The organism is Prochlorococcus marinus str. MIT 1214 (assembly GCF_027359355.1).
Classification (GTDB): Bacteria; Cyanobacteriota; Cyanobacteriia; order PCC-6307; family Cyanobiaceae; genus Prochlorococcus_B; species Prochlorococcus_B marinus_F.
In genome coordinates, this window is sequence record NZ_CP114777.1 from 844,463 (window position 1) to 959,160 (window position 114,698).

General features: G+C 35.0%; 125 protein-coding genes, 4 tRNA genes, 1 other RNA gene and 1 pseudogene (2 of these 131 running past the window's edge). 67 read left to right on the plus strand and 64 right to left on the minus strand.

The annotated features are described in order from the left end of the window. Positions 1–1,164: the 5' portion of a tRNA (guanosine(37)-N1)-methyltransferase TrmD gene (gene trmD, locus O5639_RS04965; RefSeq protein WP_269625369.1), read on the minus strand. It extends 63 nt beyond the left edge of the window; the window shows 1,164 of its 1,227 coding nt (coding positions 1–1,164); its start codon is at positions 1,162–1,164; its stop codon lies beyond the left edge, outside the window. Positions 1,165–1,169: 5 nt separating this feature from the next. After that, complete coding sequence (gene era / locus O5639_RS04970; protein WP_269625370.1) at positions 1,170–2,111, minus strand: GTPase Era; 942 nt, start codon at positions 2,109–2,111, stop codon at positions 1,170–1,172. Positions 2,112–2,161: 50 nt separating this feature from the next. On the opposite strand from era, the gene O5639_RS04975 reads away from it, so the two are divergent. Next, the gene (locus O5639_RS04975; RefSeq protein WP_269625371.1) at positions 2,162–2,674 is read left to right on the plus strand and encodes a hypothetical protein; all 513 of its coding nucleotides are present in this window, start codon (positions 2,162–2,164) and stop codon (positions 2,672–2,674) included. Positions 2,675–2,724: 50 nt separating this feature from the next. Here O5639_RS04975 and O5639_RS04980 read toward each other — a convergent pair whose 3' ends face one another. The 5 genes from O5639_RS04980 to O5639_RS05000 all read right to left on the minus strand — a co-directional run bounded on the left by O5639_RS04980 (position 2,725) and on the right by O5639_RS05000 (position 8,522). Beyond that, positions 2,725–3,462 (minus strand): Bax inhibitor-1 family protein, encoded by a 738-nt coding sequence (locus tag O5639_RS04980; protein ID WP_269613592.1) that lies wholly within the window; start codon positions 3,460–3,462, stop codon positions 2,725–2,727. 75 nt (positions 3,463–3,537) lie between these two features. Further along, positions 3,538–4,515 carry a PhoH family protein gene (locus tag O5639_RS04985; protein WP_269625372.1) on the minus strand — a complete coding sequence of 326 codons (978 nt, stop codon included), beginning with the start codon at positions 4,513–4,515 and terminating at the stop codon, positions 3,538–3,540. Positions 4,516–4,552: 37 nt separating this feature from the next. After that, entirely contained in the window at positions 4,553–4,885 is a 333-nt protein-coding gene (gene rpsP / locus O5639_RS04990; protein ID WP_269606612.1) for a 30S ribosomal protein S16, read from the minus strand. A gap of 87 nt (positions 4,886–4,972) precedes the next feature. Continuing rightward, positions 4,973–6,430 (minus strand): signal recognition particle protein, encoded by a 1,458-nt coding sequence (ffh, locus tag O5639_RS04995; RefSeq protein ID WP_269625373.1) that lies wholly within the window; start codon positions 6,428–6,430, stop codon positions 4,973–4,975. A gap of 37 nt (positions 6,431–6,467) precedes the next feature. Continuing rightward, entirely contained in the window at positions 6,468–8,522 is a 2,055-nt protein-coding gene (locus O5639_RS05000) for an IMS domain-containing protein (RefSeq protein ID WP_269625374.1), read from the minus strand. Between the two features lie 115 nt (positions 8,523–8,637). On the opposite strand from O5639_RS05000, the gene pdhA reads away from it, so the two are divergent. Next, entirely contained in the window at positions 8,638–9,714 is a 1,077-nt protein-coding gene (gene pdhA, locus O5639_RS05005) for a pyruvate dehydrogenase (acetyl-transferring) E1 component subunit alpha (protein ID WP_269625375.1), read from the plus strand. 12 nt (positions 9,715–9,726) lie between these two features. Here pdhA and O5639_RS05010 read toward each other — a convergent pair whose 3' ends face one another. Both O5639_RS05010 and O5639_RS05015 read right to left on the minus strand, forming a co-directional pair. Next, a complete protein-coding gene (locus O5639_RS05010; RefSeq protein WP_269625376.1) occupies positions 9,727–10,668 on the minus strand; it encodes an RpoD/SigA family RNA polymerase sigma factor in 942 nt (313 codons plus the stop codon). A 156-nt stretch (positions 10,669–10,824) separates the two neighbouring features. Continuing rightward, positions 10,825–12,417, minus strand: coding sequence for an NAD(P)H-hydrate dehydratase (locus O5639_RS05015; protein WP_269625377.1), 1,593 nt, complete (start codon positions 12,415–12,417; stop codon positions 10,825–10,827). On the opposite strand from O5639_RS05015, the gene mnmA reads away from it, so the two are divergent. Beyond that, on the plus strand, positions 12,417–13,631 hold the full coding sequence (mnmA, locus tag O5639_RS05020) for a tRNA 2-thiouridine(34) synthase MnmA (RefSeq protein WP_269625378.1): 1,215 nt from the start codon (positions 12,417–12,419) through the stop codon (positions 13,629–13,631). The genes O5639_RS05015 and mnmA overlap by 1 nt on opposite strands. Here the strand turns inward: mnmA and O5639_RS05025 are convergent. Continuing rightward, a complete protein-coding gene (locus tag O5639_RS05025) occupies positions 13,628–15,106 on the minus strand; it encodes an apolipoprotein N-acyltransferase (protein WP_269625379.1) in 1,479 nt (492 codons plus the stop codon). The two genes, mnmA and O5639_RS05025, sit on opposite strands and share 4 nt — an antisense overlap. 163 nt (positions 15,107–15,269) lie before the next feature. Here O5639_RS05025 and O5639_RS05030 point away from each other — a divergent pair, with 163 nt between their 5' ends. The 3 genes from O5639_RS05030 (at position 15,270) to sodX (ending at position 16,742) form a co-directional block, all read left to right on the plus strand. Then, positions 15,270–15,824 carry an FKBP-type peptidyl-prolyl cis-trans isomerase gene (locus tag O5639_RS05030; RefSeq protein ID WP_269625380.1) on the plus strand — a complete coding sequence of 185 codons (555 nt, stop codon included), beginning with the start codon at positions 15,270–15,272 and terminating at the stop codon, positions 15,822–15,824. 74 nt (positions 15,825–15,898) lie between these two features. Continuing rightward, the gene (gene sodN / locus O5639_RS05035; protein WP_420063670.1) at positions 15,899–16,390 is read left to right on the plus strand and encodes a superoxide dismutase, Ni; all 492 of its coding nucleotides are present in this window, start codon (positions 15,899–15,901) and stop codon (positions 16,388–16,390) included. After that, positions 16,365–16,742, plus strand: coding sequence for a nickel-type superoxide dismutase maturation protease (sodX, locus tag O5639_RS05040; RefSeq protein ID WP_269625381.1), 378 nt, complete (start codon positions 16,365–16,367; stop codon positions 16,740–16,742). Before sodN ends, sodX begins: the two co-directional genes overlap by 26 nt. Positions 16,743–16,775: 33 nt before the next feature. On the opposite strand, the gene trpC is transcribed toward sodX, so the two are convergent. The 3 genes from trpC to O5639_RS05055 are packed head-to-tail and all read right to left on the minus strand — an operon-like array spanning position 16,776 to position 19,980. Beyond that, complete coding sequence (gene trpC / locus O5639_RS05045; protein ID WP_269625382.1) at positions 16,776–17,663, minus strand: indole-3-glycerol phosphate synthase TrpC; 888 nt, start codon at positions 17,661–17,663, stop codon at positions 16,776–16,778. Positions 17,664–17,704: 41 nt separating this feature from the next. Beyond that, the gene (gene lpdA, locus O5639_RS05050; RefSeq protein ID WP_269625383.1) at positions 17,705–19,147 is read right to left on the minus strand and encodes a dihydrolipoyl dehydrogenase; all 1,443 of its coding nucleotides are present in this window, start codon (positions 19,145–19,147) and stop codon (positions 17,705–17,707) included. Beyond that, positions 19,144–19,980 carry a TrmH family RNA methyltransferase gene (locus O5639_RS05055; protein WP_269625384.1) on the minus strand — a complete coding sequence of 279 codons (837 nt, stop codon included), beginning with the start codon at positions 19,978–19,980 and terminating at the stop codon, positions 19,144–19,146. Before O5639_RS05055 ends, lpdA begins: the two co-directional genes overlap by 4 nt. Positions 19,981–20,223: 243 nt before the next feature. Between O5639_RS05055 and murA the strand changes: the two genes are divergently transcribed. From murA to O5639_RS05075, 4 genes are all read left to right on the plus strand, one after another. Next, a complete protein-coding gene (gene murA, locus O5639_RS05060) occupies positions 20,224–21,600 on the plus strand; it encodes a UDP-N-acetylglucosamine 1-carboxyvinyltransferase (RefSeq protein ID WP_269625385.1) in 1,377 nt (458 codons plus the stop codon). A gap of 39 nt (positions 21,601–21,639) precedes the next feature. Then, positions 21,640–21,721: transfer RNA gene (locus O5639_RS05065), tRNA-Leu, on the plus strand. An 8-nt stretch (positions 21,722–21,729) separates the two neighbouring features. Next, a complete protein-coding gene (locus tag O5639_RS05070; RefSeq protein ID WP_269625386.1) occupies positions 21,730–22,911 on the plus strand; it encodes an aspartate aminotransferase family protein in 1,182 nt (393 codons plus the stop codon). Beyond that, positions 22,890–24,125 carry a bifunctional folylpolyglutamate synthase/dihydrofolate synthase gene (locus O5639_RS05075; protein WP_269625387.1) on the plus strand — a complete coding sequence of 412 codons (1,236 nt, stop codon included), beginning with the start codon at positions 22,890–22,892 and terminating at the stop codon, positions 24,123–24,125. The genes O5639_RS05070 and O5639_RS05075 overlap by 22 nt, the downstream gene beginning before the upstream one ends. A 24-nt stretch (positions 24,126–24,149) precedes the next feature. Here the strand turns inward: O5639_RS05075 and O5639_RS05080 are convergent, their stop codons facing one another. Both O5639_RS05080 and O5639_RS05085 read right to left on the minus strand, forming a co-directional pair. After that, positions 24,150–25,502 (minus strand): FAD-binding oxidoreductase, encoded by a 1,353-nt coding sequence (locus O5639_RS05080; protein WP_269625388.1) that lies wholly within the window; start codon positions 25,500–25,502, stop codon positions 24,150–24,152. Positions 25,503–25,512: 10 nt separating this feature from the next. Further along, a complete protein-coding gene (locus tag O5639_RS05085; RefSeq protein WP_269625389.1) occupies positions 25,513–26,814 on the minus strand; it encodes an amidohydrolase family protein in 1,302 nt (433 codons plus the stop codon). 205 nt (positions 26,815–27,019) lie between these two features. Here O5639_RS05085 and O5639_RS05090 point away from each other — a divergent pair. The 6 genes from O5639_RS05090 (at position 27,020) to ftsZ (ending at position 32,192) form a co-directional block, all read left to right on the plus strand. Then, positions 27,020–27,092: transfer RNA gene (locus O5639_RS05090), tRNA-His, on the plus strand. Positions 27,093–27,154: 62 nt separating this feature from the next. Continuing rightward, positions 27,155–28,546 (plus strand): tRNA (N6-isopentenyl adenosine(37)-C2)-methylthiotransferase MiaB, encoded by a 1,392-nt coding sequence (miaB, locus tag O5639_RS05095; protein WP_269625390.1) that lies wholly within the window; start codon positions 27,155–27,157, stop codon positions 28,544–28,546. 52 nt (positions 28,547–28,598) lie between these two features. Next, complete coding sequence (locus O5639_RS05100) at positions 28,599–29,660, plus strand: D-alanine--D-alanine ligase family protein (protein ID WP_269625391.1); 1,062 nt, start codon at positions 28,599–28,601, stop codon at positions 29,658–29,660. A 36-nt stretch (positions 29,661–29,696) separates the two neighbouring features. Beyond that, positions 29,697–30,107, plus strand: a complete 411-nt coding sequence (locus tag O5639_RS05105) for a hypothetical protein (protein ID WP_269625392.1) — start codon at positions 29,697–29,699, stop codon at positions 30,105–30,107. Then, positions 30,095–30,925 carry a cell division protein FtsQ/DivIB gene (locus O5639_RS05110; protein WP_269625393.1) on the plus strand — a complete coding sequence of 277 codons (831 nt, stop codon included), beginning with the start codon at positions 30,095–30,097 and terminating at the stop codon, positions 30,923–30,925. Before O5639_RS05105 ends, O5639_RS05110 begins: the two co-directional genes overlap by 13 nt. A 169-nt stretch (positions 30,926–31,094) precedes the next feature. After that, a complete protein-coding gene (ftsZ, locus tag O5639_RS05115; protein WP_269625394.1) occupies positions 31,095–32,192 on the plus strand; it encodes a cell division protein FtsZ in 1,098 nt (365 codons plus the stop codon). A 24-nt stretch (positions 32,193–32,216) separates the two neighbouring features. Here ftsZ and ffs read toward each other — a convergent pair. Continuing rightward, positions 32,217–32,313: signal recognition particle sRNA small type (gene ffs / locus O5639_RS05120), an RNA gene on the minus strand. A 42-nt stretch (positions 32,314–32,355) separates the two neighbouring features. Here ffs and panB point away from each other — a divergent pair. Beyond that, positions 32,356–33,174, plus strand: coding sequence for a 3-methyl-2-oxobutanoate hydroxymethyltransferase (gene panB / locus O5639_RS05125; RefSeq protein ID WP_269625395.1), 819 nt, complete (start codon positions 32,356–32,358; stop codon positions 33,172–33,174). Here panB and hemW read toward each other — a convergent pair. After that, positions 33,116–34,345, minus strand: a complete 1,230-nt coding sequence (hemW, locus tag O5639_RS05130; protein ID WP_269625396.1) for a radical SAM family heme chaperone HemW — start codon at positions 34,343–34,345, stop codon at positions 33,116–33,118. The two genes, panB and hemW, sit on opposite strands and share 59 nt — an antisense overlap. A 108-nt stretch (positions 34,346–34,453) precedes the next feature. On the opposite strand from hemW, the gene O5639_RS05135 reads away from it, so the two are divergent. The 5 genes from O5639_RS05135 (at position 34,454) to cbiB (ending at position 39,075) form a co-directional block, all read left to right on the plus strand. Next, the gene (locus O5639_RS05135) at positions 34,454–35,563 is read left to right on the plus strand and encodes a PIN/TRAM domain-containing protein (RefSeq protein ID WP_269625397.1); all 1,110 of its coding nucleotides are present in this window, start codon (positions 34,454–34,456) and stop codon (positions 35,561–35,563) included. A gap of 38 nt (positions 35,564–35,601) precedes the next feature. Next, positions 35,602–36,276 (plus strand): ATP-dependent Clp protease proteolytic subunit, encoded by a 675-nt coding sequence (locus O5639_RS05140; protein ID WP_269625398.1) that lies wholly within the window; start codon positions 35,602–35,604, stop codon positions 36,274–36,276. A gap of 61 nt (positions 36,277–36,337) precedes the next feature. Continuing rightward, positions 36,338–36,940 carry an ATP-dependent Clp protease proteolytic subunit gene (locus O5639_RS05145; RefSeq protein WP_269625399.1) on the plus strand — a complete coding sequence of 201 codons (603 nt, stop codon included), beginning with the start codon at positions 36,338–36,340 and terminating at the stop codon, positions 36,938–36,940. 129 nt (positions 36,941–37,069) lie between these two features. Beyond that, entirely contained in the window at positions 37,070–38,065 is a 996-nt protein-coding gene (ilvC, locus tag O5639_RS05150) for a ketol-acid reductoisomerase (RefSeq protein ID WP_269625400.1), read from the plus strand. A 20-nt stretch (positions 38,066–38,085) separates the two neighbouring features. Continuing rightward, positions 38,086–39,075: an adenosylcobinamide-phosphate synthase CbiB gene (gene cbiB, locus O5639_RS05155; protein ID WP_269625520.1), complete on the plus strand. Its 990-nt coding sequence runs from the start codon at positions 38,086–38,088 to the stop codon at positions 39,073–39,075. A gap of 2 nt (positions 39,076–39,077) precedes the next feature. On the opposite strand, the gene O5639_RS05160 is transcribed toward cbiB, so the two are convergent. From O5639_RS05160 to O5639_RS05170, 3 genes are all read right to left on the minus strand, one after another. Then, positions 39,078–39,830, minus strand: coding sequence for a sugar transferase (locus O5639_RS05160; protein ID WP_269625401.1), 753 nt, complete (start codon positions 39,828–39,830; stop codon positions 39,078–39,080). Positions 39,831–39,882: 52 nt separating this feature from the next. Continuing rightward, on the minus strand, positions 39,883–41,115 hold the full coding sequence (locus tag O5639_RS05165) for a glycosyltransferase (RefSeq protein ID WP_269625402.1): 1,233 nt from the start codon (positions 41,113–41,115) through the stop codon (positions 39,883–39,885). 134 nt (positions 41,116–41,249) lie between these two features. Next, on the minus strand, positions 41,250–41,702 hold the full coding sequence (locus tag O5639_RS05170) for an NAD(P)H-quinone oxidoreductase NdhF (RefSeq protein WP_269625403.1): 453 nt from the start codon (positions 41,700–41,702) through the stop codon (positions 41,250–41,252). A gap of 478 nt (positions 41,703–42,180) precedes the next feature. Here O5639_RS05170 and O5639_RS05175 point away from each other — a divergent pair, with 478 nt between their 5' ends. Both O5639_RS05175 and O5639_RS05180 read left to right on the plus strand, forming a co-directional pair. Continuing rightward, on the plus strand, positions 42,181–42,474 hold the full coding sequence (locus tag O5639_RS05175) for a high light inducible protein (RefSeq protein ID WP_269625404.1): 294 nt from the start codon (positions 42,181–42,183) through the stop codon (positions 42,472–42,474). Positions 42,475–42,530: 56 nt separating this feature from the next. Beyond that, a complete protein-coding gene (locus O5639_RS05180; RefSeq protein ID WP_269625405.1) occupies positions 42,531–42,743 on the plus strand; it encodes a hypothetical protein in 213 nt (70 codons plus the stop codon). Here O5639_RS05180 and O5639_RS05185 read toward each other — a convergent pair. The 5 genes from O5639_RS05185 to O5639_RS05205 all read right to left on the minus strand — a co-directional run bounded on the left by O5639_RS05185 (position 42,740) and on the right by O5639_RS05205 (position 44,607). After that, positions 42,740–42,979 (minus strand): hypothetical protein, encoded by a 240-nt coding sequence (locus O5639_RS05185; RefSeq protein WP_269625406.1) that lies wholly within the window; start codon positions 42,977–42,979, stop codon positions 42,740–42,742. The genes O5639_RS05180 and O5639_RS05185 overlap by 4 nt on opposite strands. A 57-nt stretch (positions 42,980–43,036) precedes the next feature. Then, positions 43,037–43,225: a hypothetical protein gene (locus O5639_RS05190; RefSeq protein WP_269625407.1), complete on the minus strand. Its 189-nt coding sequence runs from the start codon at positions 43,223–43,225 to the stop codon at positions 43,037–43,039. Positions 43,226–43,398: 173 nt separating this feature from the next. Continuing rightward, on the minus strand, positions 43,399–43,671 hold the full coding sequence (locus O5639_RS05195; RefSeq protein WP_269625408.1) for a hypothetical protein: 273 nt from the start codon (positions 43,669–43,671) through the stop codon (positions 43,399–43,401). A 147-nt stretch (positions 43,672–43,818) separates the two neighbouring features. Further along, the gene (locus O5639_RS05200; protein ID WP_269625409.1) at positions 43,819–44,145 is read right to left on the minus strand and encodes a hypothetical protein; all 327 of its coding nucleotides are present in this window, start codon (positions 44,143–44,145) and stop codon (positions 43,819–43,821) included. 186 nt (positions 44,146–44,331) lie between these two features. Then, positions 44,332–44,607 (minus strand): HU family DNA-binding protein, encoded by a 276-nt coding sequence (locus O5639_RS05205; protein WP_269625410.1) that lies wholly within the window; start codon positions 44,605–44,607, stop codon positions 44,332–44,334. 768 nt (positions 44,608–45,375) lie between these two features. Here O5639_RS05205 and O5639_RS05210 point away from each other — a divergent pair. Beyond that, a complete protein-coding gene (locus O5639_RS05210; RefSeq protein ID WP_269625411.1) occupies positions 45,376–47,433 on the plus strand; it encodes a glycogen debranching protein in 2,058 nt (685 codons plus the stop codon). A gap of 12 nt (positions 47,434–47,445) precedes the next feature. On the opposite strand, the gene O5639_RS05215 is transcribed toward O5639_RS05210, so the two are convergent. After that, positions 47,446–47,516 (minus strand) — tRNA-Gly (locus O5639_RS05215). A 137-nt stretch (positions 47,517–47,653) separates the two neighbouring features. On the opposite strand from O5639_RS05215, the gene O5639_RS05220 reads away from it, so the two are divergent. The 5 genes from O5639_RS05220 to plsY are packed head-to-tail and all read left to right on the plus strand — an operon-like array spanning position 47,654 to position 51,850. After that, positions 47,654–49,009, plus strand: a complete 1,356-nt coding sequence (locus O5639_RS05220; protein ID WP_269625521.1) for an MFS transporter — start codon at positions 47,654–47,656, stop codon at positions 49,007–49,009. After that, positions 49,006–49,755, plus strand: a complete 750-nt coding sequence (locus O5639_RS05225; RefSeq protein WP_269625412.1) for an MlaE family ABC transporter permease — start codon at positions 49,006–49,008, stop codon at positions 49,753–49,755. The genes O5639_RS05220 and O5639_RS05225 overlap by 4 nt, the downstream gene beginning before the upstream one ends. A gap of 4 nt (positions 49,756–49,759) precedes the next feature. After that, the gene (locus tag O5639_RS05230; RefSeq protein WP_269625413.1) at positions 49,760–50,188 is read left to right on the plus strand and encodes a DUF3119 family protein; all 429 of its coding nucleotides are present in this window, start codon (positions 49,760–49,762) and stop codon (positions 50,186–50,188) included. A gap of 16 nt (positions 50,189–50,204) precedes the next feature. After that, entirely contained in the window at positions 50,205–51,233 is a 1,029-nt protein-coding gene (locus O5639_RS05235; protein ID WP_269625414.1) for a DUF3086 domain-containing protein, read from the plus strand. Between the two features lie 20 nt (positions 51,234–51,253). Next, entirely contained in the window at positions 51,254–51,850 is a 597-nt protein-coding gene (gene plsY / locus O5639_RS05240; RefSeq protein WP_269625415.1) for a glycerol-3-phosphate 1-O-acyltransferase PlsY, read from the plus strand. A 4-nt stretch (positions 51,851–51,854) separates the two neighbouring features. Here plsY and pyrF read toward each other — a convergent pair whose 3' ends face one another. The 3 genes from pyrF to O5639_RS05255 are packed head-to-tail and all read right to left on the minus strand — an operon-like array spanning position 51,855 to position 54,181. After that, complete coding sequence (gene pyrF / locus O5639_RS05245) at positions 51,855–52,580, minus strand: orotidine-5'-phosphate decarboxylase (RefSeq protein WP_269625416.1); 726 nt, start codon at positions 52,578–52,580, stop codon at positions 51,855–51,857. A 9-nt stretch (positions 52,581–52,589) separates the two neighbouring features. Next, positions 52,590–53,837: a tyrosine--tRNA ligase gene (gene tyrS / locus O5639_RS05250; RefSeq protein WP_269625417.1), complete on the minus strand. Its 1,248-nt coding sequence runs from the start codon at positions 53,835–53,837 to the stop codon at positions 52,590–52,592. A 26-nt stretch (positions 53,838–53,863) separates the two neighbouring features. Then, the gene (locus tag O5639_RS05255) at positions 53,864–54,181 is read right to left on the minus strand and encodes a DUF1825 family protein (protein WP_269625418.1); all 318 of its coding nucleotides are present in this window, start codon (positions 54,179–54,181) and stop codon (positions 53,864–53,866) included. Positions 54,182–54,497: 316 nt separating this feature from the next. Here O5639_RS05255 and O5639_RS05260 point away from each other — a divergent pair, with 316 nt between their 5' ends. Continuing rightward, entirely contained in the window at positions 54,498–55,097 is a 600-nt protein-coding gene (locus O5639_RS05260; RefSeq protein WP_269625419.1) for a GIY-YIG nuclease family protein, read from the plus strand. A 37-nt stretch (positions 55,098–55,134) separates the two neighbouring features. After that, positions 55,135–56,622: a leucyl aminopeptidase gene (locus O5639_RS05265; RefSeq protein WP_269625420.1), complete on the plus strand. Its 1,488-nt coding sequence runs from the start codon at positions 55,135–55,137 to the stop codon at positions 56,620–56,622. A gap of 65 nt (positions 56,623–56,687) precedes the next feature. Here the strand turns inward: O5639_RS05265 and msrA are convergent, their stop codons facing one another. From msrA to purC, 7 genes are all read right to left on the minus strand, one after another. Then, positions 56,688–57,296 (minus strand): peptide-methionine (S)-S-oxide reductase MsrA, encoded by a 609-nt coding sequence (gene msrA / locus O5639_RS05270; protein WP_269625421.1) that lies wholly within the window; start codon positions 57,294–57,296, stop codon positions 56,688–56,690. After that, positions 57,293–58,468, minus strand: a complete 1,176-nt coding sequence (lpxB, locus tag O5639_RS05275) for a lipid-A-disaccharide synthase (RefSeq protein WP_269625522.1) — start codon at positions 58,466–58,468, stop codon at positions 57,293–57,295. The genes msrA and lpxB overlap by 4 nt, the downstream gene beginning before the upstream one ends. Beyond that, positions 58,468–59,319 carry an acyl-ACP--UDP-N-acetylglucosamine O-acyltransferase gene (lpxA, locus tag O5639_RS05280; protein WP_269625422.1) on the minus strand — a complete coding sequence of 284 codons (852 nt, stop codon included), beginning with the start codon at positions 59,317–59,319 and terminating at the stop codon, positions 58,468–58,470. The genes lpxB and lpxA overlap by 1 nt, the downstream gene beginning before the upstream one ends. Positions 59,320–59,323: 4 nt before the next feature. Continuing rightward, complete coding sequence (fabZ, locus tag O5639_RS05285) at positions 59,324–59,731, minus strand: 3-hydroxyacyl-ACP dehydratase FabZ (protein WP_269606920.1); 408 nt, start codon at positions 59,729–59,731, stop codon at positions 59,324–59,326. Positions 59,732–59,794: 63 nt separating this feature from the next. Continuing rightward, positions 59,795–60,640, minus strand: a complete 846-nt coding sequence (gene lpxC, locus O5639_RS05290; protein ID WP_269625423.1) for a UDP-3-O-acyl-N-acetylglucosamine deacetylase — start codon at positions 60,638–60,640, stop codon at positions 59,795–59,797. Then, positions 60,640–62,943 carry a BamA/TamA family outer membrane protein gene (locus O5639_RS05295; protein WP_269625424.1) on the minus strand — a complete coding sequence of 768 codons (2,304 nt, stop codon included), beginning with the start codon at positions 62,941–62,943 and terminating at the stop codon, positions 60,640–60,642. Before O5639_RS05295 ends, lpxC begins: the two co-directional genes overlap by 1 nt. A gap of 54 nt (positions 62,944–62,997) precedes the next feature. Then, positions 62,998–63,741, minus strand: coding sequence for a phosphoribosylaminoimidazolesuccinocarboxamide synthase (gene purC / locus O5639_RS05300; protein ID WP_269625425.1), 744 nt, complete (start codon positions 63,739–63,741; stop codon positions 62,998–63,000). Between the two features lie 189 nt (positions 63,742–63,930). On the opposite strand from purC, the gene purD reads away from it, so the two are divergent. After that, the gene (gene purD / locus O5639_RS05305; RefSeq protein WP_269625426.1) at positions 63,931–65,238 is read left to right on the plus strand and encodes a phosphoribosylamine--glycine ligase; all 1,308 of its coding nucleotides are present in this window, start codon (positions 63,931–63,933) and stop codon (positions 65,236–65,238) included. 25 nt (positions 65,239–65,263) lie between these two features. After that, positions 65,264–67,333: an ATP-binding protein gene (locus tag O5639_RS05310; RefSeq protein ID WP_269625427.1), complete on the plus strand. Its 2,070-nt coding sequence runs from the start codon at positions 65,264–65,266 to the stop codon at positions 67,331–67,333. A 6-nt stretch (positions 67,334–67,339) separates the two neighbouring features. On the opposite strand, the gene kaiC is transcribed toward O5639_RS05310, so the two are convergent. Both kaiC and kaiB read right to left on the minus strand, forming a co-directional pair. Then, positions 67,340–68,839: a circadian clock protein KaiC gene (gene kaiC, locus O5639_RS05315; protein ID WP_269625428.1), complete on the minus strand. Its 1,500-nt coding sequence runs from the start codon at positions 68,837–68,839 to the stop codon at positions 67,340–67,342. A 128-nt stretch (positions 68,840–68,967) separates the two neighbouring features. Further along, complete coding sequence (gene kaiB / locus O5639_RS05320; protein ID WP_269625429.1) at positions 68,968–69,291, minus strand: circadian clock protein KaiB; 324 nt, start codon at positions 69,289–69,291, stop codon at positions 68,968–68,970. 173 nt (positions 69,292–69,464) lie between these two features. Here kaiB and rplU point away from each other — a divergent pair, with 173 nt between their 5' ends. Continuing rightward, positions 69,465–69,893 carry a 50S ribosomal protein L21 gene (gene rplU / locus O5639_RS05325; protein WP_269625430.1) on the plus strand — a complete coding sequence of 143 codons (429 nt, stop codon included), beginning with the start codon at positions 69,465–69,467 and terminating at the stop codon, positions 69,891–69,893. A gap of 24 nt (positions 69,894–69,917) precedes the next feature. Further along, positions 69,918–70,187: a 50S ribosomal protein L27 gene (gene rpmA / locus O5639_RS05330; RefSeq protein WP_269625431.1), complete on the plus strand. Its 270-nt coding sequence runs from the start codon at positions 69,918–69,920 to the stop codon at positions 70,185–70,187. Position 70,188: 1 nt separating this feature from the next. On the opposite strand, the gene O5639_RS05335 is transcribed toward rpmA, so the two are convergent. Next, positions 70,189–70,935 carry a class I SAM-dependent methyltransferase gene (locus O5639_RS05335; protein WP_269625432.1) on the minus strand — a complete coding sequence of 249 codons (747 nt, stop codon included), beginning with the start codon at positions 70,933–70,935 and terminating at the stop codon, positions 70,189–70,191. Positions 70,936–71,031: 96 nt separating this feature from the next. Between O5639_RS05335 and truB the strand changes: the two genes are divergently transcribed. Continuing rightward, positions 71,032–71,976, plus strand: a complete 945-nt coding sequence (gene truB / locus O5639_RS05340) for a tRNA pseudouridine(55) synthase TruB (protein ID WP_269625433.1) — start codon at positions 71,032–71,034, stop codon at positions 71,974–71,976. Between the two features lie 47 nt (positions 71,977–72,023). Here truB and O5639_RS05345 read toward each other — a convergent pair whose 3' ends face one another. Further along, positions 72,024–73,241: a SpoIID/LytB domain-containing protein gene (locus tag O5639_RS05345; protein ID WP_269625434.1), complete on the minus strand. Its 1,218-nt coding sequence runs from the start codon at positions 73,239–73,241 to the stop codon at positions 72,024–72,026. Between the two features lie 98 nt (positions 73,242–73,339). Here O5639_RS05345 and rnz point away from each other — a divergent pair, with 98 nt between their 5' ends. Together rnz and O5639_RS05355 are read left to right on the plus strand one after the other, a co-directional pair. Beyond that, a complete protein-coding gene (gene rnz, locus O5639_RS05350) occupies positions 73,340–74,296 on the plus strand; it encodes a ribonuclease Z (protein ID WP_269625435.1) in 957 nt (318 codons plus the stop codon). Between the two features lie 74 nt (positions 74,297–74,370). Beyond that, positions 74,371–74,919: a pentapeptide repeat-containing protein gene (locus O5639_RS05355; protein WP_269625436.1), complete on the plus strand. Its 549-nt coding sequence runs from the start codon at positions 74,371–74,373 to the stop codon at positions 74,917–74,919. 74 nt (positions 74,920–74,993) lie between these two features. Here the strand turns inward: O5639_RS05355 and O5639_RS05360 are convergent, their stop codons facing one another. The 5 genes from O5639_RS05360 to serA form a co-directional block, all read right to left on the minus strand. Continuing rightward, positions 74,994–75,185 (minus strand): hypothetical protein, encoded by a 192-nt coding sequence (locus O5639_RS05360; RefSeq protein ID WP_158467090.1) that lies wholly within the window; start codon positions 75,183–75,185, stop codon positions 74,994–74,996. A 125-nt stretch (positions 75,186–75,310) separates the two neighbouring features. Beyond that, positions 75,311–75,700 (minus strand): hypothetical protein, encoded by a 390-nt coding sequence (locus O5639_RS05365; RefSeq protein WP_269625437.1) that lies wholly within the window; start codon positions 75,698–75,700, stop codon positions 75,311–75,313. A 109-nt stretch (positions 75,701–75,809) separates the two neighbouring features. After that, a complete protein-coding gene (locus tag O5639_RS05370; RefSeq protein WP_269625438.1) occupies positions 75,810–76,109 on the minus strand; it encodes a 2Fe-2S iron-sulfur cluster-binding protein in 300 nt (99 codons plus the stop codon). 37 nt (positions 76,110–76,146) lie between these two features. Beyond that, complete coding sequence (prmA, locus tag O5639_RS05375; protein ID WP_269625439.1) at positions 76,147–77,028, minus strand: 50S ribosomal protein L11 methyltransferase; 882 nt, start codon at positions 77,026–77,028, stop codon at positions 76,147–76,149. Positions 77,029–77,083: 55 nt separating this feature from the next. After that, on the minus strand, positions 77,084–78,670 hold the full coding sequence (gene serA / locus O5639_RS05380) for a phosphoglycerate dehydrogenase (RefSeq protein WP_269625440.1): 1,587 nt from the start codon (positions 78,668–78,670) through the stop codon (positions 77,084–77,086). A 104-nt stretch (positions 78,671–78,774) separates the two neighbouring features. Here serA and O5639_RS05385 point away from each other — a divergent pair, with 104 nt between their 5' ends. The 3 genes from O5639_RS05385 to O5639_RS05395 all read left to right on the plus strand — a co-directional run bounded on the left by O5639_RS05385 (position 78,775) and on the right by O5639_RS05395 (position 80,413). Continuing rightward, complete coding sequence (locus tag O5639_RS05385) at positions 78,775–79,341, plus strand: hypothetical protein (protein WP_269625441.1); 567 nt, start codon at positions 78,775–78,777, stop codon at positions 79,339–79,341. Positions 79,342–79,483: 142 nt separating this feature from the next. Continuing rightward, positions 79,484–80,272, plus strand: coding sequence for a photosystem II S4 domain protein (locus tag O5639_RS05390; protein ID WP_269625442.1), 789 nt, complete (start codon positions 79,484–79,486; stop codon positions 80,270–80,272). A gap of 69 nt (positions 80,273–80,341) precedes the next feature. Further along, positions 80,342–80,413 (plus strand) — tRNA-Val (locus tag O5639_RS05395). A 66-nt stretch (positions 80,414–80,479) separates the two neighbouring features. On the opposite strand, the gene O5639_RS05400 is transcribed toward O5639_RS05395, so the two are convergent. After that, a complete protein-coding gene (locus tag O5639_RS05400) occupies positions 80,480–80,626 on the minus strand; it encodes a hypothetical protein (RefSeq protein ID WP_269625443.1) in 147 nt (48 codons plus the stop codon). Positions 80,627–80,916: 290 nt separating this feature from the next. On the opposite strand from O5639_RS05400, the gene murD reads away from it, so the two are divergent. The 4 genes from murD to O5639_RS05420 all read left to right on the plus strand — a co-directional run bounded on the left by murD (position 80,917) and on the right by O5639_RS05420 (position 83,558). Further along, entirely contained in the window at positions 80,917–82,326 is a 1,410-nt protein-coding gene (gene murD / locus O5639_RS05405; protein ID WP_269625444.1) for a UDP-N-acetylmuramoyl-L-alanine--D-glutamate ligase, read from the plus strand. 93 nt (positions 82,327–82,419) lie between these two features. After that, positions 82,420–82,728, plus strand: coding sequence for an MATH domain-containing protein (locus tag O5639_RS05410; RefSeq protein WP_269625445.1), 309 nt, complete (start codon positions 82,420–82,422; stop codon positions 82,726–82,728). Between the two features lie 114 nt (positions 82,729–82,842). After that, on the plus strand, positions 82,843–83,265 hold the full coding sequence (locus O5639_RS05415; protein ID WP_269625446.1) for a hypothetical protein: 423 nt from the start codon (positions 82,843–82,845) through the stop codon (positions 83,263–83,265). A 47-nt stretch (positions 83,266–83,312) separates the two neighbouring features. Then, complete coding sequence (locus O5639_RS05420) at positions 83,313–83,558, plus strand: hypothetical protein (RefSeq protein WP_269625447.1); 246 nt, start codon at positions 83,313–83,315, stop codon at positions 83,556–83,558. Here O5639_RS05420 and O5639_RS05425 read toward each other — a convergent pair. The 3 genes from O5639_RS05425 to O5639_RS05435 all read right to left on the minus strand — a co-directional run bounded on the left by O5639_RS05425 (position 83,555) and on the right by O5639_RS05435 (position 85,755). Then, positions 83,555–84,421 carry an EamA family transporter gene (locus O5639_RS05425; protein ID WP_269625448.1) on the minus strand — a complete coding sequence of 289 codons (867 nt, stop codon included), beginning with the start codon at positions 84,419–84,421 and terminating at the stop codon, positions 83,555–83,557. The two genes, O5639_RS05420 and O5639_RS05425, sit on opposite strands and share 4 nt — an antisense overlap. Positions 84,422–84,515: 94 nt before the next feature. After that, positions 84,516–85,277: a GAF domain-containing protein gene (locus O5639_RS05430; RefSeq protein WP_269625449.1), complete on the minus strand. Its 762-nt coding sequence runs from the start codon at positions 85,275–85,277 to the stop codon at positions 84,516–84,518. A gap of 229 nt (positions 85,278–85,506) precedes the next feature. After that, positions 85,507–85,755 carry a hypothetical protein gene (locus O5639_RS05435; protein WP_269625450.1) on the minus strand — a complete coding sequence of 83 codons (249 nt, stop codon included), beginning with the start codon at positions 85,753–85,755 and terminating at the stop codon, positions 85,507–85,509. A 449-nt stretch (positions 85,756–86,204) separates the two neighbouring features. Between O5639_RS05435 and O5639_RS05440 the strand changes: the two genes are divergently transcribed. Then, entirely contained in the window at positions 86,205–86,603 is a 399-nt protein-coding gene (locus tag O5639_RS05440) for a DoxX family protein (RefSeq protein ID WP_269625451.1), read from the plus strand. A gap of 21 nt (positions 86,604–86,624) precedes the next feature. On the opposite strand, the gene O5639_RS05445 is transcribed toward O5639_RS05440, so the two are convergent. After that, complete coding sequence (locus O5639_RS05445; protein WP_269625452.1) at positions 86,625–86,993, minus strand: OsmC family protein; 369 nt, start codon at positions 86,991–86,993, stop codon at positions 86,625–86,627. A gap of 210 nt (positions 86,994–87,203) precedes the next feature. Here O5639_RS05445 and O5639_RS05450 point away from each other — a divergent pair, with 210 nt between their 5' ends. After that, positions 87,204–87,575, plus strand: a complete 372-nt coding sequence (locus O5639_RS05450; RefSeq protein ID WP_269625453.1) for a hypothetical protein — start codon at positions 87,204–87,206, stop codon at positions 87,573–87,575. Positions 87,576–87,645: 70 nt separating this feature from the next. Continuing rightward, positions 87,646–87,840, plus strand: coding sequence for a hypothetical protein (locus O5639_RS05455; protein WP_269625454.1), 195 nt, complete (start codon positions 87,646–87,648; stop codon positions 87,838–87,840). 202 nt (positions 87,841–88,042) lie between these two features. Here the strand turns inward: O5639_RS05455 and O5639_RS05460 are convergent, their stop codons facing one another. Genes O5639_RS05460 through O5639_RS05470 form a run of 3 tightly spaced genes read right to left on the minus strand, consistent with a single transcriptional unit; the run spans position 88,043 to position 88,425 of the window. Then, a complete protein-coding gene (locus O5639_RS05460; protein ID WP_269625455.1) occupies positions 88,043–88,189 on the minus strand; it encodes a high light inducible protein in 147 nt (48 codons plus the stop codon). Beyond that, positions 88,189–88,308: a high light inducible protein gene (locus O5639_RS05465; protein ID WP_269625456.1), complete on the minus strand. Its 120-nt coding sequence runs from the start codon at positions 88,306–88,308 to the stop codon at positions 88,189–88,191. The genes O5639_RS05460 and O5639_RS05465 overlap by 1 nt, the downstream gene beginning before the upstream one ends. A 9-nt stretch (positions 88,309–88,317) precedes the next feature. After that, entirely contained in the window at positions 88,318–88,425 is a 108-nt protein-coding gene (locus O5639_RS05470) for a high light inducible protein (RefSeq protein ID WP_011125327.1), read from the minus strand. Positions 88,426–88,615: 190 nt separating this feature from the next. Between O5639_RS05470 and O5639_RS05475 the strand changes: the two genes are divergently transcribed. The 3 genes from O5639_RS05475 (at position 88,616) to O5639_RS05485 (ending at position 90,547) form a co-directional block, all read left to right on the plus strand. Continuing rightward, positions 88,616–88,876 (plus strand): hypothetical protein, encoded by a 261-nt coding sequence (locus O5639_RS05475; RefSeq protein ID WP_269625457.1) that lies wholly within the window; start codon positions 88,616–88,618, stop codon positions 88,874–88,876. A 332-nt stretch (positions 88,877–89,208) separates the two neighbouring features. After that, positions 89,209–89,883, plus strand: coding sequence for a DUF3386 domain-containing protein (locus O5639_RS05480; RefSeq protein ID WP_269625458.1), 675 nt, complete (start codon positions 89,209–89,211; stop codon positions 89,881–89,883). A gap of 118 nt (positions 89,884–90,001) precedes the next feature. Next, positions 90,002–90,547: a hemagglutinin gene (locus O5639_RS05485; RefSeq protein ID WP_269625459.1), complete on the plus strand. Its 546-nt coding sequence runs from the start codon at positions 90,002–90,004 to the stop codon at positions 90,545–90,547. Between the two features lie 205 nt (positions 90,548–90,752). On the opposite strand, the gene O5639_RS05490 is transcribed toward O5639_RS05485, so the two are convergent. Then, positions 90,753–90,887 (minus strand): hypothetical protein, encoded by a 135-nt coding sequence (locus tag O5639_RS05490; protein WP_269625460.1) that lies wholly within the window; start codon positions 90,885–90,887, stop codon positions 90,753–90,755. Between the two features lie 967 nt (positions 90,888–91,854). Here O5639_RS05490 and O5639_RS05495 point away from each other — a divergent pair. From O5639_RS05495 to O5639_RS05505, 3 genes are all read left to right on the plus strand, one after another. Further along, positions 91,855–92,049 (plus strand): hypothetical protein, encoded by a 195-nt coding sequence (locus tag O5639_RS05495; RefSeq protein ID WP_269625461.1) that lies wholly within the window; start codon positions 91,855–91,857, stop codon positions 92,047–92,049. Between the two features lie 46 nt (positions 92,050–92,095). Continuing rightward, the gene (locus O5639_RS05500) at positions 92,096–92,419 is read left to right on the plus strand and encodes a hypothetical protein (RefSeq protein WP_269625462.1); all 324 of its coding nucleotides are present in this window, start codon (positions 92,096–92,098) and stop codon (positions 92,417–92,419) included. 205 nt (positions 92,420–92,624) lie between these two features. Continuing rightward, complete coding sequence (locus O5639_RS05505) at positions 92,625–92,777, plus strand: hypothetical protein (protein WP_011295035.1); 153 nt, start codon at positions 92,625–92,627, stop codon at positions 92,775–92,777. Positions 92,778–92,825: 48 nt separating this feature from the next. Here O5639_RS05505 and O5639_RS05510 read toward each other — a convergent pair whose 3' ends face one another. The 3 genes and pseudogenes from O5639_RS05510 to O5639_RS10710 form a co-directional block, all read right to left on the minus strand. Beyond that, positions 92,826–93,032, minus strand: a complete 207-nt coding sequence (locus O5639_RS05510) for a hypothetical protein (RefSeq protein ID WP_269625463.1) — start codon at positions 93,030–93,032, stop codon at positions 92,826–92,828. A 1,113-nt stretch (positions 93,033–94,145) separates the two neighbouring features. Continuing rightward, positions 94,146–95,402 (minus strand): ABC-F family ATP-binding cassette domain-containing protein, encoded by a 1,257-nt coding sequence (locus tag O5639_RS05515; protein WP_420063671.1) that lies wholly within the window; start codon positions 95,400–95,402, stop codon positions 94,146–94,148. 123 nt (positions 95,403–95,525) lie between these two features. Further along, a pseudogene (locus O5639_RS10710) lies at positions 95,526–96,071 on the minus strand (ATP-binding cassette domain-containing protein); the annotation flags it as partial. A 489-nt stretch (positions 96,072–96,560) separates the two neighbouring features. On the opposite strand from O5639_RS10710, the gene O5639_RS05520 reads away from it, so the two are divergent. The 7 genes from O5639_RS05520 to O5639_RS05550 all read left to right on the plus strand — a co-directional run bounded on the left by O5639_RS05520 (position 96,561) and on the right by O5639_RS05550 (position 104,049). Then, positions 96,561–96,926, plus strand: a complete 366-nt coding sequence (locus tag O5639_RS05520; protein WP_269625465.1) for a DUF805 domain-containing protein — start codon at positions 96,561–96,563, stop codon at positions 96,924–96,926. A 686-nt stretch (positions 96,927–97,612) separates the two neighbouring features. Next, entirely contained in the window at positions 97,613–97,816 is a 204-nt protein-coding gene (locus O5639_RS05525) for a hypothetical protein (RefSeq protein ID WP_269625466.1), read from the plus strand. Positions 97,817–98,149: 333 nt separating this feature from the next. Then, on the plus strand, positions 98,150–99,211 hold the full coding sequence (locus tag O5639_RS05530) for an amino acid ABC transporter substrate-binding protein (protein ID WP_269625467.1): 1,062 nt from the start codon (positions 98,150–98,152) through the stop codon (positions 99,209–99,211). 18 nt (positions 99,212–99,229) lie between these two features. Then, positions 99,230–100,129 (plus strand): ABC transporter permease subunit, encoded by a 900-nt coding sequence (locus tag O5639_RS05535; protein ID WP_269625468.1) that lies wholly within the window; start codon positions 99,230–99,232, stop codon positions 100,127–100,129. Positions 100,130–100,132: 3 nt separating this feature from the next. Further along, positions 100,133–101,167, plus strand: coding sequence for an amino acid ABC transporter permease (locus tag O5639_RS05540; protein WP_269625469.1), 1,035 nt, complete (start codon positions 100,133–100,135; stop codon positions 101,165–101,167). 6 nt (positions 101,168–101,173) lie between these two features. Next, the gene (locus O5639_RS05545) at positions 101,174–101,920 is read left to right on the plus strand and encodes an amino acid ABC transporter ATP-binding protein (protein WP_269625470.1); all 747 of its coding nucleotides are present in this window, start codon (positions 101,174–101,176) and stop codon (positions 101,918–101,920) included. Between the two features lie 371 nt (positions 101,921–102,291). Then, positions 102,292–104,049 carry an FAD-dependent oxidoreductase gene (locus O5639_RS05550; protein WP_269625471.1) on the plus strand — a complete coding sequence of 586 codons (1,758 nt, stop codon included), beginning with the start codon at positions 102,292–102,294 and terminating at the stop codon, positions 104,047–104,049. Positions 104,050–104,193: 144 nt separating this feature from the next. On the opposite strand, the gene O5639_RS05555 is transcribed toward O5639_RS05550, so the two are convergent. Beyond that, entirely contained in the window at positions 104,194–106,482 is a 2,289-nt protein-coding gene (locus tag O5639_RS05555) for a tetratricopeptide repeat protein (RefSeq protein ID WP_269625472.1), read from the minus strand. A 425-nt stretch (positions 106,483–106,907) separates the two neighbouring features. Here O5639_RS05555 and O5639_RS05560 point away from each other — a divergent pair, with 425 nt between their 5' ends. Next, on the plus strand, positions 106,908–107,093 hold the full coding sequence (locus O5639_RS05560; protein WP_269625473.1) for a hypothetical protein: 186 nt from the start codon (positions 106,908–106,910) through the stop codon (positions 107,091–107,093). Between the two features lie 366 nt (positions 107,094–107,459). Further along, on the plus strand, positions 107,460–107,927 hold the full coding sequence (locus tag O5639_RS05565) for an EVE domain-containing protein (protein WP_269625474.1): 468 nt from the start codon (positions 107,460–107,462) through the stop codon (positions 107,925–107,927). On the opposite strand, the gene O5639_RS05570 is transcribed toward O5639_RS05565, so the two are convergent. The 3 genes from O5639_RS05570 to O5639_RS05580 form a co-directional block, all read right to left on the minus strand. Beyond that, positions 107,924–108,193 carry a DUF2811 domain-containing protein gene (locus tag O5639_RS05570; RefSeq protein WP_269625475.1) on the minus strand — a complete coding sequence of 90 codons (270 nt, stop codon included), beginning with the start codon at positions 108,191–108,193 and terminating at the stop codon, positions 107,924–107,926. The genes O5639_RS05565 and O5639_RS05570 overlap by 4 nt on opposite strands. Before the next feature lie 305 nt (positions 108,194–108,498). Further along, complete coding sequence (locus O5639_RS05575) at positions 108,499–108,879, minus strand: DUF1818 family protein (RefSeq protein WP_269625476.1); 381 nt, start codon at positions 108,877–108,879, stop codon at positions 108,499–108,501. Continuing rightward, complete coding sequence (locus O5639_RS05580; protein ID WP_269625477.1) at positions 108,880–109,113, minus strand: DNA-directed RNA polymerase subunit omega; 234 nt, start codon at positions 109,111–109,113, stop codon at positions 108,880–108,882. 145 nt (positions 109,114–109,258) lie between these two features. On the opposite strand from O5639_RS05580, the gene O5639_RS05585 reads away from it, so the two are divergent. Beyond that, the gene (locus O5639_RS05585; protein ID WP_269625478.1) at positions 109,259–110,887 is read left to right on the plus strand and encodes an Hsp70 family protein; all 1,629 of its coding nucleotides are present in this window, start codon (positions 109,259–109,261) and stop codon (positions 110,885–110,887) included. Positions 110,888–111,053: 166 nt separating this feature from the next. Here the strand turns inward: O5639_RS05585 and O5639_RS10695 are convergent, their stop codons facing one another. Beyond that, a complete protein-coding gene (locus O5639_RS10695) occupies positions 111,054–111,197 on the minus strand; it encodes a hypothetical protein (RefSeq protein WP_332299738.1) in 144 nt (47 codons plus the stop codon). 5 nt (positions 111,198–111,202) lie between these two features. Further along, entirely contained in the window at positions 111,203–111,379 is a 177-nt protein-coding gene (locus O5639_RS10700) for a hypothetical protein (protein ID WP_332299739.1), read from the minus strand. A 248-nt stretch (positions 111,380–111,627) separates the two neighbouring features. On the opposite strand from O5639_RS10700, the gene gpmI reads away from it, so the two are divergent. Both gpmI and secG read left to right on the plus strand, forming a co-directional pair. Beyond that, positions 111,628–113,256, plus strand: a complete 1,629-nt coding sequence (gene gpmI / locus O5639_RS05595; protein WP_269625480.1) for a 2,3-bisphosphoglycerate-independent phosphoglycerate mutase — start codon at positions 111,628–111,630, stop codon at positions 113,254–113,256. 3 nt (positions 113,257–113,259) lie between these two features. Further along, entirely contained in the window at positions 113,260–113,490 is a 231-nt protein-coding gene (secG, locus tag O5639_RS05600; RefSeq protein WP_269625481.1) for a preprotein translocase subunit SecG, read from the plus strand. Between the two features lie 170 nt (positions 113,491–113,660). Here the strand turns inward: secG and groL are convergent, their stop codons facing one another. Next, positions 113,661–114,698: the 3' portion of a chaperonin GroEL gene (gene groL / locus O5639_RS05605; protein WP_269625482.1), read on the minus strand. The gene runs 594 nt beyond the window's last position; only the last 1,038 of its 1,632 coding nucleotides appear in the window; its start codon lies off the right edge, out of view; its stop codon occupies positions 113,661–113,663.

The following is a 114,698-nucleotide window of genomic DNA, read 5'->3' on the forward strand; positions in this document are numbered from 1 at the left end:
TTCAGCACCTAATTTCTCATTTGTAGTTGCTTTAACTCCTACATCATCGATATCAACTCCTATTTTCTTAGATATTTTCTCCTTCATCAGGTCAATATAAGGTTTTAATTTTGGCCTTTCAGCTACAACAACTGAATCAATATTTTGGATTTGCCAACCTTTCTTTTCAATTAATTCCACTACATGTTCAAGAAGAATCAAGCTATCTGCATTTTTCCATTTAGGGTCATCTGGAGGGAAATACTTTCCAATATCTCCCAAAGATAATGCCCCTAAAATGGCATCCATAATTGCATGAGTAAGAACATCTGCATCACTATGTCCATCAAGACCTAAACCTTCAGGATGGTTTAACTTAATCCCTCCAAGTATCAAAGGGCGGTCAGGAACCAATCTGTGCATGTCATAACCGTTGCCTATTCGTAAGCTCACTTCAGTTTTCAATAATGAACCTCTTTTATCGAATGATAATTGGTCGAGCTTCCAAAGTTCGAACAAATCGGGTCTGCGGGACTGCGTTCTGATTTCTCTTTGCTTCTGCCTCCATTCTTTAATTAATTTATGGTTACCACTTAATAAGACATCAGGAACTTTCATACCTTTGAACTCTGAGGGTCGAGTGTATTGCGGATGTTCTAATAGGAACTCATTATGACTTTCTTCGTCTAATGATTCGGCACTACCTAATGTTCCAGGCAAAAGACGAACTACTCCATTAATCAAAGTTATTGCAGGAATTTCTCCACCTGTAAGAACAAAGTCTCCAATTGAAATTTCTTCATCAGCTAGAGTCCGAATCCTCTCATCAAACCCCTCATAGCTACCACATATCAATATGAGTTGATCTTCTTTTGACCACCTAAAAAAATCAGATTGGGATATTTTTCTCCCTTGTGGAGTCATCAACAGTACCTTTTTTTTATTGAGCTTTGGAATTTGATCAAATATCGAAAAATAAGGTTCTGGCTTCAAGACCATTCCAGCGCCCCCGCCATATGGTTCATCATCAACTTTTCGATAATTATCTATTGCATAGTCACGAGGATTGTGTATATGAATTGATGCAATCTTCTCTTCAAATGCCTTTTTTATAAGTCCATGATTAAAAAAATTTTTAAATGCCTCTGGGAAAAGGCTTACTACATCAAACCTCAATTTACTCATATGAATTAGCTCCCTTCATAACCAAACTCATTAAGCCGAGAAGATTTACTTCTCCAGTCAGGAACAACTTTAACAAACAATTCTAAATAGACATTTCCATTAATTAAAGTCTGAATTTGGAGTCTTGATTCCTGACCAATTTTCTTCAACATACTTCCACCTTTACCAATTAAAATTCCTTTCTGACTTTTTTTCTCAACACAAATAGTTGCAAGAATTCCTGTTCTTGGACTCTCTTTAGATTTTTTTTTCGAGGGTATATCTTCAATTTTATCAATAGAGACTGCAACACTATGAGGGACCTCTTCGCGTGTATTAATTAAGACTTGTTCTCTTATAAATTCAGCCATTAAAAACTTCTCAGGATGGTCACAAGTCATATGACTTGGATACAACTGAGGTCCCAAAGGTAGTTTTTCTTCTATTTCATTAATCAATTCATTACATCCCTGTCCTGTAAGAGCACTACAACAAAATACTGGCCAATTTGTTCCCTCAAAAAAATCTAAATATTCATTCTTCCTTTCTTTAAATTGACTCAACTGAACAAGATCCCATTTATTCAAGGCAACAATCACTGGTATTTGTAAATTTCTAATCAAATTCAAAATGAATGCATCACCCCTACCTGGAGAATGATTGGCTTCAAAAATAACTAAAACTGCATCCACCTCTCCAATAGATTTCTTGGCACTCTGAACAAGTCTCTCACCTAATAAATGATGAGGTTTATGAATACCAGGAGTATCTACAAAAATAATCTGAGAATTTTTTTTAGTAAGTATTACTTTTAATCGATTTCTAGTGGTTTGAGCGATGGGTGATGTAATTGCTATTTTCTCACCAATAAATTTGTTGATGAAAGTTGATTTACCAACATTGGGTCTACCTATTAATGCAATAAATCCTGACTTAAAATTCTCTTGATTTAAATCTCCCAAAGACATTTTCTTTCCTACGATTATCTATAGCCTTACTCTAAAAGAGCAATAAAACCATGAATGAACAGAAACCAAATTTTAAAGAGGCTATGCAAGCATCAATGATTTGGTGCAAAAGTTGGGAAAATGATGAAATAAGTGACGAAGTTATTTCTGATCGAATTGGCGAGCTTATTAAAACAGTAGAGGGTGCAAGAGGATTTTTTGTTGTAAGTCTCTCAATAGATTGCCCTTTAATGGATAGATTACCTGATGCATTAATTTTTCAATTTAGAAGTTCTGGAGAAATCGTTGTTGATTTAACCGTAAAGAATCTTGCCATGAGTTCAGCAATGATAATTACACACCGAAGTAATAAAGATCCGCAGGAAATCCAATCACAGAGAATAAAAATTCGGTGTATTGAATTACTTAAGCTATTAGATTCGAATAAGGTAAAAAAACGTTTAGATGTTTTACTTGATGCAATAAAAGGGAATGGAACGGATTTGGAATTTCTTAATAAATGGGATTATAACGATGAACAAATCAATGCAATATCAGAAAGTATTTATGAAGTTGCAACATAAAAAAAGAGCCTTACGGCTCTTTTCTTTAATTTAAATTTAATTAATTAGTCTTAATCTCTTCTACCACCACCTTGCAGAGCAATAATCAAACGAAGAACAAAAACAAATAAGTTGATATAAGTTAGGTACATTCCTAATGCACCTGCTAAATACTGTTCATCGTTGTACCTTCTTGGCATAGTGTAAAAATCTACAAAAGACATAGCAACAAAAAGTACAGTTCCAAAGCCAGCAATCATTAACTCAAAGCCACTGCCTCCAAACATTCCTGGAGCAAATAATCCACCAATGAACTGGAAAACCATTGCAATAATAAGACCAAGCAATCCAAGACCAACTGCGCCTTGCAAAGCTTGACCGACGTTATCACTCATTTTTCTGCCTACAGAAGATGCAATCACAAAGGTGATTCCTGTAGCAAATACAGCTGTTCCTATGGCTCCCATTCCTGCTACTTGAATTGCTAAACCAACAATCCCACTTAACGTGAAACCAGTTAAAAGGCTGAATCCAGTTAATAGTGGAAGAGCTTTAGAATTATTTGCGTTGTTGGCAGCGCTGCTTGCCATAAAGAATAGAACTATTTCTGCAATAAATGCGACTATGAATAAAGGACCAAAAAGAGGATTGCTAGTTGCTTGTAAAGAAAGTCCGCCTAAAACGCCTAATCCAGTTAATGCCATTCCGCCGCCTACATAAGGCAAGGCTTTGTTAACTACATTTGGGCCAATAAGTGCACTTGATTGTGCTTCACGAATAGCTTGTTGAAAATTGCTGTTTGCTGGCATAACGCACCAGGTAATTATTAATACCTATTTTGACACAAAAAAAATAAGACTTCATGAATGTGAATGCGGATGACCCTATCGTCTTTTTTTATCTAGCTCTGCGTAAGCCTCAACGACGCTTTGAACAAGTGGATGTCTTACTACATCTGCTGAGGTAAGCCTACAAACTGAAATCCCATCAACCTTTTCCAGTAAATCAGCTGCTTCAATCAATCCACTCATTTGTCCGAAAGGCAAGTCTACTTGAGTTACATCCCCAGTTACAACCATTCTTGATCTTTCACCTAACCTGGTAAGAACCATTCTCATTTGTGCTTGAGTCGTATTTTGAGCTTCATCAAGTATCACAAAAGATTCTTCTAAAGTTCTGCCTCGCATGTATGCCAAAGGAGCAACTTCAATTACGTTTTTTTCAATAAGTAAATTAGTTTTTTCTTGTCCTAGTAAAGAGTGTAGAGAATCATATAAAGGTCTCAGATAAGGATCTACCTTTTGCTGTAAGTCTCCTGGTAAAAAACCCAATCTCTCCCCAGCCTCAACTGCAGGTCTTGTCAGAATAATTTTCTCAATTTTTCTCTCAGTAAGCATTCGCACTGCAAAGAGAGTTGCTAAAAATGTTTTTCCTGTTCCTGCTGGGCCTAAAGCAAAAGTAAGATCACTTTTTTCCATAGCTTCCACATAGAATTTTTGTCTAATTGTTCTTGGTCTTAAAAGATTTCCTCTTTGACTTCTAGCTAAAACTTTATTTGTTGATTTGGCGTGATCATTTTTTTTACCATTATCCAATGCTTCAGCCGCGGCATGTAAATCTACGGCAGAGACAATTTGTCCCTCTTCCCAAATTGGTCTAACTAATTCAACAATTGCTGCAGCTCTCTCTAATTGATAAGAATTTCCTTTTATTTCGAGCTGCAATCCCCTTAATGCAAAAGCAGCACCAGTAAGGGTTCCCAATCTGTGAAGTGTTGACTGACCAGTCCCTGACAAAGCTGTAGCAGCATCGGAATCAGGCAGATCTATACAAAAGCGACCTTCAGTGGTTGCTTCAGACATAAATTTTCTTGAAATTATTGATATTCATCAAAACTTCTTATTCAGAAGTTTCCGATGCCGCTGCATCTTTTTTCTTTGCTGATCTTTCTTTTTCTTGTTTTTGCTTACCTAGAACTTCAGCAGGTCGAACTTTCTTTTCAAGGAGCCCTCCTTTTTCTAATAAAGTTCTTACTGCATCAGTAGGCTGCGCACCTTGTCCTAGTCGAGTTCTCAAAGCCTCTGTATCTAACCTAGTTTCTTTGGTTCTTGGATTGTAAAAGCCTAATTCTTGTAGGGGGCGACCATCTCGCCTTGAAGTGCTATTACAGGCAACTAGACGAAAGCTGGATTCACGTTTTTTACCAAACCGCTTGAGGCGGAGCTTGATCATCTTCGATTTATTTGTAAGTGGATTGAACTCATAAGTTCTTCACAGTAATAATACTCCACAGATGATTAATTTAGCTTTTTGTTATTTCTAAAGATCACCAAAACCTTTCTTTTTCTTAACTGGACGCTGTCTTCGGGGCGCAGAGCCTCCCCTTCCTTTTCTTGACTGATATGGATTAGCACCTTGTGAGGGCATGCCAGGGAGGCCTCCCATGCCAGGAAGTCCTCCGTCCATCCCAGGGAGTCCTCCTCCAGTAGACATCTGCTTCATTAAGCCCCGCATCCTCTGAAAATCCGCGAGAACCTTGTCTACGTCTGCTGGCTGATGTCCGCTGCCACTTGCAACTCTTCGGCGTCTTGATGGTTGTGCTGCCAATAATTCAGGCTTATTCCTTTCCTCTAACGACATTGAACCAATCATTGCCTCAATTTTTTTAAGTTGATCTTCGCCACTTTTAATCATTCCATCATCAATTTTATTCATCCCTGGAATCATTTTTAGCAGTCCCCCTAGAGAGCCCATTCTCTTTATCATCCTCATCTGTTTTACAAAATCCGAAAAATCAAAAGTTGCTTCTTGAAGCTTCTTTTGCATGATTTCAGCATCAGCAATTTCAACTTCTTTCTGTGCTTTTTCAACAAGAGTTAGAACATCGCCCATTCCTAAGATTCTGCTAGCCATCCTCTCGGGATAAAAAGGTTGCAATGCCTCAACCTTTTCACCCGTCCCTATAAATTTGATTGGTTTGCCACTGATTTTTCTAATAGAAAGCGCAGCTCCGCCCCTTGAATCTCCATCAAGCTTTGTGAGAACAGCACCTGTTATTCCTACTTTCTCATGAAAACTTCTGGTGATGTCTGCGGCCTCTTGGCCAATCATTGAATCAACTACTAACAAAACCTCATCGGGTTGAACAGCCTCTTTAATTCGAACCATCTCTCCCATCATCTCGGTATCAATTTGAAGCCGCCCAGCAGTATCTACAAGAACAGTGTCAAATCCTTCTTCCCTGGCTTTTTCCAAGCCTTTTCTTGCAATCTCCTCAGGCTTTGAATTTGAACTTAAATTAAAAACCTCTACACCAATTTGATTTCCCAGCGTTACCAATTGATCAATAGCTGCTGGTCTATATGTATCAGCAGCGACGAGTAGTGGCTTTTGATTTTTTTCTTTAAGAAGCAATCCAAGTTTTGCTGTGGCTGTAGTCTTCCCAGCGCCCTGAAGTCCAGCCATTAAAATTACAGTTGGCTTTTCCTCTGAATCTGCTAAAGGGTCATTCTCACCCCCCATTACATTTACTAGTTGCTCATGAACTACTTGAATAAATTTCTGACCAGGATTTATACCTCTGACAACCTCTGTACCAATGGCCTTGACTCTAACTTCTTCGATAAACTCTTTTACTACAGACAAACTAACGTCAGCTTCTAAGAGAGCTCGTCTAACCTGTTTAAGTGCTTCATCTACATTTTCATCTGAAATCTTAGCTTCACCTTTAAAGGCCTTAACAGCATCTTCAAATTGATTAGTTAGTTCCTCAAACATTTGCTTAGAGTTACAGAAAAAATTTAAAAATTATTTTTTAATTTCCACTAATATAGTCAACTAGCATCCAGTTTTTTTTATTCTTACCTATTATATACTTAACTTTCAAGGCTGGAATAACTGTTTCCGATAAAACCTCACCATTAGAACTAATCCTTTTATCTTGATAGTTTAATTCAACATCTGCTGCAATTCTTTTGTCTGATCTTTGAACAATGTTGATTGAATTTATATTTGCATCAATGATCTGTCTTTGTCCTAATAATTTATCTTTTTTTCTCTGTTCAATAACTCTATTAAATAGAGAGACTCTAGCGACCGAAGAAAGCAACTGACTTTCTGAACCATTCAAAATATCTGCCTTACCTGCTAACCATGATTCTATAAGTAATTGAATTTCTTGAGTTGAGGGATCTACTGAAGTAAGAGGAATTGATTTATTTAAATCTAATATTGATTTGCTATTAACTATTTCACTTGATACTTTATCTTTAATTTTAACATCTTTTGGTTTAGATAATTCAGATTTAGAGATTTTATCAAGAGCATTATTTTCCGATGATTTTCTCTGTGTAAGAATCCCTAAGCTTGTTCCAAAAATAAATAAACTAATAAATGCTAAAGCACTTGTATAAGCCGGACGTTTTAATATAAAAGATTTGAAACCTGACTTTTTGATCAATTCAAATGTTGAATAATATTTTAAGATTATCTTTTTAAGTAACTCAGATATTAAAAAAGCATATCCACTTTGCAATCGTGATTTAAAAGACTTTTCTTTCAGAATTTCATCCAAAGCCCCACCTGGCATTGGCAAATCAGCTTGTTTCTCAGAGTTTTTTGATGCATTTTTCTCAATTTGTTGCTCAGGGGCCAATGACGATAAGAATGAAAATCCCGCTTTTGCCATGCCTAATGCCCCTTTTGATTCCAACTGCTCTACATAAATTTGAACTTCTTTACTAGCGAACCAATCATCAAGATTTACAGTTTGTATTTCAACATCCTTAAAACCCACCAATACATCTTTTTTCAACCAATTTCTGCAGTAATCACAAAGAGCTCCCAATGTCTCACCTGGATAATTGTCTAACCAGTCTTTTAATTTCTCATCTGAACTGCTTCTAAAACGAGCCTCTGCTTGCTGTACATCCCCTAACAAAAGATCTAGGCATCCAATTAATGGCATAGGGTCAAAACCACTAATATTGATATTTCGGAGGTATTTACGAGCTTCTTGCAAGAGTTCTGGTTTCCGATAAGAAAATCCAGAAGCAATCAAGGCAAAAGCAGCAAGAAAGCCAGCATCTTCGGACCCCCTTCGATACCAATTTACGTAGATTTTTGACTGCTCTTTTGCAGTCAAAAATTTCCTGATTTGTAGGAAAAAGAGCTCAAAATCATTTTGATTTAATCCTGCTATTTTTTCTGAATTTCTTTTCCCTTCTAGTCCGCCCCTTTTATTTACAAAGTCTTCCAACAATAGCAAGCCTTCATGATGAGATTTCTCATCTTCTTTATCTCTACTTAATAAATCAAGTATTCTGTAGGGAAGTAAAATCTCTAAATCAGACTCAAGGGTTTTTCTTTCTTCAACAAGCTTTCCCATCCTCTGCAATAATTGTATCCCTTCTTGAAGTAAATCAGCTCCTGAGGCGTATCTTCTGCAAGCCTGCTCATCAATAGAGGCATCTCTACAAGATAAGGCTGCTATTAAAGTCAAATCTGACTCTCTACCACTTCCCAAGGCTGGGGCTTGAGGAGGTTGCAATGCTTTTTTTGCAAGCTTAAAAGCTTGGAAAGAAGCATTTGATTCCCATAGGAGAAGTAATCCAGCAACTTCTCTATTTGAAGATAAATCAAGTCCAGAAGAACCCTCAATAAGAGCAAGTTCGTAGGATTGTCGTTCAGCAGGATTAGATAACAGATCAGCAGAAAGCCTTAGCAGCTCAGATCTCTGAGCTAAAACTTCATAAGTAAAGCCTTGCTTTGGAGGACGATCTAGCCTTAGCTGAAAAGCCCTAAGGACTTCCTCAGCATTTGCAGAAGGGCTAACCCCCAATAAGCGAAAATGATCAATAGGTAATTCCAATCGCTACTAGGTAATCAGAAAAAAAAGCTCTAGGCATCGTAAGGGGTTTTAACCATTTTGCATCCATTGACGCTTAAAGTCTAAAAAGGATTGATAAGTGAATATGAACAAAACCATGTCTCACAACCAAGACAAAACCGGCCAAAACCCTATTCAGCAAAGGGAACACGCCGACAGACTAAGCAATCTTGGCAACACTAAGCCAGCTCAGATCAATAGAGAAATTGGTTTAAATCTTTTCAAAGATATGACTTTAGGAAGACGTTTTGAAGATAAATGCGCTGAAATGTATTACAGAGGGAAGATGTTTGGGTTTGTTCATCTTTACAACGGGCAAGAAGCGATAAGTACAGGTGTTATTGGGGCAATGAAACGCAAACATGACTGGTTTTGCAGTACCTATAGAGATCATGTTCATGCTTTGAGTGCTGGAGTACCTGCAAAAGAGGTGATGAGCGAACTATTCGGCAAAGAGACAGGCTGCAGTAAGGGGAGAGGTGGATCTATGCATCTATTTTCAAAAGAACATCATCTACTTGGAGGTTATGCATTTATTGGTGAAGGTATTCCAGTTGCCCTTGGCGCAGCTTTCAGCAGCAAATATAGAAGAGAGGCACTTAAGGAAAATAGTGATTCTGTAACTGCAGCATTTTTTGGAGATGGTACTTGCAATATTGGTCAGTTTTATGAATGTTTAAATATGGCCCAGTTATGGAAATTACCGATCATATTTGTAGTCGAAAATAATAAATGGGCTATTGGGATGGCCCATGACAGAGCGACTAGTGAGACTGAAATATGGAGAAAAGCTTCGGCATTTGGAATGCCAGGAGAAGAGATTGACGGTATGGACGTATTAGCAGTAAGAGGGGCTACTCAGAGAGCCCTAGAGCGAGCAAGAGCAGGAGGAGGACCAACTCTTATAGAATGCTTAACTTACAGATTCAGAGGCCATTCGTTGGCTGATCCAGATGAACTTAGGTCAGAGAAAGAGAAGGAGTTCTGGGCTAAAAGAGATCCAATTAAAAAGCTAAAAAACGATTTAACTAGTTCCGGATTGATCTCTGATGAAGAATTAAAAAATATTGAGAAAGAAATTGATCTAGAAGTTAATGATGCCGTTGAATTTGCATTAAGCGCACCAGAGCCTGACCCTAGTGAACTAACTAAATATATTTGGGCAGAAAACTAAATTAGATAAAATTCAAATTCCACTTGGAAGCTTTCTAGTTAGATTTCTCAATTTCCTTAGAGCTTTTAGCTCAACTTGTCTAACTCTCTCGCGGGAAACCTGTAAGAGTCTTCCTATCTCCGCGAGAGTATGTCTTTCATTACCCTCTAAGCCAAATCTAAGTCTGATAACGTGCTGCTCTTGTTCGCTTAGATGACTGAGCCACCTTCCTAGTTGTTCTTGATGAATTTTTTGTTCAACTTTATCCAGAGGCTCTTCTCCTGAACCGTCAGCTATTAGATCACCTAAAAAGCTTCTGCCTTCATCGCCATTAACGGGAGCATCAAGACTGCTAGTAGTAAGAGCTTGCCTCAAAATCGAATCAAGTTCTTCTAACTCAATCTCCATTGCCTCAGCTATTTCAATACGGCTAGGCATTGCACCGAGCTTGTGAGCCAAATCTAAACTGACTTTTCTAATAGTTGCCAATCTCTCGCTTAAATGAACAGGTAGTCGAATTGTTCTTGACTGACAAGCAATAGCCCTAGTCATGCTTTGCCTTATCCACCAAAAAGCATAGGTAGAAAACTTATAACCACGGGTTGGGTCGAATTTTTCTACCGCTCTTTCTAACCCAAGAGAACCTTCCTGGACTAAATCCAAGAGTTCAAGACCTTTCCCTTGATATTTTTTTGCGACACTTACAACGAGTCGAAGATTGGCTTTCATCATTCTTTCTTTTGCCCTTCGTCCAATTCGAATCAATCTTCTTTGATGTGAATTAAATTCTTTGCACTCTTCCTTAATCTGACCATCCTCGGTAAGGGTCATCATTGTTTGAACCTGATTACCAAGTTCAATTTCTTCGGCTGGCGTTAAAAGAGGAACTCTTCCAATGGAGGAAAGGTACCAACTTATTGGATCACTGCTGCGTCGCTTTTGGGATTCAGCAGGCTTGGGTGCAGATGAAACCATTGTTTCTAGACCCGTTTTCAAAGTGATAAGACTTTCCTACAAAAATCGTAAAAGATGCCTGGGTTTCATGAAGGCTTCAGATTCTGTTGACGATTAGTTAACAAATGACACAAAAACAACCATTTAACGCCCTTTAAATGGTTGTTTCAAAACATTTCAAGTGCTTTCCTTTTTTATTAATTCACTAAGAAAAGTGCCAATAGTGCTCGCTGTGCTCCCTTTTCTGCAAAAAGCACCTGCATATGCATGCATCAAAGCTGAGGCAGCAAGCAAACTAGTATCCAATTTTTTATCACTTGCAAGCCCAGAAGCACCCATCCCTGAAACAAACCCAGCTAAAACATCTCCAAGGCCAGTTCTTGCAACACTTGGATTCACTTGCCCTATTTGCCAGGTTTTCCCTTCTGGATCAGAAATAACACTATGAGCACATTTTAATAAAACCGAAGAACTACAAATTTTTGCAGCTTCAATTCCAGCCTTCAATGGATTCGAGCAATCAATGAAAGGAAATAGCCTTTTAAATTCTTCAAGATGAGGGGTAAGCCAGGTGGGACCTTTTCTTTCGTTTAGCCATTGCCAACCTTTCGAAGTTATCGACAGCCTATTGATTCCATCAGCATCAAGAACAAGTAGGCCTTTGAAATTCTGTAAGTCAGAGCCAAAACAATCTTTTTCTTCTGCAATCCCTAATCCAGGTCCAAGCAAAATCGAGTCAAACCTATTCAAATCAACTTCATTTAAAACTTTGGAAAAATCTGAAGAACCGTCCTGAAAAGTATTTAGATCTCCAAGCAATAAGACTTCAGGGTGAGCACTCCAAAGGGCAGATGAAACTGAATTAGGCAAAAAAGCGCTAACACTGCCTGTTCCACTTGCTAAAGCCCCATTCAAAGCAAGGGATGCTGCTCCTCTGTATTTCTCACTTCCTGCAATCACCAGAACTCTTCCTCTCTGATATTTACTTTTACTTTTACTTGGCTTAGGCCAAACGAAAGTAGATAAATCTGAAAACGAAATCCTCAGAGGCTGGTTTTCAGGAAGATCAGCCAAAATCTTATCTGGGATCCCGATATCTACTCTCTTTATATCTCCCACAAAATCAATAGCTGAATCTTGAATCAGCCCAGTCTTAAAAAGGCCTAAAGATAGTGTGTAATTAGCTTTGCATGATGTATTTGATACTGTAAATCCATTGTCTGAGTCTAATCCAGCGGGAACATCAATACTAATTAATTTATCAGGACTAGATTTCTTCTTCGTATTCAATAAATGAACTATTTCATCAGAAATAATTCTTGATTGACCTAATCCAAATAATGCCTCAATCCATAATGAATCAGAATTCGAATCAGGTTTTTGCTCCAAGTTTTCAATTCCTATTCGAATTGCATAATCGAAATGTTTTTGTGTTAATTCTTTTTTCAATGGGAATGGACACCAAATAGAGATATCAACGCCTGCCATATAAAGTTCTCTTGCAACAACAAGCCCATCTCCTCCGTTGTGCCCTGGCCCTACCAAAACGATTGCACCATTTTCAACCAATCCTTGTCTGTCTAATATCCATGTAGAGATACCAATCCCTACTTTTTCCATCAGAGCTTCAACAGGCATACCCATAGAAAACATTTCTTTTTCTATGTTTTGCATCTGCTCAGAAGAAACCATTAAATGTTCCGAATCAAATTGAGGCCAATTCAAAATCAAAAAGCATCCAAACCAACTATGAATAGAAGCTACTATCAATGCCCATGAATGTGGAAACAAGAGAAACAAAAAAAGTTTTAAATCATTTGACTTCAGAAGAAACAGTCGCAAAAACATTAAAAAGACTGCAAGCATTTTCTGGGAATCATTCAGTTGTAGTGGGACTTTCCGGGGGCGTAGATAGCTCCCTAACGGCTGCTCTTCTCTGTGAGGCTGGGTGGGATGTAGTGGGATTAACTTTGTGGCTAATGAAAGGTAAAGGGTCTTGCTGCTCAGATGGATTAATTGATGCCGCAGGGATATGTGATCAACTAGGAATCGAGCATCACATAGTCGATTCAAAAGAAATTTTCCAAAAAGAAATAATCAATAATGTCGTAAAAGGATATGAAGAAGGAATTACTCCTTTACCCTGCTCTCGCTGCAATAAATCAGTGAAATTCTCAGAAATGCTGAAATGGGTTAAAGAAAATAAAAATATCGAAAAGATCGCTACAGGGCATTACGCAAGGATTAGATATTCAAATGAATCTTTCGACAGAAATGATCTTCCGAGTGATGGAATTAAAAGACATAAGCTTTTAAGAGGTAAAGATCTCAATAAAGATCAAAGCTATTTTTTATATGATCTCCCACAAGAAATCTTAGGGAAAACAATCTTTCCTCTTGGAGAATTAACCAAAGAGATAACACGAATCGAAGCTTTTAAACATTCACTAAAAACTGCTGAAAAGCCAGAAAGTCAAGACCTTTGTCTTGCTGAACATTACGGATCAATGAATGCTTTTATTGATAAGTATCTACCCAAAAAGGAAGGAGAAATTGTCCTTAAAAATGGGAAGATTATAGGTTCCCATAATGGAATTCAGCATTTCACGATAGGACAACGAAAGGGATTAGGTATTGCATGGGAAGTTCCTCTACATGTTGTTGAAATTGATGCCTCTTTCAACAGGGTTATTGTTGCCCCAAGAGAAGATTCTGGCAAGTCAGAGTGTATTGTCAAAGATATAAATTGGGTATCAATTGAAGCGCCTAAAAAATCAATAGAAGTTGAGGTCCAAATCAGATACAGAAGCAGAGCAGTGAAAGCAAAGTTAATACCAATTATTGAAAGTACTAAAGGAAATTATTGTTATAAATGTCATATTCATTTTGAGGAAGATCAATTTTCAATTACTCCTGGACAAGCAGCAGTATTTTATAAGGGTGATTATGTATTAGGAGGAGGAATTATTTCGAAAGAGTCTTAATATAAATTATACTTATGTAATCGCAAAATGCATATTAAACTTACAAAAATAACTGTGATTAAAGGCAGGTCAGAGGTTAATGTATACAATGTTTTCTTTCTATTTAATTCAAGGTCAACGAGTTGAACAAGTTCTTTATTTGATTTAAGGAGGGTATCAATTCTTCCATTACTTTTAATCAAAGATGTTGGCCCAGTATTGGAGACAGATATTAAATTTTTTGATGTTTCAATACTCCTTAATTGAGCAATAGATAAAAATTGTCTTTGCAAAGAAATAGGATAGGGATCTAAATTTGCAATCACTAAAATCCATTTAGCTCCTTGATTTACTGCTTTAGCTATAGCTTTTCCATTACTCAATTCATAACAAATAGCACCTGCAAAAGATGGGCCCTCCCAATCAAGAAATCTTGATGGATTCCCACTTTCAATTCCACCTACTGCAGAAAGGCCATTTTTCATAAAATTAGGCAATGCAGGAATCCATTCGCCCAGAGGAACTAATCTAGATTTGTCCAACACACCTGAAAAAGACTCATCACCAGGATTAAAAACCAATATTGAACTTCGTAGAGAACCATTTATTTTCCTGAAACCTCCAGAGAGAAATTTAATAGGAAAATCTCGAATCTTTGTTCTATCCAAAGGCAACGTTCCCTCTGGAGCAATTAAAAAAGATGCCTTCATTTCAACCGCATCAGTTAAAGCTCTATTTACTTTTGAAGGCAAAGCATTTATTTCTTCCTGACTAAATTTTTGTCTTATTGGCATATTTGTTTGCCACATCGCAACCTGTTCTGCCGAATCAATTGGAGAATCCAACAACAAGATAAATCCAATTAAATGAGCTACCGAAAAATATGCAACACCAAGAATAATCAATTTCTTGAGTTTTTTTCTAGCTTGAAAAGCAATTGAAAGTTGCCAAATCCACCATCCAGCTAAAAGATGGATAGAGGCCAAGCCGCCCGAACCTATCCATCTTGCTAATCCAGCCAAATATCTATCTTGTGGTAATAAACTTGGCCCTACACCCATCCAAAACAAAGGGCCTCTAGATAGGATTTCTTCAGTCAGACCCCATATTGTTGATAATAAGACGGCATAAATAAACTTATTTTCTAATTTAGAAAACTGCAGTCTTCCAGGAGCCAAAACCCCCCTTAAAACTGACCAACTCAAAACCAGAGTCCCTCCAAAGGCTCCACAAAAAAGCCATATAAAAATTGTAATAGGCAAGCTTAAATTTGAGTTTATCCCTACCCAACTGAGTGGATGCAAAGATAACAACCACTTATGACTCCATAAAATAGCCATCGCGCCCCAACAAAAGCCCCCCCATGGATTCTTACTAGCCGGCCAAAGTAAAGATATTCCCAAAAGCATGAAGAAATAATTGCCTTCAGCAAGGGATATTCCTGCTAGAGCTCCACCAGCAAAAGCTTTAATAAAAAGAGAATAGATATTATTCATAAATCTAATTTAATAAAATATACACCAGCAAAATTCATACTCCCTGGTTAGTTATCTTTTAAATAGATGTCATTTGGGTATTAATCTGTAAGAATATTTCCGACTGCTTAATATTGCTGTGAGAGAAATCTTAATTAGCTTTTCTGTTTGCCTTAGCTGCTTGATGATTGCAGTGATCAGCCAAATCATCTCGCCGACTCCAACGAATGCCTTACAAATAGTCCAACCAATCCAAGCGGATGTAAGGCAATCCACAAAAACCAGCGAATCTGTAACTAATCCATTTGAATTAGACCCAGAAGACCCAAATCCATCACTTTTTACTATGGCTTCAGATAAAACCAATGCAAGTAGCGCTCCTCTAGGAGGAGCTGAGATAGGAGCATCTCAAGTAACTTCAAGTGGTCTGAAAATTACTGAATTAGTTTTAGGTGATGGTCAAGAAGCCACCCCAGGAACAAGTGTCTCAGTAAATTACAAGGGTACTCTTGATGATGGGAAAGAATTTGACAGCAGTTATGGAAGAGGTCCTTTTGAATTTTCTTTAGGTGCAGGGATGGTGATAAAGGGTTGGGATGAAGGAGTCGCAGGAATGAAAGTTGGAGGTAAAAGGAAATTAGTCATCCCACCAGAATTGGGGTATGGCAGTAGAGGAATAGGTCCAATCCCCCCTAATTCAGTTTTAACTTTTGAAGTTGAATTATTGGGTGTTAAGTGAATTTCTTAAATTATTCAGAAAGCTCTAGAAAAAGTTATGGCGTTTGTTGACAAACGCCATTAATGTAAAAAAAAATGTTCACAAATTATTTTCAGATGTTGCGCAAAACAATTAAATCAATCTTTAACAAGCTTCCAGCAAAATCTGTTCACGCTCACTGTGACGGACCTTGCGGTGTATATGACCCTGCTTCTGCAAGAGTTGCTGCTGAGGCAGTTTTATCTATGACGAAAAAACTTATTGCTCTAGCTCCAGCTGGTAACGATCAAGCTTCCATTTCAGCTTATAACAACACTTTTTCTCGCTTCGTTGCGATTAAGGAAGAAGAATCACAAAAGGCCAAAAAAGAACTTCTAATCCTCTGGACTGATTATTTTAAGCCTGAACACCTAGCTACATATCCAGATCTTCATGACACTTTTTGGAAAGCAGCAAAGCTTTGTAGTGCATGCAAGGTAAATATTGATCAAACAAAAGCAGAAGAATTATTAGCAGCTGTGCAAAAGATTCACTCTATGTTTTGGTCTTCAAAAGGAAGAAATGATAGCTGGGTTACCGCAAGCTGATAAAAGTCCTCTTCACAAGCCAGACTTATTTACTTTATTTACTTTAATAATCGGTTACCGACAATATTTACGTGTTGTCGGTAGTTCTATGGAAAGAACTCTCAAAGAGGGAGATTTAGTAACATATAAAAAGTTAAACCAAAAAAATATTAAGTTGGAGATTGGCGATATCGTTGTTGCCTCTCATCCAAAAATAAAAAACAAGTTAATAATTAAAAGAATTTATAGCATTTATCAAAACAAATTTGATTTAAGGGGAGATAACTCCTTAGCAAGCACTGACAGTCGAGAATTGGGTTTAATTGAATTAGATTTAATCATTGGGAAAGTAGACAAAATTTTCTCTAAATAGATTTAAGAGATTGGTATAGATATTTGACTTAATTTATAACTTACCAATTAATTTTTTAACTCCACCTAATATATCTTGCTGTGACATAAGAGATTCACCAACTAAAACAGCGTCCGCCCCATAACTCTTTACTAAATCTAAATCCTCACGAGTAAATAAACCTGACTCGCTTACCAAAGTAATAGAATTTTCCTTGATTTGGTTAGCATAATTCTTAGCCAACTTCTTTGTGACTTCAAGATCAGTTTTAAAACTCTTTAAATTTCTATTATTAATACCTATTAACTTAAATACATTAATATTTAGAACTCTTTCAAGTTCTTCTGAGTCATGAACCTCTACTAATATTGCTAGTCCCAAATGTTCCGCAACCTTAGATAAGTACTTTAAATCAGAATCAGTCAGGATTGCGGCTATCAAAAGTGCCGCATCAGCGCCAGCAGCTCTTGCTTGGTAAAGCTGATAGGGATAAAGAATAAAATCCTTGCAGAGGATTGGGATTGTGATTTCCTTTCTAACCTCAACTAAGACATCAAAACCTCCTTGAAAAAATTTTTTATCTGTTAAGACTGATATACAATTAGCACCTCCATCTTGATACATTTTACCTATCATTATCGCGTCAAAGTCCTCTCTAATTATCCCTCTACTTGGACTAGCTTTTTTTATTTCTGAGATTAGTGCTGGTTTCGAATTACTATTTCTTAATGCATCTATAAAATTTTTTGTTTTGGGTAAATCCTTAATCTTTTTCTTTAAATCTTCAAGCGAAACTTTTTTTCTTGCAATCTCCACTTCTAGATGTTTTTCCCAAACAATTTCCTCCAAAATATTTTTAGGTTTTGAATCGGGGTGAGGGATTGCATACTCTAAATTAGCTACTTTTATGCTTGGATTAGGAGGTCTTCTTCTAATTTCCATAATTTAAATAAGTAATGATCTATAAAATAAAATTTGATTTACTACTTCTTTATTTGTAAAGATGCCTGTTTATAGGCAACCTCTACAACTTCGCTTAATGTTGGATGCGTATGAACTTCTTTTGCTAAGTCATTGACTCGCTGTCTTCTCGAAATTGCATTAGAAACTTCTTGTATCAGATCAGCCGCATGTAATCCATAAATATGTGCCCCAAGGACCTCTCCTGTATCTTTATTAAAAATCAACTTCATAATTCCATCACTTTCTAATTCAGCCAAGGCCTTAGAGTTAGCTTTAAAATAACTTCTAACAATTCCAAGTTCAAAGCCTTCATTTTTCGCTAGATCTTTTGCTTCTTCTTCCGAAAGTCCAACGGAACTTATCTCAGGGTGAGTAAAAGTCGCTGCAGGAATACTTCTGTAGTCAATTTCTATTACTTTTCCTAAAATATTCTCTACAGCAATACTCCCCTGCGCTGCAGCGGTATGGGCCAACATCAACTTACCTGTAACATCTCCAACTGCCCATAGATTAGGAATTGGTTTTTCATTTACCAATACTCTCATCTGATCATCAATTGGAATAAAACCTCTCGTTGTTTCAACTCCAACGGATTGTAGATTTAGATTTTTAGTCGACGGTACTCGACCTGTTGCGACCAAAACAGCGTCAACCTGTAACTCCTCAATTACTTCTCGATTCTTTGCATCTGTAAGCTCGACCTCGACGGGACAACCTGGCTTAACTTTAGTAGCGAATACTCCAGCTCGAGTTTCAATGTCTCTTTTATCAATTAAATTTCGTGAAGCAATTTTCGTGATATCGGGATCAAAAGTTGGCATTACTTTATCAAGAGCTTCAATCATGGTTACCTCACAACCTAAAGCTGTATAAATATCAGCGAATTCCAAACCTATATAGCCACTACCAATTATTGCAATCCATCTTGGCAACCACTCTAAATTAATAGCCTCATCACTTGTAAAAACAGTTCGTCCATCAATTTCAATTCCAGGCGGTACGAAAGGGTCTGAGCCTGTAGCCAAGATGATATCTCTGGCGGAAAAGATTCTATCAACTCCATTTGTTTCTCTTAAACCGACCTTTTGATTGCCTTCTAAACGTCCTTCTCCTCTAAGTATCTCAACACCCGATCTTTCTAATGTTTTAGTTAGATTTTTTCGAATTGTCTCAACTAAGTTTTTTGCATGTTCAGCAATTTTTTTACGTTCAAATCTAACTGGAGCGGAATGTATCCCAAATTCAGCAAGATGAGGAACATTTGCAAGTTCACGAACTTTACCACTGGCAGCTAGCAATGCTTTAGACGGGACACAGCCTCTGTTGACGCAGGTTCCACCCATATCTCTTGATTCGACAATCGCCACTTTCAAACCAGCCTCTGCTGCATGTTTAGCAGCATCAAAACCTCCATATCCAGCTCCGACAACAATTAAGTCAAAGTCAAAAGAAATTTCACTCACGGTTTTTTTTGAATACCCTTAACCATTTTTACTCTTTGTCGCTCCAACAAGAGAGGAACTGCCGCAGATGCCACATTTAGTGAATCAACTAATGAGCTATGAGGCAACGTAACAAAGTCTGAACAACAGGCTTCAATTGAAGAATGAACACCTGAGCCTTCATTACCAAGAACCAATACTGTAGGGAGATCCCAGTCTAATTCCCAATAAGGTTTCACTTTCTTATCAGTAATTTTATTCGGTGAAATTGTTCCTACTACTTGGTATTTATCATCGATTGCAATATTGAGTTTTGAAACAAGCATTTCAATACTTGAAGAAGTTGAATCTCCAATCCGTTCAAAAGGCACATGAAGAACTGAGCCGGCTGAAGATCTTAAAACCTTTTGATTTAGGGGATCTGCTCCAGAAGCCAACCATATAACTTCATATTCACCAGCAAGGGCTGATCGGAATAAATTTCCCATATTGCCAGGATCTTGAATCCTATCTAAAGCCAAAATGTGTTTTGGGGCTTTCCCCGGTTTTGGCAACCCTGGTATTGGGAATATCGCTGCGACACCATCAGGTGTCACTGTAGACAAAGATGCTTCTAAAACTTTAGTACTTACTAGGGTTAATAAAGATCTTGAAGCTATTTTTTTAAAAATCTCCTCATGCTCCTCACACCATTGAGGAGTTGCAAAAACTTCTGTTGGCAAGAAATTTGTTTTCAAAGCCTCTTCTAACAAATGAGAACCCTCAAGCAAAAGAGAAGAATGCTCTTCACGGCCAGTTTTTTTCAAAAGACCCCTTAGTTTTCTAACCAAAGGGTTTCTTTTACTTGTAATCAATGGCGAATATGAATTATTAATTTTCTAACCTCAAATTATTTAATTTTTGAAAAGCAGAAAAGTTTCTTTCATTGAAATAGCCACTGAATTTTCTTATTAAATTCAATAAAAACTATATTAAAAATTCTATTCAAACTTTCAACATTATCAATATTTAATTTGAACCCATCAATTTTCAATAAGGTTGACTGGACTATTTTAAATCCACTTGGCATTATGGCTGGGTAAGCAGTTCGCTCCAATATGAGTAGTGTGGCGACAATGAAGAGGAATATTATTCCGCCACATCTAGAGGTGAAAGGAGGGCGTCCGCTTAGTGGGGTTTTAAAAGTTAGTGGTGCGAAAAATTCTTCGCTAGCTTTAATGGCTGCGTCTCTTCTTACTAAAGAACAACTCCTGATTAAAAATATCCCGCAACTTACGGACATTGAAGTCATGTCAGAGATTCTTCGTAATTTGGGTGCAAAGTTAACTAAAACAAATAATTCTATCGAGATTAATTCAGAGTCCATTCATAACGTTGAATTACCCTATCAACTAGTTCATAGCTTAAGAGCAAGTTTTTTCTGTGTTGGCCCCCTACTTACAAGACTTGGAGAAGCAAAAATTCCTTTGCCTGGTGGTTGCAATATTGGAGCAAGACCTGTTGATGAACATATCAATGGTCTAAAAGCTTTAGGAGCAGAAGTTGAAGTTATAAATGATGTTGTAAAAGCTAAAGTTTCAACCAAAAACAAAAGATTACATGGATCAAATATTACTCTTAAATATCCCAGCGTTGGAGCTACGGAAACCATCTTGATGGCTTCTTGCTTAGCTTTAGGCAAAACAACTATATCCAATCCAGCGAGAGAACCAGAGATCCAGGATCTTGCAAAAATGCTTAATTCAATGGGAGCAAAGGTTTTTGGGGCTGGAACAAAAAGAATCACAATCATTGGGGTGGAATCTTTAAGAGGAACTTCTCATTGTGTTATCCCAGACAGGATAGAAGCAGGAACTTTTCTTATTGCTGCAGCAATAACACGATCGCCTCTCATTATTGGTCCAGTAATCCCTCATCATTTGAGCGCTGTTATTTCAAAATTACAAGAATGTGGCTGTTCAATATCTCATCATGGCAATCATCATTTAAAAATCATTCCAAGAGAGATCTCAGGAGTTGATATAACGACAAGTCCATTCCCTGGCTTTCCAACTGATCTTCAGGCTCCATTTATGTCATTAATGGCCACAGCTAAAGGTTCAAGCAAAATCAAAGAAAGAGTTTTTGAGAAGAGAATGCAACATGTTTTTGAGCTAAATAAAATGGGTGCCTGTATCTATCTAGAAAACAATACTGCTCATATCAAAGGAGTAAAAGAACTTATAGGTTCAAATGTAGAGGGAGGAGATTTACGTTCTTCTGCTGCCATTATCCTTGCATGCCTCGCTGCCAAAGGAAATAGTATTTTCACGGGCCTCGAACACTTAGATAGAGGCTATGAAAAATTAGAAGACAAATTAACTAATGCAGGTTCTATTATTTCTAGAAAATTTAATCAAACAACATCTCATAGTTCTTTCTCTAACAAAATAATTAGTGAAGACAATATTGATACACAAAAAAATGCAGCTTAGTTTCATATTTTTGCTATTTTTGACATAAAATAAACATATGGGAGCGTGGTGGAATTGGTAGACGCACCGCACTCAAAATGCGGCACCTTCGGGTTTGTCGGTTCAAGTCCGACCGCTCCCACTTCATTGATGAAAACTTATAATCGTTTTCCCTTAGAACTCATCAGGGGTAAAGGCTCATGGGTGTGGGACAAAAAAGGCAGAAAATATCTTGATGCTGTCGCTGGCATTGCAACTTGTTCACTAGGTCACAGTGATAAAGCATTAATCAAATCCTTATCAAAGCAATTAAGAAGACTTCAACATGTGTCTAACCTTTACGGGATACCAGAGCAAGAAGAACTAGCTCAATGGTTAACTTCACAAAGTTTTGCCAAGGGTGTATTTTTTTGCAATAGCGGTGCTGAAGCAAACGAAGCTGCAATTAAATTGGCAAGAAAATATGGGCATATTGAACGTAACATCGACAATCCAGTCATCCTTTGCTCAAAGGAAAGCTTTCACGGTAGAACTCTCGCAGCTGTAAGTGCTACGGGACAACCGAAATACCATAAAGGTTTCGAGCCAATGGTTCAGGGATTTAAATTTTTTTCTTATAACGACATTGAATCTTTTGAAAATCTATTTGATGATTTAGAAAAAACAGGTCCACAAATTGCAGCTGTATTTATTGAACCTATTCAAGGTGAGGGAGGCATAAATATTGGGGAAAAATCATTTTTTAAGCTCTTAAGAGAAAAATGTACCCACAGCAATGTTTTATTGATATTTGACGAAGTCCAAACTGGAATGGGAAGGACAGGTACTCTTTGGGGATATGAACAACTGGGTATTGAACCTGATGCTTTCACACTCGCCAAAGGGCTTGGTGGAGGTCATGCAATTGGAGCTCTATTGGTTAATCAATTGGCTGATGTCTTTCAGCCAGGTGATCATGCCAGCACTTTTGGGGGGAATCCTTTCGCTTGTAGAGCTGCTCTAACCGTTGGGAAAGAAATACAAAAAAGAGACCTCCTAAATAAAGTCACCGAGAGAGGTGCTCAACTAAAAGACGGATTAATGAAACTTTCAAATAAATATTCAGACATATTTATTTCCACTAGAGGCGTTGGGCTTATTCAAGGTCTCGTTATAAAAGACAATATAAAAATAACATCTCTTGATATTGTCAAATCCGCCATAGAAGAGAAACTACTTCTAGTATCAGCTGGTGTAAAAGTATTAAGGATAGTCCCTCCTTTAACTATTACAAAAAAAGAAATCAACGAGCTTTTATCGAGACTAGACAAATGTCTGATGAAACTTTCATAGCACAATCGAATTTTTTTGAAAGCAAAAACAAAGAATATAAAGATATGAATCTGGGCATAGATCGTATGTCATTGGCTATTAATAGCATGGGAGATCCATGTAAAAAAATGCCTGCTATTCACATAGCAGGAACAAATGGGAAAGGCTCTATTGCAGCTTTTATTAACAGTGTTCTTAGCTTAGCAAATATCAAAACTGGAGTTACCACTTCCCCGCATTTAGTTGATTGGGTCGAGAGGATATGTATCAACAAGACTCCAATATCAAAAGAAGAATTTCAATCATTAAGCCTGTCTCTTTCTCCAATTGCAAAGAAATATAGCTTGACTCCTTTTGAATATGTTATTGCAATAGCATTTAAATATTTTACTCTAAAGGAAGTTGAACTGCTTATCCTTGAAGTAGGTCTTGGAGGTAGACTTGATGCAACAACAGCACATAAATATAGACCTATTATTGCATTTGGAGCTATTGGGCTTGATCATTGTGAATATTTAGGCAATAGTCTAGAAAAAGTAGCTATTGAGAAAGCAGCTATAATAACTACAAACAGTACTGTCGTTACAGCCACTCAACACAATATTGTAAGAAAAGTTTTAGTAGAGACTGCCAAGAGGAAACGAGCAGTCATTCATTGGGTAGACCCACTTCCATCAGACTGGGAACTAGGCCTATCAGGAGTAATACAGAAAGAAAATGCAGCTGTAGCTAAAGGAGTTGTTGAATCCTTAAAAAATATTGGATGGAATATTTCTGAAAGACAACTTCGAGAAGGCTTATGTCTTACTAAATGGCCTGGAAGACTTCAAACAACAAAATGGGAAGGGATGCCTATAGTTGTTGATGGTGCACATAATCCTCATGCGGCAAAGCAATTATCAATTGAAAGAGACGCATGGACTGATCAAGAAAGTGGAATTATTTGGATACTAGGGATTCAAATAAGAAAAGACATAATAGGCATTTTGCGTAAGCTAATTAGAGAAAAAGATTTAGCTTGGATAGTGCCTGTCCCAGGCCAACAAAGCTGGTCAAAAGATCAAATTTTGAGTTTTTGCCCTAAATATAAAGACCAAATCAAAGAAGCACTTAGTGTAGAAGAAGTATTATCAACACTTAAAAAACAATATAGATGGCCATCTCCACCACCTGTCATTTCAGGATCGCTATATTTAATAGGTGACCTTTTTCAAAGGAAAGTATTGAAAAGTTAAATTGTTTAAAATAGAGCAATTAAATCAATTAACTTTTAGATTCCAGCCTTTGAGTTTACCTGGATTGAGAATTCCTTTTGGATCAAAGTTACTCTTCGCTTGCACTTGATCAGAGTCAATTACACCTAAGCCTCCATCTTCAACAGTGATTGTATGCGGATTAAAAATCACTGCACCAAGACCTTTGCATTGACTGATTAATTGATTCATAGCTTCTTCACCTTGCCATTTAACAAGTGGGAGTGAGGCTAATCTTTGAACTCCATTTTGACGAACACATTCCAAATGCCATAAAAGATTCGATCCCCAATCAGCTTTCAATTTTCTAATAATTTCAGATTCAGGTTGAGGAAGAAGCATTTGCAAATATGTCCAATCAGAATCAATGCCACGCATATGTAAAGTTGTATGGTTCCAAGAAAGCTCTCGAAGACCTGTCCCCGCCCTCAGATTTTCCGGGCCTAAGTCGTAAAAGTCAGCACCAACTGATTTTGCAAGGCGCTCAGTTGTACTAACACCGTCAGGCGAGACCAGCAGTAAAATCCTATGTTTACCTGAGGGTTTACCAGACCAATGGGGAAGACAATTAACAATTTCTTTTTCTAATAAGGTTCCCAAATACAGCTCCAGTGCAGCGCAATTAAATTTGTTTAATAAGTCGACAGCCTGTTTCCAATCAAAACAGTCAACAACTATTTGTTGCCATTTAATATATGGAGCAGTTGTTAATTTTAATGCAGTCATAATCCCATTAGTTCCATAAGCATGATTCAAAGCCTCTGAGTTATTTGCGTCCAATTCAAGTTTTCTTGGTGAATCCTCAGTCGTTATTATTTCTAAGGATTGCAAATGACCAGGATCTCGCAAGAATCCCCAACGAACAGATCCTATTCCACCCGAGCCACCAGCGATAAAGCCACCAATCGAGGCGCTTCTCCATGTACTTGGAAGCAACCGCAACTGACGACCATGCTTAATCAACTCATCATTAATATCTCTAAGCAAACAACCAGATTCAACTGTAATTTCACCTGTTTTTGAATCAAAATTTCTAATTTTCTTAAGACCAGACATAACCATAACAACTCCACCGTTAAGAGGAACACACTGCCCATAGTTCCCTGTTCCAGAGCCTCTAAGGGTCAAAGGAGTTGAATACTTATTACAAATTTGAGCCACAACAATAATTGCATCGACCGAAAGTGGTCTAATGACTATGTCAGCCACACAATCTTTTAATTCATTGATCAATATTGGCGAATAATCAAAGAAATCTTTAGAGAACCTTTTTAAATCACTAGTTTTTTGATAGATCTCTAGATCAGGAATTGATTTTAATTCACTTAAAATCAATTCTATTTTCTCTTTATTAGTCATGACTCATCATTTATGAATGTTGATTTTTTGTTTTAGGCAATTCATTCAAGAATTCACCATTAACGACTACTCTTCGTTTAGGTCTATCAGACAAAGCTTTGACCCAACTATTTGAATCTAACAAAATAAAATCGGCAGGACTTCCCTTTTGAAAAAGGCCATCCCATTGAAGGCTAAGCACTTGTGCTGCAGACGAGGTAAACGGTGAAAGGCCTAATCTGTCCCAGGGAGATAAATGAGCAATTGGCATGGAAAAAGCCATTAAATTTATTGGATCAAAATTAGACAAAGGGAACCATGCATCATTGATATTGTCCCCTCCAACAGATACAACAACTCCAGCCTTTTGAAGTTGAAATATTGGAGCCAGCGGTCTTTTAATTAAAGTGGAGCGATCTTTTCTTCCAAGAAGCCAAGAATTAGTTAGAGGCAAAGCAACGACCTTTAACTTATTTTTAGCCATTTTTTTTGCCAAATGTGAAATCGCCTTTTCTTTCAGTAATCCCATGCTGCTTAAATGACTACAAGTTATTGACATCTCATTTTCAACTTTACCTAATACTTCTAGAAGTAATTTCAATCCTCCAGCCGAACAAGACTGAGACTCATCAATATGTAGATCAATATCACAATTAAGTCTATTTGCGAGTTGCACTAGATGCAATAGGGACTTAAAAGTCCTCCTCCTGTTAAAAGGAGGAGCTATTACTCCACCTAAAAGATCTCCATTGGAAGCAACTCTTTGAGCTAAAAGAGCTCCTTCATCAGTTTGCCAAAAGTCCAATGGAACCAAAGCTACAAACTGTAAGAAAATTTTTTCTTGCCATTTTTTTCTAACATCCTCCAAAAGATCCCAATCTCTCATTGCAGTTTTTCCAAAACTATCAATATGGGATCTAATTGCCCTGATCCCATTAACAAGAGCTAGATTGAGAGACTTTTCAACGCTGAAAATCAATTCATCTTTGGACCTCAATTCATATTCACTTAGATTCGCAACTAAGGCTTCTTTGTACGTACCTTTCAAATTGGATGAACGGTACCATGAGAATGCTTTATCTATGTGTGCATGAGGTTCCGCAAATCTTGGCAGAAGAATTTCCTCAGGAACTTTAGATGTTTCTTTTAAACCCTTAATTGAGGTAATCGTTCCATCCCGCCATTCAATTTGAATAGAGGACAAGCCTTCTTGATCAATTGATGTTCCTAATACATCCTTTCCATTTCCAATCAAACATCTTGGGACAAGAACATCTACACGCCCAGATTTTGGAGGACTTGCAATCAATTCAACATTTTTTGCGAAATTCACTTTTGAATAGATTTCAATCCCGAGCTTTTATTAATTCGGGTTCTAATTACACAGTAACTTCAATACCTGTCAATTGCGTTGTGATCAAAATATAAAAAGTCAAAAATTTATTCCTTACTATCTACAATGTTTACAAGCTAAATTTTTTACCAAAATCATTTTGGAATCTCAAAATGACAAATCATTGGTAGATTAAAAGCACAAGGCGGGCGTCGCCAAGTGGTTAAGGCAGCGGCTTGTGGCGCCGCTATTCGGGGGTTCGAATCCCCTCGCTCGCCCTTGAACATTTTTTGTAATCAATTTCAAAAATCTTTTTTCTAAGGAAAAAAATAAACCTGCGATGACAGCATCCATAGTTCCTAATAAACAAAGCACATCCTTAAGGACCAACAGAGGAAGCTATTGGATTACCACTTTTGGATGTCAAATGAATAAAGCTGATTCAGAAAGAATGTCAGGCATCTTGCAAACAATGGGATATCAGCTTGCAGAGGAGGAACTTAAAGCAGATTTAATTCTCTATAACACTTGTACTATTCGTGATAATGCTGAGCAAAAAGTTTATAGCTATTTAGGAAGGCAAGCTTTAAGAAAAAAATCAGATCCTCATTTAAAAATTATTATTGCAGGATGCCTAGCTCAACAAGAAGGTGAAGCTCTATTAAGAAGAGTTCCTGAAATAGATCTTGTAATGGGGCCTCAGCATGCAAATCGGCTGGAGACTCTTCTTAATCAAGTTGACAACGGACACCAAGTTCTAGCGACTGATGAACAGCACATATACGAAGACATAGCAACAGCAAGAAGAGAGAGCGCTGTCTGCGGTTGGGTCAACATTATCTATGGATGCAATGAGCGATGCACTTATTGCGTAGTCCCCTCGGTTAGAGGCAAAGAGCAATCAAGAACACCACAAGCTATTAAACATGAAATAGAAGAGTTAGCGAGAATTGGATACAAAGAAATAACTCTTTTAGGGCAAAATATAGATGCTTATGGCAGAGATTTTAAAGCTTATGAGTTTAATAAATCTGGACAATTAACACTTTCATATTTATTAGAATATATTCATGATATTGAAGGAATTGAGCGTATTAGATTTGCCACAAGTCATCCCAGGTATTTCACAAAAGAGTTAATAGATGTATGTGCAAGACTTCCTAAAGTTTGTGAACACTTTCATATCCCGTTCCAAAGTGGAAGTAATAAAGTACTCAAAAATATGGGTCGTGGCTATACCGTTCAAACCTATAAAGAAATTATAGATTATATAAAACAAAAAATTCCTGAGTCATCGATTACTTCTGATGCAATTGTAGCTTTTCCAGAAGAGACGAGAGATGAATTCGAAGAAACACTATCACTTATAGAGGATGTTAAATTTGATCTTGTTAATACTGCAGCCTACTCTCCAAGGCCAAATACTCCTGCTGCTTTGTGGCCTAATCAATTACCTGAAACAATAAAAATTGATAGACTAAGAGAAATTAATCACTTAGTGAAAAAGACCGCAAAAGAAAGAAATTTAAGATATAAAGACTCATTACAGGAAATACTTATAGAGAATATAAATTCTAAAGATACTTCCCAATTAATGGGAAGAACTAGAACAAATAGACTAACATTTATACCAAGATCATCAAGCAATATCAAATCACATAAACCAGGAGAAATAGTGACAATAAAAATTAATGAAATACGTCCATTCTCGTTAACTGGAATCTTTTCATAATGTTGATAAATTTAATAAATCACCTTTTGAAATACTCAGAACCATAATAGAAATGTTGAATAAAAAACTCACTATAGGTCTAGTTTTTGGTGGAAATTCAAGTGAACATGAAGTTTCTATCAAATCAGCTAAAACTATTTACAATGCCTTATGTCATTCTTCTAATCGTGAGCGCTTTTTTGTAAACCCCATTTATATAGATAAGTATGGTTTTTGGGAAGATTCAGAATACTCAAAGTCAATTTTGATTAAAAGCAAAGAGTCAACTAAAACAATAAAAAACCATGAAGAATCTATAAATAATCTTACTAACTTTGCAAAAGAAAGTAACAAAGTTGATATATGGTTTCCTGCATTACATGGTCCAAATGGGGAGGATGGAGTTATTCAGGGATTATTTAAATTAACAGGAAAGCCTTTTGTTGGATCAGGAACTCTTGGCTCATCTTTAGGTATGGATAAAATAGCAATGAAATCAATTTTCAAATCATTTAATCTACCTCAAGCTCCATATATTTATATACATAAAGAGAATTTATATCATAAATTAGTCATGGAATCTGTTTTTAATAAAATTGAAAATATAATAAACTATCCATGTTTTGTAAAGCCAGCCAACCTGGGTTCCTCTATTGGCATATCCAAAGCATACTCAAAAAAAGAACTAATTACTGGAATAGAAATTGCAGGAAAATATGATAAAAGAATCATAATAGAAAAAAATATTGAAGGGAGAGAACTTGAATGTGGAGTATTAGGAAAGTCCACAATGAAATCATCAGTTGTAGGCGAAGTTAAGTTTCAAACTGATTGGTATACATATGAGTCCAAATACGATGAGAATCTGAGCAATACAATCATCCCAGCTGATTTAAATTTAAATATAGTTAATAAAATACAAAAGCTATCTATCGAGGCATGTAAAGCTATTAATGCTTATGGTTTGGCAAGAGTTGATTTCTTTTACGTAGAAAGCACGCAAAAGATTTATATAAATGAAGTTAATACCTTGCCAGGCTTTACTAAAACAAGCATGTATCCAACATTGTGGGAAGCTTCTGGATTAAAACTAGAAAAACTTGTTGCTAGTCTCATAGAAACAGCAAAAGAATAACGTAACCATGACTTTTTTAGATTTCTTTTTTAAAAAATGATTCACGGTCTCCTTTGGTTGCCATTATTGATGGCTTTTATTCTCATAGCTTCCCTTGGCTGGATAGAGAGAAGGCGACAGAATCTCTATTTGATTTGGGCTAAAGGTTCAGAACTCGCCAAGCTTGATGGGACAGGAGCTGCTCGATTAAAAGCTGGTATTTTATGCTGGAGTAGCTTTGAGGCTGGCAGTTTCAAGGAGGAAGCAAGTTTCGAAGTTAAGAAATTAGAAATGGTTGAACTGATGGCTCTGAGTTCAGGAGAAGCACCTTTAACACAAGAATCTGAAGGACGTTGCCGACTCAGACTTATTGGTTCAGGGAGAGAAATAGATGTGCCTTTTTCAGATGCTGAGCGAGCTCGTCAATGGATGGACAAGCTTATGTCCAGAGCAAGATGCGACCTTTGAAATCAAATAAAAGAAAAAACAGAAAATTAAATAACAACAATCGAATATCAAATGAAAAAGTCTCGTATATTTTTCAAAATAAAAATTTTCTAATTGAACTTTGGCAATTACTTTTTTTTTCAAGCACTTCAATTTTGCTGATTCTTACATTTTCAAACCAAGCATTTAAGCCAATAAGTTTTGATCAAACTAAAATTACTGGTCTATCTGGAATATCAAATAACGATATCAAACAAACAACTAGTATTTTTTATCCAAGAAATTTGTTAGAATTGAATCCAAAAGAAATTGAATCCTATTTAATAAAAAAGCTTCCTATTAAAGGGGTTTCAGTAAGTAGAAAGTTTTTCCCTCCCGAAATTCATCTAAATATTTTAGAAAGAGAGCCAATAGCTTTTGCGAGTCGTGTTGTTTCAAACAATATTGAAAAAGGAATGATTGATATTGAAGGATCATGGATACCTCTTCAATTCGTAAATAAATCAAAAAAAAATAAAATAAAATTATCTATAGAGAATTGGAATCCAAATAAAAAAAAAGAAATTATTTTAATAATTAAAAATAGATTTATTTTTCAAAGCCCTCTTCAAAAAATCAAAATAAATCCTCTTCAAGAAATCAGCCTAAAAACCGAGCACTTCGATTTAATCCTTTTAGGCTCAGGAACTGATCGCTTAATCGAGCAAATTAATAAACTCAACCAGCTACAAAAATCATTACCAAATCTTTTAATCAACACAAAAGTAAAGATTGTGGATCTTAAAGATCCGAGCAAACCAGAATTAAAAATAGAAAAAATACTGACCAATGAAGACTAAATACCTTGCTATGACTAAAGTTTTCAGAATTTTCTAATAAATTAATAGAAATTCATGGTCAATCAGGGAAATTAATTTGTTCATCAATTTGAACTTATAAGCCAACAGAATTCATGGATGATGTTCATAATGCCAAAAATGAGTTCTAATCCTGAATATGGTGATGGGAATGGGAAACAAATCTAGTTTCAATATGGATGAAGGAATCCTGCCCAGTCAATCTGCACGTATTGAGGTTATTGGCGTTGGTGGCGGCGGAAGTAATGCCGTCAACCGAATGATTAATAGTGATCTCGATGGAGTCACATATCGAGTACTCAATACAGACGCTCAAGCTCTTATACAATCATCCGCTACCCATAGAGTTCAGCTTGGTCAAAGCTTAACTAGAGGCCTTGGGGCAGGCGGCAATCCAAGCATTGGTCAAAAGGCAGCAGAAGAATCGAGAGCCGATCTTCAGCAAGCTTTAGAAGGGGTTGACCTGGTATTTATTGCCGCTGGAATGGGAGGTGGTACTGGAACTGGAGCAGCCCCTGTCGTTGCTCAAGTCGCCAAAGAAAGTGGTGCTTTGACAGTAGGAATAGTTACCAAACCTTTCAGTTTTGAAGGAAAACGTCGTTTAAGACAAGCCGATGAAGGTATCGCAAGGCTTGCCGAGAATGTTGATACGTTAATTGTCATCCCAAACGACAGACTAAAAGATGTAATTTCAGGAGCACCTTTGCAAGAAGCCTTTAGAAGCGCTGATGATGTTCTCATGAAAGGAGTTCAAGGTATAAGCGACATAATCACTTGTCCTGGATTAGTGAATGTAGATTTTGCTGATGTGCGTTCTGTTATGACCGAAGCTGGTACTGCGCTTTTAGGAATTGGTTTAGGCTCTGGAAGATCAAGAGCTCTTGAAGCAGCTCAAGCCGCAATCAATAGTCCTCTGTTAGAGGCAGCTAGAATAGACGGGGCAAAAGGATGTGTGATTAACATAACTGGTGGGAAAGACATGACTCTTGAAGATATGACATCTGCTTCTGAAGTCATATCCGATGTAGTAGATCCGGAAGCGAATATCATCGTAGGAACAGTTGTTGATGAAAAACTTGAGGGTGAGATACAAGTAACAGTTATTGCTACTGGATTCGACAGTAATCAAATCTATTCAAACGAAAGAAATAGAGCAAGACTCTCGCCACAATCACTTTATGAGCAATCAGAAGCTAGGGAAGCAGGGGCTTCGATACCTGAGTTTTTACGTTTAAGACAAAATCGTTAAGCTTAATCACTTTACCTAGATTAAGGTGACCCGGAGTCCACGCCTGCTTTGAGCATCCCGTATGGCTGCTACCTTCCGGTCCTGACCAGGTTTGAGCGTCACAGCCGCATGGGGCCGAGTCATTAACATTCTAGCAATAGCTAAACACGTTATTAAGAATTAAATGCAAACCACAGAATTGGTTAGTTTTAAAAAGTTGGGCAAACAGATAACAGTGTTAACTGCGTGGGATGCTATCTCATCTTCAATAGTCGAGACCGCAGGAGCTGATGTCGTTCTTGTGGGAGATTCACTTGGAATGGTTGTCTTGGGACATGCAACGACACTTCCGGTAACACTTGATCAAATGCTGCACCACACACAGGCTGTTTGTAGAGGTTTTTGTAAACCTCTTTCCGAACAACCATTAGTAGTTTGTGATCTACCTTTCTTAAGTTATCAATGCGGAGAAGACAAGGCAGTTGAAGCTGCTGGTACTCTCCTGAAAAACTCCTCTGCCTCAGCAGTGAAACTTGAAGGAGCGGAACCTGAGACTTTATTGGTAATCAAACGACTTATTAGAATGGGAATTCCAGTAATGGGTCATCTTGGTCTAACTCCGCAATCAGTTCATCAACTTGGATATAAATCACAAGCCAGGGATAGAGATAGTCAAGAAAAAATTTTCAACGATTCAAAAATGCTTCAAGAGGCAGGATGTTTTGCAATAGTTCTAGAACATATTCCAGGAGAAATTGCCAGCCGTCTAAAGAAACATTTAGAAATTCCTGTGATTGGAATTGGTGCAGGAAGTGATTGCGATGGGCAGGTAAGAGTCACAGCTGATATTCTTGGCCTTTCAATTGCACAGCCTCCTTTTGCAAAGCCTTTACTTGCTGGTCGAGACCTTTGCATTGATGCCCTAAAAAAATGGATTAAATCTACTAATCTTGACCAAGTGAATCCCACCATAAAAACATCTGAATCAAAATCTGATTGCTAATTTGCATCCCCTTAGGATCACTTAAAAAATACCTTCCGTTTTTTCTTAATAGATATCCTTCGTTTAAAAAATTTAGCCAATATTTCTCCAATTTTTTTAAATTCTCATCACATTCTTTTTGTGTCCATCCAACATTTTTAGCAAGTTCCTCCAAATGAACACCTTCACGTCTCCTGAGACCAATCATAAGTTGTTCATCCAGTGGCATCGGTTTTGACTTTTCTTGAGACAAAGTTTTTTCTAATAATTGACTCTCTTGTTGCTCAAGCCATTTTTTATAACCAGCAATTGTTCTGGGTCTAGAGAATCTCTCCCCCCAAGGAGCACTTGTTGCACCCATCCCAAAACCCCACCAACCAGAACCACTCCAATACATACGATTATGTCTAGATGCATGACCAGGCAATGAATAACTTGAAATCTCGTATCGAGAGAAACCAGTACTTTTAAGAAATCTGTGAGTTTCAAAATCTATTTTTTGAGCTTCTGATTCAAGAGGGATATTCAACTTTCCTTTTTTGTGTATTCTTCCAAAAACAGTATCTGGTTCGATAGTTAAATCATAAATTGACAAATGAGGGGCTTCTGTATGAACTGCTAGTTCCAACTCTTTAATCCACTTAGATAAATTCAATCCTGGAAGATTTTGAATCAAATCAAGACTCCAGCTTCTAAGCATGCCTTTTTTAAATAAGTTATTTACCCAATTACAAGCCTCTATTAATTGTGATCGATTATGTTTTCTACCAATTGAAGCCAACGTAATATCATCAAATGCCTGACCTCCCAAGCTAAATCTATTAATTCCAATTTCTATATATCCATTCAAATCATTTTCAAAAAATGTTGCTGGATCAACCTCCATTGTTATCTCCGCACCATCTTGAAATCCAAATTTTTTTTGAAGATTTTTCAACAAATCACCCACCTCCTCTTTCTTTAGTAAAGAAGGAGTTCCGCCTCCCAAATAGATTGTTGACAATGCAGGACCTCTAGGGGCAATTGAAATCTCTCTATGAAGTAAATCCAAATATGCGTTAATAGAGTTTATCCCTGGACTACCTAGAGCTTGAGCGCTATCACCTAAAGGGATAATGGAAAAATCACAGTAAAAACATCTTTTATGGCAAAAGGGTATATGCAAATATGCACTTCTTGGTGGAGCTACCATTTGAGCTCTAGATATACAAACCCAAATAAATGGTCACTTTTACAATCCAAATCTTTGAAAATAAATAAAGCTTTAGTAAAAAACGAGAAGCCAGCATAACCTGAATATATGGCAGACTTAGTTATTCTGGTTTTATTTCTAATATCAGGTGCAATCACCGGATGGATTGGTGTGAATTGGTTACCTGAAGAGACTTTAGATCATATTACTAATTTAAAAAATTTAAAAATTGCTCTATCAGGATTAACAGCTCTTGTAGGTTTGTTAATAGCCTTCCTTTTTCAGCAATTTAGAAATAAATTAACCAAAAGAATAAGAACTATGCCAACAGATCTACTGATTAGTAGATCTGTTGGCATAGTTCTTGGACTTGTCATCGCAACCCTTTTATTAATACCTTTACTCCTTTTACCTTTACCCGCTGAATTGTTTTTTGTAAAGCCTATTTTTGCTGTACTTAGCAATATTTTTTTTGGAGTACTTGGATATAACCTTGCCGATGTTCATGGACGAACAGTTTTACGTCTTTTCAATCCAAGTAGCACTGAATCTTTGTTAATGGCAGATGGAATTCTAACTCCAGCCAGTGCAAAAGTTTTAGATACCAGCGTTATAATTGATGGTCGCATTCAATCTCTCCTTAGGTTTGGACTCATAGAAGGGCAAATAATTGTAGCCCAATCAGTTATGGATGAACTACAAAAACTAGCTGACTCAAGTAACAACGAAAAGAGAGGGAAAGGAAGGAGAGGACTAAAATTACTTAACCAATTAAGAGAAAGTTATGGAAGAAGATTAGTTATCAATAGTACAAAATATGAAGGAGAAGGAACTGATGAAATTCTTCTAAAATTAACCTCAGACATTTCAGGAATATTAATCACTGTTGATTACAACTTATCTCAAGTAGCTCTAGTCCAAGAAATAAAAGTTCTGAACTTAAGTGATCTAGTACTTGCAGTTAGGCCTGAAGTTCAACCTGGTGAGAAGTTAAATTTAAAAGTAGTTAGAGAAGGGAAGGAAAACTCACAAGGTATTGCCTATCTTGAAGATGGCACAATGGTAGTTATTGAGGAGGGTCTCCAATGGATTGGTAAAAGAATAGAAGTAGTTGTGACTGGAGCATTACAAACACCGACGGGCCGAATGGTTTTTAGTAAAGCTTCAAATGATCAGCCCCCGAACAAATATGAAACAACAAAAGCATCTCAAGGCTAGATCTAGCTAGGCTCGAATCCAAGAAGACTTAACTTCATATGACTGCATCTTCCCCGTATTATGGCGATTCTGCCGTAATGAGAACTCCTCCACCTGATTTACCATCACTTCTTCTGAAAGAAAGGATAGTTTACTTAGGCTTGCCATTATTTTCCGATGATGATGCCAAAAGGCAACTAGGAATGGATGTAACTGAACTGATTATTGCCCAACTTCTGTTTTTGGAATTCGATAATTCTGAGAAACCTATTTATTTTTACATTAACTCAACTGGAACGAGTTGGTACACGGGAGATGCAATCGGATTTGAAACGGAAGCCTTTGCAATCTGCGACACTCTCAGATACGTGAAGCCTCCCGTCCATACTATCTGTATAGGTCAAGCGATGGGAACCGCAGCAGTAATCCTCTCAGCTGGAACGAAAGGGCAACGAGCAGCACTTCCTCATGCATCAATTGTTCTTCATCAGCCTAGAAGTGGTGCTCAAGGCCAAGCAACTGATATCCAAATCAGAGCTAAGGAAGTCATTCACAATAAGAAAGCAATGCTAGAAATCCTTAGCCATAACACTGGAAGGTCAGTAGATCAATTATCTAAAGACTCAGATCGAATGAGCTATCTTAACCCTCATGAAGCAGTTGATTATGGAATTATAGATCGCGTTCTTACCAGTAGAAAAGATTTGCCAGGAGAGAAGGTGTTACCCACATAACCAAATAATTGTTCCAATTTATTTTCAATCATTAACCTCAACTACTAAACATTAATTAGCCATGCCTATAGGTACTCCAAGCGTTCCATACCGCCTTCCAGGAAGTCAATTCGAAAGATGGGTTGATATATATACAAGACTTGGAGCGGAGAGAATTCTATTTCTTGGTCAAGAAGTAAACGACGGGATTGCAAATAGCCTTGTAGCCCAGATGCTTTATCTTGATTCTGAAGACAGCAGTAAACCAATCTATTTGTATATAAATAGTCCTGGAGGCTCCGTCACCGCCGGTTTAGCTATCTATGACACGATGAAATATGTAAAAAGTGACCTGGTAACCATTTGTGTTGGATTAGCAGCCTCAATGGGTGCTTTTTTACTCTCTGCAGGAACAAAAGGCAAAAGGCTTGCTCTACCCCACAGCAGAATCATGATTCACCAGCCGCTTGGAGGTACTGCCCAAAGACAAGCAAGTGACATTGAGATAGAAGCACGTGAGATTCTTAGAATAAAAGAAATGCTCAATAAATCCATGGCAGAAATGACTGGACAAACATATGAAAAGATAGAAAAAGATACTGATCGTGATTACTTTTTGAGCGCGGAAGAAGCAAAAAATTATGGCCTTATTGACCGAGTGATAACCCATCCAAATGAAAGTTAAGATAAAAAATGTGGTGTTATCAATAATTAAATTGTCTTGATAGTTAAAAAAATATATCAATGAAATTGGTATCAATAGCACTCTATTTCGTAAGCTCAGCCTTAATACAGTTCTGAAATACCCACTCACATGGCAAAACTTTTTTACGACTCCGATGCTGACCTAGGTCTTCTTCAAGATAAAACCGTTGCAATTATTGGCTATGGATCTCAAGGCCACGCGCATGCATTGAATTTGAAAGATAGTGGCATCAAAGTTGTTGTTGGGCTTTATGAAGGAAGTCGCTCAGCCAGTAAAGCATTATCTGATGGTTTGGAAGTTTTAAGCGTCGCCGAGGCGTCCGAGAGGGCAGATTGGATAATGATTCTTTTGCCTGACGAGTTTCAAAAAGATGTTTACTCCAAAGAGATAGCACCTCATTTAAAACCTGGGAAAATACTAAGTTTTGCTCATGGTTTCAATATTCGCTTTGAATTAATAAAACCACCTGAATTTGTAGATGTAGTAATGATTGCCCCAAAAGGGCCAGGTCACACTGTCAGATGGGAGTATCAAAATGGTCAAGGAGTTCCTGCTTTATTTGCCATAGAGCAAGATGCCTCAGGCAATGCGCGAGCACTTGCAATGGCATATGCAAAAGGTATTGGCGGAACACGCGCTGGGATTTTAGAAACTAATTTCAAAGAAGAAACCGAAACTGATCTTTTTGGCGAACAAGCAGTTTTATGTGGAGGCCTATCAGAGTTAGTCAAAGCTGGTTTTGAAACTCTTGTAGAAGCAGGTTATCAACCTGAATTGGCATACTTTGAATGCTTGCATGAAGTCAAATTAATAGTTGACCTAATGGTTAAAGGAGGTCTAACTGCAATGAGGGACTCAATTTCAAATACAGCTGAATATGGAGATTACGTAAGCGGACCAAGGTTAATAACCCAAGAGACAAAAGAAGAAATGAAAAATATTCTTGCAGATATTCAAGATGGTACTTTTGCTAAAAACTTTGTAAAAGAATGCGAAGCAGGAAAACCTGAAATGAAGAGAATTCGGCAAAAAGACTCAGAACTTCCAATAGAGAAAGTAGGAAAAACACTTCGCTCGATGTTTAGTTGGCTTAAATCAGAATAAATATCATTCACTTAATCTTAATTGCCTTTATTCTTGACCTTTTAATAGGGGATCCCAAAAACTTACCACACCCAGTACAATTTATGGGCGTGGTTATTAGTTTTTCGAAAGGGTTAGCTGAGAGAATTGCGAAAGAAAATAAATCAAAGTTATATATTGGAGGCATAATAATTACATTTATAGTAGTATCATTAAGTGGTATATCTGGATGGATTATAGAAAGATTATTTCTATTTTTTGAAACAAAAAATCCTATTTTAAGTACATTAATTTTTGCTTTTATTTTAAGTAGTTCGCTTGCCTCAAGAAGTCTAAATAAAAGTATTTTAGAAATTCTAAATTTAATAAGGGAAGAAAATACTAGGGATAATCTAAGTAATATAAGAGAAAAATTAAGTCTTATTGTTGGTAGAGATGTTCAGCATTTGGATACCAATGAAATTCTTAGAGCTTCAGCTGAAACAGCAAGTGAAAATTCTGTGGACGGTATTTTTGCTCCATTATTTTGGATTTTTATAGGGACTTTTTTCTGGCAATTCAACCAATCCATACCAGGCCCATTAGCAATGGCATGGATCTTTAAAGCATCTAGCACTATTGATTCAATGCTTGGATACAAAGAAGGGAAATTGAAGTGGCTTGGCTTTACTGGAGCGAAGTTAGATGATTTGATGACATGGATTCCTTCAAGGATTGTATTGATCACGCTTCCTTTTTGTTGTAATACCAGACAATCAATTTTCAAAACAATCAAAGCCTCTTGGAACGATGGTATCGTTGATGCTTCCCCAAACTCGGGAATCTCTGAAGCCATATTTGCTTATTGCGCCGAAGTAAGAATGGGGGGTGTTAACTATTACAAAGGTAAAAAAAAGATAAAACCAATAATTGCAAAGTCCTATCCCATAGCAAGCATAAATTCCGTAAAAAGGATACTTAATCTAAGCCTGAGGCTTCAACTGGCTTGGATTTTAGGTTTTTTCTTGATAATCAAATTTATAAATTTATAAATTCAAAAAGCACCTCTATCCATAGGGAAGAGTAGCACACCTAATGTAAGAATAATGATTTCTAAATCCAGTATAAAATTTCTATTTCTTGCGTATACCAAATCTAATTCAACCCTTTTCTTATAACTAAGATTATTTCTGCCACTAACCTGCCATAAACCTGTTAATCCAGGTCTAACAGAGATAACTTCTTCCATAAAAAGACTATATTTATTTATCTCATTACTCACTATTGGTCTTGGTCCAACAACACTCATCTCCCCTTTTAAAACATTAAAAAATTGAGGCAATTCATCTAGACTGGATCGGCGAAGAAATCTACCTAATTTTGTTATCCTAGGGTCTTGCCGTAATTTAAAATCTTTTTCAAATTCCTTTCTCATAAGAGGGGATTTCTCTAATAAATTTGGAAGTAATTCATCAGCATCCTTATGCATAGTACGAAACTTAATACATCCAAATTCTTTATAGTTTCTTCCTACTCTTTTCTGAATATAAAAAACAGCTCCTGGAGAACTTAACTTTACTAGTATTCCTATTAAGATAAATATTGGCAATCCTAGAGTTAAAACTAGCAAAGAGAACAGAACATCTCCCACCCTTTTTAGGGTCCTTCCATATCGACTTTGATTTCTTATTATTTCTACAGCAGGCAAAGAAGAAGGTTCTTTTGAGATAACTTCAAAAGGAATTGTTGGGGAGCCTTTGCGGAACTCAGACCATCGCAATAAAGATTTTCTAGGATTTGTTTGCACAAATTATTGAGTTAGTAAGCTCAAGACTTCAACAAATTCACACCATACTTAATTAATTTTTTCTTGATGAAGAACTAAGGTCACTAGTAGCAATGTCACAAGAATTCATATGCTCCCTCCAAGCTCTAATTATGCTTTTCTCAAACCTAATTTTAAATGAATCTTGAGAGAAAGAATTACTCCAACCTCTAATTAACTCAGGATTCAAATCTTTCCAAAGTTGTTTTTCCTTAAAAAACTCAATTGCCTCAACTAAAGACTTCACAGTCTGATTAGGGAACAAAAGTCCAGTAGCTCCTTTAGCTGAATTAGCGTTAAAGCATTTAACAGTATCTAAAACCCCACCCTTACCAAAAGCAATCACAGGAGCGCCTGAGGCCATTGCTTCTACAGGAGCTATGCCGAAATCCTCAACACCTGAATAAACGAATGCTCTACAACTGCTCATTAGATTTTCAATCTTCTCTTTGCTTTGAAAACCGAGAATTTGAACTGTTGGCCCAGCAAGCTTTTCTAAATAGGCCTTTTCAAGTCCATCGCCAACAACTATTAAAGGTAATTTGAGCCTATTAAAAGCCCTAACAAGTAAATCAACCCTTTTATTAGGGACCAATCTACAGACACTTAAATAAAAATCTTCTCTAGGTTTATTCCATTCAAAACGACTTACATTTACGGGTGGATGTACAACCTCTGAGCGCCTTCTCCAATACTTCCAAATCCTCTTTGCCGTAAAATTAGAATTTGCCAGTAAGTAATCTACTCGTGAGCTACTTAATTGATCCCATTGTCTCAAAGTATGCAATTGCCATCTAATCAATGGTCCTAAGCCAATCCTTTTTAAAAAAGATCGTTTCAAATATATATTCATTTGATCCCAAGCGTATCTAACAGGTGTATGCACATAACTAATATGAAGTTGGTCAGGAGAAGTCAAAATACCCTTAGCGACAAGATGACTACTACTTATGACTAATGGATATCCCTCTAGATTTAGCTGCTCAATTGCGAAAGGCAAAAGGGGTAGATATTGTTGAACATGTGAGACCCCGAACGGTAACTTTTGAATAAAGCTAGTTTTTACTTTTCTTTTAAATAGCCAGCTATTTTTTTGTAAGCTCTCTTCATCAACCAAAGAAAAAAGTTCTGGCTGTGATGCAATTTCAGTTAACAAATCATCAATTACCTGAACGACATTCTCCGCACCTCCTGTCGATCTTGGAGTAAACCATTCGTGTACTAATGCAATATTGCTGGGAAGATCTAAAGATGAATTTACGCTCAAAGTAAAAACCTTAAATCCAAAAATTATTTATAGCTTATTACAACTTAGATACTATGACAAGATAGAATTAAATCATCAATTATGCAAGCCAAATTTGTTTTTAATTAAGTTACTTAGCCTTTCCAATAATTTATCTAAAAAGAAAAACCAATTTTATCTAAAGATGATAATAATGGATCATAAAGGTTGTGAAATAAACTACCACTAAAAGAGAATAGATAAACACATCCACTTAATAATCCTAGAACAATAAAGTATCTAACATAGCCATTTCTTCTTTTTAATTTGGCAACTGAAAAAAGCATAATCAATAAGAAAATAAAACCTATTGATTCAGCTACTAGTAATGCTGGTCTATCAACATATAAACTAAACTTACCCCAGAAGAGAATTTCATTCCCTTCTATATTTTCTTTAAATAAAATATAGTTGATTAGTTCTGAAAAAATAAGACTGGCAATAACAAAATATGATACTGGCTTTGTAAGCCTATTCATTGTTTTACTAAAACTCAATAAGAGCACCGCGATAAAAGTAGATGCAATTATTGGGAGCCCAGGAATTAGCCAAGTAAGATTTAATAACATAGTTATCGAACAACCTTTATTTTATATGCATCTGTGAGTTTTTTTATTGGTTCTGGAAGAAAACACATAGGAAATCGAGTTAAATATAAATCAATAATAATCGGAATAGCTCTATTCATCACGCAAGAACATTTAATGTTTTCTAGCAAGGAACTGAGGTAAAAACAAGCTATGAATTAATAGTCAAACAAAACTTAATAAGGGAATAAGAAAATAATTTTAACTTTGATATAGCTCTTTTCTTTTTTGATACATATATCTAATCTAAATCGCTAAATATATTGGTTATATGTAATTTAATTTTAATTATTAAATATAAAATTTTATACTGATTATTTTTTTATTTCAGGTTGCAGGCTACATAAAAACAAAAAGCACTCTCTTCAAATAGTCTTAACAAATGGCTAAATCTCGAAAAGAGAAAACTTTAAACAAGAATGTCTTATAATTTAATTATATAATTATATTTTAAATTCAAATGTCTAAGAATCATTCAGAGGTCAATAATGAAAGTATCAATTCAGATCTAGATGATACAGAAAAAATTGAACCTAAAAATGATCCAAAACTAATTGATCAAAGTCAAAACCTCAATTCATACCCTAAATGGATAAATAATAAAGGCGAAGAGGTAAAACAAGTTTTTGGTTTTAATGAAAATGCTGAACTTGTTAATGCCAGAGTGGCTATGATCGGATTTTTAATGCTCATACTGACTGAATTAGCTTTTGGTGGCGAACCAGCAACACTGAAAATTTTTGGAATCAGCTAAAAATCAAATCATTATCTTATATTGATTCCATTAACTTACTTAATTTTCTAAAAGCAATGAATAAAAAAACATTAGTTGGTGTTTCATACGTATCTGCTTGGGTGATTATTTGGGGAACAATTGGTTCACTTATAGATTTTTATTTTCTGCAAAATACATATCTTCCAGGATCAATAGGGCAATTTTCAACATTTATAATTACAGCTTTTCTCTCTTTAGTTATTGCTATATATATTTTCCCAACAATAAATAATAAATTTATAAGTTAATAACGATAACGTTCAACGACTTGAGAAGGCTTATCACTCATTCCTTTCTGATAAAGGATCCATTGATTTGTTTCAAGGTCATGGTCACAACCCAAGCCTTCTAGTTCAAGAGATTTCAATCGTAATTCATAATGGCATTGCTGATCAGCTTCAAAAGCAGATTGATAGCCAGTAAAGAAATATAAATATCCAAGAATTATTGCTATTAAAGATATAAACACAATACTTATTTTCATAAAAGCTAATAAATCATTAAGAATATATTAGCTTTTCTCGTAGACAAAAAAAGAAATTTATAATTTTTTTTCTTTTCCTGTATCTAAAGGTATCTCACATTCAGTTAAATCTTGATCATTTAAACGATCCAATATACGAACCATATCAAGTGCTGAAAGCTCCCCATTGGTTCCCCATTTTAGAGTTGTCTTTCGCTGTTGAGGAATCTGTTTAGACTTATTCTCCTGGCTTCTATTTGGGACCATTACTACAAAATACCTCTAGTAAAACAGTAGAATATAGAGTTTCTGTCTCGCAAATCAATAAAAAAATCTTAGTCAAACTTTACTTTTATTTCTTAATAGTAATATTTTCCTATTTTTATAAACCCCACTAAATCTTTCCTAATCATTTAAATATTAGTTTTAGCGAGCTACACTCATCGGCCAAAATTATAAACAAACTCCTGAAATTCAGGATTGTAAAAATAAACAAGTACACTAATAACTAATAAGACATTCAAACCAATTACTATTGAACCAATAATAACTCTCTGGCGCTTACCTGGGACTTTATATTTCATGCCAGCTGGCAGGTTAACTAATACATCTGGATCATTAGAAGTTGATTTCTTAAACTTATTGTCTTTTACCTTATTGGTCTTAGTTACCTTATCATTAGTATTTTTGGAATTAAAAGATTTGGAGCCCATTTTCTTAGTTAGCAGAATTTCTTTATCTTTATAGTTCTAATCTTACTTAGACAAATCAGATAAAAACGTATTTTGTTCTAGTTTTTCACATTAGTTTGTTAACTAAGTCAGAAATCAATAATCAAGTGATCAATTTATTGATTATGTTTAGCAATATTTCTTGATAGAATCAACAATAATTTTAGCTTGTTTTCTTTTGAAATTAAAATTCGTAGCCATTATTAAATTTGCCTCTAAACCTAACAATCTAGTTTGACAAGAAAACTTTTTATTTTTTTCAGCATTTTTTTGATAGTCATTTATTTTAAATAATGCTTCCTTGCAAGAGTTTATATCTTTATAACATCTCAAAACCATCATATCAATTTCCAAATAATCCTTGGATTCATTTGCTATCATTGGATTTAAAGGAATAAATATATATATAAAAAGAACAGATGCAAATTTAATTTTTTCAAATGGATAACTAATCAAAACATAATCTCCAATAATAATGTGTTGATAATTATTTAAATATGGCCAACAATGCCTCCCTAAAAAAAGATAACTTATTTTTCTTAATCATATAAATTTTAGATTTTCACAAAAAAAGGGGACTCATTTTCAAAGAGTCCCTAACAAAAACGAAAATCTAAGTAAGCAAAACAGCTTTTAAAAGCCTCATCCCTGAACCCGGTCCTTAAACAACTTCCCAGCAGTAAAAGCTGGAACTCGCTTAGCAGGTATTGCTATCTTCTCCCCAGTTTTAGGGTTTAATCCCTGACGAGCCGAACGATCACGAGGTTCAAAAGAGCCAAACCCCAGAATGGAGACTTTCTTACCCTCCACTACATAATCAATAATTGTATCTATGGCGGCATCAACTACCAGAGAGACATCTGTTTTAGTTAGCTCTGTACGAGCTGCAACTAGGTTGACTAAATCTGCTTTGTTCATTGGAAAGGATTGTATGTAGCAGGGAGTAAGAGGAGGGAAACCAATAGATAATTAGTTTCCAAAAAACTCAATCTTGCTAATCGTATGGACCAAATCACTTGCCTGCAACCCAAAGAGCTTGTGACAGTAAGCTTTCTAAAAAATATATGTACATTTTTTATTGATTTAACAATGTCTCACAGGTTTACACTAAATAGCTTAAAGAAAGATGGATCTTTTCCACCTTCCCCAAGAAGCGTGTCAGGGCAAGGCTTCTGATAAAATGAATTTTCACATTTATCATTAAGAACAGCGCTGAAGTTTGGAATTAATTATTTTTTATGACAAAAATCACACATTTAATTAAATTCTCGTGAATTAACAAAGGTCTGCAGAACAGCACATTTATTGGTATTACAAAATAATACGCACAAAAAAAAGAGAGCAATAAATGAGAAATCAGATTTTTGCAAGCTCTAGGGCAACCTTTTTAAAACCGAATTTGCAAAAAAGCTCTAAAGTTTTTCATGACTATGTTGCCAAAGCCTTCAAAAGATTTGATTTTCAGTTGGAACAGAATGTGGTTGAACTCTGTTCAGAACCAAAATCGCAAAAAAAAATGAATTTCTCCCCCTCAAAAACGATTTAGTATTCATTTTGAAAAGCACCAGATGCCTAATACAAATTTCTTTTAAAATTGACTTTCGTTTTTCATAACTTGTTAAAACAAACTAAACAACTAACTTGTAGGGAAAGTTACTTGATTATTTTTATAAAGGACAAACACAATTGGGAAAAGTAAAAGTTGGTTCAGCATGGCCTTTAGGTAGCTCAGTTACTCTTGATGGGGTTAATTTCTCTATCGCAGCACCACATGCAACAAATGTAGAATTACTTATCTTCCAGAATGAAGATGACAAGCATGCAAAAGAAACAATATCTTTAGGTCAGGGGAATAGGTCTGGGGATTATTGGCACGTTGAAATAGAGGGACTTACTGAAGGAACGTTATATGGATATAAACTGTCAATTGACGGGCACAAGGCTGCCGAGGAACATATTGTTTTAGATCCATGTGCCAGAGCAATAACAGGGTGGAGCAATTACATAAGGAATCAAAAAGATAAAGTGAATAAAAGTTTTGGTAATTGCCTTAAGGGAGTAGTAACTAAAAGAGATTATTTTGATTTCAAATCTCACCCAAGGCCTAAACATCCATGGAATCAAACAATTATTTATGAATTACATGTTGGTGGCTTTACTAAAAGTACTGATTCAAGTATTAGCGAAAGTAAGAGAGGGACCTTTATAGGATTAATTGAAAAGATACCTTATCTTAAAAGTCTTGGAATTACAGCTATTGAACTGCTTCCTGTATTTGCTTTTGATTCTAATGATGCCCCTGAAGGACTAGTTAACTACTGGGGTTATAGTCCTATAAACTGGTTCACACCACATCAAGGTTTTGTAGATAGTTCCAATCCATTAGAAGCAAGGAAACAATTCAAACAGTTTGTAGAAGTTTGCCATGATAATAAGCTAGAAGTAATAATAGATGTTGTTTATAATCACACAACAGAAGGGAATCAAAATGGTCCAAGTATAAGTTGGAAAAACTTTGGTCCTAAAACTTACTACCATCAAGATGAAAAGGAAAATTATCAAGATGTAAGTGGATGTGGAAATAGTATTGCCGCTAATCGTCCTTTAGTTAGAAAATTAATTTTAGAATCATTGCTTTGTTGGGCAATTGAGTTAGGTGTTGATGGATTTCGTTTTGACTTAGGTATTGCTTTAAGCAGAGGAGAAAATTTAATTCCTTTAGATCATCCTCCATTATTTGAAGAAATAGAAGCAGATCCTAAACTAAGTGGTTTGAAATTAATCAGTGAGCCCTGGGATTGTGGCGGTCTTTACAAACTAGGTGATTTTCCAGCGAAAGAATTCAGGACCTGGAATGGTCATTTTAGAGATGATGTTAGACGATTTTGGAAAGGGGAAAAAGGCACAATATGGCCGCTTAAAGATAGATTAACAGGGAATAAGTCACTGTATAATCATAATTTAGCAAATATATTTAGTATTAATTTCATAACCTCTCATGATGGGTTCACATTAAAAGATCTAGTAAGTTTCAATAAAAAACATAACCTTGCTAATGGTGAAAATAATAGAGATGGGGAGAACAATAATAACAGTTATAATTACGGAGTTGAAGGACCAACTACTAATAAAAAAATAAACAATTTAAGGCAAAAGCAACAAAGAAATCTTCTTTCAACACTCCTTTTAACTCCTGGAGTACCAATGATTTTAATGGGAGACGAAGTAGGTAGAAGCCAAGGAGGTAATAACAACACATGGTGTCAAGACAACCCACTTGGTTGGATGAATTGGAATCATGAGAATTGGGATCATGAGTTAAAAGAATTTGTCTTAAAGCTGATATCTCTAAGGAAACAACTACCTGAGTTTTTCAGCCCTGATAGTATTTTCGATTGTCAAAAAGATAATACCAAGGTCAAAACATCCCATTTTTGGATTCAGTGGCATGGAATTAAAGTTAATAAACCTGACTGGGGTGACTGGTCACATACTCTTGGATTTAGCATTAACAAAAACGATGAAGGATCTGCAATCTGGCTTGGATTTAATGCTTACAAAGAATCAATGCTTTTTGACTTGCCAACTCCAATTTCTACTTGGAAAAAATACATTGATACCTCTATTTTGAAAACTAAAAATATTTCTAAAAAACCTTTAGCGAATCAATCAAATGTGCGGGTTGAAAGTAACAGTCTTGTGCTTATGGTCTCCAGCGAGTATTCAAAAAAAATTAATCTATGAAAATCAAAATCAAGCGGGCGGCGGGAATCGAACCCGCATCATCAGCTTGGAAGGCTGAGGTTTTACCACTAAACTACGCCCGCGCTAGAACTAAAGATCTACTCACTGTAGGAGTAAAAGTTAATTCAGCTTCCTCCATTATTACCTTGCGAGTCCCATTATCCAAAAAAGAGTGAATAATTCCACATCGCTTTACGAAGGAAATAATCGCACAAGACTAATGATCTCTTATGCGATGGGAGATGCTGGAACGGGATTAGCCGCAATACAGTTAGGTACTTATCTCTTTCTATTTTTCACTTGCGCTGCGGGAATTCCTGCATTTATTGCAGGCTCGCTTCTCATGGTTTCAAAACTTTGGGATGCGATAAATGATCCTCTAATTGGATGGATGAGTGATCACACTAGATCACGATGGGGGCCCAGACTTCCGTGGATGATTGGAGGTGCTGTTCCCCTAGGTTTATTCCTTGCAGCAATGTGGTGGGTCCCTCCAGGAGGAATAGATACGAAAACGACTTATTACGTATTCGCGGCAATTTTCTTAATGACAGCATATACAGCCGTAAATTTACCTTTTGCCGCATTATCTACAGAGCTAACTGAAAATATAGCCATTAGGACAAGACTCAATGCTGCAAGATTTACTGGTTCCATTATAGCTGGGACCACTGGGTTAATAGTGGCTGCGGGCTTCTTATCTCAAGGAGTAGAAGGTTATACCTCAATGGGAAGAGTAACAGGAATTATTGCTACTTTTACCACTTTAATTGCTTGCTGGGGACTCGCACCATTTGCTAAGAAAGCTAGGAAACCCACTTCTCAAGCAGAACCTTTTAATCAACAACTAAAAAGAGTTTTAAATAATAAACTTTTCACACGAATAATCGCTCTTTACTTGCTTCTTTGGTGCGGACTTCAATTAATGCAAACCGTTTCATTAATTTATCTTGAGCAAGTAATACTTGTTCCAATAGAAATCTCCAAATGGATCCCAATACCATTTCAGATTAGTACTCTATTAGGTCTACAGTTTTGGAGTTTCTACTCTAATAAATATGGAAGGTTATCAGCACTATTTAAAGGGGGTAAAATATGGATACTAGCTTGCATTCTAGTTATGCTTATGCCCCCAATTTCAAAAGGAGTGAGTATCAATAATTTATTATTTTTCGGCAATATTGAAGGGATAAAGATGCTAATTCTTATATTAATAATTGTTTTAGTAGGATTTGGTGCTTCAACAGCCTATCTTATTCCCTGGTCTTTACTGCCTGATGCTATTGATCAAGATCCAGAAAAACCATCAGGAATATATACGGCATGGATGGTTTTCATTCAGAAAATAGGTATTGGTTTAAGCGTTCAATTATTAGGAGTTCTTTTATCATTATCAGGATATAAATCATCAACTAATTGCTTATCAAGTTTTGAACACTTAGATCAACCTTTAACAGCAATTATTACCATAAGATTATGCATGGGATTAATACCTTCTTTTCTCGTAATCGCTGGATTAATAACTATGAAACCATGGCGAAGTCTAGATTTTAAAACCACAAGAGTAAATCAATGAGCTATTCACCTCGTTGGCTTAGAAGATTTTTTAGCAGTATGTTAATTGGAGGACAGGCAGTTTCTTCAATAGCTAAATTTAAAATCAATAAATCAGATTTAATAGACCAATTAATGGAAGCAGGTCCAGGTAGCTTCCTTATCGTTTTAATAACAGGCATTGCAGCAGGAACCGTGTTCAATATCCAAGTCGCTGCAGAATTAAGTAAACAAGGCTTAGGTTCCGCAGTTGGCGGACTTTTAGCAATTGGGATGGCAAGAGAGATAGCTCCTTTGCTTACAGCAACCCTTCTCACTGGAAAAGTTGCAACTGCTTATGCTGCACAAATAGGGACAATGAAAGTTACTGAGCAAATTGACGCTATTACTATGCTTCAAACCGATCCAGTTGAATATCTTGTTGTTCCAAGAATATGCGCGATGGTAGTAATGGCGCCAATTCAATGCTTATTATTTTTTTCTATCGCTTTATTTAGCGGTCAATTTAGCAGCACCATTCTCTATCAAATTCCACCAAGCATATTTTGGAATTCGGTAAGAGAATGGCTAATAACATCTGATCTTCCATTTATGCTTGTGAAAGCATTGGTGTTTGGTCTCTTAATCGCAATTATTGCTTGCGGATGGGGATTAACTACAAGAGGCGGGCCAAAAGAAGTAGGTTCTAGCACTACTGGAGCAGTAGTCATGACTCTAATAACCGTTTCTTTAGTAGATGTTTTACTCACCCAAATTCTTTTTGGCTAAAACTATGACTTCTGAAAATCTTCTTGATAAGGATAGTGTAATTTTACAACCTTCTTATCGTTTACCCATATTCATAATATTTGTGGGCTTCTTATTTTTAATTACACCGTTTCATCCCTGGCCAACAATTGTAATTAGCAGTTTTGGTTTTTTCCTATTACTGCAATCTTTTACCTTAAAACTAAAATTTACGGAGGAAGATTTAATCGTTATGCAACTTGGAAATGAATTAAGAAGGTTTCCTTTTGAAAATTGGATAGCATGGAGAATTATCTTACCTAAATTGCCAGGTTTTCTTTATTTTAGGGAAGAAGCAAGCCCTCATCTATTACCCATACTTTTTGAGGTCGACTCATTAAAAGAACAGCTAAGGTTAAGGGTCAAGAATCTAGAAATACAAAAAGAAGTAGACTCATCAAAATCTAAAACTTAATTGAAGTTTTTGAAATATGGAATCTGAAGAAAATCTATCTAAAAAGCAAAAAGATTCAGAAGAGAATATTTCTGTGAAGAATTCTTCTTCATTAAAAAATACACCCCAGGAACCTCTGAATCAGCAAACTAAATCAAAAAGTGTCATAAGTCCTGAAGATAATCAAAAAATCTCTAACCCAGAGTCAAAGTCTTTCATTGAGATTGCTCTTAAAGATCTTCAGATATCACGAGATGAATTAGAAAAAGAATTAAAAGAACTTTCTAAAAAGAAAGTACAAATTGAGAGAGAACTTAAAAGCTCATTTTCAGGACAGTCTGATGCAATAGCAAGAAGAGTTAAAGGTTTCCAGGAATATCTAACAGGAGCCTTACAAGACCTAGCTCAATCAGCCGAGCAGCTAGAGCTTGTTGTTCCACCAGTAATAGTTAAGCCATCTCCACTTGATGAAAATAAAAAAATCGAGACTTCCAAAGAGCAAGAAGTTATCCCAGCGGTTTCTGATACTTTTAAGCCTGATGAGGTTTTAATTAGGAAATGTTTTAGTCAATTCCTAGAACAACCCGATTTCTATGCAGAGCCCTGGAGACTACGAAGGAGTCTTGAATCCAATGACGTTGAAATGCTTGAAGATTGGTTCTTTAGCATGGGTGGAAGAGGTGCTCAACCAAGCAGAGGAAGTAGATCAAAGAATGCTTTAGTTGCAGCAGGGATTATTGCTATTCTAGGTGAGTTATACGGCGAACAATTTCAGACTTTGGTTTTAGCTGGTCAACCAGAGCGCCTTGGGGAGTGGAGAAGATGTCTCCAAGACGCATTAGGCCTTAACCGTGAAGATTTTGGACCAAATAGCGGGATAGTACTTTTCGAGCGGTCGGATGGACTAATCGAAAGAGCAGATCGACTTGAAGAAAGAGGTGAGTTACCTTTGATAATTATTGATGCGGCTGAGATAAATGTAGAAATTCCAATCCTTCAGTTCCCTATCTGGCTAGCTTTCGCTGGAGGTCCAAATGAATTGTATGAAGAGGATGAATTAATATAGAAGTTGTTATCAAAATTATTTTGAATCTATTAATTCTATTTTTAGGATATTTATTTGGATCTTTTCCTAGTGGTTATTTAGCTGGAAGAATTACAAAAGGTATTGATATTCGTTCATTAGGTTCTGGTTCTACTGGAGCAACAAATGTATTAAGACATATTGGCAAGCGAGCTGCAATTACAGTTTTTCTAGTAGATGTTTTGAAAGGGGTTGTATCTATTTTATTAGCGAAATATTTTCTTCTAAATGATTCATGGCAAGTAGCGATAGGTCTATCAACTTTAATTGGTCACATATGGCCAGTCTGGCTGAATTGGAAAGGGGGTAAAGCTGTGGCAACAGGTTTAGGAGTATTTCTTGGTCTTTCATGGCAAGTTGGACTTGCTACTTTGGGAATATTTATATTAATAATTACATTATTTAGAATAGTCTCACTTGCAAGTGTTTGTGCAGCATTAGCTCTACCTTTAATTATGTTTATAAGTTTTAATAACTCAATTATTTCTCTCCCATTTTTATTAATTTCAATATTAGCTATGACTTTAGTGATTTGGAGACATAGAGAGAACATAGCCAGATTATTTAAAGGCAAAGAGCCGAAAATTGGGCAGCACTAAGAACTCAAATACTAACTTTATCGCAAAAACTTTTGAACATATAAGAAGGATCATTTGATTGGGTAATTGCTCTCCCGATAACTAACTTTGATGCCCCCAACTTAAGAGCTTCGGATGCATCAGTGACCCTCGATTGATCGTTAATGTCTGAACCCAATAACCGGATTCCAGGAGTTATCAACTCAAACGTCTCAGGGTGCATCTCACGAAGAGATTGAACCTCCCTAGGGCTACAGACACATCCTCCTAAACCAGAATTAGAAGCAATCTCTGCCAGGTGCAAAACACGTTGCTCTATTGATTGATTAATCAATAGATCGCTAGCAAAACTTTCGTAAGTCCAACTAGTCAAGATAGTAATTCCTAAAAGTTTTGGCGGCATTAAATTCACTTTAGAGGCTCCTTCCTGCGCAGCTTCATTAGCCATCTTTAGAGCCTTCACTCCAGCACAAGTATGTAAAGAAATAAATTCAGCACCAGTTTGGGAAGCTGCGTAACAAGCTCTAGCAACTGTTGAAGGTATATCATGAAATTTAAGATCTAAAAATATTTTTTTTCCCTGATCTCTTAAGATTGACAATATATCTGGCCCTTCCCTAACAAATAATTCAAGTCCAACTTTGACCCAGGTAATTTCAGGTATTTTTTCCAGAAGATTGAAAACATTATTCCTATCCATGCCATCTAAGGCAATAATTATTTTTTCACTTGGATTATTATATTTTTTCATAATGATTTATCAGATTGAAACACGCAGAAATTTTTTCTTGCCTACCTGCAATATTTTTCCTATGACATCATCTGGAGTATCAAACTCTAAATTAGGATCTATAATTTTTTTTCCATCTATCCTTACTCCTCCACCAAGAATTTGCCTTCTTGCTTCACTGCTACTTGAACACATTTCCAGCTTACTAAATAAATAAAAGGCTTTAGCTGGAAAATTTACATTAGATATGGAGGCTTCTGGTATTTGATCAAGAGAATCTTGAGTTCCTAAAACTAATTTTTCAGCATTACATTGAGCTTTTTTTGCGGCTTCAATTCCGTGAAAATTAGATGTTATTTTTAAAGCCATGAATTTTTGCATCTCTCTTGGATTTGAACTTAAATTTTTTAAGTTTTCATTAGTTAATAAATTTAAATAACTAAACACCAAATTATCCGGAACCTTTTCTAATTTTGAATACATTGATAATGAATCTTCATTTATTCCTACAATGTTGTCTAAACTTTTACTCATTTTTTGTGTCCCATCTAAGCCAACTAAAATAGGTAATAACATTCCAAATTGAGGTTTCTGTCCATAAGCTCTTTGCAAATCTCTTCCCATCGCTATGTTAAATTTTTGATCTGTTCCACCTAGTTCTAAGTCAGATTTGATTGCAACCGAATCATAGCCTTGAAGAAGTGGATAAAGAAATTCATGAAGTGATATAGAAGTACCAGCTTTATATCGATTACTAAAATCTTCCTTTGCCAGCATTTGACCCACAGTTGAGTTTGACAAAAGTTCTATAACTTTAGAGAAATTAAGATTTTCAAGCCATTCACTATTTCTTCTTATTTCTAAACGACCAGGAGTTGAGAAATCTAACAATGAATCTTTGGGTTCTTTCCCTAGACCTAATTGTTCAAGATAATTCAAAGCATTCGACTCAACCACATCTTTTGAAAGCTGAATTCTAGTTTTACTCTTTCCAGTTGGGTCTCCAATTCTTGCTGTAAAATCTCCAATTATAAGTACTGCAGTATGCCCAGCATCTTGGAATGCTCTTAATTTTCTAAAAAGAATACTATGACCTATATGAATATTAGTTCCTGTTGGATCAATTCCAAGTTTTACACGTAAAGGATTTTTTTCTATTGATGCAAGTTCTAATCTTTTTATAAAACTTTGATCTGAATCTTCAGATTTTTTATAAGGAAAAAGATCATCTAAACCTCTAGAGATCCAATCAGGTAATTCATTGAATATATCTAGCATAATTCAAACTTGAAAAAGGTTAATAATCATTTATCCAATTCTGATTTCATTCTAACCAACGTTTTATTCATCTGATCAAACATTTGATCGGGAGTGATCCCAAATTGCCCCAACTGAGTCTTTAGCTGTTCTACTGTCATTTTTGCCTGAAAATCTTCTGAAAGCTCAAATCGTTTCATAAAAACTTTATATCTTTCCATTAAATTTTCCATGCTATCAATAAACATCACCTTCCCTTCTCGATCAAATTTGCCATAATCAGAACCTAATTGCATAAGATTCTGATAATCACTGAAAAGTTTTTTCGCTTCTTCCTGAACAATTTCAGATTCAAAAAAACTCATATTCTTAATCCCATTTGATAGACCAATTGCTTGATTTTGAATTCAATGAATAAAATGATTGTATCATTTAAATCTCTAGATCAGTTTAGACCATTTTCCCCAAAAGCATTTGCTTGCTGAGTGTAAATAGCCACACCGCAAAAAAATATACTTCTTACTGTAGTTACGCAAAAACTTACTAATCAAGAAAAAACACTTTTAATTTGAACTTGAAAAGCTAAAATAAAAATGACCTTAATAGAAAAAATAAAGATATTGATCATATAATTATGAGATATTAATAACTAATTATCTTTTTTGATATAGCCTTTCTCAAATGAAAAAGTTCGAACTTCAATATGATTTATTTAAAGAAAATGATATCAATTATTCAGAAAAAAATCTTATTAAAGATATATTTATTAATAAAGAAATAATCAAGGAATGGCAAAAAAAAATTATCCATCATCAGTCTCCTATTTTTAAGTCTGGCTATAAAGATATAAATCAATCTTCATTATTTGAACCTAGTTCAGAAAATTTAATAGAGATTTTCAACCCTATGGAGCTTACTCCTTTACCTTTAAGTTTTTGGAGGTGGCCAAAAACAATGCATAAGGGGCCCGCGGTTTATTTTGTAACGGATAAAATTATTGATTCTGAAGAAAATATTATCTTATATATTGGTGAAACAATTTCTGCAGAAAAAAGGTGGAAAGGTAACCATGACTGTAAAAAATACATTTCAAATTATTCCGACACCCTACAAAAAGCGAATATAAAAACCAATTTAAACATTCGTTTTTGGCTTGATGTTCCGATTAAAACGAAGGAAAGAAGAAAATTAGAACAACAACTTATCCAAGCTTGGCTTCCACCATTTAATAAAGAGACAAGGGAAATATGGGCAACGCCATTTACTTCTCAAATCAATTAGTAAAAATTGTTATCATAAATACAAGTATAAAAATTAAATGCACATTTCAGCAGTCTCTAAAGAAATTAACCAATGGTCAGGATCAGTTCTTATTACTGGGGTTTTAGAAGGAGAGATCGAAAGTCAAATAAATTTATTTAAGACCATAATAAAAGATACTTTTTTAAGCAAAAGGTTTAATGATTCAAAGTTCGAAGGCAAAAAAAGTCAGACATTATCAATTGAACTCATAGAAGGCAAAATACAAAAAATAATCTTTGTAGGCTTAGGCAAGGCAGAAACTCTTCGAATTGATGATCTACGGAAGGCAGCTTCAATTGGCGCTCGCAAAGTTTCACCTCATGAAAAAAAATTAGGAATATTTTTCCCTTGGAATGCATTTAACCCTTCCTCCGCTGCATGCGCAGTTGGCGAAGCAGTTAAATTGTCATCTATTAAAGATCTTAGATTTAAATCAGAATCAAAGGAACCTTTTCCAATAGATGAAGTTGAATTAATAGGCTTAGAGACCAAAACCACCAAATCAGCTATTGCTGAAATTAATCCAATTTGCGAAGGAGTTAAATTGGCAAGAGAACTTGTCTCAGCTCCACCCAATTTTCTTACCCCATATCAAATGGCAAAAGAGGCCAAAAAATTAGCCACTGATTATGATTTAGATTTAAAAATTCTTGACAAAGAAGAGTGTGAAGATCAAAGAATGGGAGCTTACCTAGCGGTTGCTAAAGGATCAGATCTACAGCCAAATTTTATACACCTAAAATATTCTCCAAAAGCCGCAAAAAGTAAAGTCGTGTTAATAGGGAAAGGCTTAACTTTTGACTCTGGTGGATACAACTTAAAAGTAGGCGCCTCTCAGATTGAAAAAATGAAGTACGACATGGGCGGAAGTGCTTCTGTGCTTGGAACAGCAAGAGTCATCGCAGAATTAAAACCCAGCAACATCGAAGTTCATTTTATTGTTGCTGCTTGCGAAAACATGATTAATGGTTCTGCATTGCATCCTGGAGATATCATCACAGCCTCTAACGGAAAAACAATTGAAGTAAACAATACCGATGCAGAGGGAAGGTTAACCTTGGCTGATGCTTTGGTTTATGCATGCAAACTTAAGCCTGATGCCATAGTAGATCTAGCTACTCTTACTGGAGCTTGTGTGATTGCATTAGGAGATGAAATAGCAGGATTATGGACTGACAATGATCAGCTCTCTGAACAATTAACAAAAGCTGCAGGTAAAGCTGGAGAGGGTATTTGGAGGATGCCTATGCAAGATTCATACAAATCTGGGATTAAATCATCTATCGCAGATTTGCAAAACACAGGTCCTAGACCTGGGGGATCAATTACTGCTGCATTGTTTCTAAAAGAATTTGTGAACTCAAATATCCCATGGGCTCACATTGACATAGCAGGGACATGTTGGACTGAAAAAGATAGAGATATAAATCCCAAGGGTGCAACTGGTTATGGAGTAAGAACGTTGGTTAATTGGATAAAAGAATTGAGTCTAAACATGCATTAACTATTCACATATAATCCAAAGGTATAAAATAGATATTTAAGACCATTTAATTAAGTAATTTATTATTATTTATATTCGCCCCAGACTTTTTTTAGTCTATTATCTCTACCACAACTGGTTCTATAAAAATTATATTTAAGGGGGTTTTTAACTGCATAGTCTTGATGATACTTCTCAGCTATCCAAAAAGTTTTTGAGTCAATAATATCAACCTTTAATTGCTCCAAGGGTATATTTAATCCAATAGAGATAGTTTCTTTAATCTCCTTTGCATCACTCTTTTGTTTTTGATTAGAAGTGAAAATAACGGGCTTATATGAATTTCCTCTATCACAAAATTGTCCCTTATTATCAAAAGGATCTATGTTAAACCAATACTGTTGAAGTAAATCCTTATAACTTATAACATTGGCATCAAAACTAACTTTCACAACTTCTTGATGCCCACTATGATTTTCATATGTGGGGTTAATTAAATCTCCACCGGAGTATCCACTTTCCACCGAAATTACTCCATCAAGTTTCTCTAGATCATGTTCTAGGCACCAAAAACATCCACCTGCAAAAATAGCTTCCTCTGATTCTGCAAATACTTTATAAGGGCAAACTATCAATATTTGCAGGAGCATAGAAAATACTATTAGTTTCTTGAAGGTTTTTTTCATAGGAATCATTGAACTAATAAGTCTAGAATATACTTTGATGCTCTATCTGTAACTCCAGGTTTTCCTAATTTATCTTTCAATCTTTTATAACCAAGAATTATGTCTTTTCTTGTAGAATCATCTTCAAGAATTTTTAATGCTGCATTAAAAATTTTCTCAGCTTTAAAATCCTCTTGTATAAACTCTGGTATTAACATTTCATTTAAAAGAAGATTCACTGGTGAAATATATTTAACATTAAATCTCAATAAATATCTTGCGAAAAAAGCAGTAACTCTGCTTACTTTATATCCAACTATTTGTGGAACTGAATTTAGAGCCAATTCCATATTTATCGTCCCAGACTTTGCCAAAGCAAGATGAGCAGCTGAAAATAGAAATGGTTTTAAATCATCAACTTCATTAGACAAAATAATCCTTCCAGACAAATCATATTCTTTCAATGAATTATTTAATAGTTCATCAAATTCATTTAATCCAGATGGTATTAGAACAGTAATAGAAGGATCTTTCTCCTGAAGAAGCTTAGCCGCTTTTAGCAATGTCGGTAAAATATATTTTAATTCTTGTTTTCGAGAAGCCGGAATAATAAGAAGAAGTTTTTGACCAGTATTTAATCCTATTCTTTTAAAAGATTCTTCTCTAGTAGGAATATTTCTATAGAAATCCAACATTGGATGACCAACGAATTTTACATTTCCTCCCTTGTTTGAATAAAATTGAGCTTCCTCTTCAAAGATAGCTAATATTTTATCTGTAAAATTAATCAAATCGGTTGTACCCGAATCACCTAATCTCCATGCCCATTCCTGAGGAGCAATATAATAGATTATTGGAATATAAGGGAACTTTTTTTTTACTTTTAATCCTAGTCGAATGTTAGGCCCCATATAATCTATTAAAACGACTACATCAGGTGGAGAAGAACTTAAGTAATTATCAATTTTTGATTGTGCATTTAAAGTTGGTAGAACGTAAGGAAGAGCTTCTAAAAAACCTATTGCACCTATCGAAGAAGTATCAGATATTAATTGAGCCCCTGCTTCTTTCATCCTTTCACCGCCTAAAGCAATTATCTCTAATTCAATTTTCCTTTTTTCTGCATTAGTCTTTAAAGCATTTATTAATAAACTGCCCTGCAAATCTCCAGAGACTTCACCAGTACTGATTAACAACTTCATCATTTATTTGCCATCAAAGAAGGCATTGGACCTCTTCTACCCTTACCAATAGAGAGTTCTATAAATCCACATAACCTTGCGGAAGATTGCAATAAATTCTCTTGCCTTGCAATTTTCAAACCATCAGAGATTACGTATTCAGATTTAAATAATAAGTTCCAGATTCTTTTCAATTGTAGATATTCTTCTTTATTCTCTTTATCTATGGTTTGCCTTTTAATTCCAACTCTATTTAGTCCCCGCATTCTTCCAGGATGACCTTCGGCCAAACAATATGGAGGAACATCTCTATCAACTCTCGTCATGCCTCCAATCATGGCTAAATAACCAATATGAACAAATTGATGTATCCCCAAGCACCCTCCAATAACAGCTCGATCTTCAACAACAACGTGACCTGCAATCTGCACACTATTTGCTATAACTACACTGTTTCCAATTTGACAATTATGTCCTAAATGTGAATATGCCATTAATAAATTCTTATTCCCAACTATAGTTTTCTCTCCTTCAAAGGTGGCCCTATTAATAGTTACACATTCTCTAAAAGTATTATTATCTCCAATTAAAACATTTGTAGAATCTCCTCTATACTTTAAATCTTGGGGTTCTAATCCAATACATGCTCCTGGGAAAATCTTATTATTTGATCCTATTTTTACTTTTCCCTCGATAATTACATTTGGTCCTATCCAAGTATTTGGACCAACAATCACATCTGGACCAATAACAGCTCCTGATCCTACATATACACCTTTGCCAAGTTCAGCTTTTGGAGAGACTTCTGCAAATTTATGAATATTGACTTGGTTATCTGCAATTAAGCTTTCAGAAAATTGAAGTTCACTCATCACTTCAATCCACAAGAGAGAACATCAAATCGCCAGAACAAACCAACTGATCATCCACTTTTGCTTCTCCCCTAACTTTGCCAAATCTTTTTCTTTTGATGCTTATCAACTCACAAGATATCAATAATTGATCTCCAGGGACTACTGGACGCCTAAACCGAACTGAATCAATCCCGGCGAACACAAAAAGCCCTTTTGGAAGATCAGGCATTTGAGAAACAATCAACCCTCCTACCTGAGCCATTGCTTCCACTATTAAAACTCCTGGCATTAGCGGTCTATCGGGGAAATGGCCTTGAAATTGAGGCTCATTAAGAGTGACATTTTTTATTGCCACAGCTTTCTTGCCTTGATCATGTTCTATCACTCTGTCAACAAGCGCAAAAGGATATCTATGTGGCAAAAGCCCCATTATTTGCTCGCTATTTAAAACAAGAGGTTGGGAAGAAGAAATGTCAGTCAAAATTAGATTTAATTAGGTTAATACCTTTTGAAGAGAAGCTGCAAATTCAGCATGAAGAGCGTGAGACCCTTTATAAACAAAAATTTGCGCTTTCGGTAATCCAACAAAAGCTAAATCTCCAATCAAGTCAAGCAATTTATGACGCACTGGTTCGTTTGCAAATCTCAAGGGTGGATTCACCCAATAATCACCATTACAAACCAACGCATTTTCAAGAGCTCCTCCTTTAATTAGACCAGCTTTCTTTAATTCTTCTAACTGATCAAGAAAGCCAAAAGTTCGTGCAGGTGCAATTTCTTTAACAAAATTATTTGGGGACAGCTCAATAGAAAATATTTGCTGTCCAATTGCCTTATATGGGAAATCAATCAAACCTACTAATTTCAATTCTTTTGATGGTATTGCAAAAATCACACTTTCTCCTTTGCTAACAAAAATTGGAGATTTGAGTTCTGGCCTTGGTCTAGGAGATGTAATGGAATTAACCATTCCTACCTTTTGAATTTCCTCGATCCAACCAATAGCAGAACCATCAAGTAAAGGAATCTCACTGCCAGTTATTTCTATATGTACATGAGTTAAGCCTGCTCCAATTAATGCAGCCAACAAGTGTTCGACGGTAGATACTTTTTTCCCATTCAGATCAAGAGTTGTACATAAAGGAGTATTCCTTACTTGCAAAATATCTATGGGAATAACTTTATTAGGTTCATCTGAAAAAGAAATATGAAATCCAGTTAATACTGTTGGCTTAATTATGACTGTACATTGAAGGCCTGTATGCAAGCCAATACCATCTTTTTTAATTTCATTTTGAAGCGTCCAGCCTTCTTCATAGTCATCGGGGAAGGAGAACACTAAAATTTCCAGCCAATTCCGATGTTATAACGCCAATTTCCACTGAAATCTTGTGTCGCTGCCTCTATCCGAATTGGGCCAACAGGCGTATTAATGACAGCTCCAGGTCCAACAGAAAAACCTGATCCAGGTTTTTCTAGAATTTTTCCAGGCTTCCCTGGGACATTTGATTGAGAGCCAAAATCAGATCCTGCATCAACAAATAGGACTCCTGAAACTAATCGCCAAATAGGAAATCTGTATTCTCCTGTTGCCTCTCCAAAATTTCTTGCGACGCCTAGATCACAAGAGTTCCAACCTCGAACAGAGCTGGATCCTCCCAAACAAAATGCTTCATAAGGAGGTAGATCTCCGATGATTGTTCCAATCTTTGCTTGAACGCCTATCGATTGAGAGCAATCTGATTTTTCACCAGGCTTGGGGCGGCAACCCTTATGAAACTTCAGCCAATTAACAGGGTAAAAACGAGAATAACTCACACGAGTTCTATTAAAAGTCGGTGAATTCTCACCTAAACTAATAAATTGTTCAGAACCAATATTTAAATAATCTCCAGAAGTTGGATTTCGTGAATTATCTAAATTATTGTAAGTAACAGCACTTTTTAAACTAACTAATGTATTTTCTTTAGCGCAATTATATGCCACACAAATAACTTCATTCTCAGGGACTTTACCGTCTATAAAATTTGTTGATGCTACGCCATAAGGTCTTTTATCTCCGGCATAGTCTATTGGCTTAACTTTCTGGAAATTTGCACCAATAAGTACACTCCAGGGTACCTTTTTTAGAGGCTGAGCACCATTTAAAGGTCTTGCGAAAGAAAAGCCTCCTCCTGTTCTCTCTAAGACAATAGAATCACCCTCATAATCAAACCAACTAAACTTTGGTGCAGCTAACTGAGCAGAGGAAAGATTAGAGAATGGGCCAGTTTCAATTAAAGTATTATTATCATTTAAATCTAAGTTTTGAGATTGATTGGAGTCGTAACTTGTTAATGCATTAGGAGCTTCATATCTATCTGTAACTCCTCGAATACTTCCCCCCTCTTGACTTCTAAATTCTTGAGGAACTTCTCTACTCAAATACAATGATGTTCTAAAAGAGGTTCTATATTTATCATTTTTAATCCAGGGATCGTATAAGGAAAGATTTAAAAGTGCTCCATATTCTCCATAAGTCAAATTCATATTTGATGACCATGCTCTTCCGATCAGATTGGACTCTTGTAATCCGATCTGTCCAAACACACCTTGTCCTCCGCTATAGCCAAGACCTCCAGTTAAAGAACCAGTTCTTTGCTCTGTTATTCCTAGAGAAATGATAATCTTTCCAGGCTCCGAACTTAAAGGCTTAAGAGTTACTTTTACATCATTAAAGAGTGACGTTGCGTATAACCTTTTGATATCTGATTCTAAGTTATTTCTATTAAAAATACCTCCAACTTTTGTTATTAATTCTCTTTTAATTACCCATCTCTTTGTTTTTCCTTTTATCAAACGTCCTTTATCATCTTCTGTATTTCCATCTTCATCTATAAAATTTATCTCAATACCAGCAATATATCCTTCTTGAATATTAAGTTCAACTCTTCCTTCTTTAGATACACTACTTGGGCCAGATATCCTTGCTAATGAGTATCCTTTACCACTATACCAATCCTTAATTTCTTTAATCCTAATTTGTAAAGTATTTAGATTAAGTGTTTTTCCAAAATCATTATTAAAAATCTCATTTAATTTTGTATTTGATAGTTTTCTTTCAAGCGGAAGTATGCTTATCTTATCTAATATAGGATTTGGTTCAATTTGAATCAAAAGTTGAACTCCTCTAGCACTCTTCAAAGACTCGATTTTCGCACCAGAGAACCAGCCTGTTGAATAAATTCGATCTAAATCCTTCTTAACTTCTTCACTCGTAACTTTACTACCTGGTCTAATTAACATTGCATCATAAGCAATAACTTCCAAGCGCTCTTTATCAGGATGATCTTCAAGTCCCTCAATAACAATCTCTGAAATTAATACTCTTTTTTCTTCAATAGAATTATCTTCATTTTTTTGATTTACTCCCTCAGCAATCCAAAAGTCATCAAGCTTTAAATTAGATTTATTAAGATTTGATTGATTAGTAAATTGAAAACTTTCACTCTGCTTATTCTCAATAATAAATTGATTTTCACCTGAGATTATTTTAGAAGCTTTACTTTCTCCAAAAAGACTAATAAAAGGAACTACCAAAGCAATGGCATAAGCACTTTTGCTAATTATTTTTTTATTAGAAGTGGCGGTTTTTTGGTACATAGCTTTCAAAGCAATTCAATTAAATGTAGGAATCCGTAGCCAAGAATAATTTGGTTAAAAAGCATTAGAAGAGTCTTTTTCTATACGTTTCAAAATCTCCTCATATGCATCTATCACTCCTCCAAGATCTTGCCGAAAGCGGTCTTTGTCAAGGATACGTGCCTTTGGATCAGAATTCTTCTTATCCCAAAATCTACAATTATCTGGACTTATCTCATCAGCAATAACAATTTTCTCTAATGAGTTAAAACCGAACTCTAATTTAAAGTCAACCAATAATAAATCTAGTGAGTCAAAGTATTCTTTTAAAATTTTATTTACACTTCTAGTAATTGCCTCTACTTCTTCAAGCTGAGAAGGGCTAATCAAATCAAGTAACTTTAATCTTCTTTCTGTAAGTATAGGGTCTCCTAATTCATCATCTTTATAATAAAAATCTAGGAGTGGAGGGTTTAATATTGTTCCTTGATTGATCGGTGTCTCTCTACATAATGAACCTGTAGCAATATTGCGAATAACAACCTCTAAAGGGATTACCTTAATTTTATCCGCAATCATAAATGTTTCCGATTGAAGTTCTAGAAAGTGTGTTGGAATTCCATTCAATTCAAGCAATTTAAAAAGAGCCGCAGAAATTTTGCAATTCAATCGCCCTTTACCTTCTATCTCTGATCGTTTTTTTGCGTTAAAAGCGGTAGCATCATTTTTGAACTCTATTAAAACCCTATTTGGATTTTCACACGCAAAAACTCGTTTTGCTTTGCCTTCATGAATTAGTGATCCTTGGATATGATTCATTAATACCTCTGATATCTAATTAGTATAAATAGACAATGCTAAAAAAATCACCTCAACCAAGACAAATTTATTTAAAACCTAAAATCCAAACAACTAAATCACTTTTCCTTAAACAATTTATTAACTAATAATCAATAAGTAATTAAAAATCTACTAAAACTATTTTTTCATTTAAGCAAGAGAAAAACTATGGCCAAGAATCAAAAGACTAAAGAATTAAAAAGGATACTTATAGTTGGCAATGGAGGAAGAGAAAACTCTATTGCTTGGGCTCTATCAAAGAATCAATCTATTGATCAAATATATGTTTGTCCTGGCAATGGTGGGAGCGCCAACTTTGCAAAATGTATTCGCCTAAAACCTAAATCTGAAGATCAAAAAACAATAATCAATGATTGCAAGCGACTTAACATTAATTTAGTCATCATTGGTCCTGAAGTCCCTTTGGCTGAGGGTTTGGCAGATAAAATGAGAGAAGCAGGATTAACAGTTTTTGGTCCAGGCAAAGATGGTGCTCAACTAGAAGCAAGTAAAGAGTGGTCTAAAGCTCTGATGATTGAAAACAATATCCCTACAGCCAGGTATTGGGCAGCAGAATCTAAAGAAGAAGCTCTAGAAATTCTTAAAAGATTTAACCAGCCTCTTGTGATCAAAGCAGATGGTCTTGCAGCAGGTAAAGGTGTCACTGTTTGCGACACAATTGAGGAATCTAAAGAGGCAATTAAAGATATATTTTCTGGAAAGTTTGGATCTGCAGGAAATAAAGTTATCCTCGAAGAAAAAATTGAAGGTCCAGAAGTTTCTATTTTTGCTCTTTGTGATGGAGAAAAATTAATTGTTCTTCCTCCAGCGCAAGATCACAAAAGATTACTGGAAGGGGACCATGGTCCAAACACTGGCGGAATGGGCGCCTATGCACCTGCGCTTTTAATTAATGAAAAAGATCTTGAAGATTTAACTAAGCTTGTTCTTATACCAACTGTGCAAGGTCTGAAAAAGAAGAGAATCAAATACATCGGAATCATTTATGCAGGCTTAATGCTTACATCCTCTGGACCAAAAGTGATTGAATTTAATTGCCGCTTTGGTGATCCAGAATGTCAAGCTTTAATGCCATTAATGGGAGATGAATTTGCCTCAGTGCTCTTTGCGTGCGCTAGAGGAGAACTAGAAAGTTCGCCAAAACTAACATTCAGATCAGAATGCAGTGTTTGTGTTGTGGCAGCCTCAAAGGGATACCCCGAAAGTCCACAAAAAGGTGAAAAGGTAAATATCAGCGTTGAATCAAATCCTTCACTCCAGGTTTTTCACGCTGGGACCACAATCGACGAATTTGACAATATAGTTACCTCGGGTGGCAGAGTTCTTTCGATAGTTGCTCAGGGTGAAAGTTTCGACAAAGCTTTCGATTTAGTCTATTCTAATTTGAAAAAGATTAACTTTGATGGTATGCATTTTCGCAGAGATATAGGTTATCAAGTGAGAGATAAATATTAAAAATATTTATTTAAATTTTTTCTAAATGAATAATTCAGATTTAAATCAGAATAATAATTTTCCACCATCAGGAGGAGAATTATTAACTGATAATTTAAGTATTTTAGAAAAAATAAATTTATGGTGGTCAAGATTCAATTTGAGATCAAAATTACTCGCATTTGGAACACTAGTAGTTAGTTTTATAATGACACTTATTACATTCTTTGCTCTGAGCAGCATACAAAAAGATGCTGGTATGAATGATACAAGATATGCCAGAGATTTAGGATTATTATTGTCCGGAAATGTTACGGAATTAGTAGCGAAGAATCAAACAAGAGAACTTTTCAACGTGGCAGAGAAATTTTGGCGTTCAAGTAGGAATTTAAGATACATTTTCTTTACCGATCCAGATGGCTTAGTAAAACTGGGTATTCCTGTGAGTGCAACAACTTCAACATCTGAGGTTGAAGGTGCCTTACAACTAACCAGAAGACTAAAACTACCAAGTGAATTAAAAAAACAACCTCAATTTCCATTAGTTCGACAACATTCAACTCCACAAGGTCAAGTAACTGATGTTTTTGTTCCCATGCTTTGGAAGGGGGAATATGTAGGCACATTAGCCCTGGGTGTAACACCCAATAAAAAAGCTCTTGCCACAGCAGCATTAACTAGAGAGATTACTGTTGCGGTATTTATTTCTATTTGGGTTTTAGTGATAATTGGTGCAGTATTTAATGCTCTAACAATAACTCGACCCATTAAAGAACTTGTGATTGGAGTCAGAGAGATTGCCAAAGGTAATTTCAAATCAAGAGTTGATCTTCCCATGAGTGGAGAACTTGGAGAACTCTTAAATGGATTTAATGCTATGGCCTCTAGATTAGAGCAATATGATGCGGCAAATATTGAAGAATTAAAAGCCGCCCAAGTCAAGCAACAATCTTTAATAGCCACAATGGCAGATGGAGCTCTTCTTCTTGACGAACAAGGAAACATTGTTTTAGTCAATCCAACTGCTAGAAGGCTTTTTCGCTGGGAAGGTAGAAATCTTGAAGGTCAGAGTTTATTGAATCAAATTCCTGATTCTCTTGTAAAAGAACTTGAAGCTCCAATAACTTCTCTTTTAAACAACTTCGGAGACAGCGATGATTTGCGATGCAATCTTGAAGAACCACCAAGAACGCTCCGTATAGTTTTAAAGTCCGTCAGAGATACTACTGGAGAGAATATTAAGGGTATAGCTGTTACAATTCAAGACCTTACTAGAGAAGTTCAATTAAACGCAGCTCAGAAAAGATTCATCAGCAATGTTTCGCACGAATTAAGAACTCCATTATTTAATATAAAAAGCTATGTAGAGACTTTATACGACTTAGGTGAACAGCTTACGAAAGATGAACAAAAAGAATTTCTGGGTGTTGCAAATTCTGAGACAGATAGACTTACTCGCTTAGTCAACGACGTTCTAGACTTATCCAAGTTGGAGTCTGGAAGAACGATCCAATTAGAGCCACTAAGTATAAAAGAAGCTATGGAACAAACCCTAAGAAACTATAAACTTAATGCTGAAGATAAAAACGTGAAATTAATATTAAATGTTGAAAGTAATCTAACATTTGTCTTAGGGAACTGGGATATGATTCTCCAGGTTTTAGACAACCTTGTTGGCAATGCACTTAAATTTAGTCAAAAAGGAGGAACAATAAATCTAAAAGCTTACACATGGCCGGATATATGCGTTGCTTCTCCAGTCGACATAGATAACAATGCTCCACATTGTGAGATATTGTCCCCAATGCCAAAAATTAGAGTTGAGATATCAGATACAGGGTGTGGTATTTCTGAAATAGACCAACAAAGAATATTTGAACGTTTTTACAGAGTTGAAGATTCAGTTCACACTGAGGTTGGAACTGGATTAGGACTTTCAATTGTTAAAGGTATTGTTGATAAACATGGAAGTGAGATAAGAATGGCTAGTGAACCTAATATTGGAACGACTTTTTGGTTTGAACTTCCTCTTGAAGACTCAGATGCTGATCAGCTATTACTAAAATCAGCAAGAAAAAACTGGGAACTTGAAAATGATAAGTCTTTAATTACATAGAAATTACTATTCATTTGTTTCAATGCTTTTAAAGACCCCAGGCAACTGTTCTTCAGGATTAACACGATGAGGGGCTCCACTAAATATCTGTTCAAAGTTTGAAAATGAATCTTTAATTTCAGGGCCTTGATTAGTAATAATATATTCACGTATCCTTTTATCATGCCATGAACCTCGCATCTTAAAAACATTTATCGCCCTTGCCATTTCACCTCTTATTTCTACGTACTGCAAAAGCAAAATGGTATCAGTTATTGTTGATATATGGGAATCAGTAATTGAGTGGCTTCCCATGAATTCTTCTGCAGTATTTGTAAAGAATCCAGCTATTTCTTCTTGTTTTGCATAACCAGTTACACCAATAACAAACTGCCTAAATGCATTCAAGCTTACACCTCTAGCTAATGCAGACAAAGAATCAATTGCCATTCTAGAAGGTTTATATTCGCTAATCTCAGATTTAATAATTTGCAGATGATCTTCCAAACCAGTTGATTCAGGGTATGCACAAATAATCTTCAATAATCCATCTGCTTCCATTTGTTCAAAATCAATCCCCCAGCTGGTGGCATTACGAAGAAGCTGTGCTCTTGATTCCTCATAAGCAAAAAGTATTGTCCTTTCTTTATTTATGTATGCATCTTCAACAAACTTAGAGACTAACATTGTTTTTCCTGTACCTGTTGCACCAGTTGCCAGAATAATTGAATCTTGAAAATACCCTCCACCACACATTTCATCTAGATCGGGAACTCCAGAACTAATGCGAATATTTGATGATCTTTGAGTCAACCTCATTGCACCTAAAGGAAATGCAACTATTCCATGGGGTCCCATTGTAAAAGGGAATTCACCCTTCATATGTGTAGTACCTCTTAATTTCAAAATTTCTACAGTTCTCCTCCTCTTCTCTGCCTCTAAAACATTTCTCAGGATAACAACATTATCAGAAACGAACTCTTCAACTCCATATCTTGCAATTGGTCCATATTCATCTATCCTTTCAGTAGTCATGACAGTAGTCACACCTATTTCTTTAAGTCTTGCTATTAGTCGAAAAATCTCTCTTCTAACAACATAAATAGCATCATATTGTTGGAAAACAGCAGTCATTGAATCTATAGCAACTCTCTTAGCCTTGAACTTTCTAATCGCATAACTAATCCTTTCAATTAACCCTGATAAATCAAAACTTCCTGCCACATCTTGTCCATCTGGGTCTGGTGATGCATCTAAAATAAAAAGTTTATTTTGATCAATTAACTCTTGCAAATCCCAACCAAAACTTGCAGCATTTCGAATAATATCTAAAGGCGATTCTTCAAAAGTAACAAAAATCCCTGGCTCATCGAAATTACATATTCCGTGATGAAGATATTGCAGAGAAAAAACTGTTTTACCAGTTCCTGATGTTCCACTGACTAGAGTGCTCCTCGCATTAGGCAGCCCACCATGACAAATATCATCAAAGCCCTCAATCCCAGTAGGGAGTTTTTGAACATGCATTTTTGATCAAACTTTTTTTTGAAGAACGCTAAAAGTTCTTACTACAAAACATAATAAACAAACAGTAAAAATCGCTTGGTTATCGGTTGGTCTTAAGAATTCATTTACTTCGTGTTTAAATAATTCCATTATTTATCCGAAGAATAAAACATTTCTTGATCTGAAAGTTCATCATATAAAAGGTCCAATCCAATTAAAACCTTTTCTCTATCGGACAGGTCACCGATTATTCTTCTGACAGGTGGAGGTAAAATCTTAGATAAAGTTGGGGTGGCTAGTATTTTATCTTCTTCGGCTAGTTGAGGACTTTTTAGAACATCTATAACTTTAAGGGCATAAACACCTTTGAATTCACTTTCTAAGATTTCTCTTAATGTATTCAAAGCCCGCATAGAGTTTGGCGTATTCCCAGCCACGTAAAGCTTAAGAATATATGTTTTCCTTGCTTTCATTTAAAACCTCCAAAAAAGCCACAGAACATATGTCCTTCTTAAATCTTGACTAAATAACCAACAAAAAGCGAAAATGTTAGTTTGTTTTTCGATTACGATTAGGGCTTAATCGATTTAAAGAAAGGAAATTCCTTTTTATTTTATTTCGAGCCTTAACGTGTCATCCCATAATCATGGCTAATAAAGAATCATCTCCTAAAAAGGAAACACCTCAAGATAAAACTTATGCGATAGTTGAAGCCTCAGGAAAACAATTTTGGCTTCAACCCAACCGTTATTACGATTTAGACAGATGCCATGCAGAAGTTAATGATATTTTAACTATTGAAAAGGTTCTTCTTTTTAACGATGGTAAAGATTTGAAGCTTGGAAAACCTTATGTTAAAGATGCAAAAGTAGAAATTAAAGTATTGGAGCATAGAAGAGGTCCAAAAATAATAGTCTATAAAATGAGACCAAAGAAAAAGACAAGGAGAAAAAATGGACATCGTCAAGAACTAACAAGAGTTTTAGTTCAATCCATATCAGTAGGATCAAAAACTAAAAAATCAAAAGAAACAAAAGATGCCAAAACCACTGCCAGTAAAGTAGAATCTGAATAAATTAAACTAAAGAATACCTAAATCATGGCTCATAAAAAAGGTACCGGATCAACTAGGAATGGAAGAGATTCAAATGCCAAAAGACTTGGAGTAAAAGCTTATGGTGGCGAAAAAGTAACGGCTGGGTCAATTCTTATACGCCAAAGAGGCACTTCTATCCTTCCTGGAATCAATGTAGGCAGGGGAAAAGACGATACTCTTTTCGCTCTAACTGACGGTTCAGTTCATTTTGAAAGTATTCGTAGAGGCTTAAGAAATAGAAAAAGAATTAACATCTCTGCAAAGGCAATCTAGTTTATATTTTTAATGGTTTGTAAGCTCGAGTAGTAATTAAAAAAGGATGGAAAACCTCTAGATAGTTTAATTGTAATGTAGTAAAGAAATTCTCAATCAGATCAGGGTCATCGAAATGAAAGGGAAATTCACCATTGTTTCCTTTATAGAAATACCAATTCATTAGAGCTATTCCTTTAGGAGAAAGTTTTTCCAAAAATATCTTTAATTGTTTTGCTGGATCTGGAAGATGTTCAAGGACATCCAAGCAAACAAGAGAATCAAAAATCACATCAGATGTGCTTTCTAAGTCTCTAAAAACTGAAATCTTATTTTCGATACCCAATTCCTTAGACCGATGTTCTACAAAACCACGATTTTGAGGATTAAGGTCCACAAACCAAACATGTTCAACATTTGGCAAAAATGAGGCTGCCAGAGCATGAGTGCCTATACCTCCACCAAAATCTAAAACTTTTCCAGAAGCAAATCTTTGTTGTAAACGAAGCGTATCAGCTATGTAATTAGAGCTATTTAAATGCCAAGATGCTAGATCTATTAAATGAGCATCTCCAACTTTTTCTTCGTAAAAATCGCCTGCATTCTTCTCTACAAAGGCACCTGGATGTAGAGCGGCCAATTCATCAACACCATTAAGTAACCTTTGATCTAATTCATCATTATTAATTTGAAGAAAATCAATAAGGTGTTTTTTTAAATTAAAGCCATCTTTAATGAAGCTGGAAATACTTAGATCTAAATTGGTCATATTATTTGGCGCACTGAACACACTGAGTTATAACTTTAAATGTTCAAGGTTACTTGAACAATCTTTCCATGTGAGCCTCAACTCACAATATTAATTTTGGAAAAACCTTTTGGATTTGTTGTCATTGATAAGCCTGCTGGGCTAACTTCTCATGATTGCGTCAATAGACTTCGAAAAGTATTTGGTATCAAAAAAATTGGACATACTGGAACTCTAGATCCCGCAGTTACAGGGGTACTTCCAATAGCGATAGGTAATGCGACAAGATTAATCTCTTATTTAGAAGGTTCTAAATCTTATACAGGAATCATTCAATTAGGTAAAACTACAAATACTGATGATTTTCAAGGAGAAATAATAAAATCAAGCATTTGGCCATTAATTAGCGAAAATGATATAAATTCTCTCCTAGAAAATTTCAGAGGTGAGATATTACAAAAACCTCCCAATTTTTCTAGTGTTCACATTAATGGAGAAAGAGCTTACAAGAAGGCAAGAAAAGGAGAAAAATTTGATTTAGTTCCTAAAAAAGTTACGATAAATAAATTAAATTTAATAAGCTGGACTCAAAACAAAGGTGAATTATTAATCGAAGTCGACTGTTCAACAGGAACATACATTAGATCTTTAGCTAGAGACATTGGAGAAAAAATTGGATGCGGTGGGTATTTAAAAAAATTACGACGTACAAAAGCTTATAATTTCAAGGAAAATCATTCAGTATTGCTTCCAGAGAAATCAGAATTTTACCTAGAAAAAAATAAGCCTAAAATACTTAATCCTAATATGTTTTTTAAACATCTTTCTTCTTTTGAATTAATTTCTGAAGAAGAGATTATTAGTTGGCGTTCAGGAAGAAAGATAAGTTTTCAGAATAATATTAAACGTTTAAAGATAGCTAAAAACAATGAAAATGAAGATAGTATTATTAATACTAAAAATATATTAGTGCTGGATGAACATAACAAAATCCTAGGTATAGCAGATTCAGATAAAAGTTTTGAAATTAAACCTAAGGTTGTTTTCAATGCAATTGGTTAAAATAATAAATCTAAATCTTATCATTATTTAAATCTATTAAATAATGATTAATAGGTTTTTATTTGTACTCCTCTATAATAATGTCTTAGAATTTGACGAAAACTTTCTCCTCTTTCAGCCATAGACTTAGCGCCCCATTGACTCATACCCACCCCATGCCCCGCACCGTAACCTTTAACTAATAGAAAATAATCTTTTGGAATTAGTGGGAGCGGTTCAAGTTCGAGATCTTCAACTACTTTATTATCATAATTCAATTTATTATCTAGATTAATTCGATTAAATTTGAAATCAAAATCAAATTTATTACTTAGTAATTTTAAATTTTTCCTAAGAGTTTTACCGGAGATAACTTTAGTTCCCTTAGTCCCATAAAGTCTAACCTTTAAGACTCTATCAGTATCACTTTTTTTTATAATTTGAATACTATTAATTCCACCTATATCGGAAAATATTTGATCTAATTCTGAGGAACTAATTTTTTTTGACCATCTATATTTTATACTGTTTTGATCATAATCAATAACACTCCTTAAGTAAGGCAATTGATACTTCCAGACTTGACCACTATTCTCAGTTCTACCTCCAGAACTACTATGAAAAACTGCCTCTATAAGTTTATTTTCATAAAACAACGCAAGTGAACTTGTACTTCTAACCGCCCTATTTATTTTTGCTGTTTCAGCTTCAAGTCCTAAATAAACTTGACTAGCTTGAGTTGAATGAATATCAAAAAATTTATTCTTCCCTAAAAGTTTTAAAGCATAAGTTCTAGCCGCTATTGCTTGAGCTTGAAGTGCTGCAAGTGGAAATTCTTTGGGCATTTCGCTACCTACAACACTTTTTAAATATTTTTCTAATTTTAGATAATTTATTATTTGCAACTTCTGATCATTTAATAAAACTCTTAATTCTCCAGCAAATCTTCGATTTTGATACCAAATGCCACGATCATCATTACCTTTAATTATTAAATTAAAATTCTTAGGTAATTCAAACCATGAATTTAGGTTGTTGTTTATAGAATAGTTAGCGCTACCATTAGCATAAATTATATTTATGGATTTAATAGGTCTTTGTTTAGAAGAAATCCCTTTCACAAAAATGGATTTGGAGCCATCTGCTCTAAATCTTGCCTCATTCACCTGACCAATTAAGACACGTATTATTGGCTCTTTGGCAGCAACTGTCTTTAATGGAGAGATGAAAAATATAGCTACAAAAATTATGGCCCATCCCGAATTACTTTTAGGTGATGTGCTCACAATAAAAATTGAATTTAGATACTAATTCTGCCTATAAGAAGGAAGATCTACCAGTGGTCAAAGCTATGAATGGCACCATGTATTAAAAAGGGGAAAACTTGCAAGTCACTTTTCTTGGAACAAGCTCGGGAGTTCCAACTCTAACGAGAAACGTATCAGCGATGGTACTAAAGCCTCCACAAAGATCAGATTTGTGGCTGTTCGATTGTGGCGAAGGTACTCAACATCAGTTCATCAGAAGCAATCTAAAGTTATCTCAAATAAAAAAAATATTCATCACCCACATGCATGGCGATCATGTGTATGGGCTGCCAGGACTTCTAGCGAGTATTGGGTTAGCTGGAAGCAGCTCTGGTATTGAGCTTTATGGACCAGCGCCTCTAAAAAGTTTTATTGATGCTTGCTTATACAACAGTTCAAGTAGATTGGCTTACTCTCTAAAATTCCATAAAGTTGAAAATGCTGCTATTAAAAAAGAAATTTTATTTGAAGATTCCAATTTAGAAGTAAAAGCTGCTCCACTAAAGCATCGAATCCCATCTTTTGCCTACAGAGTGAGTCAGAAATCCAGACCAGGCAGATTCGACATAGACAAAGCAAAATCACAAGATATACCTCCTGGCCCTGTATATGCCGCACTCCAAAGAGGAGAGGAAGTGCGTTTAGATGATGGACGAACTTTCTCTGGGAAAGAATTCTGCGGACCTACTAGGCCTGGGGTAAGCATGGTTTATTGCACAGATACTGTTTATACAGAATCCGCAATTGAAATTTCTAGAGAAGCCGATCTATTAATTCATGAAGCTACATATGCATATAAAGAGACCGAGATGGCTTATCAGCGAGGTCATTCAACTGCCACAATGGCGGCTGAAATTGCTGCAAAAGCAAACGTAAATCAATTAATTTTGACTCATTTGAGCCCCAGATATACCCCTGGGAATGAAACAACTCCTAATGATTTGCTTAATGAAGCAAAAGCAATTTTTCCAAATACCCAGTTAGCAAAAGACTTTTTGCAAATTGATATAAAGAAACGCTGCAACAGTTCTTGATCCCTTGCCTATGAAATGCCGCTACATGAAACAATGGTCGAGTTTGGTGCTTCCGTCAATCGCTGGCGTTATTAATGGATTCTTTTATTTCTTCTCTTAAACGGTCCCTTACAAGACTATTTGTTCTGATACCTGTGCTTGTAAGTCTCTTTATTAGTCCTCTTTCTGTAAGTGCCCTGTATCCCAGCGATCCTTCATCAGTGGAGAGCTTAGATACAAGCTTGGCTGGTAAGGACTTACAAAATACAGAGTATGTAAAATACGACTTATCAGGAAAAGATCTTGGTGGGGCGAATTTCACTGGGGCTTATTTCAGTGTCTCAACTTTGAAGGACTCTGATCTAACGGGCGCAAACATGACCAATGTCATTGCCTATGCCACAAGGTTTGATAATGCGAACCTAACAAATGTAAAACTCACTGGTGCAGAGTTACTTAAAAGTGTTTTTGATGGTGTAACCATTGATGGCGCTGACTTTACTGATGCTGTATTAGATAGAAGTCAACAAAAGAATCTATGTAAAGTAGCTACTGGAAGCACAGCCGAAAGTCTTGGTTGTAGCACTACAGCTGCTGGATATGTGCCTGCGACCAAAGGTCAAGGTTTCAACCCAGGTACTTAAATTTATCCAAAATTTAACAACCAATAAAAAAGGGGCTATTAGCCCCTTTTTTATTGGTTAAAAAGTAACTTTTTTCACTTTGTGATAAGAAAGAAAGCCGCTGCCGCTCCACCAACAGCAAACATAGGCAACCCAACTAACAAATGTGAGGTACCAAAGCCAAAGCCTTTTTGGCGCAATATAAAATAACCAACTCCTGCGGCTCCAGCAGCCAGAGGAATAGCAGCAGTAGCAGCAGAAGCAACAGCGTGATAGTCGAAGTTCATCCCTGTGTTGAAATTTAATTACTTACAATTATCCTTCAAATTTGAAAAATGGTATGAATTTATGCCTGAAATGCTTCATATCTTCATCACTTTAAATCCAAAAAGAATTTTTAATTTTTCTAAATTCATGCAGAATGAGGCTCAATATTTGAGCTATCTCTAGAACGAGGGTGTTTGCTATACCACCATTCCTGAAAATTCTTATCTAAACGAGAAGAAAATAAAGTCAAAATAGTTTTGGTTGGTTTCACTCCTGGTTGGATAATCTCAACAGAATATGATGGACATTTTTGTGCAGAAATATCAGCAACCAATCTTTTCCCAATTCTTCTCCAGCTAGGCTCCTTACTTCGCCATGAGAGCCTACAACATGGCCAAGGTAATTCCTCACGGTCATAGAGTCGACAGCATGGGCCTAAAACCCTAAAACTAAATTGCCCCCCAATACTTGAATGAACAGAACCATGATCTAAAAGACCTTGAACTTTATTCGTTGGCAAAACTTCTGAAATCAATTAATCCCTAAATAAGTTTATTTGCGCCCATGAGCACATAAAACAGAGGTTGGCGAAGAAGTAGATCTTTGGCAAGCAAAACGATGAAAATCTGGCTAAAAAATTAATATCAATATATCTCGTCTTCTGCATGGGTTCTAATTGTGCAATCTGACGTCGGATATGCAACACAAATCAAAACATAACCTTTTTTAATCTGATCATCGTCCAAAAAACTTTGATCCTGTTGGTCAACCTCTCCTTTTTCTAATTTAGCAACACAAGTTGAACAAGCTCCCGATCGACAGGAGAAAGGAAGCTCAATATTTTGTTCACATGCAGAATCAAGAATATATTTGTCATCTGGGATATCAATAATTTCTTTAAGACCACTTAACTTATTAATAAAAGTGATCTTAAAAGATGTCATGAAGATTTTTAATCTGAAAAATTTAGAATTTATTGAATCAAGATAAATGCAGAGTCAATACCATTAAGGCCCATTGATCTTTTATTTTGATTTCAAGAACTTGCCAACCAAGTGATAAAAAAAATTCTTGAAGTTCTTCAATTTGCTCAACTAATAAACCAGACAAAATTATTTTACCTTCATGTCCAATAATTTTTTCGAAACTTGGTCCTATTAATTTTATGGCAGGTGCAAGAATATTGCAGAGCGCCAAATCAATTTTTTTGCTCGGCAGATTCGCCTCAACTTCTTCAATAGAACCAAGAAAAACATTTAAGAGATTTTCAGGAAAATCATTTAATGCAGAATTAATTTTGGTAGCTGATATTGCTAAAGAATCAATATCAACTGAGATAGTACTCTTTGCTCCTAATTTCAATGCAGTTAACGATAGTATTCCGCTTCCACAACCTATATCTGCAATTGTTTTACCTACTGGAGGATCATTGTCCAAGGCTTCAATGCATAGCCTCGTAGAAGGATGGCTACCAGTCCCAAAAGCGCTTCCAGGATCTAAACGAATAATTTTTCGATCTAAAAATTTTTCAGGAACGTCTAACCACGCCGGTAAAATTAAAATTGATTTTCCTACAGGATCAGGTTTCCAACTTTTTTTCCAACTCAAGCTCCAATCTTCATCTTCTACTTTAATCCATTTGCAAGGAGGCAAAGTCAAGTCAAAAGTTTTTGCCAACGAGATTAATTTTTCTACTAGTGTCTCTTGATCTATAATTGACCACTCATTCAATGGGAGCCATATAAATAGTGCTTGAGTTGTTTTTTCATTTGGATCATGCTCAAAAGAAAATCTATGAATTTCTAAATTGCTTAAAAGCGAATAAAAAGAATCTTCTAGCTCAACTGGAAATTCCTGTTCCAATCTCAACCAAGTAATCTGAGAGTTTTGAAAATCTATAGTTTTTTCAACCAACGATTTATAAAGTCACGGAATGAGCTTCGTTTATTCCTTGCATTGAAAGAATTGAGCCCAACAACTCAGAGGGGATAGGATCATCGATACTTAAAACCATAACGGCCTCACCTCTTACAATCCTTCTTCCAACTTGCATTGAAGCGATATTCACATTGTGTTTCCCAAGAAGTGAACCTATCTGACCAATAATTCCTGGCATGTCCCTATGCCTTGTAAAAAGCATATGCCTACTTGGCACAAAATTTATCGGGTACTCATCAATACTTGTAATGCCAAGATCACCATCATTAAAAACAGTCCCAGAGACACTATGACCACCTTTATCGCTAAAGCTATCCAACTGCAAAGATCCTCGTGCAAACTCTGGGCTCAACTCATCCTTAATTTCGAGGACATCAATACCACGTCCTTTAGCTTCCAATGAAGCGTTTACATAATTAATTTTATCTCCCAATGCACTGGTGAGTAATCCCTTCAAAGTTGCAATAACAAGAGGTTGAGATGGATGTTGAGCGAATTCTCCTTGCAAACGGACTTCTAATTTTTGAATCTGTCCCCCTGAAATTTGACTGACTAATAATCCTAATGTCTCCGCAAGTTTTAAATGCGGTTTAAGACTATCCATTATCTCTGCGCTAAGTCCTGGAATATTTACTGCGCTGCGTGCAGGCAAGCCTAAAAGAACATCTCTAATTTGTTCTGCAACATCAATAGCCACATTTTGTTGAGCCTCAACAGTTGAAGCTCCCAGATGCGGGGTAAGTACCAATCCTTTTTTTACATCACGTAGAGGAGAGTTTTCCGCTAAAGGTTCTTTTGCATAGACATCGATTGCAGCACCTTGAATTACATTTTCCTCTAATGCATGAGCTAAATCATTTTCATTAATAATCCCGCCCCTTGCACAATTAACCAGTCTCGCAGTTGGTTTCATTTTTCTTAGAAGTTCAATATCAACTAAATTCTCTGTTTCAGGGGTCCTTGGGAGATGAAGGGTTACATAATCAGATTCTTTAAATAAATCATCAAGATCACTTAATCTAACCTGCATTTGCTGAGCTCTTTCACTAGAAACAAAAGGATCAAATCCAATGACCTCCATACCCATCGCATTAGCAACTTTTGCGACATGAGATCCAATCTTGCCAAGTCCAACTACTCCTAAAGTTTTCTTATATAGCTCATTTCCTACATATTTCTTCCGATCCCAGCCGCCAGAAAACATACTTGCATGAGCATGAGGAATATTTCTAGATAATGCAAGAATCATTGCCAGAGCATGCTCAGCTGCAGCAATAGTATTTCCACCTGGTGAATTAACAACTAAGACCCCCTTCCTAGTCGCACTTGGTACATCAACATTATCTACCCCAACTCCTGCTCTACCAATAATTCTCAATTTCTTTGCCTCAACAATCACATCCGAGGTCACTTGAGTTCCTGAACGGATCATTAATCCGTCATAATCATAAATTATATTCTTTAACTCATCTATCGAAAGACCTACTTTTTGGTCAACCTGAGCAACCTGAGTAAGAATATCTATACCTGCTTGATCAATGGGATCAGAAACAAGAACTTTCGTCATTAAAGGCGGTAAACGTGCCGCTCTGAACTTTAGTGACCTATTTGCCGCTGACCAGAATTATGTTGAGCAGGATTGAATATCCAAACATTTCAAGGAGCTAATTAGTGTCCACATACGTCATCATCTTGAAAGAAAAGAAAACAGCAAAAGAGTTGCTACTCAAATTCAGAGAGGCTCAAACACCTATCCTTAATTGCGATCTTGTAGAACCATTAGATAATAAATCGCAAAATGAGAGTTCAAATTCAGATACATCTGAAGAAGTATTTGCCAATCAATCAAGTTTTAATAATATCAAACTTTTTAATCCGGCTCTTTCTAGAAAGGATCGCCAAAAAACTTTAGCGACATGGTTAATACCCTTTGGTTTTATTGCAGGCCTAAGTTTTTCTCAAATGACTGATCTGAAGACATTTACAGATATGGGATTCCCACATCAATTAGAGAAGCTTTTAGGTGGTCTAGTTGGAATGATCTCAGGAGCGCTAGGAAGTTTTTTTTCTGCTGGAGGCATTAGCCAAGAAAAAATTGATGATTTGAGAGCTATTCGAAAAAAAAGTGAAGAAGGTCTTTGGCTGTTAATTATAGAATTACCTATAGAAATAGAACCACCTTGGGCAATTCTAAAAGAAACAAACAGCCCAGAAATAATAACCATAGGGAAAGAATAGTACTAAAGCAAATAATATTTTTTAAAAGTGACTATAAATATTAATAGTTTTTATCCAAAATTGCATATTATATTTCTCCAAATATAGAAGGGAAAATCGTTTAGACTATATTATATAAAATGAAAAAATCTTATCTCTTTTCATGTATCTTCCAAAAGAAAAGATTCTATTTAAAAGTTCTTTCCCTAAAGATTTAGAGAGATTGCTTCACTTCGCGGAAAAGGCTCTAAATGATAGAACAGCAGTATGGTCCCCTTTTTTATCAGCACAATTAATAGAGGAAGTTAAAAGCAAGTTTAATAATTTAAGCGATATAAGTCTTCTTTTTGAGGGAGGATTTCCTCGCGCAGAACGTAAAAGAATATGTTTCCTAAGATCAGAAGAAGAGATAAACTATCCCTCTATAAATATTCCTATAAAAGGTGTTTATATTAAAGGTAATTTCCTGTTTGATAGAGCCACACAAAATGATTTTAGAGATACCTTACATGAACTTCAGGCTCAAGGAGATGAAATTGGAGACATTTGGTTAATAAGAGATCGAGGAGCTCAAGTTATTTGCTCGAAAAAATGTGCTGATTCATTAAATCAAAAGAATGGAAAGTTAAGAGAAGTTGAAATATCAATCCAGGCATTAGATTTAAGCGAGATGGAGCTCCCTTTTAATAGGCCAGAGAAAGTAATCAATACGGTTGAGGCATCTACAAGGCTTGATGCAATAGCCTCTGCAGGTTTCGGATTATCAAGGTCAAAAATAACCACGCAAATCAAGAAAGGATTTTTGCGACTTAACTGGAATTTGAATGATCAGCCAAGCAAATCTATAAATATTGGAGACCTTATTCATTTAGAGAAAAAAGGTTCACTTAAAATTTTAAATATCGACAAAACGAAAAAAGATCGTTGGAGAATCAAATTACTAAGGCAATGAATATTATGTCCTATTGCCTGCTAGCTTCATTGAGGTAAAGAAAACTTCAGTTTTAAAATTGATTCACAAGGGCGATTAGCTCAGAGGTAGAGCACTACCTTGACACGGTAGGAGTCACTGGTTCGATTCCAGTATCGCCCATTCACCATTTATTCGTGGCGTAGATATTGACCTAATTAATAGAAATAGAGAAAGTTTTCGAACTCTTTACTTATCAAACATTTGATGAAGTTTAATCCATGTAATTTCACTCTCGCTGCAATCAACAGAAGCATTTAGAGAATACTCAACATTCGTTGTCTCTTGAATTTTTTTTTGTTTTAAAATTTCAATACCTTCAATTTTTGCAGCCATTAAAAAGAAGCAAGTACATTTGCATCAAAACAACCTTTAAAGAATAAAGCCAGAGTTATTTACTTTTTTTTAATCTTATTTAAATCAATTTATAACATTTCATGTTCTTATCCTAAAAGAGAAGATCTTTAAACAGTTTTGAGTAAAATATCTTTATTTAAAAATCAAAAGAATACAGATATAAAAATATTTGATATTAGAGTATAGTCAAAATCTCATGCAATAAAATTTATCCTCAGGCAACAGCTACCTCCCAACAAAAAGCTATTTACATTGAAATCAAAATTAAATTGTCAAAACAAAAACAATCAAATCAAATACATGTTGTACTTGGACTAGGTAGCTCAGGAATAAGTGCAGCAAAACTACTTAAATCAGAGGGGAAGAACGTTTTAGTATTAGAGAATAATTCAAATGAAAAACTAATAAATATATCTAATAGATTAAAATCAGAAGGAATCAACGTTATTTTGCTTGGCGAACCACTGCAAATTAATAATTTTACGCCATGGATAGAAAGTATTTGTTCTATTACTGTTAGTCCAGGAATAGATTGGGAGCATATAGCACTACAAGAATTAAGACGTAAAAATATCAATATTCAAGGAGAAGTAGAATTAGCATGGGAAAGATTAAAGCACATCCCAACTATTGGAATAACTGGGACTAATGGTAAAACCACCGTCACAAATATGCTTAATCATGTTCTTAAGTTAAATAATTTAATTACTGACATGGGAGGAAATATTGGGAAAGCATTATCCAAAATTGCTTTAGAAAGTATGAAAAATAATTACCAAGAGTTAAACTGGCTAATACTAGAATTAAGTAGCTATCAAATTGAGAGTTCGCCAAAAGTAGAACCGAGCATAGGTATATGGACAACATTTACACCTGATCATTTAGAAAGACATAATGATATAGAAACTTATTTCAAAATAAAGCGCAGTTTACTAGAGAAATCATCTATTCGAATTTATAATTCTGATGATCAATATTTATCTAGAAAAAGAAAAGAATTACCTAAAGGTATATGGGTTGGAACAAATCAACAGTCCTCCTACGCCCAATATCCAAAATTCTGGATCGATCAAAAAGGTTATATATTTGAAGACCAAAAACGACTATTTCACAGTTCTATACTGAAGATACCCGGTCAACATAATTTGCAGAATCTCTTGCTCGTAACAGCAGCAGCGAGAGAAATAGGTGTTGATCATTCATCCATAGCTAGATCTATAAGTTCATTTCAATCAATCCCCCATAGATTGGAGTATTTAGGCAAGGTAAGAAATTTAAGTTTTTATAACGACAGCAAAGCCACTAATTTCGACTCTTCACTAACTGGCCTAAAATCTATTCCTAATCCAATAATTTTAGTTGCTGGTGGTATACAAAAGAAAGGGGATTATCTGCCATGGATGAAGCAAATAAAGCAATCTACTAATGGGATAGTTTTATTTGGACTTAGTGCAAATAAATTAAAGGAAGCATTATTAATGTCTTCTTATCCAGGGGAAATAATTGTAAAACAAAATCTAGAAGAAGCTACAATTGCATCTATTGATATCGCAAGAAAAACAAATTCAAAAAGCATCCTATTATCTCCAGCCTGTGCAAGTTTTGATCAATACCAAAACTACGAAGAAAGAGGAAACCATTTCAAAAGACTAGTTAAACAGTATGGAGAGATCAAATGATCTAGCTTAAAAAACGGATTTTATTTGGTCGGAGATCCACCCTTGGGGTAAATATAACGCGTGATAGTTTATAAATAGATCTTAAAATGTAAGTTGAATAACAACCATTCCCCACAAAATGCTATTAGTCATAAAGAACTAAATGACTTTTTCATCAAAGCCAAGAAAGACATATCTTCTAGCAATACCTCTGAAAACAACCAAATCAAAGTAAATCAAGAATTCAGTGATTTAATTAAAACCTGGACAGAAACAAGTCAAAAAATTTTACTAATGATGAATAAGGAACAGAAAATTATAACCGAAAATAGAAATCCCAAATCTCTTATTGGCTTTGGGGCTATGGGAGCCCATATAAATATGGCTTTACAGGCACTCAAAGCAGCAGGATCTGATCAATAAAGATTTATTAGAAAATTTATTACATAAGAAATTTAAAAAAAGCTAAATATACTTTTTAAAAAATATAATTAGGTATTAAACCCTTTACAAAAAGGGTAATACAACTATTTTATTTTGTCCGAACAAAACCAAAATCCACTTGTTCTCGTTCCAGAGTCAACAGCTAAATTGATGAAATCGATATCAGGTAACATTAAAGGATCAGTTGATGATTTGATTTATTGTCACCTTTATGGAGTTGTAGGTGATTGGTACCTTTCGGAGATATCAGAAAACAGGGAAAAAGCCTTTGGATTTCAAATAATAAATTCTGAACCTGTTTGGGAAATGGATAATTGGTTAACTAATTCCAGCAAATGGGGTGAAATCCCTATAAAAATACTGCAAGAACTTGTCAATGAGAAATTTTTAAAGGAGAAAGATATTCGTTTTTTGATTACAAGAGATTTATTTTGGAAACCTATCAAGTTTTCAGCAATTAATATTGATCAAAACACTCTTTTCTATCCTGGAACAACTGATAGAAGTTTATCTTGAATATATGAAAGACTGAATCTCACCTATCTAAAAAATTTCTAATTAAAATGAAAGAAATAGACCCCAACAACAATCCACTTTATTTATTAACAAAAGCTGTTGAGAAGGGTGATCCTCAAGTTGCTAAAAAAGTCAAGGATCGTCTTAATAATACAGATGACCCTTCAGAAATGAGATATTTAGAAGGATTGCTCATATTATTAGGTGAAAAGCCTGGAGAGCTAGAAGATCCCCCTGACGTCGAAGATGATCCAGATGAATATTGGCAAGAGAATGATTACTTTGAGGTCTAGATCAAAACAATAGCAACTCCAATAAAAGATAAAAAAGAATAAAAAATTGTTAATTTATTTATTTCATCTCCCTCTCTCTTTGAAATAAAAAGTGCAAAGACTGGAGAAAGACTTAACAAAGTCCAACCAATTCCAATTGGTAGAAATTTAAACACTATCTGTTGGAATAATATTCCACAATTAGTCCCAAGCAAGGTTGATAAAATTAAACTTAAATGATTTTGTTTAGTTATTGATCTATTTTTAATAAGATACAAAAAATCTTTTTTAAAAATTAAAAATAAAAATATTGATGCTGATAAAAGTCTAATTTCAGTAGTTTGCAAAGGGGTTAATGTAGAGCTGATTAAAATTACTCTTGACATTAAAGCTGCCAAAACAGCACAAAAGACCGACCCCAATGCGTAAAGGATACCCAAAAGATTTGTTTCTCTAGAGTCATCTTTTTGAAATGTCTTTTGACATACAATCATCAATAAAGAAAAAGAGACAACAAAAGATCCTATCCATACTTTTGGAGGATATATCTCATTGATACTCAATGCCCCTAAAGTAGTTGCAATTATTGGAGTTAACGCCTCAAACGAAAGAGTTTTTCTAGTCCCTATTATTTTTAAAGAATTTATATATAAAGTATCCCCAATAGAAATACCGACAATTCCACTTATCATCAAAACAAATATAGAAAATACATCAGAAAACGAACTTATTGTTAGGAGAACTGGTAAAAAGAAGATTGAAGCAAGAACATTTTTATAAATATTTATTTGCCTTGGCAGAAAGTTTTCAGATTCTCTACGCCAAATAGAACACGCAAAAGTCCAAGAAATTACTGCCGATATTGCTGCAAAAAAACCAATCATATTTCAAACTCTTTGAGAACTAAATTTTCAAAGAATTCAATATTTATCAAAAGCCTAGGAAGCAACTAACTCACATAAATTATTTTCTAGTCAACTAAATACTTCTTTTGCATTCTGGCTTGTTTCTATTACTATCTAAATTAAGATTGTCATCACTCCAAACTTCTAATACATCAGGGAAGTGCTTCTCCATACATAAATCGCAAATACCATGACTAAAACGAATATCTGCAATCTTAGAAAGGTATTTTTCTAAATGCTGCCACTCACCATCCGAATCCCTAACCTCTTTGCAATATGAACATGTTGTTAAAATACCCTCAGTTTTATGCATATGAGTAAGAGCATCAAGGAGACGAATAGATCTTTTACGAAGTTCCAATAAGGTTACAACCTGTCTAGATAATGCCTCCATAATTTGATGCTGTTTATCAGACAAATGTCCAGGCTTTCTATCAATCACGCAGAGAGTTCCTATTCGCTGATCATTTGGGGTTTGCAATGGAAACCCAGCATATAAACGAATTTTTGGTTCCTCAACCACCAAAGGATTTGATTTAAATCGCTCATCTAACAGAGCATCCTCAATAATCAAGGGTTCTGAACTAGCAATTGCATGAGCGCAAAAAGAAACATCCCTTGATGTTTCTTTCGTCTTAAACCCACACATTGATTTAAACCATTGTTTATTTGTATCAACCAAACTCATTAAAGAAATAGGCGTTCCACAAGTTAAAGAAGCTATTTTCGTAATGTCGTCATAACATTGCTCAGGTTGAGTCCCTAAAATCCTGTACTCAGCAAGAGCTCTTAGACGCTCTTCTTCATTGCTTATTTTCGGGGCACCAAAACCCAAAATACTTCCTTATTTATATGATTTTAAGAATAGATAATTCTAAGCAATAAAAACGAATCTCTTCTCAATAATAAACAATTAAGTTTTTATAAGAAAAATATCAACGACATTAAGCTTAAGCACAATTTCAAATAACAGTCTGTGCTAGATAAGCTATCAAAACTAGCTTCTCATCCATTCTTTGCTTTTCTTTTTAAATAAATTGAGTACATACTTTTAGTTTTTTTTTTTAAAAAGTTTTCGTAGTCCTAATTTTAAAACTACTTCTAGTTATCAAATTATCATCACTAATATCAAGACCTTTGACACTAGAAATCTGCCCTTTCAGGCCCTCTAATTGAAGTTGATCAATCATCTGCTGAATAACCTGACTTTCTACTAATTTCTGATCAATCATATCAGGAGTCATTTTCTCAAATAATTTACCTGCTTTAGAGGCAACCACATCTGAGGCATTAGTGATTTTGAGAAGAATCATGATTAAATTAAAACTTAGATAAATTAAAATAAATTCAATCTATTTACAATTGAATATTATATAAATTTACTACTCATCTAATATTAAAGAATTATGGAAATGTAATTCAACTAAGAATCAATATGAAAATTTGAATTAAGGTCAAGAATATAAATATCCAAAGCAATATCATGCCTAATTTATTATGGAACGAACCCTTCTTATAAAAGGATGGACCTGAATCCCAATCCCTTGTCATCATTAAAAATAAAATAATCTAGAAGTAACATAGCAATATATTTGTATTTTGATTGCTACACCGAAAAAGAAATACAATTTATAATCAAAATTAAAAAAATCGAGAAATCCCCACAAAAACAAAAATATATTACATAATAGTAAAATAAAAAGCATTCTCAAGTATTAGAAATTTCCATAGAAATTAATTTTTCACCTCTGATAATAAGTAAATGAATTTTGAAAAAACGAGAGATTTAATTGGAAGAATACTAATTTCAGCCATATTTATTTATGCAATTCCTAGTAAAATAATAAATTTTGATCAGACTGTTGAGGTTATCTCAAATAAAAATATATCTTCTACCTTAGCTCCATTTCTATTACTTTTAGCCATCTTTTGCCTAATTTTTGGCTCAATCCTTTTTATCTCAGGATTCAAGCAAAAATTAGGCGTATATCTTCTAATAATGTTTATAGTCCCAACAACTTTTATATTTCATTTTTCTCCTTTCCAAGCAAAGGCCATTCTAATGAATGCGGGCCTAGTTGGAGGATTGATTCTCGGTCTTAATAATGCAAAAGGTAATTCACTCAAAGAAATTTTCAACAATCAGGTAATCAAAAAGTAACTTCCGTTTTTAAATATTTATTTAGTGCCAATTCAACTTAATATCCACAGATCTCTCAAGATTAAGTTTAACAGGACAATCTTCAGCTGTTCTTTGAAGTATTTTATACTTTTCAGTATCTAATTCAGGTGGCATGAAAATTTCTAGCGCAAGAGTCTTTATTTGTCTAGGCCCTTCTGATGTCATTGTTTTATAAACATCAATTGTAATCTTACCAAGTTCCCATCCTCTACGCTTGGCCTCAATACCCATAATTGTTATTACACAAGTCCCCAAAGAAGAAGCTAATAAATCAGTTGGAGCAAAATTTTTGCCTTCACCATCATGATCTTTAGGTGCATCAGTATGTATAACGCTCCCTGAAATAGAATGTTTTACTTCAGTGTGCAAATCTCCAAGATATGTGCAACTGATTTTAGTAGAATTGAAATTAATGTCTTGTAAGTTTTTAATTTGAAGAACCTATTTAATAGATCACTTTAGCAAACTTTTAGTCTCATCAATTATCGAATAAGTTTATTTTATTAAAGAAAAATGAAATATAATCACAAATAGAAAAACATTATTTTTGCAGAAAAATTTCTCTCATAACCAAAACAAATGATTTTTATTTCATTTTTTCTTAGTTTACTTATTACTCTTAACCCTTCTTCAAGTTTCAATTGTGATGGGGATAGATTAACTGCGGTCATCAGGAATAACTTAAATGGGGATTTCTCAATAACTAATGATCTTGAAAATATTGATAAAGGAGCATTTATAGTTCTTAATTGGCGCGAGATCAATCTCATGCTCCCAGTATCTTTTAATGTCGGTGACATTTCTTTCACCGACAAGAAATGGTTGTGGAGTTATCAAGATAAAAAAAATGGATTAAGAATGGATGATCCCAGGTTTGCTCAACTTTTACCTAATGGAGAAATTCAAGAATTTTCTTGTCAAGCTATATACACGGAAGACAGAGTTTCATAAAGAAAGTCTTAAGCAGGAAATATCCTAGAAATGATATAGCTACGAATTAGGTAGTCGAAAAAAAAATCACATGACTGTCTCAAGATCAAAGAGATTCATATTTATAGATACGAAGCAACATGTAAACAAAAAACAAGTTTTTCTTTTTGGATCAATAATTGCAAGTTTTTGCTTGAGTGGTGCATTTTTAATCGCTTTGTATATTGAATATCTTCATAATCCGGTTTTTCACAGCTTTGTTCAATCAAGAGGAATATTCCTTTGAATTTTGAGTTCATTGATTAGACATTCCTTGTAAAACAAAAAAAGCTCTCTAAAAGTGAGAGCTTTTTATTGATTTTTTTAAAATCTAAACATCCCTTGGAACTAACCAACCAGAGTATTTAAAAAGAATTACTGCTGTAAATAAATCGTTTTTGCTAAACGCCTATTAAACTATTTAGCGATTTTTAAGTAATCTTGATTGGTTAAACAAACCCAGGAATAATTTGACCTGTTGTTGCATATGCACCTATTAAAGCAATACAACCAAATAGTGCTGCATAACCATTGAGCCTTTCTGCGGTTACTTTCTCAGGATCAATGTTTCTTGTATTTTTATTTTGAGTAGACATTACACAACTCCAGGGACAAGTTGGCCAGTTGTTAGGTAGATACCTGTTAGAAGTACGAAGGCCATCATTGCTGGTCTACCGATGCTTCTTTCTAGAATTGTCTTGTTAGATGGTTGCATGATTAAAATTTAGAAAATGCCAGGGATTATTTGTCCTGTTGTTGCATATGCGCCAAAGGCTGCAACGAAGCCAAGCATTGCCGCCCAACCGTTAAACTTTTCTGCTTCAGGTGTCATTTTAAAAAAAAGTTGTTTGTGTAAAGGAATGTAACGGACGCAAGCCTGCTGTTGCTGTGGGCAACCGAACATACTAGAAAAAATGATCAAATACATTAGAAAAATTTATTAAAAACGAAACTTGAATCCATACCTTTTCTTTGATCCACTTGTTAAATTCCTATAATAAAAAATCAATCGAAGAAAGAACTTGTACGACCCCTCGATTGGACAAGAATCTCTCACTACAGTTGATGTCGTAGGCGTACTTGTAGGACATCTCCTTTTTGGCGTTGCCGCCACACTTTTAATTGATTGGAGTTGGATCCCCTTAAGTCCTCAACAAAAAGAGAGTGGCCAATCATTAAAAGAAATAAAAAAAAGCTGGGGTTGGGATGAAAAAACTGATAACAAGAATGTGTCTCTAAACCCCGAAAACAAAAAATCCTCAGCTGAAGAAAACAACGAGTAATCTTTTAATTGCTAATAAAGTCAAATGATTTGCAGTGATATGTATCATATAATCTGACGTTTTTCGGAAGATATAGTAAAAATATATGGCAAGTGTTTTTCAACTAAAGTGATGCTCTTGCCTAATAGCCATTTCTTGCATGGTCTTGGCTATTAAAAATAATAACCCTAATAAAATGCAATTAAACAATATTTCTTGGAAAGTAATTTATCTGTGTTTGTTGCTAATAACAATCGCTATAGATACCTACAAATAATTGTGTATCGTAAATATATTTTTAATTAGTTTATTAAAATATTTAATTGACTAAAATAAGTCATAAACATAGTTTTATGCTAACCAAGGAAATGGCAGGAGCAGATTGTACGCATTTATTTAAGTCTGCCTATGAAAATCGCTACACATGGGAATCAGATTTTTCAGGTTATCAAGGTAGATGTTCTTGGACAGATGGCAAAAGAGAAGTAGAAGGAACCTTTTGCTTAGGCCAAGATTTAAAAGCCACTGTTAACGAAATAGATAACGAAGAAATACACAAAGCCATTTCTTCACAACTTTGGGAAGTTGCTATTCATAGAGTCAGAAGATCATTTGAACAAACTCATGGTAAAAACACCTTTACTTTTGGAGATACAAATGAAATTGGCACAGAAGTTATAGTTGGAGGGAAAAACGAAGGTGACAAATATAGGGTTAAAAACGATATTGTTACGATGGTTTATAGGCATATTCATGGAAATCTAATAATCATCCTCACTAAGGATGTTACTCATACTGGTAATGGCTATTTAAGTAAGAGTTATTCCAGTCAATATCTTGATCCAATTTCAAAAAAAGATTTAAAGGGACAAAGCTTTTACAAAGATGCTTTTATACCTTTATTCAAAGGTGGGCCTTGGGTTTTATCCTCTAGATCCATACATCAAGAATCCTCAGAAGGTTCAATAATAAATAAACAAGTATTTTCTTTTTCGGAGTTAAAAAGTCTTGGTTCTAAGCAAGGATAGCTTATGGAAACATAGCCAGAGTCATAATTTATATAAGAATATCTGCCTAGGTGAAAACCGAGATTTATAAATTAACTATTTTCGATTATGAATGAATCGTAAGAAAGGGGGGTAACAAATGTTTCTTCAATTTGTCCCTATTCGTGTTTTTCGTGAAACACCGCAAGTATCATTTTTTGATGCAGGCGTTAATGGATCAAATGGTGCCGATGTTGTCATCCATCACAAAAATGCCATTTCTCCACCTGATGATGGCAACTTTGAGCAATATTACATTCACCATCATCAAATTGATCACAATTTAGTGATTGAAGGTAGTCGAAAATTCACTCTTATCAACCCTAAATGGGATGAGCCGCACCATGTGATTTTTTTAAATAGAGCAATGGGTGCACTGCAAATACCAATTGGAACTTATCACCGATCAGAATCAGGAAAAGAAGGTAGTATTGTTTTGAATCAAGCAATTAGAGATAATTCATTTGATCAAACAAAAGAATTCTCACCTGTTAGCCTAAGATCAAACAAACATTTAAGAAAAGCTAGGAAAGCTCATCCCGTTTACTGGATTTGGGAAGAAGAAAGAATAAAAAGAGTAAAACTTGATTGTAAAGGGCCCTTTAAGAACATTACGTTAGAACCTTTAATACCTGCGCAAAAATAAAAAAATGCTTCAGCTTACATGAAAAACAAAACAATTAGAGCAATATGCTCGATTAAAATTAGACATACCCATACAATTCCACAAATATTTTAGACGTATAAATATGAAATGATTAATAAATTTATTATACATGCCTTATAAACAGATTAAAAATCAGCAGTGCATTAGACAAAAAAATTTAATTGACAGTTGCTGATCGTCCCAATCATTGCCCAACGTCCATTGTTTTTTCAGCTTCCTTTGGATAGCTTGTATAATTTTTTACTAATTGAGGCGGAGTTTCACGAGCAAATATGTTTGTCTTGCCATATTCAGAAATCACCTGAGAAGAAGATTTCATGTCCCTATTAGCGTGTGAGCGAAGGGTAAATCCTTGATTAAGGAATACAAAGATACTGTAGGACTAGACTTGTACCTTTCGAAGTGATGAAAGGGATCAAGCTGTGTCCAAACAGTAATGCCAGACTTGTAATCAATAAGTAAGAGAAAAAACGAACTGGCAATGATCGCAATCTTCCATAAGATACGTAGCTTAATGTGACGCCCATATCACATTTGAGTAGTTCTCTCAGCCAGTGGTTAGCTGTTATGAACCTTCTAAACTTGAGAATTGATATTTATCCCGAGTTGAAAAAGTCATTCCATCCCCATTATTATTATCAAAGCTAGAAATTAAAATTCGAACCCCAAGCAAAGCAAGAAATCCTGAGACAAAAACCACTATTAATTGAATATGTATTATTTGTTCAAAACTCAACTTTAAAAGTAATTTTAACCATAAAAAGATAGCAATTCACGCAAAGATATATTCAGAGAAAGTGATCAATGCTTCTCAAGAGCAAACAAGGGTTTATTGTTTAGCTGCTTTTTTGAGTGTTTTTGAAGTCCTATTATTTTTTTTAGCCAGATCAGCCTTGCTTGGATTAGGAATACTGAACTGAGTTAGTAATTTCATGAAAATTATGAGAAATTAAAAAATGTTCAAAATTTATAAACAACTAATCATTATCTACTTGAAACTCTTTCAACGAGTCTCCGTAATAACTCATAGCCAATTGAAGCAAAACCCAGTTCACAGCTCTAGACATTGTGACCTCGAAATGAATTCAACTTAAAGATGGCTTATGTTTCAAAGCTTTGCCATGAGTAATTATTATTTTTAAAGGATTAAAAAAAATCCGTTACTAATTAAAACTCAAATTAGTCATCAATCCTAGTTCTAAGAACAAGTAACGATAAGTAATTATTCATAGCATTTGTGCATTTAAAATATAAACTTTGCTCATAAAGCAATGGGAAGGTATTTCATGTTTTTTCTATCGAATCCTCAGGTATGGCATTTACCTGGCACTTGGTCTGAACAACCTATTGATGGTCCTTACTTAGGGATGACCTCAAGTCAATTAAGTTGGGTAGCCGCATCGATTTTGGGAACTCTATTGATAGCTTTTAGTGTTTACATTCTTGAGACGAGCAACTCAAAGAGTAAAAGAAGTTCCTAGAATAGTTTGAATAATTAAAATCGACTTACTGGGTAAGTGATATTTCATGACCTTTTTTAGTTTATATTTTTTTGGCATAGCTTCAATTTGGTGGGTTTATCGTGTTGGATGGACTGAAGCTCTAAAAACCATTCTAAGTGTTTTAATTCCTTCTATATTAATTATTCTTTTTAATGTCAAAGCAGGACGACTCATTTTCAAAAATCCTGCAGTTGGAATAATTAGTGTCCTTCCTACCGCCATTTTTATTTATCGAGGATCAAAGCCTCTCGTATTTGGAATTAATAGTTGGATAGATAGGAAAAGAAACGAATTTGTTGATTCAAAAGAAGTGGTTGATGCCGAAGTGGTTTCTAAAGAGGAAGCATAAATTTTGAATTTAACAACGTAGTCATAATAGGAGATTTGAAGAGAAGAAAACTCTCAACCCTTTTATATAGATCTCTTTCTAATTGAAGAAAAGTGGATTATATTTTGAATTTAAAAAAAATTAGGAGTTTCTTTATTCTTTTATTAGTTATATTTGTTGAACGCTTTGGATAAATGGCAATAATAAAGTGATTAATAATTCAACCATGACAGATAACGAGCCAAAGTGGGATTACACCACCAAAGAAGGAAATTTTGCGGCAGGAGCGGCCGTTGTTGGAGGGAATTTACTAGTTCTTATTATTTACATTCTCTATAGAACGGTTCCCTCTGTTCACCATTTCATTATTGGAAGATAACTCAAGAGTTACCAGGAGAACGACTTAAGTTATTAGAGAACAGAATTCTCAGTATCTTCGGTTAGTTGTTGATTGCGTCCAGATAAAAGCCAATAAAAAAGCCATTCCAATTAAAGGGAGAAGGGTTTTAATCAAGCCAACCAGAACCAAAACCCCTATCCCGGCAGAGCTATAAATTGCCCATTTCGGAACATATTTACCTGCTCTGCTCCCTTTATTACTTGAAGGGGGTATTACTTCTGGATCAATAGCCATTTTTAACTGAAAGATAATCTATCTTTTATCAGAATAAATTCATTCAAAAGGAAAACAAGCACCTAATGGATACTGTAATCATGAGAATTTATTGCTAGCTAAATCCCTATATCTAAGTTTAATGAAGCATCTATGTATGTTTAGTTTCTTCGAATAATCCAAAAAAAGTCCATGCTATTAATGAAATAAGTCCTATTAGCAAAGAAATGATGGCAAAAGTAAATTTCCCTAAAAACAGAACTGCAATAGCTGTTGTTATGAAAATTAAAGAAAAAATTAGATAATTATTGGGAGGGATTTTTTTTAGAAAATCCATAACTCACCTATTAAAAACATCTTTATTAAAAAGGAAACTCGGATTTTATCCATAAGGTAGAAATAACTTTCATAAGTAACCACATAACTAAAGCACCCTCTAGGAAGCCAAACCAATACAGGGCGTAGTTAGATATCCCCATTTCTTTTTGAGCACGTTCAACAAATGATTTATGCCATTTAATCAACTTCACAAATCATCTGTGTATATAAAATTATTATAGCTAAAAGTCTCAAATAACAAATTTTTTAAGGACAATAGCATCTCTTATTTTTGTGAGAGATTTCCTATGTCACAGTTCTAAGCTAACGAACTAAAGACAAACATAAGATTTTTGTCTTGTAGTAATAACAACAAAAATGAGTCATTTAAAATTTATAAAAACATAACTCCACTGATTCAACTAATTCAGAAATTTTAATAGACATAAAAATAATATAATCTTATTCTAAAAAATATTGATTTTCTGAAATGCATTAAATTTTTAAAGGCATGGATTTATCTTGAATAATTCAATCCCCTATAAGTAAGCTTTGTCTGAGGCTTTGAAGCTGAATGACAATATACGAATGACCTTCCATTAAAATACATATTGACCATGATGATACAGACTCTTCAAAGACGCTCAAGTCCCCGTCCTCTGGCTTGAGTCGAACTGCGGTCTACATAGGCAGATCGGACGATTGGGTAGCAAAAGCTACACCTCCTTTATAGTATTTATACTCAAAAATGTCAATAATATAGATTTGGGCTCTATCTGTTTTTTTTCTACACCACAAAATAATTACGTTGTTAGTTTAGTTGGCTGACTCAGATAACTCACTGAGCTCAATCCATCTATCCTCATGTTCTTGAATAGCTTCAAGAAGATCTGCTAATTGATGACTAGTTTCACTAATGTCTACATCACAACTAGTTATTTTTTTTTCTAAATATATTTTCTGTTTTTCTAGCATAGGCAGTCTGAGGTCTAGCTCTTTCAATTCTCTAGCTTCTTTAAAACTCAATTTTCTCGTTTTATTTTCAGGGTTAGATTTACTTTCTGATCCTCTCTTATTTTGCGAATTATTGACTATTTTATCTCGTTCTTTTGTTTCATCATTTCGCTCCTCTAAAATTTTTTGTTCCAGAAATCGAGAGTAATTGCCTTCATATCTTTGTAAGTGACCATTTTCAAAATTAAAAATTTTATCAATAGTTCGGTCAAGAAAATATCTATCGTGCGATACGACTACGACACAACCTTTGAAGTCCTCAAGAAAATCTTCTAGCACACTTAGTGTTTGTATATCTAAATCATTTGTAGGTTCATCAAGCAACAATACGTTGGGCGCTTGTATGAGCATTTTGCAGAGAGCAAGTCTTCTTTTTTCTCCTCCTGAAAGTTTAAGTAGAGGGCTATATTGCTGACTAGGTGGAAACAAGAATTTTTCTAAGAGTTGTGATGCGGTAATTTGTTTTCCTCCATGATCAATTAGTAATGCAGCTTCCTCCACGAATTCGATAACTTTGCGGTTTAGGCCATTCCCTTGAGTTAAATCATTTGTATGTTGATCGAGATAGCCAATATGGACGGTTTCTCCAAGTTTGATTTCCCCACTAGTAGGCAATCTTTTACCAGCAATTAGATCTAAAAGAGTCGATTTACCACTTCCATTAGGACCAATAATGCCTACTCGATCCTCTGGACTAAAGCTATAAGTGAAATCACGTAAAAGATCCAAATTATTCTCTTTATCATTTAAAGATATACCTACTCCTTCAGCTTCAATTGCGATTTTTCCAATTCTTCTACTTAATGAATTCATTTCTAATTTAGCTTTAACATGATTTTTAGGTTTAGCTTGCATTTCAGCAATCCTTTGAAGACGTGCCTTTTGTTTTGTACTTCTTGCTTTGGGACCTTGTCTTAACCAAGCTAATTCCTTTCTTAAAACACCCTGAAATTTTTTCTTTGTAGATGCCTCTGATTGTTCTTGTTCAACTTTTTGTTGAAGAAATTGACGGTAATTTCCCGAATACTTGCGAGCTTCTCCATTATTGATTTCGACCATCCTAGTAGTAATGCGATCAAGAACATATCTATCGTGAGTTATCAAGACAAGTGCACCGTCATAATGCTCTAACCAATTTTGAAGCCATTCCACTGCAGATGCATCTAGGTGGTTGGTAGGTTCATCAAGAAGTAAAACGTCAGGCTTAGAAACAAGTGCAGCGGCAAGTCCCACCCTTTTGCGGTAACCACCAGAAAGATCTTTTACTGGCTTCTCTAAATCTTTTATACCTAGTCTTCTTAAAACATCTTGACATTGTTGTTCTAAATTCCATGCCCCAGCGGCATCCATAAGTTCACTCGCCTGACCAAGTTTTTTCAAAAGGCCTTCATCTTCTGGACTTTGTGCGATTTTTCTACTTAGCTGACTGAAATTAAGTAATAATTTTCTTTTTTCTCCACACCCTTCAAGAACTTCTTCCAAAATACTTTTTTCACTGTTGTAACTTGTTTCTTGCCCAACCAAAGATATCCGCAAAGATGATAAACATCTCCTTTCTCCTTCCATCAAAGGTTCTATTCCTGCAATAACTCTCAAAAGTGTTGACTTGCCAGATCCATTTGGACCAATCAAACCAAGTCTCTCTTTTTTATTTATATGAAGATCTAAATTTTTAAAAAGATTTTTTATTCCAAAGTCTGTTGAAGCATTAACAAGACTAATCAACACAGCTTACGTCCTCACGTCCATCAATAAAGCTAACTCATAAATATTAACTCCCTTAGTCCTCATGATCTTTTTCAAAGCGTGAACATGAAATTTATAAATAAATTCTGACATCGCTCTACAGCTAATACAGTCTATTTTAATAGTTACATCAACCACGAAATATGCAATCGTCTGCAAGAGTAGAAAGCATCATCAAGAAACTTAACGAAGAAATTGCAATACTGCTCAACACTTGAGCGGACCCTACCAGAATCTTTTAAACCTAAATAACCTTGCCGCACCACCACCATTAACTTCGGCTGCATAGTATCGTCCACAAATATTTTTGGTTCATAAATTTGATCATCAGATTTAACTGCCATCGGAGACATAAGAAAAAAAGATAGCACCATAAGAAAGATACGGTTCATTATTTTATTTATGAGATAAAAAACTTTAGAGGCTCTTGAGAGTAAGATCTTAGATAATTATTTATACATATTTAGAATAATGATGAATTTTTTAGAGAAAGTTCTCTCAAATTACTTTCTGGCTTGGACTCAGATTTTTAATTATAAAGATAAAACAAGTAGAATACCTTTTTGGCACTTTTTTATCCTGGATGGATTGATAGGAGCTTTGGTTTCAATACTATCTAATAACAACCTTGCTAATGATCCAAATGATTTTTATACCATCACTGAGGGATATGACTGGGGGTACTTGTATAGCATTCCATCTTTTTTAGTTTTTATAGCTTTATCAATCAGAAGGCTGAGAGATATAGGTAAGGAAAACTTGTTACTATGGGTATTTTGTTCATTTATTCCTTTCTATAATCTTTATATATTTGCCCAGCCTTCTTCTGAAAAATAAATGAAGTATTTTAAAGTTGTGAGCATTACTTAATTTTTTAAATACTCATTTTCTACCCTTAAAAGTCCGAGGGTAAGGGATATTAAGAGCATTAAACCTTTTTAATTTTTTACTGCGCCTATAACGCTTATAAAATAATTCGAAAAGTGCCGACACTCCTAACCAAGAAAGGATACAACTTATAAATACCCTTGCGCCTGCTGTGGAAGCAAGCCAATAGATAATAGGATCTATTATCAAATTAATACTAATTATAAAACCAATAAACAAAGAGAAAGTAAGACAAGCTAATATTAATAAAGCTCTGATTATTTTTTTTGTGTTGAAATCTTTCATACCCAAATTTTGAAATCGTATTAGGAATCGATATTTTCCATTCTCAAGCAAGATATATAGTAAAGGAATTTTAATGTAATAAAAGTTGATTCACCTTTAATATTAAATATATACAATTGACAAATCAAATAATAACCTAGGGCAGACATTAAAATTTGCTTTCAATTAAGATGAAATTAATTTCATCTACTTTTCATAGATATATCTATTAAAGAGCGATTAGATGCTTACATGGCAATCAGCCAAGGGACCTATGTTCATTCATATAAATATGAAAATTCTTTATAGCCAAATGTTGGAAGTTTACAAACTGATCTAAGAAGGTAATTTAGCTTAACTACTTTTAGCCAATGGCATTTCATCAATCTGTCGAGGAAACGATGTCATATCTTATATGTCATATGATTAAAAGAACCGACCATGTCAATGCTGGTGATCAGTTAGCTATTAGTCAAGAATACAGAGAATGGATTAAATGCATAAAGAATAAAGACCTTATCCCACAAAACATACTTTTTATAAATACATCTACTTTTGGAAAAAATATTCAATAAGAAGAATTCCTTTCTTTATATTTAGCAAAGTTCCTAAACTTCTTTAGACGCCATATACACACAAATCATTTGATAGTAAAGAAATCAACAATGAGATAATGAAGAGTGAAGCTAACACAGATTCATTAACAGGAAATGATCTCTTTGATTTCAGCTTATTCATTTATATATAAAGAAAAATGTTCTATCTTTAGAAATAGATTTAAACTCATAAAAATACGCTTAGAAATTTCGGTGGGCTTTATTTTTGTGATCACAACTTTCAATGAAGAAAAAGTAAAAGATTTTCTATAATTGCCTAGGAAATAGAAAAATCTGGCGAAAATAAATTTAATGAATAAAAAAGTTATGCGCCGATTGGTATCAGGAATAGTTGGTCTGGCAGCTCTATTGGCTGGCTGTGCGACAACAAGTCAAGACAATAGCTCTAGACTTAACCTAATAAAAAATCGCAATGAGTTGATTTGTGGAGTAAGTGGAAAGATTCCTGGTTTTAGTTATATGAAAAGTGATGGTAGTTATCAAGGACTAGATGTCGATATATGTAAAGCGTTTGCCGCTGCAATTATAGGAGATTCAGAAAAAATCCAATATAGACCTCTAACTGCAGCAGAGAGATTCACAGCTATTAAAACCGGGGAAATTGACCTGTTATCAAGAAATACCACTTTCACTCTCAGTAGAGATTCCTCAGGAGGAAATGGATTAACTTTTGCACCAGTTGTTTTCCATGATGGCCAGGGATTGATGGTAAAGCAGGAAAGTAAAATTAGTAGTCTTAAAGATCTTGCAAACAAATCTATATGTGTAGGCTCAGGAACAACTACTGAGCAAAATATAAATGATGCGTTTGAGAGTGCCTCACTTCCTTATACACCAATCAAATATCAAGATCTTAATCAAGTAGTTGCTGGTTATTTACAGGGTCGTTGTTCAGCCATGACTTCTGATCGTTCGCAATTAGCAGCAGCCAGATCTGGTTTTAAAAATCCAAAAGAACATATTATTCTTGATGATGTATTGAGCAAGGAGCCACTTGCTCCAGCCTCCGATGGCAAAGATCAGAAACTAGCTGATGCCATGAGATGGATTGTCTTTTCCCTTATATCGGCAGAAGAGCAAGGGATAACGAAGTCAAATATTGATGAAAAAGTACAAATTGCAAAGAAAAATCCTCAATTAAAACCTTTAAGAAGATTTCTAGGTATTGAAGGAGGACTTGGAGAAAAAATTGGTCTTAGCAATGACTTCGTAGTTAAAGTAATTAGCTCAACTGGCAATTATGGAGAGATTTACGAAAGACATTTAGGGCAAAATAGCGAGGTACCTATTCCAAGAGGACAAAATGAGTTGTATAACAAAGGAGGTGTACATATTTCACCACCATTTAACTAAAAATAATTTATTGCGAGAATGAAAATAAATCAAAAAATATTTTTGCAATTTGGAATATGTATTATCTTTTTTGGTTTGATTGGAATACTAATTAATAATTTAACAATAAATCTAATAAGGACAGGTCTTGGTTTTAATTTTAGCTGGCTTTTCAAACCAGCAAGTTTTGCTTTAGCGGAACACCCCTTACCTTATACCCCCTCAGATAGCTATGCTTGGGCATTATTTATAGGTTGGCTCAACAGTCTTAAAGTTATTTTCTTATCATTAATATTAGCTACTTTCTTGGGAACACTAATAGGTTTTGCAAGAACAGGCAAAAACTCATTACTAGCTCTCATTTCGGCTGGTTACATAACAATAATCAGACAAACTCCTCTTTTACTTCAACTTATGTTTTGGTATTTTGTTGGGTTCTTAGGTTTAAAAGACAATATGTTTCTCCCAATAAAAAAAATACTTAACATTTCAAATCAAGGAATTGAGTTTTCAGGATTAATTTTTTCCTCGGAGTTTCTAGCATTATTACTTGGTCTAAGTATATTTACAAGTGCTTACATAGCAGAGGTAATCCGCGGAGGCATCCTCTCGGTTCCCCGAGGGCAATGGGAAGCATTTAGGAGCTTAGGGCTTTCAGAAAGAAAAGGACTTATCCGAATCATACTTCCACAGGCATTACCAGCAATCATCCCAGGATTAACAAGTCAATATCTTAACCTTGCTAAAAATAGTACCTTAGCAATCGCAGTTGGCTACTCAGATATTTACGCAATTAACGATACTATTATAAATCAAACAGGGAGAGCTATCGAGTGTTTTATTATATTACTTGTTAGTTTCTTGCTATTAAATCTATTGATAACTAATGCCATGGAAGTCATAAATAGATTAATTTTAAAATCACGCATATATGGTTAATTTATGTTCAACATCAATATAAATTCAATGATAGTTTTCTTTAAGAATCTAAAGAAAACTTTATTCCCAAATTTATTCAATACTATTATTACTTTGCTCATTATATTATGTATTAGTGTAGTTTGTTTTAATACTTTTGCATGGCTCATATATAAGGCTAGCTGGAAAGTTGTAATATCAAATCTCCCTTTATACGCATTTGGTAGTTTCCCACCTAATGAACAATGGAGACCGGCTACTTGGATTATTGGTCTTCTTTTACTCAGTATCTTTACTCTTTACGGCCCCGAGTGGAAATGGCTACGAAGAAATCTACTAATAGTTTGGACAGGAACAATACCCTTGGGTCTATATTTACTTTATGGTGGGTTTGGCTTATCACCTATAATGAGTAGACATTGGGGTGGATTAACTCTAACTATACTGTTAACTGTTTGCAGCTCATTATTATCATTACCTTTTGGAATAATTTTGGCACTATGTAGACAGAGTTCATTACCATTAATTCAGAAGCTAAGTTCAATCTATATAGATGTTATGAGAGCAATTCCTCTTATTGCAGTACTTTTTTTTGGACAACTACTAATACCTTTATTTCTTCCAGTTGGAATAGAAATTGATCGTGTTTGGAGAGCAATCTTTGCGTTTACTCTATTTGTATCTGCCTACATAGCGGAAGATATTCGTGGAGGGCTACAGTCAATACCCAACACTCAAATAGAGGCAGCAAATAGTCTTGGTCTTAATCAATTTCAAATCATTCAATTTATATTAATTCCTCAAGCTTTGCGTATTGCATTACCCGCTCTCACTAATCAATCTATTGGACTTTTTCAAAATACATCTTTAATGGCCATTTTAGGACTAGTAGAGTTATTAGGTGTAGGCAGAAGTATCCTGGCTAATCCAGAATTTATTGGTCAATATATTGAAGTTTATGTTTGGCTAGCATGTGTCTATTGGATGGTTTGTACAATTATGGCTATTCTGGCTAGACATCTTGAACAAAGAATGACCATTAATCAATCCAATTTCTAATAATTCATGGAACCGATTGTTATTGCGAGGAATCTCACTAAATCGTATACAAAAGGTCTACGGGCTCTTGATAATGTTTCTCTTACAGTTAATCAAGGGAAGGTTTTAGTTGTAATGGGTCCCTCAGGTTCAGGGAAAAGTACTCTGATTCGGACTTTTAATGGTCTTGAGACTTTTGATAAAGGAGAACTAAATATTTTAGGAATCAAAGTTAATTCTACTCATGACGAAAGAAAAATACAAAAAATACGAAGAAGAGTAGGTATGGTTTTTCAACAATTCAATTTATTCCCTCATCTATCAATTCTTGAAAATATCACTCTCGCGCCCATAAAGGTGCAAAAACGTCGTCAAATTGAGGCAGAAGAATATGGCATGTATCTCTTGAGTCAAATGGGAATAGATTCTCATGCCAAAAAATATCCAAGTCAACTTAGCGGAGGAGAACAGCAACGAGTAGCCATAGCTAGAGCTTTAGCATTAAAGCCTGAGTTGCTTTTATTCGATGAGCCCACTAGTGCATTAGATCCAGAGCGAATCAAAGAAGTCCTCGATGCAATTAGAAGACTTGCTGAACAGGGAATGACAATGGTTGTAGTGACACATGAAATTGGCTTTGCTAAAGACGTAAGTGATCAAGTTTTATTTATGGATTCAGGTAAAGTTATAGAAACATCTCCTCCAAATATTTTCTTTTCTAATGCTCGGCATGAGAGAAGTAGAAAATTTCTAAATCAACTTGATAAGCATTAACTAGGCTTAATTCAACAGAAGAATTACTTAAAAATAAAATGAGTACTAAAAAAATTAGTCCTATATAAGTGAAGCACTAAATATATTTCTTTCTATAAATAAATTTACGAATTTTTGATAAAACAACAAGGAGTAGTTCAGTTGTGATCTGTTAGTTATTAATACTAGAGACTTGATTGCAATAAAATAAAAAATGAGGGTGAGTATGATAAGACATCCACACATCGCAATATCTCTGAGATCTCATGGAAACAAAGGAAATTAACTATTGGCTAATGACAAGTGAGCCCTAATGAGAAGATAAGGCTAAAAACATTCAATAATTCCTATCCCCACTCAAGTAAAACTTTAAATTATTTTCAGGAAATTCAATGGCAAATTATAACCACACTACTCAAATTTCAAATGTATTGGTAATTGGCTGCGGAGGTGCAGGGTTAAGAGCTGCTATTGAAGTCAAACTCGCTGGACTTCAAGTATCAGTATTAGGGAAGCGAGCAAAGACAGATTCTCATACTGTTTTGGCGGCAGGAGGAATTAATGCCGCATTTGGAAATGTCGATCAAGAAGATTCTTGGGAACGACATTTTGCAGATACTTATATCGAGGGGTATGAACTGGGAGACGCATCCCAAATTGAGATAATGGCTAAAGAGTCTCCATCACTTGTTCAAGAAATAGATCAATGGGGAGCAAATTTTGCAAAATTAAAGAATGGGCTTCTTGATCAAAGATTCTTTGGAGCTCACTCGTATAGAAGGACTTGTTACTCAGGAGATTTCACAGGTTTATCAATTTTAAAAACACTTCTTAAAAAAGCAGAGTCATTAAATATTCCAATTCATGACAACCAATACGTCACTGAGATTCTTATAAGAGATGAGATTTGCTTTGGAGCTATGTCATTCGATACAAGTACAGCGGAAAGGACAGTGCATTTAGCTGATGCTGTTATTCTTTGCACAGGAGGTCATACAAAAATATGGAAACGAAGTTCTTCTAGAAAAAAAGAGAATACAGGAGACGGGTTGTACTTAAGTATCAAAGCAGGTTGCGAATTAAGAGATATGGAAATGGTTCAATTTCACCCCTCAGGCATGCTTTCCCCAGAAGAGATTGCAGGAACATTAGTCACAGAAGCAGTTCGAGGAGAAGGAGGAAAACTTATAAATAACCAAGGAGAACGATTCATGGTTAATTACGATAAAGAGAGAATGGAGCTTTCAACTAGAGATAGAGTCGCTATAGCGAATTACACAGAAATAGCCGAAGGGCGAGGCACTCCTAACGGAGGGGTGTATCTAGATATAAGTCATATGAGTAAAGATTTCATAATGCAAAAAATACCAAGTATTTACAGGCAGTTTTTAGATGCACAAATGCTAGACATCTCAAAAGAGCCAATGGAAGTAGCTCCAACAGCACACTATTCAATGGGAGGTATTGTGATAAGTCCTGAAGAGCATTGCACATCAGTCAGGGGGTTATATGCCGCAGGAGAAGTAGCTGGTGGATTACATGGTGCAAATCGTCTTGGAGGTAATTCTCTCGCAGAAATTTTAGTTTTTGGGAAGAGGGCTGGAATAGCTACTATTAATTATTCAAACCAATTAAAATCACAAGTAAGATCTAATAGTTCAATAAAAAATGCCCATGACCACATAAATAAATTCATAAATAAAGGTTCAGAATTAGCAAAGCCTTTACAAAATGAATTAAGTAGCATCATGTGGAATCATTGTGGTGTGATTAAAGATAAAAAATTATTAAAGTCAGGACTAAAGAAAATTATAGACATCAAAAATATTATTAAAGACGTTGATGTTAGAATTAACTATCAAAATTGTGATGATCTTGTTCAAGTTTTTGATTTAGAAGCATCATTAGTTTCTGCCGAAGCCACAATCCTATCTGCATTAACCAGGCAAGAAAGTAGAGGTTCGCACCAAAGAAGTGACTATAAGGAATTAAATACTGGTGAAAAATGCAATTATCATGTCAAGTTGAATAAACAGACTTTAGATTTGGAAATTTCAAAACGATCTATTTCTCCATTAAGAACGGATCTTCAAAATATTGTTAACAAAACTAGCAAAGTTATTAATATCAAAAATAAATTACTTGAATAGACGTATTTAATTGATTCTAGCTACTAGTTAAATCCTTTTTGAAATAAAAAAGAGAATGAGGATGTAAGTCCATCCATACATCGCAATATCACTGAGATCCCATAGCATTAAAAGAGATCATGTTCTAAATCAGAGTTAAACTAGCTAAGCATTACTTCTCTTTCCAAATAATATTGTTATGTTAATTCTACGATTCTCATATCCTTCCTTGAACTCGTAGTTATCACTTTCGTGCAATAAACTCGAGTTGAAGAAAACAGCTCGGTTTTCTTTATATGGAATAATTGTTTTTTTATCTTTAAGTTTTTTCATCTCCTCTCTCATTTTTATTGAGTCAGAATTATAAGAAACAAAATCCCATTCTTTAGTTACCGCTCTATTATGAATGATTAAACCACCTGAATCTTTGTTTAAGTTTGCGATGTTAGGAGTAATCCAAAAATTTATAGTAACCTGAGCGAAATCTGCGTGAATATTTATTCCGCTGACTGAAGAATTTTCATTTTTTGAACGGCTATCATATTTATAAGCCCATATTTGTTCTATTGGAAGTTGTTTGATTATTTTAGGGAATTTATCTTTTAGTTCTTTGGCTATTTGAATAATTAATGGATTAGCTAAACCTTCCGTTAAATATGCTCCAAGATATCCATTATGTCGTATATCAAACCAAATTGTACTTCCTAGTAGAAATGCACGTAGAGATTTAAGTGCTTCAGGACTTAATAAATTATCAACATAAGTTAATCCAAGCTCATGGTTAAAATAATCATTAGTAATTTTCTCAACATCTAAGGAATTATTCACTACTTCTTCTTTTAATTTAGGTGCTTCTGAAATATTTATTAAACGATTATAACTATCTTTTAGAAGATTCTGATATTCATTCCTTAAAGTAATTAGGCTAGTATCAGATGGCCATTTAATTTCGGTGGCAATCTTTTTATATAAAATTGCAAGGTCAATAAAATTATTAGTCTCTAAATCTTTTGATGCTAAATATTCAAATTGTTCAATATCATGTTCTATCTTTGCCTTGCTAATTAATCTAAAACTCTTTTGGTTAGATTCTTGAATTCTTTTTCCTCTGAGTAACTCAGCACTTTCTGAAAAATATTTGAGAGATAGTTTATATTCACCTTTGTGAAGGAATATGAAGCCCAGATTAGAATGAGCTTCTGCCAAATCAGGATTAATTTCAATTGCTTTCCGAGTAGATAATTCTGCTTCTTTTAATCTTCCAAGATCTTTCAATGTGATCCCCAAATTAGAATGTGCCATTACATTATTAGGGTTAAGTTCAATTGCTTTGCAAATAGATAATTCTGCTTCTTTTAATCTTCCAAGATTTCTTAACATAGTTCCCAAATTATTATACGCCTCAGCAAAATCTGGTTTAATTTCAATTGCTTTACGCGTAGATAATTCTGCTTCTTTTAATTTACCAAGATCTCTTAATATGTTTCCCAGATTTTGATGCGCTTCTGCATAAAGAGGTTTAATTTCAATTGCTTTACGCGTAGATAATTCTGCTTCTTGTAATTTGCCAAGATCTTTTAATATGTTTCCCAGATTTAGATGCGCTTCTGCATAAAGAGGTTTAATTTCAATTGCTTTACGCGTAGATAATTCTGCTTCTTGTAATTTGCCAAGATCTTTTAATATGTTTCCTAAATTATAATGCGAACCTGCGACATTAGGATTCAGTACAATTGCTTTTTCTGTTGCTTTTTCTGCTTCTTTTAATCTTCCAAGATCTCTTAATATGTTTCCCAGATTTTGATGCGCTTCTGCATAAAGAGGTTTAATTTCAATTGCTTTACGCGTAGATAATTCTGCATCTTGTAATTTGCCAAGATCTTTTAATATGTTTCCCAGATTTAGATGCGCTTCTGCATAAAGAGGTTTGATTGAAATTGCTTTACGGGTAGATAATTCTGCTTCTTGTAAGTTATTAAGATCTCTCAATATGTTTCCTAAATTGTAATGTGAGACTGCGACATTAGGATTAAGTTCAATTGCCTTATCTATAGCTATTTTTGCTTCTTTAAATTTGCCAAGATCTCTCAATATGTTTCCCAGATTGGAATGCGCCGTTGCGAAATCAGATTTAATTTCAATTGCTTTGCGAGTTGATAATTCTGCTTCTTTTAATTTGCCTAGATTTTTTAATATGATTCCATAATTAGAAAAAACTCTGTAATCCTTGAAACCCTGATTGATAAAATATTGATAAAGTTTTTCTGCTTCTAGAGTGTTTCCTTCTGAATGAAGCTTAAATGCTTTGTTAATTATTTCTTCTTTAGAAGGTTTTGAAGGTCTAGAAGTACTAAGAGAAATATTCTCCTTAATTTCTTCTAAAGTAAATGGGACTGAGAATGTTTTTACTTCAGTGATCTTCTTTCTTTGTTCTTGTTTATCTGATCTTTCCATATATTTTATTACTCTTAAAGAAACAATAGAAAAATACCTAGATATATATCCTTTCTAGCTTATCCAGGTCTATTAAAAATTTCCTCTTAATAGTTTGGGACGACAACGTCTCGAAAACTGCTTTTTATAAATTGATTCTAAACTCGCCATTATTATAGTGAAAGAAGCATTTAAACTATATCTTACTCGATTGGCATCGAGATCAAAGAAATGGGTCACTGCGAATTTCGAAAGAAGTAGCTCGTGATTTGGTTGGTTGAAGCCTTGGAACTTCTGATTGGGTTCTCAATCACGATGCATGGGGACGAGAAGAAAGGCTAATTTCATTTGTCACCACAGTCAGAGCCAAGACTTCAAGAGTGAGAGAGATCCCTTGCAATCTTGGTTATGTCTTTAGGCGATGGAAATACTTTTTAGAAAATGAGATGAATCACACAGTCAGAGGGGATGATTATGTCTTTGCTCAAATCCACAATGAAATGAAGCAGCCCAATCAAAGAAAGATCCAACAACATTGGAGATGGACTGTCGATAAGTTGATGGATGAAGGAAAGCTCAAAGGTCATAAGTTCTCAGATCGTCCTTATACCCTAATCTCTGAGCTGATATAACGACATATACCGGACATAGATCACCCCATGCACCCCTACAGAAAGTAGCCGTATGGAAAGATTGAATACTCTTTAAAGAAAAGCGAACCACCTTGTGATCAGTAGGTGTTCTCTCAAAGTTGGAATGGATTCATAAAAAAGTTGGAATAACGTCTCGTCACTTATGCAAAGATCACTTACAAAGACAGTTCTTCTCAATTAATGATTATTGTTGAGAGTCAAAATAATTTTTCAGTTGCGATCTGTATGTTCACGCAGTTCCTATTCTCTACAAAAACTGATTAGATAGAGTAAAGAAAGAGCTGGAGGAATGAAGTTTCATTCCAACTCCATTCCAACCATCAAGAATCACCAAGATTACAGACTATGACTGAGATCAACTATTGGCTAATGAAAAGTGAACCTAATGCTTACAGTATTAAAGATTTAAGAGATGAAGAAGAAACACTCTGGGATGGAATTCGAAATTATCAGGCCAGAAATTTTATGAGGTCAATGAAAATTGGTGATCAAGCTTTTTTTTATCATTCGAATACTAAGCCCCCTGGAATAGTAGGACTGATGGAAATTATAGAAACAAATTTAATCGACCCATTTCAGTTTGATGAAAGTTCAAAGTACTTTGACAAAAAGTCAAAGAGAGAAAAACCTCGTTGGGATTGCGTGAAGACTAAATACATCTGTGAGTTTAAAGACATGATTACTTTAAAAGAGTTATCTCAAACTTATACCTCGGAAGAACTAACCTTAGTTCGCAAAGGCAATAGGCTGTCAATTATGCCAATTAAAACAGATATTGCTTTAGAGCTTCTCAAAAAACTCAAGAAGGATTAATTCAAAAAAGAGTGAGACTCAAACATATTCCCAATATAAAGACGAGTTATCAATCTGGAGCTAATACCATTTTGGATTAAAAAACCTGCAAGAGCAGCCTGCAAAAGCCTGTATTGATCCCAATTCGGATGTTCCTCAATATATCTCTTCATTGCTTGTTGAATATGCTTTGGTATCTCTGTTTGAAAACTGATTGTATCCTCTGACTCCAAAACCTCTGAGGCTTGGTCCACGCTTTTTTCTTCATCAAAATCAATATTTTTCATTTAAGAGACTTTCGTAAAAATTTGATCCACATGCAAACTACTCTCAAAATTAATACTGAAAAAAACTTTTCTCGCGCCGTCTCATTCTCAGACCAAGCGCTCAACTAGCTTACGAATGAAATCATAAGTATTACTTATCTTTGTATTTAGCTATCATTTGATAGCTAAATACAAAGCATAGAGAACAAGCCTTTTCCACAGGAGGTCGCAAGTCCTTTGCTAATCAGATTAATCCTGTGGAAAAAATGTGGGTTATATAGGGTTTTACTTGGGGAAAAATTTGAAAAACTTTTAGTTAAGTTCTCTCACAAATAGTCTGAATCCCACATTGTTCTCATTGCATTAGTCACATGATTAGTCACATTTCTAGGCCAAGAGACCTCCGCTCCTCGATTCAGTAAATCACTCGCACCCAAGATCAATTTAAGGTTCCATCCATATTGATCACCTTTCAAAATTGCTAACCAAGGTCTACGTTCTAATTCTAGAGTTATGTCCTCATCGCCCATTAATTGGTCTTTAATTACTCTGTATTGATCAGACAAATCTATTACCACTCTCACAAGGTTTTGCCATTCAGATTGGCTTAACTCTATTGCCCAGTCTTCACCACCTATTAGAGCAGGAAAGTTTTCTCTTGATGTATCTCTAATTATTCTCCAACCGGGACCTTCTTTTTTGATCACCTACCCAGGTAAAAGATCAGGCTGATCTTGTTCGTCACTAAGTTCAATTATGGCTCTTTGCACTGGCTTGACTGTCGATTCCTCTAAAAGTCCGTCAAAATCGTCAAATCTTCTCTGCTTTGCTCTAAAAGCTATACGCACAGTAGTAAGGTAGCGATTAGTGGAATGTCTGATAAGACTCTCGCCTCTTTTTGCTAAATCCTTGGAATTAAGTCCTGAACCTGACTTGATCACACTTAAAACTATATTCTCCCTTTATTCTATTAGAAAATCGTTCATTTTCACATTTTATCCAAATAACAACGGTATTATTAGATTTTCTAAACTCACTGGATATTGATTAATTCTTAATTCATCCAATAAATAATAACTAAGAGATATGGAAAATAATGAAATAGATCAATTCGAAAATATCAAGAAATCCGAGATCAGTAAAAAGGATTTTGGGACATTAGCCATTGATTTAGGAAGTTCAACGACAGTAGTTGTGTTTCAAAAAGAAAATGGGGAACCTCCTGAACTTTTAGATCTATCCCCAATTAGTCGAGCTCCTGGGGAGATTCCAAGCTTAATTTATGAATCACCTGAAAAAAAAGAAAGCTATTTAATCGGACAGCAAATTATCAATTTAAACCTTCTTAATGAGGAGAAAGAAAAAACCTTAAGCCAAGATTTCAAAAGATGGATAGGATCTCCCGAAATTGATCCTATATATGATTCGAAAATTACCCCAGAAAAAGCTGGAGAGATTTTAATTCATACTATTTGGGAAAAAGTCTCAGAGAAGGTCAACGTCAGAAGACTTGTATTAACTGCTCCAGTAGATACATATCGAGAATATAGAGCTTGGATAGTCAATGTATGTAATTCCTTACAAGTCAAAGAGATTGCATTAGTTGATGAACCTACTGCTGCTGCGATGGGTGCCGGACTAGAGCCAGGCTCAACATTGCTTGTTTTAGATTTTGGGGGAAGCACAATTGATATGTCAATTGTTGCTTTAGAAGGAGGCGAAGGAGAAGCTTCCCCTATTGCTCAACTTGTCAGATTTGATGGACAGAATCTAGAGGGAAAGAGCACACAAGTTCTTCGCACAGCAAAAGTTCTAGGTAAAGCAGGTATTCGCTTGGGTGGTAAAGATATAGATAGGTGGATAGCTAATCATTTGCTATCTGATGAAAAACCAACAAATTTAATCTTAAGCAAAGCCGAAGAACTTAAATGTGAATTAAGCAATATAAATTTAAAAGAGACATTGATTATCACTAAAAAAATAAACAATCATCAGAATAAAGAGATGTATTTAAAGCTATCTAAAAAAGGGTTTGAAGAATTACTTATAGAAAAAGGACTTCTAAAAAGTATTGAAAAGATTTTCCGTCAAACAATTAAGAGTGCAAAGCTAAATTCATTTGAATTAAAAGATCTTGACAGTGTTGTCTTAGTTGGAGGCGGATCACAAATACCCTTGATTAAAAATTATCTAAGTACTCTTTGCAATTCAATACCTTTTTTGACTCCTCCCCCTATTGAAGCAATTGCATTAGGAGCATTAAATCTTACTCCTGGAGTTCAAATAAAAGATGTTCTAAATAAGGGGGTAAGTTTAAAATGCTGGAATAAAAAAAATAAAAAACATATATGGCATCCTCTTTTTTTAGCAGGTCAACCATGGCCAACAAGTAAACCTCTAGAAATAATTTTAGCCACAAGCATAAATAATCAATTAAGCATAGATTTAATAATTGGAGAACCTGTGGAAGAAGGCTCACATGAGATTATCTATATTAATGGATTACCTACTTTATCAAAAATAGAATCCAAGGATAAAATCAAGAAGATAAATAATAGTGTTATTTCAATTCCTATTGATCCTCCTGGTGAAATTGGTCAGGATTGTATTAAATTAAAGTTTAATATTAATGAAAATTGTCAACTAGAAGTGGAAGGTATAGATTTACGAAATAATAAGCAAATAACTAATAAGAATCTCGGTGAAATCAGATAACTATTTTAAAATTTCTAAGATTATTCTTTTATGATTCTTTTACATAAGAATATACCCTCTTCTCAATCAAATTCTATTAATCTAAGGTTAATAGTCTCATCTTTACTAGTTGGAACTATGCGTCCACAAAAATCTGGTTGAATTGGGACCTCTCTATGGCATCTACCTACCATCGCAAGTAGACTAACTCTTTTGCACTACTCCATGAATTTAGAGCTTCTAATGTTGCTTTAATGGTTCTTCCATTAAAGATAACCTCATCAATTAAAATAACTTCTCTATCGTCAACGGTAGAAGGTAAATCTGTCACTTGAGCTAATCAAGTCCCAACTCTCGAAAGATCATCTCTATGAAGGTAGGGTCTAAACAACCATTATCAACTGGTAGAGCAGATAAATCCTCTATGTAAATTGATAATAATTTAGACAAATGAACTCCTCTAGTGGGTATTCCAATAAGCAATATCGACCTTGTATTTGGAACCTTTTCCAAAATTCAAGAAGCCAATCTTTTAATGGTTCTATCAGGCTCTGTTTTTGAAAGAATTTCTATCTTTTTTTGAAGTGCTTTATCTGACATCTTTTAAAGTCTTTAAAATTTTATTTTTTCTTAGGAATAGCTGAGATTTTTTTTTAATCTAATAGGGAAAAGCTAACCAAACATCAAAGTATTAGCCTCTTTACCAATTAGGAAGTAATTTAATACGAAAGGAAACCATCTAAAGAAACAAATTTCTTTGAATGTCAAGCAGTAAGCCAACTGTTTCAATGAATAAAATGCAAGTAGCGCCAGTAGTCCTGGCGATACTTGATGGTTGGGGCCATAGAGAAGAAAGTGAACATAATGCGGTAAAACAGGCATCAACTCCTGTAATTGATGCCTTATGGCATGCTTATCCTCATACTCTTATAGAGGCTAGCGGTGCAGATGTAGGGCTTCCAGATGAACAAATGGGTAACTCTGAAGTCGGCCATCTCACAATTGGAGCAGGAAGAATAATTCAGCAAGAACTAGTTCGAATATCCAATACCGTTAAAGAAAATAAATTAATTACAAATCATGCTCTGAATGAACTTTCCAAATCCTTAGATACAGATGGAAAGACACTACACATAATGGGACTTTGCTCAGATGGAGGGGTTCATAGTCACATCAATCATTTATGTGGATTAATTGAATGGGCTGCCAAGAAGGGGCTAAAAAATGTTTCATTGCACTTATTTACTGACGGTAGAGATACCTCGGCAAAGAGTGCATCTAAATATATAAACACTATAGAAACAAAAATCAACTCAACAGGAGTAGGAGAAATTGCATCAATTTGCGGTAGATATTGGGCTATGGATCGAGATAATCGATGGGAAAGGACGTCAAAAGCCTATGAATTACTTACTAACCCTCACTTTGCAATAAGCAAGCTATCAGCCAAAGAAAGCATCAATAAAAGCTATCAAGAAGGAATAACAGATGAATTCATTGAACCAGTTAGACTTACCTCCTCATTCTTAAAAGATGGAGATGGAGTGGTTTTTTTTAATTTCCGACCTGACAGAGCTAGGCAATTAGTCAAGGCACTTAAATTAAAAGATTTCGATGGATTTGATAGGAAAAACAAAATAGATATTGATGTACTTACCTTTACACAATATGAATCAGGTCTTCCAGTCTCTGTGGCTTTTCCACCTGAACCTCTAAATGATTTGTTAGGTCAAGTAGTTTCTGCTCATGGCTTAAATCAATATCGCACAGCTGAAACTGAAAAATATCCACACGTAACGTATTTTTTAAATGGAGGCATTGAAAAACCACTAAAAGGAGAAGTAAGACATCTTGTCCCTTCCCCAAGAGTAGCGACATATGATCTAAAGCCTGAGATGTCTGCCGACGATCTAACTGAAAGTTGTATTAAAGCAATTGAAACTGGGATTTACTCCTTAGTGGTAATTAACTTTGCGAATCCAGATATGGTTGGACATTCTGGAATCATGTCAGCGGCAATAAAAGCTAATGAAAAAGTTGATAGTTGCGTTGGCAAGTTATTAAATTCCATAGGAAAGTTAGGTGGATCTCTTCTAATAACTGCTGATCATGGTAATTCCGAAATGATGATAGGTCCCGATGGGCAACCATGGACCGCGCATACAACAAATCCTGTTCCAGTTATACTTATTGAAGGAGAAAAGCGTAAATTGAGCGGATATGGTAATGACATTAAACTAAGAGAGTGCGGTGGTGGATTATCTGATTTAGCTCCTACTCTTTTACACTTATTGAATTTGCCAAAACCAAAAGCAATGACAGGATCAACTCTTATTGAGCCAATTAACTTACCAAAGAAACCAGATCTTATTCCTCAACCCGCATACTAAAAAATGATCATTCCTCTTTTATCTTGGGCATGGGTAATTTCAGGGGTTTTTCTAATTTTGCTAGTTCTTCTTCACAGTCCAAAAGGAGATGGTATGGGAGGGCTAGCCTCAAGTGGAAGCTCTATGTTCACAAGTGCCAGTAGTGCTGAATCATCTTTAAACAGAGCTACTTGGGCATGTCTTATTTTATTTTTAACCCTTGCTATTATACTTAGTGCAGGGTGGTTAAAATAGATTTTATATTTTGTTTATCAACATTTAATTAATTTTTTTCAAAGCTAGATTTATAAGGATTAAATATATATCTTTGATAAACTTATTTTTTAAAATTAAATTTAGTTCAAAAAAAAAAGAGAGATTACTTAAAAGCAATCTCTCTTTTTTTAGTTATTAAGAATGATTAATTAGTAATCAAAATCACCACCCATTCCACCACCTGCTGGGGAAGCATCTTTCTTCTCAGGCAAATCAGCGACTATGCATTCAGTAGTAAGAACCATTCCTGCTATTGAAGCAGCATTTTGCAAACCAGAGCGAGTTACCTTTGCAGGATCAACAATTCCAGCAGAGAGCATATCTACATATTCACCAGTTGCAGCGTTGTAGCCATCGTTAACTGGCTTGGATTTAACGTTCTCTGCAACAACTGCTCCATTAGCACCAGCATTCTCAGCTATGCGCATGAGTGGTGACGTAAGAGCAGCTTCAACAATATTTGCTCCGATTAATTCCTCACCAGAAAGATTCGATGAGGACCAATTACCCAATGCGGGAGCTAAATGAGCGAGTGTAGTTCCACCACCAGGAACGATTCCTTCTTCAACTGCAGCTTTAGTTGCGTTAATTGCATCCTCTAATCGAAGTTTCTTGTCTTTCATCTCAGTCTCGGTTGCAGCTCCAACCTTCACTACAGCCACACCACCAGATAGTTTGGCTAATCTTTCTTGAAGCTTTTCTTTGTCATAGGTTGAGTCCGTCTCATCCATCTGCTTCTTGATTTGTTCACATCTAGCATTAACAGCTACTTCATTACCTTCAGCAACAATTGTGGATGTGTCCTTATTAATTGTGACTCGCCTTGAAGAACCAAGCATGTCAAGAGTGGCATTCTCAAGTTTTAATCCTGCATCCTCAGTTATGAGTTGACCATTTGTTAGAACAGCCATATCTTCAAGCATCGCTTTTCTGCGATCTCCAAAACCTGGTGCTTTAACAGCTGCAACGTTTAACACGCCTCTGAGCCTATTGACCACCAATGTGGCTAAAGCTTCTTTTTCAATGTCTTCAGCAATTATCAGGAGAGGTTTACCAGTTTTAGCCACTTGTTCTAGTACGGGAACAAGATCTTGAACCAGGCCAATTTTTTTGTCCGTGAGTAAAATGTAAGGGTCATCCAACACTGCTTCCATTCTCTCAGTGTCGGTTGCGAAGTAAGGAGAAAT

Excerpts from the sequence above, each read along its gene's own strand:
- O5639_RS05500 (WP_269625462.1), top strand. The coding sequence starts at position 92,096 with ATGACCTTTTTTAGTTTATATTTTTTTGGCATAGCTTCAATTTGGTGG.
- O5639_RS05080 (WP_269625388.1), bottom strand. The coding sequence starts at position 25,502 with ATGACTAATAAAGAGAAAATAGAATTGATTTTAAGTGAATTAAAATCA.
- O5639_RS05565 (WP_269625474.1), top strand. The coding sequence starts at position 107,460 with ATGACTGAGATCAACTATTGGCTAATGAAAAGTGAACCTAATGCTTAC.
- sodX (WP_269625381.1), top strand. The coding sequence starts at position 16,365 with ATGATAGCTGGGTTACCGCAAGCTGATAAAAGTCCTCTTCACAAGCCA.
- ftsZ (WP_269625394.1), top strand. The coding sequence starts at position 31,095 with ATGGGAAACAAATCTAGTTTCAATATGGATGAAGGAATCCTGCCCAGT.
- O5639_RS05370 (WP_269625438.1), bottom strand. The coding sequence starts at position 76,109 with ATGACATCTTTTAAGATCACTTTTATTAATAAGTTAAGTGGTCTTAAA.
- O5639_RS05310 (WP_269625427.1), top strand. The coding sequence starts at position 65,264 with ATGAATAATTCAGATTTAAATCAGAATAATAATTTTCCACCATCAGGA.
- mnmA (WP_269625378.1), top strand. The coding sequence starts at position 12,417 with ATGCCCATGAATGTGGAAACAAGAGAAACAAAAAAAGTTTTAAATCAT.
- tyrS (WP_269625417.1), bottom strand. The coding sequence starts at position 53,837 with ATGCTAGATATATTCAATGAATTACCTGATTGGATCTCTAGAGGTTTA.
- lpxA (WP_269625422.1), bottom strand. The coding sequence starts at position 59,319 with ATGAGTGAACTTCAATTTTCTGAAAGCTTAATTGCAGATAACCAAGTC.
- O5639_RS05510 (WP_269625463.1), bottom strand. The coding sequence starts at position 93,032 with ATGGCTATTGATCCAGAAGTAATACCCCCTTCAAGTAATAAAGGGAGC.
- O5639_RS05535 (WP_269625468.1), top strand. The coding sequence starts at position 99,230 with ATGAAAATAAATCAAAAAATATTTTTGCAATTTGGAATATGTATTATC.
- O5639_RS05460 (WP_269625455.1), bottom strand. The coding sequence starts at position 88,189 with ATGTCTACTCAAAATAAAAATACAAGAAACATTGATCCTGAGAAAGTA.
- ilvC (WP_269625400.1), top strand. The coding sequence starts at position 37,070 with ATGGCAAAACTTTTTTACGACTCCGATGCTGACCTAGGTCTTCTTCAA.
- O5639_RS05435 (WP_269625450.1), bottom strand. The coding sequence starts at position 85,755 with ATGATTCTTCTCAAAATCACTAATGCCTCAGATGTGGTTGCCTCTAAA.
- O5639_RS05170 (WP_269625403.1), bottom strand. The coding sequence starts at position 41,702 with ATGTTATTAAATCTTACTTGGCTAATTCCTGGGCTCCCAATAATTGCA.
- O5639_RS04975 (WP_269625371.1), top strand. The coding sequence starts at position 2,162 with ATGAATGAACAGAAACCAAATTTTAAAGAGGCTATGCAAGCATCAATG.
- O5639_RS05400 (WP_269625443.1), bottom strand. The coding sequence starts at position 80,626 with ATGGCTGCAAAAATTGAAGGTATTGAAATTTTAAAACAAAAAAAAATT.
- O5639_RS05550 (WP_269625471.1), top strand. The coding sequence starts at position 102,292 with ATGGCAAATTATAACCACACTACTCAAATTTCAAATGTATTGGTAATT.
- O5639_RS05420 (WP_269625447.1), top strand. The coding sequence starts at position 83,313 with ATGAAAGAAATAGACCCCAACAACAATCCACTTTATTTATTAACAAAA.
- O5639_RS05425 (WP_269625448.1), bottom strand. The coding sequence starts at position 84,421 with ATGATTGGTTTTTTTGCAGCAATATCGGCAGTAATTTCTTGGACTTTT.
- O5639_RS05255 (WP_269625418.1), bottom strand. The coding sequence starts at position 54,181 with ATGAGTTTTTTTGAATCTGAAATTGTTCAGGAAGAAGCGAAAAAACTT.
- O5639_RS05450 (WP_269625453.1), top strand. The coding sequence starts at position 87,204 with ATGATTTTTATTTCATTTTTTCTTAGTTTACTTATTACTCTTAACCCT.
- O5639_RS05485 (WP_269625459.1), top strand. The coding sequence starts at position 90,002 with ATGTTTCTTCAATTTGTCCCTATTCGTGTTTTTCGTGAAACACCGCAA.
- O5639_RS05265 (WP_269625420.1), top strand. The coding sequence starts at position 55,135 with ATGCACATTTCAGCAGTCTCTAAAGAAATTAACCAATGGTCAGGATCA.
- sodN (WP_420063670.1), top strand. The coding sequence starts at position 15,899 with ATGTTCACAAATTATTTTCAGATGTTGCGCAAAACAATTAAATCAATC.
- O5639_RS05530 (WP_269625467.1), top strand. The coding sequence starts at position 98,150 with ATGAATAAAAAAGTTATGCGCCGATTGGTATCAGGAATAGTTGGTCTG.
- lpxB (WP_269625522.1), bottom strand. The coding sequence starts at position 58,468 with ATGAAGTTGTTAATCAGTACTGGTGAAGTCTCTGGAGATTTGCAGGGC.
- O5639_RS05540 (WP_269625469.1), top strand. The coding sequence starts at position 100,133 with ATGTTCAACATCAATATAAATTCAATGATAGTTTTCTTTAAGAATCTA.
- O5639_RS05465 (WP_269625456.1), bottom strand. The coding sequence starts at position 88,308 with ATGCAACCATCTAACAAGACAATTCTAGAAAGAAGCATCGGTAGACCA.
- O5639_RS05205 (WP_269625410.1), bottom strand. The coding sequence starts at position 44,607 with ATGAACAAAGCAGATTTAGTCAACCTAGTTGCAGCTCGTACAGAGCTA.
- O5639_RS05075 (WP_269625387.1), top strand. The coding sequence starts at position 22,890 with ATGTCTGATGAAACTTTCATAGCACAATCGAATTTTTTTGAAAGCAAA.
- O5639_RS05230 (WP_269625413.1), top strand. The coding sequence starts at position 49,760 with ATGACTTCTGAAAATCTTCTTGATAAGGATAGTGTAATTTTACAACCT.
- rpsP (WP_269606612.1), bottom strand. The coding sequence starts at position 4,885 with ATGATCAAGCTCCGCCTCAAGCGGTTTGGTAAAAAACGTGAATCCAGC.
- O5639_RS05175 (WP_269625404.1), top strand. The coding sequence starts at position 42,181 with ATGTCTAAGAATCATTCAGAGGTCAATAATGAAAGTATCAATTCAGAT.
- O5639_RS05495 (WP_269625461.1), top strand. The coding sequence starts at position 91,855 with ATGTTTTTTCTATCGAATCCTCAGGTATGGCATTTACCTGGCACTTGG.
- O5639_RS05070 (WP_269625386.1), top strand. The coding sequence starts at position 21,730 with ATGAAAACTTATAATCGTTTTCCCTTAGAACTCATCAGGGGTAAAGGC.
- O5639_RS05480 (WP_269625458.1), top strand. The coding sequence starts at position 89,209 with ATGCTAACCAAGGAAATGGCAGGAGCAGATTGTACGCATTTATTTAAG.
- O5639_RS05545 (WP_269625470.1), top strand. The coding sequence starts at position 101,174 with ATGGAACCGATTGTTATTGCGAGGAATCTCACTAAATCGTATACAAAA.
- trpC (WP_269625382.1), bottom strand. The coding sequence starts at position 17,663 with ATGGAAATTAGAAGAAGACCTCCTAATCCAAGCATAAAAGTAGCTAAT.
- O5639_RS05195 (WP_269625408.1), bottom strand. The coding sequence starts at position 43,671 with ATGGGCTCCAAATCTTTTAATTCCAAAAATACTAATGATAAGGTAACT.
- O5639_RS05295 (WP_269625424.1), bottom strand. The coding sequence starts at position 62,943 with ATGTACCAAAAAACCGCCACTTCTAATAAAAAAATAATTAGCAAAAGT.
- O5639_RS05260 (WP_269625419.1), top strand. The coding sequence starts at position 54,498 with ATGAAAAAGTTCGAACTTCAATATGATTTATTTAAAGAAAATGATATC.
- O5639_RS05140 (WP_269625398.1), top strand. The coding sequence starts at position 35,602 with ATGACTGCATCTTCCCCGTATTATGGCGATTCTGCCGTAATGAGAACT.
- O5639_RS05520 (WP_269625465.1), top strand. The coding sequence starts at position 96,561 with ATGATGAATTTTTTAGAGAAAGTTCTCTCAAATTACTTTCTGGCTTGG.
- O5639_RS05515 (WP_420063671.1), bottom strand. The coding sequence starts at position 95,402 with ATGGTCGAAATCAATAATGGAGAAGCTCGCAAGTATTCGGGAAATTAC.
- pdhA (WP_269625375.1), top strand. The coding sequence starts at position 8,638 with ATGTCTCACAACCAAGACAAAACCGGCCAAAACCCTATTCAGCAAAGG.
- O5639_RS04985 (WP_269625372.1), bottom strand. The coding sequence starts at position 4,515 with ATGTCTGAAGCAACCACTGAAGGTCGCTTTTGTATAGATCTGCCTGAT.
- O5639_RS05110 (WP_269625393.1), top strand. The coding sequence starts at position 30,095 with ATGCGACCTTTGAAATCAAATAAAAGAAAAAACAGAAAATTAAATAAC.
- O5639_RS05105 (WP_269625392.1), top strand. The coding sequence starts at position 29,697 with ATGATTCACGGTCTCCTTTGGTTGCCATTATTGATGGCTTTTATTCTC.
- gpmI (WP_269625480.1), top strand. The coding sequence starts at position 111,628 with ATGTCAAGCAGTAAGCCAACTGTTTCAATGAATAAAATGCAAGTAGCG.
- O5639_RS05145 (WP_269625399.1), top strand. The coding sequence starts at position 36,338 with ATGCCTATAGGTACTCCAAGCGTTCCATACCGCCTTCCAGGAAGTCAA.
- O5639_RS05525 (WP_269625466.1), top strand. The coding sequence starts at position 97,613 with ATGGCATTTCATCAATCTGTCGAGGAAACGATGTCATATCTTATATGT.
- rplU (WP_269625430.1), top strand. The coding sequence starts at position 69,465 with ATGGCTAATAAAGAATCATCTCCTAAAAAGGAAACACCTCAAGATAAA.
- ffh (WP_269625373.1), bottom strand. The coding sequence starts at position 6,430 with ATGTTTGAGGAACTAACTAATCAATTTGAAGATGCTGTTAAGGCCTTT.
- kaiB (WP_269625429.1), bottom strand. The coding sequence starts at position 69,291 with ATGAAAGCAAGGAAAACATATATTCTTAAGCTTTACGTGGCTGGGAAT.
- O5639_RS05225 (WP_269625412.1), top strand. The coding sequence starts at position 49,006 with ATGAGCTATTCACCTCGTTGGCTTAGAAGATTTTTTAGCAGTATGTTA.
- O5639_RS05190 (WP_269625407.1), bottom strand. The coding sequence starts at position 43,225 with ATGGTCCCAAATAGAAGCCAGGAGAATAAGTCTAAACAGATTCCTCAA.
- rpmA (WP_269625431.1), top strand. The coding sequence starts at position 69,918 with ATGGCTCATAAAAAAGGTACCGGATCAACTAGGAATGGAAGAGATTCA.
- serA (WP_269625440.1), bottom strand. The coding sequence starts at position 78,670 with ATGACGAAAGTTCTTGTTTCTGATCCCATTGATCAAGCAGGTATAGAT.
- O5639_RS05100 (WP_269625391.1), top strand. The coding sequence starts at position 28,599 with ATGTTGAATAAAAAACTCACTATAGGTCTAGTTTTTGGTGGAAATTCA.
- O5639_RS05390 (WP_269625442.1), top strand. The coding sequence starts at position 79,484 with ATGTATCTTCCAAAAGAAAAGATTCTATTTAAAAGTTCTTTCCCTAAA.
- O5639_RS05360 (WP_158467090.1), bottom strand. The coding sequence starts at position 75,185 with ATGAACTTCGACTATCACGCTGTTGCTTCTGCTGCTACTGCTGCTATT.
- fabZ (WP_269606920.1), bottom strand. The coding sequence starts at position 59,731 with ATGGGGCTTTTGCCACATAGATATCCTTTTGCGCTTGTTGACAGAGTG.
- O5639_RS05455 (WP_269625454.1), top strand. The coding sequence starts at position 87,646 with ATGACTGTCTCAAGATCAAAGAGATTCATATTTATAGATACGAAGCAA.
- O5639_RS05135 (WP_269625397.1), top strand. The coding sequence starts at position 34,454 with ATGGCAGACTTAGTTATTCTGGTTTTATTTCTAATATCAGGTGCAATC.
- O5639_RS05440 (WP_269625451.1), top strand. The coding sequence starts at position 86,205 with ATGAATTTTGAAAAAACGAGAGATTTAATTGGAAGAATACTAATTTCA.
- era (WP_269625370.1), bottom strand. The coding sequence starts at position 2,111 with ATGTCTTTGGGAGATTTAAATCAAGAGAATTTTAAGTCAGGATTTATT.
- purD (WP_269625426.1), top strand. The coding sequence starts at position 63,931 with ATGGCCAAGAATCAAAAGACTAAAGAATTAAAAAGGATACTTATAGTT.
- O5639_RS05490 (WP_269625460.1), bottom strand. The coding sequence starts at position 90,887 with ATGAAATCTTCTTCTCAGGTGATTTCTGAATATGGCAAGACAAACATA.
- miaB (WP_269625390.1), top strand. The coding sequence starts at position 27,155 with ATGACAGCATCCATAGTTCCTAATAAACAAAGCACATCCTTAAGGACC.
- panB (WP_269625395.1), top strand. The coding sequence starts at position 32,356 with ATGCAAACCACAGAATTGGTTAGTTTTAAAAAGTTGGGCAAACAGATA.
- O5639_RS05355 (WP_269625436.1), top strand. The coding sequence starts at position 74,371 with ATGGATTCTTTTATTTCTTCTCTTAAACGGTCCCTTACAAGACTATTT.
- O5639_RS05555 (WP_269625472.1), bottom strand. The coding sequence starts at position 106,482 with ATGGAAAGATCAGATAAACAAGAACAAAGAAAGAAGATCACTGAAGTA.
- O5639_RS05185 (WP_269625406.1), bottom strand. The coding sequence starts at position 42,979 with ATGAAAATAAGTATTGTGTTTATATCTTTAATAGCAATAATTCTTGGA.
- O5639_RS05505 (WP_011295035.1), top strand. The coding sequence starts at position 92,625 with ATGACAGATAACGAGCCAAAGTGGGATTACACCACCAAAGAAGGAAAT.
- msrA (WP_269625421.1), bottom strand. The coding sequence starts at position 57,296 with ATGATTCCTATGAAAAAAACCTTCAAGAAACTAATAGTATTTTCTATG.
- O5639_RS05220 (WP_269625521.1), top strand. The coding sequence starts at position 47,654 with ATGATCTCTTATGCGATGGGAGATGCTGGAACGGGATTAGCCGCAATA.
- O5639_RS05025 (WP_269625379.1), bottom strand. The coding sequence starts at position 15,106 with ATGAATAATATCTATTCTCTTTTTATTAAAGCTTTTGCTGGTGGAGCT.
- O5639_RS05235 (WP_269625414.1), top strand. The coding sequence starts at position 50,205 with ATGGAATCTGAAGAAAATCTATCTAAAAAGCAAAAAGATTCAGAAGAG.
- O5639_RS05470 (WP_011125327.1), bottom strand. The coding sequence starts at position 88,425 with ATGACACCTGAAGCAGAAAAGTTTAACGGTTGGGCGGCAATGCTTGGC.
- murA (WP_269625385.1), top strand. The coding sequence starts at position 20,224 with ATGAGTAGTGTGGCGACAATGAAGAGGAATATTATTCCGCCACATCTA.
- O5639_RS05585 (WP_269625478.1), top strand. The coding sequence starts at position 109,259 with ATGGAAAATAATGAAATAGATCAATTCGAAAATATCAAGAAATCCGAG.
- O5639_RS05180 (WP_269625405.1), top strand. The coding sequence starts at position 42,531 with ATGAATAAAAAAACATTAGTTGGTGTTTCATACGTATCTGCTTGGGTG.
- O5639_RS05030 (WP_269625380.1), top strand. The coding sequence starts at position 15,270 with ATGATTGCAGTGATCAGCCAAATCATCTCGCCGACTCCAACGAATGCC.
- kaiC (WP_269625428.1), bottom strand. The coding sequence starts at position 68,839 with ATGCATGTTCAAAAACTCCCTACTGGGATTGAGGGCTTTGATGATATT.
- O5639_RS05570 (WP_269625475.1), bottom strand. The coding sequence starts at position 108,193 with ATGAAAAATATTGATTTTGATGAAGAAAAAAGCGTGGACCAAGCCTCA.
- purC (WP_269625425.1), bottom strand. The coding sequence starts at position 63,741 with ATGAATCATATCCAAGGATCACTAATTCATGAAGGCAAAGCAAAACGA.
- O5639_RS05335 (WP_269625432.1), bottom strand. The coding sequence starts at position 70,935 with ATGACCAATTTAGATCTAAGTATTTCCAGCTTCATTAAAGATGGCTTT.
- O5639_RS04980 (WP_269613592.1), bottom strand. The coding sequence starts at position 3,462 with ATGCCAGCAAACAGCAATTTTCAACAAGCTATTCGTGAAGCACAATCA.
- hemW (WP_269625396.1), bottom strand. The coding sequence starts at position 34,345 with ATGGTAGCTCCACCAAGAAGTGCATATTTGCATATACCCTTTTGCCAT.
- O5639_RS05560 (WP_269625473.1), top strand. The coding sequence starts at position 106,908 with ATGAATCACACAGTCAGAGGGGATGATTATGTCTTTGCTCAAATCCAC.
- O5639_RS05010 (WP_269625376.1), bottom strand. The coding sequence starts at position 10,668 with ATGGTTTCATCTGCACCCAAGCCTGCTGAATCCCAAAAGCGACGCAGC.
- secG (WP_269625481.1), top strand. The coding sequence starts at position 113,260 with ATGATCATTCCTCTTTTATCTTGGGCATGGGTAATTTCAGGGGTTTTT.
- pyrF (WP_269625416.1), bottom strand. The coding sequence starts at position 52,580 with ATGAAAAAATATAATAATCCAAGTGAAAAAATAATTATTGCCTTAGAT.